We start from the raw sequence: 109,590 nt of genomic DNA, 5'->3' as shown, positions 1-109,590 counted from the left end.
CAGATCCACGCTGATTCAGACGGATCGTTATCTGCTGACCTGCATGGTGTACATCGACCTCAATCCGGTGCGCGCCGGCACGGTGACTGACGCCCGCGACTTTCCGTGGTCGAGCCATGGCCACTACGTCGGGTTGCGCCAGGACAGGTTCCTGACGCCGCACCCGCTGTACTGGGCGCTCGGCAACACGCCCTTCGCGCGTGAGGCCGCGTATGCCGAATTGGTGCGCGGCGGCATATCGAGCGCTGTTCATGCGGCGTTGACCGACGCCACACTGCGCGGCTGGGCCGTCGGCGATGAAGATTTTCTCCATTCGTTACAGAAAACGACGGATCGGCGTGTGCTCAAGGCTCGTCCCGGACGCCCTCCAACTTCAAGAAGCGAATAGCAAGCGTGGCGCAAAGCCCGTCATGCCTAGCAGGTCTGCTATTGTTTTTGATGTGTCCCCATATTTATCCCGAGCATTTCATTCGGAAATTAATCGGAATCTGACCCCAATTAAACTGTTTGGCATTATTTGTGCAAAGCAATATGCTCCCTTTCCCTGCGAAACTGAAGGAGCACGCCATGACGACGGCTGCCGAGATCCAGCATCTCCAAGAACACGGTCTTTATTCTGCTGCTGACGAACACGACGCCTGCGGCGTTGGCTTCGTGGCCCACATCAAGGGCGAAAAGAGCCATGCCATCGTGTTGCAGGGCCTCAAGATTCTCGAAAATCTTGACCACCGCGGCGCAGTGGGCGCCGACAAGCTCATGGGCGACGGCGCCGGCATCCTGATTCAGCTGCCCGACCTGCTGTACCGCGAAGAGATGGCGAAGCAGGGCGTCACGCTGCCCCCGCCGGGCGAATACGGCGTCGGCATGATCTTCCTGCCCAAGGAGCACGCATCGCGCGAAGCCTGCGAGCAGGAGATGGAGCGTGCGATCAAGGCCGAAGGCCAGGTCCTGCTGGGCTGGCGCGACGTGCCGGTCAACCGCGAGATGCCCATGTCGCCAAACGTCCGCGCCAAGGAGCCTCTGCTGCGCCAGATCTTCATCGGCCGCGGCAACGACGTGATCGTGCAGGACGCGCTCGAGCGCAAGCTCTACGTGATCCGAAAGACCGCAAGCGCCAACATCCAGCGCCTGAAGCTCAAGCACAGCAAGGAATACTACGTTCCGAGCATGTCGAGCCGCACGGTGGTCTACAAGGGCCTGTTGCTCGCTGATCAAGTCGGCACTTACTACCTGGATCTGCAAGACAAGCGCTGCGTCTCGGCTCTCGGTCTGGTGCACCAGCGCTTCTCGACCAACACCTTCCCCGAGTGGCCGCTGGCCCACCCGTACCGCTATGTCGCGCACAACGGCGAAATCAACACGGTCAAGGGCAACTACAACTGGATGAAGGCACGCGAAGGCGTGATGTCCTCGCCCGTGCTCGGCGCCGACCTGCAGAAGCTCTATCCGATCAGCTTCCCCGGCCAGTCCGACACCGCGACCTTCGACAACTGCCTCGAACTGCTGACCATGGCCGGCTACCCCATCAGCCAGGCCGTGATGATGATGATCCCCGAGCCATGGGAGCAGCACGCGACGATGGACCCGCGCCGCCGCGCTTTCTACGAGTACCACGCCGCGATGCTGGAGCCCTGGGACGGCCCGGCCTCGATCGTGTTCACCGACGGCCGCCAGATCGGCGCCACGCTCGACCGCAATGGCCTTCGGCCTTCGCGCTACTGCGTGACGGACGATGACCTCGTCATCATGGGTTCCGAATCCGGCGTGCTGCCCGTGCCCGAGCAGAAGATCGTGCGCAAGTGGCGCCTGCAGCCCGGCAAGATGTTCCTGATCGACCTGGAGCAGGGCCGCATGATCGACGACGAGGAGGTCAAGGCCACCCTCGCCAACAGCAAGCCCTACAAGCAGTGGATCGAGAACCTGCGCATCAAGCTCGACAGCGTGGAGGCCGAGACGGTGCAGGCATCGCCGAGCCAGGTCAGCCTGCTCGATCGCCAACAGGCTTTCGGCTACACGCAGGAAGACATCAAGTTCCTGATGAGCCCGATGGCCGCCGCAGGCGAAGAGGGCATCGGCTCCATGGGCAACGACAGCCCCTTGGCCGTGCTGTCCAACAAGAACAAGCCGCTCTACAACTACTTCAAGCAGTTGTTCGCGCAGGTGACGAACCCGCCGATCGACCCGATCCGCGAAGCGATCGTGATGTCGCTGGTGTCCTTCATCGGCCCGAAGCCGAACCTGCTGGACATCAACCAGGTCAACCCGCCGATGCGGCTCGAGGTAAGCCAGCCGATTCTCGACTTCGCCGACATGGCCAAGCTGCGCGACATCGGCAAGTACACGCAAGGCAAGTTCAAGAGCTACACGCTCGACATCACCTATCCGCTTTCCTGGGGCGACGAGGGCGTCGAGGCCAAGCTGGCGTCGTTGTGCGCCGAAGCGGTCGATGCCATCAAGGGCGGCCACAACATCCTGATCGTGAGCGACCGCGCGGTCGGCCCGACGCAGGTGGCGATCCCTGCGCTGCTGGCGCTGTCGGCCATCCACCAGTACCTGGTGCGTGAAGGCCTGCGCACCACTGCCGGCCTGGTCGTCGAAACCGGCTCGGCCCGCGAAGTCCACCACTTCGGTGTGCTGGCCGGCTACGGCGCGGAAGCCGTGCATCCCTACCTGGCGATGGAAACGCTCGCCGCGATGCACGAGGACCTGTCCGGCGACCTGAGCGCTGAAAAGGCCATCTACAACTACGTCAAGGCGGTCGGCAAGGGCCTGTCCAAGATCATGTCGAAGATGGGCGTCAGCACCTACATGAGCTACTGCGGCGCGCAGCTGTTCGAGGCCATCGGCCTCAACAGCGAGACCATCGCGAAGTACTTCACCGGTACGGCAAGCCGCGTCGAGGGCATCGGTGTGTTCGAGATCGCCGAGGAAGCGATCCGCATGCACAAGGCCGCTTTCAGCGACGACCCGGTGCTCGCGCACATGCTCGACGCCGGCGGCGAATACGCCTGGCGCACGCGTGGCGAAGAGCACATGTGGACGCCGGATGCGATCGCCAAGCTGCAGCACAGCACGCGCGCCAACAACTTCAACACATTCAAGGAATACGCGCAGATCGTCAACGACCAGAACCGCCGGCATCTCACGCTGCGCGGCCTATTCGAGTTCAAGATCGATCCCGCGAAGGCAATTCCGGTGGACGAGGTCGAGCCTGCGACCGAAATCGTCAAGCGCTTCGCCACGGGCGCCATGTCGCTCGGTTCCATCAGTACCGAAGCGCATTCGACGCTGGCCGTTGCCATGAACCGCATTGGCGGCAAGAGCAACACCGGCGAGGGCGGCGAGGATCCGAACCGCTACCGCAACGAGCTCAAGGGCATCCCGATCAAGATGGGCGATACGCTCAAGAGCGTGATCGGCGAAGCCAACGTCGAAGTCGACCTTCCGCTGAAGGACGGCGATTCGCTGCGTTCGAAGATCAAGCAGGTCGCATCGGGCCGGTTCGGCGTCACGGCAGAGTACCTCTCGTCGGCAGACCAGCTGCAGATCAAGATGGCGCAGGGCGCCAAGCCAGGCGAGGGCGGCCAGCTGCCCGGCGGCAAGGTATCCAACTACATCGGCCAGCTGCGTTACTCGGTGCCGGGCGTCGGCCTGATCTCGCCACCGCCGCACCACGACATCTACTCGATCGAGGATCTGGCTCAGCTGATCCACGACCTGAAGAACGTCGCGCCGCATGCGAGCGTGAGCGTCAAGCTGGTGAGCGAAGTTGGCGTCGGCACGATCGCGGCCGGCGTCGCCAAGTGCAAGAGCGACCACGTCGTGATCGCCGGCCATGACGGCGGCACGGGTGCCTCGCCCTGGTCGTCGATCAAGCATGCGGGCAGCCCGTGGGAAATCGGCCTGGCCGAAACCCAGCAGACGCTAGTGCTCAACCGCCTGCGCGGCCGCATTCGCGTGCAGGCCGATGGCCAGATGAAGACCGGCCGAGACGTCGCCATCGGCGCGCTGCTCGGCGCCGACGAGTTCGGATTCGCAACTGCGCCTCTGGTGGTCGAAGGCTGCATCATGATGCGCAAGTGCCACCTGAACACCTGCCCGGTGGGAGTGGCCACGCAGGACCCGGTGCTGCGCAAGAAGTTCTCCGGCAGGCCCGAGCACGTGGTGAACTACTTCTTCTTCGTCGCCGAGGAAGTCCGGCAGATCATGGCCCAGCTCGGCGTGCGCAAGTTCGACGACCTGATCGGCCGTGCCGACCTGCTCGACACCAAGCAGGGCATCGAGCACTGGAAGGCGCGCGGCCTCGATTTCAGCCGCTTGTTCGCACAGCCGAACGTGCCGGCCGATGTGCCCCGCTTCCACGTCGAGAACCAGGAACATGGACTGGAAAAGAGCCTGGACAACAAGCTCATCGAACGGTCGCGTCCAGCCATCGACAAGGGCGAGAAGGTCCAGTTCATCGAGGTGGCCCGCAACGTGAACCGCTCGGTCGGCGCCATGCTCTCGGGCGCGTTGACCAAGGTCCATCCGCAAGGCCTGCCCGACGACTCGATCCGCATCCAGCTCGAAGGCACGGGCGGCCAGTCTTTCGGTGCCTTCCTGGCGCGCGGCATCACGCTGTACCTGATCGGCGATGCCAACGACTACACCGGCAAGGGCCTGTCGGGCGGCCGCGTGGTGGTGCGTCCGAGTCTCGACTTCCGGGGTGAGGCAATTCGCAACACCATCGTCGGCAACACCGCGCTCTATGGCGCGACCACCGGCGAGGCCTACCTCTGCGGTGTCGCGGGCGAGCGCTTCGCGGTGCGCCTCTCCGGCGCGACCGCGGTGGTCGAAGGCACAGGTGACCACGGCTGCGAATACATGACCGGCGGAACGGTCGCGGTGCTCGGCAAGACTGGCCGCAACTTCGCGGCCGGCATGAGCGGCGGCGTCGCCTTCGTCTACGACGAGGACGGCCAGTTCGCTTCGCGCTGCAATCTCTCGATGGTGTCGCTCGACAAGGTGCTGACCTCCGCTGAGCAGACAGCGAGCGTGCATCGCAAGGTGTGGCACGACGGCGAGACCGACGAGGCGCAACTCCGGAAGCTGCTGGAAGACCACCACCGCTGGACCGGCAGCAAGCGTGCGCGCGAGCTGCTCGACACCTGGGCCGTTTCCCGCACGAAGTTCGTCAAGGTCTTCCCGAACGAATACAAGCGCGCTCTGGCGGAGATCCATGACCGCGAGGTCGAGCTCACGAGCAGCGGAAACAACGCGCATGCGGGCATGGAGCCGCACGCCGCGACGGCCGCCAAGCCGGTGGCAGCCGTCTGACGGCAGCAACGATAAAGAACTGAGGACAGCACGATGGGAAAAATCACCGGCTTCATGGAGCACGAGCGCGTCGAGGAGGGCTACAGGCCCATCGAGGAGCGGGTCAAGCACCACAAGGAATTTGTCGTCGGTCTCGACGAGGCACAGGCCAAGGTGCAGGGTGCGCGTTGCATGGACTGCGGCACGCCGTTCTGCAACAGCGGCTGCCCGGTCAACAACATCATTCCGGACTTCAACGACCTGGTCTATCGCAGCGACTGGCAGAGCGCCTTCGTCGTGCTCGACTCGACCAATAATTTCCCGGAATTCACCGGCCGCATCTGCCCCGCACCTTGCGAGGCGGCCTGCGTGCTCAACGTGAATGACGATGCGGTCGGCATCAAGTCGATCGAGCACGCGATCGTCGACCGCGCATGGGACGAGGGCTGGGTGGCCGCGCGGCCGGCCAAGCACAAGACCGGCAAGAAGGTTGCGGTCGTCGGCTCCGGCCCGGCCGGCATGGCGGCGGCGCAGCAACTCGCGCGCGTCGGTCACGACGTGACGCTGTTCGAGAAGAACGACCGCATCGGGGGCCTGCTGCGCTACGGCATCCCCGATTTCAAAATGGAGAAGGTGCACATCGACCGCCGCGTCGAGCAGATGAAGGCCGAAGGCGTGACCTTCCGCACCAGCGTGATGGTCGGTGCGGCCAAGGATCCCTTGGGCAAAGGCTCCAAGGTCACGAACTGGGCCAAGGAGATCATCACGCCCGAGCAGCTCGACAAGGAGTTCGATGCCGTGTTGCTGACCGGCGGCGCCGAGCAGTCGCGCGACCTGCCTGTTCCTGGCCGGGATCTCGACGGTATCCACTTCGCGATGGAATTCCTCCCGCAGCAGAACAAGATCAATGCAGGCGACAAGGTCAAGGGACAGCTTCGGGCCGACGGCAAGCACGTGATCGTGATCGGCGGCGGCGACACCGGCTCCGACTGCGTGGGTACGAGCAATCGCCATGGCGCCGCCAGCGTCACGCAATTCGAACTGCTTCCGCAGCCGCCCGAAGAGGAAAACCGCCCGCTGACCTGGCCCTACTGGCCCTACAAACTGCGCACCAGTTCCAGCCACGAAGAAGGCTGCGAGCGCGAGTTCGCCATCTCGACCAAGGAGTTCATCGGCGAGAAGGGCAAGGTCACCGGCCTGAAGACCGTCCGCGTGGAGTGGAAGGACGGCAAGATGGTCGAGGTCGCCGGCAGTGAGCAAGTGCTCAAGGCGGACCTCGTGCTGCTCGCGATGGGCTTCGTGAGCCCGGTGGCGAATGTGCTCGACGCCTTCGGTGTCGACAAGGATGCACGCGGCAATGCCAAGGCCACCGTCGATTTTATCGGCGGCTATGCGACCAACGTACCCAAGGTGTTTGCCGCAGGCGACATCCGCCGCGGCCAGTCGCTGGTGGTCTGGGCAATTCGCGAAGGGCGCCAGGCGGCGCGCTCGGTGGATGAATTCCTGATGGGATTCAGCGACCTGCCGCGTTGAAGCCGGGGAGGGGGCACCGGCCCCGACGTGCGCCGTTTAGGAGTGATCCGAAACAGGCAGAGTTCGGGCTTCCCGTATCATTGTGTGTCACCGCAAGCCGGGATGCCTGAGGGCGCCCCGGCTTTTTCATTTCCATGGAAATATCTCCTGCCACTTCTCTTGTCGAGTTTCGCAATGTCGCTTTCGGGTACAACACTCGTGCGATTCTCGACGGCGTCTCGTTCGCCGTGCCGCGTGGCAAGGTGACCGCGCTCATGGGGGCTTCGGGCGGCGGCAAGACCACGGTTCTGCGCCTGATCGGCGGCCAGTTGCGCGCGCGGCGTGGCGAAGTGCTCGTCAATGGCCAGAACATCGGCCAACTGAGAGCGGACGCACTCTATGCTGCGCGGCGCCGAATGGGCATGCTGTTCCAGTTCGGGGCGCTCTTCACCGACATGAGCGTGTTCGACAACGTCGCCTTCCCGTTGCGGGAACACACGAAACTGCCCGACGCCCTCATCCGCGACATCGTGCTCATGAAGCTGGACGCGGTCGGTTTGCGCGGCGCGCGGCATCTCATGCCGAGCGAGGTGTCCGGCGGCATGGCTCGGCGCGTGGCGCTGGCGCGCGCGATCGCGCTCGATCCCGATCTCGTGATGTATGACGAGCCCTTCGCCGGGCTCGATCCCATTTCGCTCGGCACGGCGGCGCGGCTCATCAGGCAGCTCAACGACACGCTCGGGCTCACCAGCATCATCGTGTCGCACGATCTCGAGGAGACGTTCCGGATCGCGGATCACGTGATCATCCTCGCCAATGGCGGCATCGCCGCACAGGGCAAGCCGGACGAAGTGCGAAAGAGCACCGATCCGCTGGTCCACCAGTTCGTCAATGCGCTGCCCGACGGGCCGGTGCATTTCCACTACCCCGCCGTCGGTGTCGAGGACGATTTCGGCAATCCCGAGGGGGGACGTGCATGAGCTGGTACAAGCCTTCGGACGTGGGTTTCGCAGCGCGCAGCAAGCTCGCAGACCTTGGTCTGGGCGCGCGTCTCTTCCTGCGTCTCGTCTTCCGTGGAGCGCAGAGCCTGCGTCGCTTCGGGCTGGTGCGGGACCAGATCCATTTCCTCGGCAACTACTCGCTCGCGATCATCGCGGTGTCGGGGCTCTTCGTGGGCTTCGTGCTCGGCCTGCAGGGCTACTACACATTGCAGCGCTACGGTTCGTCGGAAGCGCTCGGCTTGCTGGTGGCCCTGAGTCTCGTGCGAGAGCTCGGGCCGGTGGTAGCGGCGCTGCTCTTCGCGGGCCGCGCGGGCACCTCGCTGACGGCGGAGATCGGGCTCATGAAGGCGGGCGAGCAGTTGAGCGCCATGGAAATGATGGCGGTCGATCCGGTACAACGCATCCTTGCCCCCCGCTTCTGGGCAGGTGTGATCACCATGCCGCTGCTTGCGGCCGTGTTCAGTGCGGTTGGCGTGGTCGGCGGCTATGTCGTCGGCGTCTTGATGCTGGGTGTCGATCCGGGCGCGTTCTGGGGGCAGATGCAGGGCGGCGTCGATGTCTGGCGGGACGTCGGCAACGGCGTCGTCAAGAGCATCGTCTTCGGGGTCACGGTCACCTTTGTTGCGCTGCTGCAGGGCTATGAGTCGCAGCCGACGCCCGAAGGCGTGTCGCGCGCCACGACCCGAACCGTGGTCGTGGCATCGCTCGCGGTGCTCGGGCTCGACTTCCTGCTGACAGCCATGATGTTCAGCATCTAAAAAAATCGATCGGAGAGTGCAACGCATGCAACGTTCCAACAATGACATCTGGGTCGGCCTTTTCGTGCTGATCGGCGCTGCGGCGCTGCTTTTCCTGGCGCTCCAGTCGGCCAACCTCTTGAGCCTGAACTTCCAGAAAACCTACGCGGTGACTGCGCGCTTCGACAACATCGGCGGGTTGAAGCCGCAGACCGCGGTCAAGAGCGCTGGCGTGGTCGTCGGACGTGTCGAATCGATCACGTTCGACGACAAGAACTTCCAGGCCGCTGTCACGCTGGGGCTGCAAACCCGATACAGTTTCCCGAAGGACAGCTCGCTCAAGATCCTGACCAGTGGCCTGCTCGGCGAGCAGTACATCGGCATCGAGGCGGGTGCCGACGAAAAGACCCTCCAGGCCGGCGACGTCATCACTGCGACGCAGTCCGCTGTCGTGCTGGAGAACCTGATCAGTCAGTTCCTCTATAGCAAGGCGGCCGAGGGAAGCCCGCCGTCGGGTAACTCCAACAAGAAATGAAACCACGATCTCTCCTTGCCCAGCCGCTCAGGACCCTGGGTCTGCGCTGGGCATTGGCTGCGAGCGCACTGATCCTCATGACGGGATGCGCGACCGGCCCCAACGCCAATCCGGCGGACCCCTTCGAGCCGCTCAACCGTCAAGTCTCGCGCTTCAACGATACCGTCGACGATGCCGTCTTGCGGCCGGTCGCAACGGTCTACCAGCGCGTGTTGCCATCGCCAATACGCACGGGCGTCAACAATTTCTTCGGCAATCTGTCGGACGTCTGGAGCTTCGTGAACAGCGTGGCGCAACTCAAGATGCAGGACAGCGCGCAGACCTTCATGCGCGTGAACGTCAATACGGTCTTTGGACTCGGCGGCATCCTCGACGTCGCCACCGAGGCGGGCATTGATCGCCACACCGAAGACTTCGGCCAGACGCTGGGTCGTTGGGGCGTACCGAGCGGGCCGTACCTGGTCCTCCCATTGCTCGGTCCTTCGACGGTGCGTGATACCGCGGCGCTCGCCGTGGATGTGCAGGGTGACCTCATCAGCGTCATCGGGGACATTCCGGTGCGCAATTCCTTGTATGCGCTTCGGTTGGTCGATCTCCGGTCGAACCTCTTGCGTGCAAGCCAGTTGCTGGAAGATGCCGCCCTGGACAGGTATACGTTCACGCGTGATGCCTTCCTGCAGAGAAGGCGCAATGAAGTGCACGACGGCAACTTGCCCGACGACGGAAACTAGTATCGGGCTCTTGCATTCGGTTGCAGTGGAACTTGGTATGGTGGAACCCTTTCGACCGGGCCATCTCCAATCTTCAAGTTGCCCGACGTGGAAACGAGTACAAGGGATTTATTCGATGAACCAGATTCTTCAACGCCGCACCTTGGGCCGCTTTGCGCTCGCCGGCCTTTTGCTTGTCGGTGCCGCCACCGCGTTCGTGAGACCTGCGCACGCAGCCGATGAAACGCCCGATGCTTTGGTCAAGCGCATCTCGAGCGATGTGCTGGAGACCATCAAGGCGGACAAGTCGATCAAGACCGGTGACATTGACAAGATCATGGTCCTGGTCGACAACAAGATCATGCCCAACGTGAACTTCCAGCGCATGACGGCGTCTGCCGTCGGCCCGGCCTGGCGTCAGGCCACGCCGGAGCAACAGAAGCGCCTGGAGGAAGAGTTCAAGACCCTGCTCGTGCGCACCTATGCAGGCGCGCTTGCCCAAGTGAGCGACCAGACGGTGAGCGTGCGTCCGTTCCGTGGCTCGCTCGACGACAAGGAAGTCCTCGTCCGTACCGAAGTCCGCGGCGGCGGCGATCCGGTGCAACTCGACTATCGGCTCGAAAAAGCGCCGGGCGAGACGGCCGCTTGGAAGATCTACAACATCAATGTCCTCGGCGTCTGGCTGGTCGATACCTACCGCACGCAGTTCGCACAGCAAATCAATAGCAAGGGCATCGACGGCCTGATTGCAGCGCTGGCAGCGCGCAACAAGACCAACGGCAAGAGCTGACCCGATGCTGGTGCTCCCGCCGAAGTTGACGCACGACGAGGCACCCGCCTGCCTTTACATGCTCCAGCAGGGGCTTGCCGGGAAGACAGATACCTCCACGGTGGTCGACGCCAGCGCGCTGGCGCAGTTCGATTCCTCGGCGCTGGCGGTGCTGCTCGAGTGCCGGCGTGAGTCGAGTGCCTTGGGTCGCGGGTTCGCCGTGAAGGGCTTGCCACCTCGCTTGCGGGAACTCGCTTCGCTGTACGGCGTGGCGGGCCTTTTGCCCGCCGCGCCCTGACAAAAACACTGGCCCCGTAAAATCGAGGGTTCCCATGCCCGCGATCTCTTTTCAATCGGTCTCCAAGACCTATCCTGCCTCACGCCAGCAACGGGCCCACGGAAAACTGGGCCTGCGAGCGGTCGACGAGGTGAGCTTCCAGATCGAAGAGGGCGAGTTTTTCGGGCTCCTCGGACCCAATGGCGCCGGCAAGACCACCCTGATCAGCATGCTCGCAGGCCTGTCGCGCCCGAGCGCGGGCTCGATCAGCGTCCATGGCTTCGATGTCCAGAAAGACTTCGCCCAGGCGCGCCGAAAGCTCGGGGTGGTGCCTCAGGAGCTCGTTTTCGATCCGTTCTTCAACGTTCGCGAAGCGCTTCGGATCCAGTCGGGCTACTTCGGCATCAAGAACAACGACGCCTGGATCGACGAATTGCTGCACAGCCTGGGGCTCGCGGACAAGGCGGGCGCCAACATGCGCCAACTCTCCGGTGGCATGAAGCGCCGCGTTCTCGTCGCGCAGGCGCTGGTGCACAAGCCCCCGGTCATCGTGCTGGACGAGCCCACGGCCGGCGTGGACGTCGAATTGCGCCAGACCTTGTGGCAGTTCGTAGCCAAGCTCAACAAGCAAGGCAGCACCGTGCTGCTGACCACGCACTACCTCGAAGAAGCAGAGGCGCTGTGCCACCGCATCGCCATGCTCAAGCAGGGACGAGTGATTGCGCTGGACCGCACGAGCGAATTGCTCCGTTCCGCGGCCAGCAACGTGCTGCGCTTCAAGACTGACGGCATGCTGCCCTGGTCGATCGCGCAGCATGCGCGCATTACCGGGCGCATCGTGCAATTGCCTGCGCAGAACGCGCACGAGGTCGAGCAATTGCTCGCCGCGATCCGCGAGGCGGGCCTGGATGTCGAAGACGTCGAAATGCGCAAGGCCGATCTGGAGGATGTCTTCATCGACCTCATGGCCGGTGAGCAGACGCCCTTGGAGGTCGCAAGATGATGATCAATGCGCTGGGCTGGCGTGCCTTGCTCTACAAGGAAACGCTGCGCTTCTGGAAGGTCGGCTTCCAGACTGTCGGCGCGCCCGTCCTGACGGCTTTGCTCTACCTGATGGTGTTCGGCCACGTGCTCGAAGATCACGTCAAGGTCCACGGCACGATCAGCTACACCGCTTTCCTCGTGCCCGGCCTGGTGATGATGAGCGTGCTGCAGAACGCGTTCGCCAACAGTTCGTCGTCGATCATCCAGAGCAAGATCATGGGCAGTCTCGTGTTCGTGCTGCTCACGCCCCTGTCGCACTGGGGCTGGTTCTTCGCCTATGTCGGCTCGTCGATCGTGCGCGGACTGGCCGTCGGCCTGGGCGTGTTCGTGGTCACGGCGCTGTTCGCGATGCCGGGCTTCGTGGCGCCGTTGTGGATCGTCGTGTTCGCACTCCTGGGCGCGGCCATCCTGGGCACGCTCGGACTCATCGCTGGACTCTGGGCCGAGAAATTCGACCAGATGGCCGTGTTCCAGAACTTCCTGATCATGCCGATGACCTTCCTGTCGGGCGTGTTCTATTCCATCGGCTCGCTGCCGCCCTTCTGGCAGAAGGTCAGCCACCTGAACCCGTTTTTCTACATGATCGACGGCTTCCGCTACGGTTTCTTCGGCGTCAGCGACATCTCGCCGTGGACGAGCCTTGCGATCGTCGGCAGCGCCTGGCTGGTGGTGAGCGCGATTGCGGTGCATTTGCTCCGCATTGGCTACAAGATCCGCGGATGACCATGAAACACGCCCAGGCTTGCCCACTTCGTGTGGCCGCCCACCCCCTTGCAGGGCGCGCCGCCTGCGGCCCGGCCAAGCCGGTTCCGCGGCAGCCCGTGCAAGGACCAGCAAGACCGTGCCCTTTCGCAAAACACCGCGGATCCGGCTTGGCCGGGCCGCTGGTGTTGCCCCCGGCAGGGGGTAGGCGAAGCGATACGAAGTGCGCGCAGCCTGGGGGCGAGCAACAAATATGACTGCTGAAGAACTGCAATCCATCATTCAGGCCGGGCTGCCCTGCGATCACATCGCCCTCGAGGGCGACGGCCGCCATTGGTATGCCACCATCGTCTCCGCGGAGTTCGAGGGCAAGCGCGCCATCCAGCGACATCAGCGCGTCTATGCCACCCTGGGTGCGAAAATGCACACCGACGAGGTGCACGCGCTCTCGATGAAAACCTACACGCCCGCCGAATGGGCGGACCAGACTTCTTCGCCCTCCCGCTAGACCTCCGCTGGATTTTTCATGGACAAACTTCTGATTCGCGGCGGGCGCAAGCTTCGCGGCGAGGTACTCATTTCCGGCGCCAAGAACGCCGCGCTGCCCGAGCTTTGCGCGGCGCTGCTGACCGATCAGCCCGTCACGCTGCACAACGTGCCGCGCCTGAAGGATGTCGCGACCATGCTCAAGCTGGTCCACAACATGGGCGTCATTGCGGAGCGCGACGACAACGGCACCGTGCGCATCAATGCCCGCTCGCTGGAGGTGCCTGAAGCACCTTACGAGCTCGTCAAGACCATGCGGGCTTCCGTGCTGGCGCTGGGCCCTCTGCTTGCCCGTTTCGGCAAAGCCAAGGTGTCGCTGCCGGGTGGCTGCGCCATCGGTTCGCGGCCGGTCGACCAGCACATCAAGGGCCTGCAGGCCATGGGCGCCGACATCGTGGTCGAGCACGGCTACATGGTGGCCAGCATCGGCGGCGGACGCCAACGACTGCACGGCGCGCGCATCACGACCGACATGGTCACCGTCACCGGCACCGAAAACTTCCTGATGGCTGCCGCGCTGGCGGAAGGCGAGACCGTGCTGGAGAACGCCGCGCAGGAGCCCGAGATCGCCGATCTGGCTGAAATGCTGATCGCCATGGGCGCGAAGATCGAAGGGCACGGCACCAGCCGTATTCGCGTCCAGGGCGTGGAGAGGCTGAGCGGCTGCACGCACCAGGTGGTGGCCGACCGGATCGAGGCGGGCACCTTCCTGTGCGCCGTGGCGGCCACGGGCGGCGATGTCATGCTGAAGCATGGACGTGCCGACCATCTGGATGCCGTCATCGAGAAGCTGCTCGCCGCGGGCGCGAACGTGACGGCGGTGGACGGGGGCATCCGTGTCCAGAGCGAGGGCCGTCTCAAGGCGCAGGGCTTCCGCACCACCGAGTACCCGGGCTTTCCCACGGACATGCAGGCGCAGTTCATGGCGCTCAACGTGATCTCCGAAGGTACCTCGACCGTGACCGAGACCATCTTCGAGAACCGCTTCATGCACGTCGACGAGATGCTGCGGCTGGGCGCCCGGATCCAGACCGACGGGAAGGTGGCAGTGATCGAAGGCGTCTCGCAGCTGTCGGGCGCGACCGTGATGGCGACCGACCTGCGCGCTTCGGCGAGCCTCGTCATCGCCGGCCTGGTGGCCGACGGCGAGACGCTGGTGGATCGCATCTATCACCTCGACCGCGGCTACGACCGCATGGAAGCCAAGCTGCGCGGCCTCGGCGCCGACATCGAGCGCGTGGCCGGCCCTGCCGAGGTGCAGCCATGATCACCCTGGCGCTCTCCAAGGGTCGCATCTTCGAGGAAACGCTGCCTCTGCTGGCCTCGGCGGGCATCGAGGTCACGGAGGACCCGGATAAATCCCGCAAGCTGATCCTCGCCACCACGAAGCCCGACGTGCGCGTGGTGCTGGTTCGCGCCTCCGACGTGCCCACGTACGTGCAGTACGGCGGTGCCGACTTGGGCGTCACCGGCCTCGACGTCCTGCTCGAGCACGGCAACCAGGGGCTATACCAGCCGCTGGACCTCCGCATCGCGGCCTGCCGTCTCAGCGTGGCGGTGCGTGCCGACTACGACTACGCCTCGGCCGTCAAGCAGGGTTCGCGCATCAAGGTCGCGACGAAGTACGTCGGCCTGGCGCGCGATTTCTTTGCCACCAAGGGCGTGCACGTGGACCTGATCAAGCTCTACGGCAGCATGGAACTCGCGCCTCTCACGGGCCTGGCGGACGCGATCGTCGACCTGGTCTCGACCGGCAATACCCTGAAGGCCAATCACCTCGTCGAAGTCGAGCGCATCATGGACATCAGCGCGCGCCTGGTGGTCAACCAGGCCGCGCTCAAGCTCAAGCGCCAGGCGATTCGCCACATCGTCGACGCCTTCTCTTCGGCCATTCCTTCCAAGTGATCCGGCAATCGCCATGAAACTGAAAGCTGCTCCCGTCCTTCTCTCGACCACCTCGGCCAGGTTCGAGGCCGAATTCAAGGCGCGCCTGCATTGGTCCGCCGAGGCGGACGCGGCGATCGAGCAGGTGGTGGCAGACATCCTGGCGGACGTGCAGCGCCGCGGCGATGCCGCGGTGCTGGAGTACACACGCCGCTTCGACCGTCTCGACGTGACCGGCATGGAGGCACTCGAACTCACGGCAACCGAGCTGCGCGCCGCCTTCGAGTCGCTGCCTGCCGCCCAGCGCGACGCACTCGAAGCTGCCGCGCGCCGGGTCCGCAGCTACCACGAGGCTCAAAAGAAGGCGAGCGGCGAAAGCTGGAGCTACCGTGACGACGACGGCACCTTGCTCGGCCAGAAGGTCACGCCGCTCGACCGCGTCGGCATCTACGTGCCGGGCGGTAAGGCGGCCTATCCGTCCAGCGTGCTCATGAACGCGATTCCCGCGCACGTGGCGGGTGTCGGCGAAATCATCATGGTCGTGCCGACACCGGGCGGCGAGAAGAATCCGCTGGTGCTGGCTGCGGCGCACGTCGCCGGCGTGACGCGCGCGTTCACCATCGGCGGCGCGCAGGCAGTGGCCGCGCTGGCCTATGGGACGGCAACCATTCCGGCGGTCGACAAGATCACCGGCCCCGGCAATGCCTACGTGGCTGCCGCGAAGCGCCGCGTGTTCGGCACCGTGGGCATCGACATGATCGCCGGCCCGAGCGAGATCCTGGTGCTGGCTGACGGCACGACGCCGCCCGAGTGGGTGGCGATGGACCTGTTCAGCCAGGCCGAGCACGACGAACTGGCGCAGAGCATCCTGCTGTGCCCCCACGCCGATTACATCCAGCGCGTCCAGCAGGAAATCGACCGGCTCCTGCCTACGATGCCGCGCGCCGAGATCATCGCGGCCTCGCTCAACGGACGCGGCGCGCTGATCCACACCCGCAGCATGGAGGAGGCCTGCACGATCAGCAACCGTATCGCGCCGGAGCATCTGGAAGTCAGCAGCCGCGAGCCAGGTCGCTGGGAGCCTCTGCTCAAGCATGCCGGTGCGATCTTCCTGGGTGCCTACACCAGCGAGAGCCTGGGCGACTACTGCGCGGGGCCCAATCATGTGCTGCCCACGAGCGGAACCGCGCGCTTCAGTTCGCCACTGGGCGTCTACGACTTCCAGAAGCGATCGAGCCTCATCGAGGTGAGCGAAGCGGGCGCGCAAGTGCTCGGCCGCATCGCGGTCACGCTCGCGGAAGGCGAGGGGCTTTCCGCACATGCCGAGGCCGCCCGCATGAGATTGCGCTGAGGGTGCGCCGGATGGGGTCCATGACGAGGCGAATCCGATTCCACCGGCTCGGGCAGCTGCTGGCCTGGGCCGCGCTGGCGTGTGCCGCAAGCGCCTCGGCCATGACCATCCGCGAACTGCGCACCCTGGAAGCCAATGAAAAAGACGGCAAGCTCTACGCCAATTACTACCTCGTCGGCGTGATGGAAGGCCTGCGCGAAGCCAGCGACGCGGCGCAGCGCACGGGCCAGAAGCCGCCTTTCTGCATCAACGGCCGCAAGTTCGAGCCGGCGATGGCTCGCTCCCTCTACCAGTCCGAACTGACGCGCAACGCCGACAGCTACGAAGCCGACATGCCGGTCCAGCTCGTCCTCTCGGCCGCCCTGCGCAACAGCTACCGCTGCAACCCCTGAACCGAATGACCCCCAAGACCGCCACCACCGCTGCCCTCGGCCGCATTCGCGCTGACGTGCAATCCATGCATGCTTATGCGGTGCAGGATGCGCGCGGCCTGATCAAGCTCGACGCCATGGAGAACCCCCATGGCTTGCCCCCGGAGTTGCAGGCCGCTCTGGGCCAGCGCCTAGGCGCGCTCGCGCTGAACCGCTATCCGGGCGAACGTGGCGCTGAGTTGCAGCGCGCCCTGGCGAAGCACGCCGCCATGCCGGATGGCTTTGCGCTCATGCTGGGCAATGGCTCGGACGAGTTGATCTCGCTGCTTGCCATGGCCTGCGACCTGCCCGGCGCGGCGATCCTGGCGCCCGTTCCCGGTTTCGTGATGTACGCGATGAGCGCGCAGTTGCAGGGCCTTCGCTTCGTGGGCGTGCCGCTGACTGCCGACTTCGAGCTGGACGAAGGCGCCATGCTCGACGCCATCGCTCAGGAAAAGCCGGCCATCGTCTACCTGGCCTATCCGAACAACCCGACCGCCAACCTCTGGGACGATGCTGCGATCGAGAAGATCATCGATGCGCAGGGCGCGCAAGGCGGCCTGGTGGTCATCGACGAGGCCTATCAGCCTTTTGCCGCCAGGAGCTACATCGACCGGGTCGCCCGCCGCGACCACGTGCTCCTGATGCGCACGCTCAGCAAGTTCGGCCTCGCCGGCGTCCGCCTGGGCTACATGATGGGCCCGGCCGCCTTGATCGCCGAGGTCGACAAGGTGCGCCCGCCGTACAACATCAGCGTGCTCAACTGCGAGTGCGCGCTCTTCGCGCTGGAGCACGCCGACGTGTTCGCGCGGCAGGCCGCCGATATCCGAAGCCAGCGCGCCCGCATCTTCGAAGCGCTGGCGCGCTTGTCCGGCGTGAAGGCATGGCCCAGCGAAGCCAACATGATCCTTGTGCGTGTTCCCGATGCCACAAAGACCTTCGAGGGTATGAAGGCGGGCGGCGTGCTGGTCAAGAACGTTTCTAAAATGCATACCCTGCTCGCGAATTGCCTGCGCCTGACCGTCGGAGCCGCCGACGAGAACACGCGGATGCTCGCGGCACTCGAAGCCTCACTATGAACACCCCCACGGCACCCGAAGCAGTCGTCGCCGCCTCCGCGCGGACGGCAGCGGTCACGCGCAACACGGCTGAAACGAAGATCACGGTCGAGGTCAACCTCGACGGCACCGGCCGCTCGAAGCTGTCGACCGGCATCGGCTTCTTCGACCACATGCTCGATCAGATCGCCCGCCACGGGCTGATCGACCTCGACATCGACTGCAAGGGAGACCTGCACATCGATGGCCATCACACGGTGGAAGACGTCGGCATCACGCTGGGGCAGGCGGTTGCCAAGGCCGTGGGCGACAAGAAGGGCATCCGCCGCTACGGCCATGCCTATGTGCCACTGGACGAGGCGCTGAGCCGCGTCGTGATCGATTTTTCCGGCCGTCCCGGCCTGGTGATGGACGTGCCCTTCACTAGCGGCATGATCGGCACCTTCGACAGCCAGCTCACGTATGAGTTCTTCCAGGGGTTCGTCAACCATGCGTTCGTGACGCTCCATATCGACAATCTCAAGGGCGTGAACGCGCATCACCAGTGCGAGACGGTCTTCAAGGCCTTTGCGCGGGCGCTGCGCGCGGCGCTGGAGTTGGATCCGCGTTCCGCGGGCGTCATTCCGTCGACGAAGGGTTCGCTCTGACACGCAATACTGTTGCCGTCGTTGACTACGGCATGGGCAACCTGCGATCCGTTTCGCAGGCCGTGCAGCATGCGGCCGATCAGGTCGGGGTGGAAGTGTTCGTCACCTCCGACCCGGATGTCGTGCGCCGAGCCACCCGCGTGGTGCTGCCGGGGCAGGGTGCCATGCCCGACTGCATGCGCGAACTGCGCGATTCGGGGCTCCTGGAGCCCGTGCTCGAGGCGGCGGCCAGCAAGCCGCTGTTCGGCGTCTGCGTGGGCATGCAGATGCTCCTGTCGCACAGCGACGAGGGGCCGACCGACGGCCTGGGTCTGATTCCCGGCAACGTTCGCAAGTTCGAGCTGGCCGGCCGTACCCAGCCGGACGGCAGCCGCTACAAGGTGCCCCAGATGGGCTGGAACCAGGTCCGGCAGGTGCGGCCGCACCCGGTCTGGGCGGGAGTGCCCGACCAGAGCTACTTCTACTTCGTCCATAGCTTCTACGCCCGGCCGACCGACGCCAAACACAGTGCAGGCGAGGCGGAATATGGGGAGCGCTTTACCGCCGCCGTCGCACGCGATAATATTTTTGCTACCCAGTTCCACCCGGAGAAGAGTGCGGACCATGGGTTGCAGCTCTACCGAAACTTCCTCCACTGGAATCCCTGACACCCTGAACGCATCGACCGTGCGGCTCGCGCTCGTGCCTGCGGCGCCCGCCCGATTCTGAGTACGATCGCGCATTTCGCCACCCACTTCCGCTCGTCCGCACGATCTTTCGCGATTTCATCGTTCGTTCCACGCAATCCCGCACCATGCTCCTCATTCCTGCGATCGACCTCAAGGATGGCCACTGCGTTCGCCTCAAGCAAGGCGACATGGACCAGTCCACCACATTCAGCGAAGACCCGGCCGCGATGGCGCGCAAGTGGCTCGAAGCCGGCGCGCGGCGGCTGCACCTGGTCGATCTCAACGGCGCCTTTGCCGGAAAGCCGCAGAACCATGCGGCCATCAAGGCGATCCTGAGAGAGGTCGGTGACGACATCCCGGTGCAGCTCGGCGGTGGGATCCGCGACCTGGACACCATCGAGCGCTACATCGACGACGGCCTGCGCTACGTGATCATCGGCACCGCCGCGGTCAAGAACCCCGGCTTCCTGAAGGACGCCTGCAGCGCCTTCGGCGGCCACATCATCGTGGGTCTGGACGCCAAGGACGGCAAGGTGGCGACCGACGGCTGGAGCAAGCTGACGGGCCACGAGGTCGCCGACCTGGGCAAGAAGTTCGAGGATTACGGCGTCGAGTCGATCATCTATACCGACATCGGCCGCGACGGCATGCTGTCGGGCATCAACATCGAGGCCACCGTCAGGCTGGCCCAGGCGCTGACCATCCCGGTGATCGCATCGGGCGGCCTGTCGAACATGGCCGACATCGACAAGCTGTGCGCCGTCGAACCCGACGGCGTCGAAGGCGTGATTTGCGGCCGAGCGATCTACTCGGGTGATTTGGACTTCGCCGCAGCACAGGCCCGCGCCGACGAACTCGCGGACGCCGCCTGAACGGCCCCTATTCAGATTTCACGGCCATTGTCTGGATGATGGTCTCGAGTTGAGGGCTCATCGGCAGGTTGATGCTGGTCCCGGACGGTAGCTTGCGCAGGAACCAGCGCTTGTACTGGCGCTCGATCTCTCCATCCTGGGCCAGGTATTGGAAGGTGCTGTTGACGATCGCCGCCATCTGGGGGTCGTTCTTCCGGTACATCACGCCGTAGGGGTCGTACGACAGGAAGTCGCCGACCACGTGATAGTCGCTCGGGCCAGCGGCGGTGCCGCGGTCCTGTGCGATGAGGCCGTACAGCAGCACGTCGTCGGTCGCGAAGGCATCGGCCTTCCCGGTCTTCACCAGAGCAAAGGACTCGGCGTGGTCGCGCGACACCAGCAGGTTCAGGCCCAGCTTGAAGCGGGCGGACAGGTCCCGCATCGTCTTCTCGTTGGTGGTTCCGCTGGTCACGGCGACGTTCTTGCCCGCCAAGTCGGTGAATGACTGGATCGGTGAGCCCTTTTTGACCAGCAACTTGGTGCCCGACACGAACATCGTTGGCGAGAAGCTGACGCGTTTCTGCCGCTCCAGGTTGCTCGTGGTCGAGCCGCATTCGAGGTCGACCTGGCCGTTCACCACCGCGTCGATGCGCGACTCGGCGGTCACCGGCACCCATTTCGTCGTGAGCGACTTGTGCACCGCCTCGCTCATCGCATCGACCACCGCCTTGCACAACTCGATCGAATAGCCGATGGGCTCGTTGCGAGCGGACAGGTACGAGAAGGGCACCGAGGATTCCCTATACCCGATGCTGACCGTCCCCGACTCGCGCACCTTGGCGAGCGTGCCGGTCAACTCCGCCGGGGCGGCCGGAATCGGTTCGGTCTGGGCCATCGCCGCCGGCGACAGGCACAGAAGGCTGCCAAGCAGCGTTGCGGCCATCGACAGCTTGTGGACGCGCTTCATGTCAGCCTCAGGCGTGCGCAGGGTGAGCGAGGGAGGCGGCCATCTCGGCATCCATCGACCGGGCGTTCGCCTCGGCCTCGCTCTCCGTGAGGAGTTCGCCCTCCCACTTGGCGACCACCGCCGTCGCGATGGAATTGCCCACCGCGTTGGTCGCCGAGCGGCCCATGTCCAGGAAGGTGTCCACGCCGAGAATCAGCAGCAGACCGGCTTCGGGGATGTTGAACTGGTTCAGCGTGGCGGCAATCACCACCAGCGAGGCGCGCGGAACGCCCGCCATGCCCTTCGAGGTCAGCATGAGGATCAGCAGCATGGTGATCTGGGTGCCGATCGACAGCGGGATGTCGTAGGCCTGTGCAATGAACAGCACGGCGAAGGTGCAGTACATCATCGAGCCGTCCAGGTTGAAGGAGTAGCCCATCGGCATCACGAAGCTGGAGATCTTGCGCTTGACGCCGAACCGGTCGAGGGCGATGAGGATCTTCGGGTAGGCGGCCTCCGAGCTCGCCGTGGCAAAAGACAGCAGGAAGGGCTCCCGGATGTATTTCAGCAGCTTCACGATGCGCGGCCCCAGGAACACGAAGCCCGCGAACGCGAGCACGCCCCAGAGGATGAAGAGGCTGAGGTAGAAGCCCCCCATGAAAACGGCGAACTTGATCAGGATCGACAGGCCGTTGGTCGCCACGGTGGCGGCCATGGCGGCCATCACCGCCAGCGGAGCCAGCTTCATCACGTAGCCCGTGATCTTGAGCATCGCGTGCGAGAGCTCGTCGATGGAGGCGACCAGCGTCTTGCCTTTTTCGCCCAGCGAGGCGAGCGCGACGCCGAAGAACATCGAGAACACCACGATCTGCAAGATCTCGTTGTTGGCCATGGCTTCGACGAAGGACTTGGGAACCACGTGGCCGACGAAGTCCTTGAGGGTGAACTTCGAGGTGGCGAGGTTCGCAGAGGATCCGATGTCCGGCAGCGGCAGCCCCAAGTTGTGGCCGGGCTGCAGCAGGTTGGCCATCACCAGGCCCAGGATGAGCGAGATCAGCGATGCCGTGATGAACCACCCCAGCGCCTTGCCGAAAACGCGTCCGACCGCGGCGGCGTCCCCCATGTGGGCGATGCCGACGACCAGCGTGGAGAAGACCAGAGGCCCGATCAGCATCTTGATCAGTCGCAGGAACACGTCCGACATGATCGAGATGTAGCCGGCGATCTCGGCAGCCGATTTCTTGTCCGGGAAGTTCACGAAGACCATGTAGCCCAGCAGGATCCCGATCACCATCGCTATCAGAATCCAGGCCGCTGGCGGCAGTTTCCTTCTCATGGGAGCTCCTTGCGAGTGAGTTCTGAAGAGAGTTTTCTCTGGCCGACAGCCGCATCCGGCAACCGTCTGCTGATGCGATTTCAAGCGAAATGGGCGTCGGCTGCAATGCCAATGAGCACCTGCATTTCTGGACGCCGCCCGGGGCATGCAGGCCAAACCTAGAATCGGGTCATGTCTCTCCAAGCCCTAGCCTTCCGCGGCCAGCCGGCAGTGCGCCTCGCCCTGCCCGGGGGCGATAGCTGCACGGTGGCCCTGCACGGTGCCCATGTGCTGTCCTGGACCACGGCCGATGGCGTGGAACGGCTCTATCTGAGCCCGGATGCGCGCTTCGACGGCACGAGCGCCATTCGCGGCGGCGTGCCGATCTGCTGGCCGCAGTTCAATATGCGCGGACCCTTGCCCAAGCATGGTTTCGTCCGCAACGTGACTTGGCAGGCCGAGTCGGAGGAGGGGGACGGCAAGCGCCGGACCGCTGTCCTGTCGCTGCAATCCAACGACGCCACGCGGGCGATGTGGCCGCATTCGTTCCATGCAAAGCTGGCCGTCACGCTGGCGCCGCACATGCTGCGCATCGCCCTGACGATCGACAACACCGGCAGCGGACCCTGGTCGTTCGCGGCCGCCCTGCACAGCTACTTGCGGGTGGACGAGGTCACCGAAGCTCGTCTCGAAGGCCTGCAAGGCGCCAACCGGTGGGATGCGGTGCGCGACGACCGCCATGTCGAACTGGCGCCCTCGCTGGGCTTCGGCGCCGAGTTCGACAGCGTCTATGCCGCGCCCGCCAAGCCGCTGCGCCTGGTGCAACCGTCGGGCACGCTCGAAATCTCGCAGAGCGCGAGTTGCAGCGAAACCGTCGTGTGGAACCCCGGCCCGCTGCTGAGCGCGAAGCTCGAGGACCTGCCCGACGACGGCTGGCGCCACATGCTCTGCGTCGAAGCGGCGCGCATCGACGAGCCCGTCCTGCTGGCGCCCGGCGCCCAGTGGCAGGGCTGGCAGCAGCTCCACGTCCTTTGAATTTCCGTCTGAACGAACCCATGCTTGCCAAACGCATCATTCCCTGCCTCGACGTCACCGGCGGCCGTGTCGTCAAGGGCGTCAATTTCGTCGAACTGCGCGACGCCGGCGACCCGGTCGAGATCGCGGCTCGCTACAACGCGCAGGGCGCCGACGAACTGACCTTCCTGGACATCACCGCGACCAGTGACGGGCGCGACTTGATCCTGCCCATCATCGAGGCAGTGGCATCGCAGGTGTTCATTCCCCTGACCGTCGGCGGCGGCGTGCGGACGGTCGCGGATGTGCGCCGGCTGCTCAACGCCGGCGCGGACAAGACCAGCTTCAATTCCGCCGCGATCGCCAATCCCCAGGTCATCGAGGATGCGTCGCGCAAATATGGCGCGCAGTGCATCGTGGTGGCCATCGACGCCAAGCGGCGCAGTGCGGGGGACGCGGCGACGCGCGGCCCGGGCTGGGACGTCTACAGCCACGGCGGCCGCAAGAACACGGGGCTCGATGCCGTGCAATGGGCCGTCGAGATGGCGCGCCGCGGCGCCGGCGAGATCCTGCTGACCAGCATGGACCGCGACGGCACCAAGAGCGGCTTCGACCTCGAGCTAACCCGCGCCGTCAGCGACGCGGTCAGCGTCCCTGTGATTGCCTCGGGCGGCGTCGGCAGTCTGGAACACCTGGCGGACGGCATACAGGCCGGCGGTGCCGATGCCGTTCTGGCGGCCAGCATCTTCCACTACGGCGAGTTCACTGTCGGCGAAGCCAAGCAGCGCATGGCAGCGCGCGGCATTCCGGTCCGGCTGTGACCGACAATACCCCTCTATGAACTGGTTGGATGAAGTGAAATGGGACGCGAACGGCCTGGTGCCGGTGATCGCGCAGGAACAGGGCAGCAACGACGTATTGATGTTTGCCTGGATGAATCGCGAAGCGCTCGCGAAGACCGCTGAAGTCGGCCGCGCCGTGTACTTCAGCCGGTCACGCGGCAAGCTGTGGTTCAAGGGCGAGGAGTCCGGCCATGTCCAGACCGTGCACGAAATCCGCCTCGACTGCGACAACGATGTCGTGCTTCTCAAGGTCACGCAACTGGGCCACGAGCCGGGTATCGCCTGCCATACGGGCCGTCACAGCTGCTTCTTCAGCAAGTACGAGAACGGGCAATGGACCGTGACCGAGCCGGTCTTGAAAGACCCCGCATCGATCTACACATCGTCCCCAAGATGAGCACTCCCGAACGCAACGCGGAAGACGCGCTGGCGCGTCTGGCCGCCGTGATTGAAAGCCGGCTTCCCGCGCGAGGCGGCGATCCGGACAAGAGCTACGTCGCGCGCCTGCTGCATCGTGGTCCGGATGCCTTTCTCAAGAAGATCGGCGAGGAGGCCACCGAAGTCGTGATGGCCGCCAAGGATGCCGACCATGGCGGCGACCGCGCAAAGCTGGTGAACGAAGTGGCCGATCTGTGGTTCCACAGCATGGTGGCGCTTGCGCATTACGGCTTTTCACCACGCGATGTGGTGGCGGAACTGGAGCGCCGCGAAGGCACCAGCGGCATCGAGGAAAAGGCCCTGCGCAAGGCGCAGGATCGCGAAGCTTCCAACGACTGAGAGGACGCGCCATGCCCAACGACATCGTGACCGTCGAGCCCGACGACTCGCTCAAGACCTGGGGCTGGGTCAGCTACATCCTGCATCTGGTGGTCGCCGTGGGCGCCGTGCTGCCGGGCGCGCAGGCGTCCATCGGTCTGCTGCTGATCGCGCTGGTGATCGACCTGGTCAAGCGCGACGATGCGGCTGGCACCTGGCAGGCCTCGCACTTCAGCTGGCGCATTCGCTCGGTGCTGTGGGCGGGGGTGCTGTACATGCTGACTTCATGGCTGTGGCTGCTGTTTCTCGTGCCTGGCTGGATCGCCTGGGCGCTCATTTCCCTCTGGTTCCTCTATCGCATCGTCAAGGGGATGGTGCGCATGAATGCGGGCCGGTCCATGGAGCCTACCAATGTCATCTGACCCGAACTGCGTCTTCTGCAAGATCATCGAAGGGAAGATTCCCTCGCGCAAGGTGTACGAGGACGACGAGCTTTTTGTCTTCCATGACGTCGCCCCCTGGGCGCCCGTGCACTTCATGATCGTGCCCAAGCGGCACATTCCGTCGATGGCGCAGGTCACCGCCGACGATGCGGCGCTGCTGGGAAAGATCATGACGCTGGCGCCCAAGCTGGCCGTCGAGGAGGGTTGCAGGCCCTATCCGGCGGGCGGTTTCCGAATCGTCGTCAATACCGGTGCCGAGGGCGGACAGGAAGTCCACCATCTCCATGTCCATGTCATGGGTGGCCCAAGGCCCTGGCTTAGAGGGTGACTCGCCCCCAGACTTCGCGCACTTCGTGTCGCTCCGCCTACCCCCCTGTTGGGGAAAACAGATAGCCATCGTTTTCGGCCGGTCAATTCCGCCGACTAAAATCGTCACATTCTTCAGGAGTAATCCATGGGTTCACTTTCCATCTGGCACTGGCTGATCGTGCTGCTCGTCGTCGTGATGATTTTCGGTACCAAGAAGCTCCGCAACATGGGTTCCGACCTCGGCGGCGCGGTCAAGGGATTCAAGGACGGCATGAAAGACGGCGCGGCACCCGAGACGCCAGCCGGGCCGAATGCTCAGGTCACGGGCAACACCACCGCCGACAAGTCGACGATCGACGTCGAGGCGCGCCAGAAGTCCTGAGCTGAACATTCGTGATCGATCTCGGCATCTCGAAACTCGCGCTGATCGGCGCAGTTGCGCTGATCGTCATCGGGCCGGAAAAGTTGCCGCGGGTGGCCCGTACCGTTGGCACGCTGCTCGGCAAGGCGCAGCGGTACGTGAATGACGTCAAGGCCGAAGTCAATCGCTCGATGGACCTCGACGAACTGCGCAAAATGAAGGACACGGTGCAGGATGCTGCCCGCGATGTCGAGCACAGCATCCAGGCGGGCGCCAGCGACTTCGAAAAGCAGTTCTCCGAAAGCGGCCAGACGCTCTCCGAACTGGCGGAGCCGACGCCTTCTTATCCCGAATACAAGCACCCGCGCAAGAACTGGCGCCTGAAGCAGGGCGCCACCCCGCAGTGGTACAAGGCGCGCAACGGCGTGCGCACCAAGGCGCTGTCAGGCGCAGCGCGCGTGGCCCGCTACCGCCCTCACAAAATCAACTAGCCGCAACGCCGATCCGGTTGTGCCCAGCGCGCATCCATTTCCTGCCCGCAGCGTCCCCACATGGCCGACCCCACCGACAAGAACAAAGAAGACGAACTGGCCGGCACCGAGCAGCCTTTCGTCCAGCACCTGATGGAGCTGCGGGATCGCCTGCTCTACTGCATTTATGGCCTCGTCGTGGCCGGCATCCTGCTCTCCATCTGGCCGGGGCCCGCCGGACTGATCGACATGATCGCGGTGCCAATCCGTGCCCATATGCCGCCCGATGCGAAGCTGATCGCCATCGGTGTGTTCTCGCCGTTCTTCGTGCCGCTGAAGGTGCTCGCCATGACGGCAGTGCTGCTGGCGCTGCCCTGGCTCATGTACCAATGCTGGATGTTCGTGGCGCCCGGCCTCTACAGCCACGAGAAGAAGTTCGCGCTGCCGCTGATCTTCTTCGGCAGCCTGCTGGCCTATGGCGGCATCGCTTTCGTGCAGTTCTTCGTGCTGGACAAGATGTTCGGCTTCATTCAGAACTTCACGCCCCCGTCGGTGAATGCCACGCCTGACATCTCGTCTTATGTGGAAGCGATCCTGTCGCTCTACATCGCGTTCGGCGTGGCCTTCCAGGTGCCGATTGTCGTGATGTTGCTCGTGCGTTTCGAGATGGTCACCATCGAGAAGCTGAAGTCCTTCCGCGGCTATTTCATCGTGGTTGCATTCGTCGTGGCCGCGGTGCTCACGCCGCCGGACGTCGTCTCGCAACTCGCTCTGGCGATTCCGATGTGCCTGCTGTACGAGGTCGGCATCATCGGTGCGCGCTACTTCGCGAAACACTCCAAGGTCCCGGAAGAAAGCGCGGATTCGGCGCAATCCTGAGCCCCTTGCGGGGGGCCTTATTCCGTCGGGTGCGGCGCGCGCCGCACCGGCGACCGGGGCCGCAGGCCCGGTGTCACATCCAGTTCCAGCTTGTCGGTGCCGCGCTGCAGGGCAAAGCGCGCCGGATGGCCTGGCTTGAGTCCGGCCACCGCGGTCAGCAGTTCCTGCACGTTGCCAATGCTCTTGTCGCCCACGCTGGTGATGACGTCGCCCGGACGAACACCGGCCTTGGCGGCCGGGCCGTTCTGCAGCACGCCCGTGATGATCACGCCGGCGTCGGCCTTGACGCCGAAGGTTTCCGCGAGTTCCGGGGAGAGGTCGTTGGGCTCCACGCCGACCCAGCCACGCGTGACCTTGCCTGCCTTCACGATGTCTTCCAGCACCTGCTTGGCGGTCGACACCGGAATGGCAAAGCCGATGCCCATGCTGCCGCCGGAGCGGGAATAGATCGCGGTGTTGATCCCCTCGAGGTTGCCGTTCACGTCGATCAGTGCGCCGCCCGAATTGCCGGGGTTGATCGCCGCATCGGTCTGGATGAAGTTCTCGAAGGTGTTGATGCCGAGCTGGTTGCGACCGAGCGCTGACACGATGCCGCTCGTCACGGTCTGGCCGACGCCGAAGGGATTGCCGATGGCGAGCACCTGGTCGCCGACCTGGAGCGCGTCGGAATTGCCCAGTACGATCACCGGCAGCTTGTCGAGTTCGATCTTGAGCACGGCCAGATCGGTGTCGGGATCAGTCCCGATCACCTTGCCGCGCGCGTGACGGCTGTCATTGAGCGTGACGTCGATTTCGTCTGCGCCTTCCACGACATGGTTGTTGGTGAGGATGTAGCCGTCGGCGCTCACGATCACGCCGCTGCCCAGCCCGACCTGGGGCTGATCCGCCCCCTGGTCGCCGAAGAAGAACCGGAACCATGGATCGTTGCTGCGCGGAGAAAGTTGCGCCGCCTTGCTGGTGTTGATGCTGACCACGGCCGGTGATGCCTTCCTGGCGGCGGCGCTCAGACTACCCGGGGCGATCGCGGCCGGACCCGAGGCCGGCGCTTCGATGACGGCCACGACGCCGCCCAGGGAACCCCGACGGTTGAGCCACTCGGGCTTGAGGGTCGCGACGACGAAATAGGCCGCGAGCAGAACCGTTACGACTTGGGCAAACAGCAGCCAGATGCGTTTCATGAACAAGGTGAAGAAGACGTTGGAGCGAAGGCGTCCCGGCGAGCGGGGCGTCGAAGACCCGATTGTCCCTCAACGGTTCTGAGGCCCGGGCAATTGCTCTTGACGATGTTGTGGGGGCTTGATCCATGCGGGGACGAGCAACTGGGGAAAACCCTTAAAATGGAGGGACTTGCAGCCGGACGCCCTACAAGGCCTTCTCCGGTGTGGCGCGCACGAGACCCGCAGCGACAGGCCGCTTACGCAAGAGCCCCGCGGCCTTCGGTTCGCCGAAGCGCTTCGTCCATCGTTACGCTTTTACGTTCGCCCATGACTGCACCAACCCTTGGCGTTGGCATTCCCGTGCCATCTACGCCTGCGCGCAAGCTCGGCGCCCGAGACTACAAGACGCTTGCCTTGTCAGCCCTCGGGGGCACGCTCGAGTTCTACGACTTCGTCATTTACGTGTTCTTCGCGACAGTGCTCGGCGCACTGTTCTTTCCGGCGGACATGCCTGACTGGCTGCGGCAATTGCAGACTTTCGGCATCTTCGCAGCAGGCTACCTGGCGCGGCCCCTGGGCGGCATCGTGATCGCGCATTTCGGCGACCTGCTGGGGCGCAAGCGCATGTTCACGCTGTCGATCTTCCTGATGGCGGCGCCTACGCTTGTGATCGGCCTGCTGCCGACTTACGCCAGCATCGGCGTGGCGGCGCCGCTGCTGCTGCTGGCGATGCGCGTCTTGCAGGGCGCGGCGATTGGCGGCGAGATGCCCGGCGCCTGGGTGTTCGTGGCCGAACACGTGCCGGCGCGCCGCTACGGGTTCGGCGTCGGCACGCTGACTTCGGGTATCACGGGCGGCATCCTGCTCGGGTCGCTGATCGCCATGGCCGTCAACACGCACTACACGCCGGCCGAGGTCAGTGACTTTGCGTGGCGGATCCCGTTCATCCTGGGCGGCGTGTTCGGCCTGGTGTCGGTTTACCTGCGCCGCTTCCTGCACGAGACGCCGGTGTTCCAGGAACTCGCGGATCGCCGCAACGTGGCCCGCGAACTCCCGCTCAAGACGATCCTGCGCGAGCACCGCGGTGCGACCGTGTTCGTCGGGCTGCTGACCTGGGTGCTCTCGGCCGCAATCGTGGTGGTCGTGCTTTTCACGCCGACCTACCTGCAGAAGGTGCACCACATTCCGGCGGCGCTGGCATTGGAGGCGAATGCCGTGGCGACGCTGATGCTGACGCTGGGTTGCATCCTGGTGGGGTGGGCCTGCGACCGCATCGGTACGCGCGCCGTGATGCTGATCGGCTGGGGTGGCCTGGTCGTCACGACGTACATCTTCTACACGAGCCTGCCCGGAACGCCGGCGTCGCTCCTCTGGCACTACGGCCTGGTGGGCTTGTTCGTCGGCACCATCGCGACCGTGCCGATCGTCGGCGTGCGTGCATTCCCCGCGCCGGTGCGCTTTTCGGGGCTTTCGTTCGCCTACAACATGTCGTACGCGATCTTCGGCGGCCTCACGCCCATCATCCTCACGCTGTGGCTGCAGAAGGATCCGATGGCACCGGCGCACTACGTGGCGGCGCTCGCGCTGCTTGGCTTCGTGCTTGGTCTGTTGCCCCTGGCGTCGCGCGGCCATGGCATGCGGGCGGCGCCTGCCGGGTCCACAATGGCGTGATGAGCACGACCCGCCACGAACTCCTTCACGCGTTCGATCTGCTGCTCGCTCCCGAGCGTTTCAAGGACTACGGACCGAACGGCCTGCAGGTCGAAGGCCGCACGAAGGTGCGCAAGGTCGTCTCCGGCGTCACGGCAAGCCGTGCGCTGATCGAGGCGGCCATCCGCGCCGAAGCCGATGCGATCTTCGTCCATCACGGCTTGTTCTGGCGTGGCCAGGATGGTCGGGTCACCGGCTGGATGCGCCAGCGCCTCGGTCTGCTGCTGGGGGATGACGTCAATCTTTTTGCGTACCACCTGCCGCTCGATGCGCATCCCGAACTCGGCAACAACGCGCAACTCGGAGCGCAGTTGGGGCTCGTGGCGCGCGCGGGCTCTGCCGGCCGCTTCGGCGAACAGGAGCTCGGATTCATGGGGGGGCGCGAGAGCGGCGAGGTTTTCGCGAGCGCCAAGGCACTGGCCGCTCATGTGGAGAAGACTCTGGGCAAGCCTGTGACGCTCGTGGAAGGAGCCCCTCGGCAGATCCGAAGCGTTGCGTGGTGCACGGGGGGGGCGCAGAGCTATTTCGAAGCCGCGATCGCGGCCGGTGCGGATGCCTTCATCACTGGGGAGATTTCCGAGCCGCAGGCTCACTATGCGCGTGAAATGGGCGTTGCTTTTCTTGCTTGCGGGCACCACGCCACCGAACGCTATGGCGCTCCGGCCGTGGCGGGTCATGTGGCTGCCCAGCTCGGTCTGGCGCACGAATTCATCGATATCGATAATCCGGCGTGACCAGCGTTCAGCGCCCCATTGCCGTCACCCTCGGCGACCCGGCGGGCATCGGGCCCGAGATCATTGTCAAGGCGTTTCGTGACGCGACTGGCCTGATGGAGGGGTGCTTTGTGGCGGGCGATGTGCGCGCGGTAAGACGTGCTGCCCAAGCGCTCGCAGCACCCGGCGTGCTTGCTCTGCCCGTTGCAGTGATAGAGATGGCTACAGAGGCCATTGGCGTTCCGTCGGGATGCATCCCCGTGTTGCAAGCCGTCGAGCCGGCCGATGGCACGATTGCAGTCGGTGCAATCAGCGCTGTTGCGGGCCGCATGGCCGGTGACTGCGTCGTATGGGCTGCTCGCGCGGCGTTGCGCGGCGAGGTCGCGGCGATCGTGACGGCGCCCTTGCACAAGGAGGCGTTGTCGGCCGCAGGCTTCACCTTCCCGGGCCACACTGAATTGCTGCAGGCCGAGGCCGCCGCGCACCTTGGCCGTCCGGTCGCTGAAGTGCCGGTGCGCATGATGCTGGCCAATGACGAGCTTCGGACCGTGCTTGTCAGCATTCACATGTCGTTGCGCGATGCGATCGAGGCTGTGACCTTCGATGGCGTGCTCGAGACGTTGCGGATCACCCACAGCGCGCTCACCGCGGTTCTGGGTCGGGCTCCAAAGATCGGCGTAGCGGGGCTCAATCCGCATGCGGGGGAGGGCGGCCTGTTTGGATCGGAAGAACGCGACATCATCGTGCCGGCCATCTCGGCGGCGCAGGCCGAGGGCATCGATGCAGACGGTCCCCATGCCCCCGACACGATCTTCATGCGGGCACGCGCCAAGGCGCACGGCGCCATTGCGTTCGATGTGGTGATCGCGATGTACCACGACCAGGGTCTGATTCCGGTCAAGTACCTCGGCGTGGAGAAGGGCGTGAATGTCACGCTCGGCTTGCCGCTGGTACGCACCAGCCCCGATCACGGGACAGCGTTCGACATCGCAGGCACGGGGCGGGCCGACCCGTCCAGCTTGATCGAGGCGGTCAGGATGGCGAAGTCGCTGTCGGGTGTCGTCAGGGGCGCTTGAGGCTGTCGCGAATCTCGCGCAGCAGCACGACATCCTCGGGAGCAGCCGGCGGAGGAGCGGCCTCCTGATTCTTCTTCAGCTTGTTGATCTGCTTGACCATCAGGAAAATGATGAAGGCCAGGATCACGAAGTTGACGGCGATGGTGATGAAGTTGCCGTATGCCAGCACCGGTGCCCCGGATTTCTTGAGTTCGGCGAGATTGTTGGCCACGCCTGCGGGCGTTGGACCCAGCACGATGTAGAGATTCGAGAAATCGAGCTTGCCGAACACCAGTCCGACCAACGGCATGATGATGTCGCTCACCAAGGAGTCGACGATCTTGGCAAAGGCTGCGCCGATGATCACACCGACCGCGAGGTCGATCACGTTGCCCTTGACGGCAAATTCGCGGAACTCCTTCAGAAAGCTCATGTCGGGTACCCCCTCTGCAGGTTGTTGAACCGAGTCGAGTATAGGGGTGGGACTCGCGGCCGCAGCCATCGCGGATGGCTGCCGACAGGGGCCTGCGTAGCGTTGAATTCACTTCTTACGCTCCGCTACAATCATTGGTTGACCCAAGACCCTAGCGAAGAACATTGAGGATCCCCATGAGTGACAGCACCGCCGGCCGCCCCCGGATCGACACCAGCAAGCGGACGTGGTTGATCGCATCAGGTTGTGCGGGCGCAGTGGGCGGGGTGGCGGTGGCCGTCCCGTTCGTGAGTTCCTTTCAGCCCTCGGAAAAAGCCAAGGCAGCCGGTGCGCCGGTCGAGGCCGACATCAGCGGCCTGCAGGCGGGCGAGAAGATGACGGTGGAATGGCGCGGCAAGCCGGTGTGGATCCTGAAGCGCACACCCGGCCAGATCGCCGAACTCCCCAATCTCGATCCTCAGCTCGCCGACCCGCTGTCCAAGCGCAATCCCGACGAGTTCACGCCCGAATACGCCCGCAACCAACACCGTTCGATCAAGCCCGAAGTGCTGGTGGTTGTCGGCATCTGCACCCACCTCGGCTGCTCGCCGATCGACAAGCTCCAAGCTGGCCCGCAGCCCTCGCTGCCCGACAACTGGGAAGGCGGCTTCCTCTGCCCGTGCCACGGATCAACCTTCGACCTGGCCGGCCGCGTCTTCAAGAACAAGCCTGCGCCGGACAACCTGCCGGTGCCTCCGCACATGTACCTCTCCGACACGCGCCTCCTGATCGGCGACGACAAGAAGGCTTGAGGAGAACGACGACATGGCTGAATTCAAGGAAATCTCCCCCAATGCACCCGCAGGCGAGAAGGCACTCAACTGGGTCGACAACCGTTTCCCGCTGACCAAGCTCTGGAACGACCAGTGGGGCAAGTACTACGCGCCGAAGAACTTCAACTTCTGGTACATCTTCGGCTCGCTCGCGATGCTGGTTCTCGTGATCCAGATCGTGACCGGCATCTTCCTCGTGATGCACTACAAGCCCGATGCCTCGCTGGCGTTCGCATCGGTCGAGTACATCATGCGCGACGTGCCGTGGGGCTGGCTCATCCGCTACATGCACTCGACGGGAGCCTCCGCCTTCTTCATCGTGGTGTACCTGCACATGTTCCGAGGGTTGATCTACGGCAGCTACCGCAAGCCGCGCGAGCTGATCTGGATCTTCGGCTGTGCGATCTTCCTGTGCCTGATGGCCGAGGCCTTCATGGGCTATCTGCTTCCCTGGGGCCAGATGAGCTACTGGGGCGCACAGGTGATCGTGAACCTGTTCTCCGCGATCCCCTTCGTGGGTCCGGATCTCGCTCTGCTGATCCGCGGTGACTACGTCGTGAGCGACGCCACGCTCAATCGCTTCTTCAGCTTCCACGTGATAGCCGTGCCGCTGGTGCTGCTCGGTCTGGTCGTGGCGCACCTGATTGCGCTGCATGAAGTGGGCTCGAACAATCCCGACGGCATCGAGATCAAGGCCAATCGCGGTCCCGATGGCCATCCGTTGGACGGCATCCCTTCGCATCCGTACTACACGGTGCATGACATCTTCGGTGTGGTGGTGTTCCTCACGATCTTCTCGGCCGTGATCTTCTTCGCGCCTGAAGCTGGCGGCTACTTCCTGGAATACAACAACTTCATCCCGGCCGATTCGCTGAAGACGCCGAACCACATCGCACCGGTCTGGTACTTCACGCCGTTCTATTCGATGCTGCGTGCCATCACCAGCGAGATGATGTACGCCCTCATCGCCTGTGTGGTGGGTGCTGCGGCGTTCAGTGTATGGAAGGCGCGTGTGCCTTCGCTCATCAAGGGCGTCATCGTGATTGCCGCGGTTGTCGTCGCCGCGATGATGCTGTCGATCGACGCGAAGTTCTGGGGCGTGCTCGTCATGGGCGGTGCCGTCATCATCCTGTTCTTCCTGCCTTGGCTGGATCACAGTCCGGTCAGGTCGATCCGCTATCGCCCGAGCTGGCACAAGTACCTGTACGGCGTGTTCGTCGTCAACTTCGTGGTCCTGGCCTACCTGGGCGTCCAGCCACCATCGCCGGTTGGCGAGCGCGTGTCGCAAGTCGGTACCCTGTTCTATTTCGGTTTCTTCCTGTTGATGCCGTGGTGGAGCCGCCTCGGCGAATTCAAGCCGGTCCCTGAGCGCGTGACCTTCGCAGCGCACTGACCGGGAGAGCACAAGAATGAAGAAACTGATCCTCACGTTGATTGCAGCGCTTGGCATCGTCACTGGTGCGCACGCCTCCGAAGGCGGGATTCCATGGGACAAGGCACCGAACAGGACGAATGACCTGGCCGCCCTTCAGAACGGCGCCAAGCTCTTCGTCAATTACTGCCTCAACTGCCACTCGGCGGCGTTCATGCGCTACAACCGACTGCAGGACATTGGTATCTCGGAACAGCAGATCAAGGACAATCTGCTGTTCACGACCGACAAGGTCGGCGAAACCATGAAGGCGAACATCGATCCGCGCCAGGCCAAGGAATGGTTCGGCACCGTCCCGCCCGACCTGACGCTGGTTGCGCGTTCGCGTGCCGGCCATGGCGGCACCGGCGCGGATTATCTCTACACCTACATGCGCACTTTCTACCGTGACGACACGAAGGCGACGGGCTGGAACAACCTGGCGTTTCCGGCTGTTGCCATGCCGCACGTGTTGTGGGAGTTGCAGGGTGAACGCCGTCCGATCTTCGACAAGGTCGAGTCGCACGGTCATGAAACCGAAGTATTCAAAGGTTGGGAGCAACTCACGCCCGGCACCATGACGCCGATGCAATATGACCAGGCGATGGGCGACCTCGTGAGCTATCTGCAGTGGATGGCAGAGCCGGCGCAGAACACCCGCATCCGTGTGGGCGTCTGGGTTCTGCTCTTCCTTGTCATAGCAGTGGTCTTTGTTTGGCGCTTGAATGCCTCGTACTGGAAAGACGTCAAGTAATTCGATGCCGATCGGGCGCCACAAGCGTCTGATCCCGCAGAGTGGGTTGCCAACGCGACCCACTCTTTTTGATTTTTAGGAGCCTTTCGCCATGATGGTCTTGTATTCGGGAACGACCTGCCCTTTTTCACATCGCTGCCGCTTCGTGCTGTTCGAGAAGGGCATGGATTTCGAGATTCGCGATGTCGATCTCTACAACAAGCCTGAAGACATCAGCGTGATGAACCCGTACGGCCAAGTGCCGATCCTGGTCGAACGCGATCTGATCCTGTACGAGTCGAACATCATCAACGAGTACATCGACGAGCGCTTTCCGCATCCGCAACTGATGCCTGGCGACCCGGTCGATCGCGCGCGCGTCCGCCTGTTCCTGCTGAATTTCGAGAAGGAACTGTTCGTGCATGTTTCCACGCTGGAGAACCGCACGTCCAAGGGCAACGAAAAGGCGCTCGAAAAGGCGCGCTCGCACATCCGCGATCGTCTGACGCAGCTCGCGCCGGTGTTCCTCAAGAACAAGTACATGCTGGGCGACAACTTCTCGATGCTCGACGTCGCGATCGCTCCGCTGCTCTGGCGTCTGGACTACTACGGCATCGACCTCAGCAAGAACGCCGCCCCGCTTCTGAAGTATGCGGAGCGCATCTTCTCGCGCCCCGCCTACATCGAAGCACTGACGCCGTCCGAAAAGGTCATGCGCAAGTGAGCTTCTGCAGTCTGCCATGATCAACGCGCTCGAATCGTCATCCACCCGCCCGTACCTCATCCGGGCGCTGTATGAATGGTGCACGGACAACGGCTTCACGCCGTATGTCGCGGTGCAGGTCGACGACACCGTCCAGGTGCCGCGCGAGTACGTCAAGAATGGCGAGATCGTGTTGAACATCAGCTTCGATGCGACGAGTTCGCTCAAGCTGGGCAACGACTTCATCGAGTTCAAGGCGCGTTTCGCGGGAACGGCCCGGGAGATCAGCGTGCCTGTGGGCCGCGTGATCGCGATTTATGCGCGCGAGAACGGGCAAGGCATGGCCTTTCCCGCGCCCGCCCCTGCGCAGGCTGACGGCGGCTCGGCACCTGCTGCGGCGACGCCCGCGCCCTCCGCGACACGCACGCCGTTGCGCGATGCGTCCCGCGGCACCGAAGGCGATGCCAGCAAGGTCGTTCATCTCGTGACCGGCGAAGGCGCCGAAGAAGCCGTGGAAACGAGCAGCACGCCAGCGGATCCCGAGGACCCGCCGCGCCCGCCGGCCGGTGGTGGCGCGCGGCCCTCGCTCAAGCGGATCAAATGAGCGATGCGGCCACGCCGCACCGCTAAAATTCCCTCTCCCGCCGCTTTAGCTCAGTTGGTAGAGCAACCGCCTTGTAAGCGGTAGGTCGTCAGTTCGATTCCGACAAGCGGCACCATCACCACCACCCCGAGATCGCTCCCGGTTTCCACCTCCCGACAGGGGGGGGCGGGCTCGGCCAAACGATATGGACAACGCCATCCAGTCGCACCTCGATAGCGGTGTCGCCGCCCCGGACGTGATCGCCTACACCTCGTCCATTTCCATCGAAGCTCGCAAGCGCTCGCAGCAGCGCCGCTCCACGAGCGTGCAATGGATTCGCAAGACCCACGGCTGGTTCGGCCTGTGGGGCGCGATCCTGGGCTTGATCTTCGGCACGGCGGGCATCTGGCTGAACCACCGCGCGGTACTCAAGATGCCGATGGCGCAGCAGCGCATCAATGCTCAGTTGGCCCTGCCCGAACCGGCGCCGGCAACTGCGGAGGAAATGGCCGCTTGGTTGCAAGAGGCGCTGGGCCAGAGTGGTCCGCCGAATTCCACACGCACCGAGCCCGCAAAGCCCGTTGCGTGGACCGAGAAGGGCAAGCGCGCTTCGGCAGTCGACGCAGCCGATACGGCGGCGCCGGCGAAGCCGCTCATGCAGCCCGAGCGCTGGATCTTCAATTTCGGAGGCCCTGACGCCATCGTGCAAGCAGACTACTGGCGCGGCAATCGTTCCGTGGGCGTCACGACCACAAGCAACGGTTTCGTTGCGACGCTGGCCAATCTGCACAAGGGCGTTGGAATGCCTGTCGCGTGGATCTTGTTGGTCGATACGCTGGCGGGCAGCTTGATCTTCCTGTCGATCTCGGGGGTGGCGCTTTGGATGCTGACCCACCGGCGTCGGCGTGTCGGCCTCGTCATCTTCGGCACGTCGGTTGCGCTCACGCTGGGATTGGTGGTCGCGCAACTCTGAGGGCGCGCGCCGCGCTCAACGGCGCGATTGCACCTTGATCCGAATCGTCGCGACGTCCCATCCGCGGGATTTCAGCCGCGCCTGGAGGATCGGCGCCAGCTGGCGAAGCTTTGCGGCAGCGGCACTCCCGCAGACCAGCATGCACCAGACGTCCCCCTCGGCGGGGCCGGCCTTGACGCCGGCACGCATCTCGGGGGGGATCAGATCCTGCACCGCGGCCAGACGTTCACCCGCCTCACGGGCACGCGCAGCCAGGCCGGCGAGGGTGGGAGAGCCCTCTGTGGCCTCGAGCAGGGTGACGGAGTTGAAACGGCGGTTCATGGGGAAAGGTCTGCGGTCGGTAGGTTCGAACAAGGCGGCTAAAATCACTGGTTTGCCAGCAATCCTGCGGGCCGGTCGGCTTGCTTTCTGGCAAAGCGCGCCCAAGTTCCTTCTCGTCTATCTTAGGGATTTCGGTCGAAGTAGTCGCGTACAGCGAGTGTGCTTCGATCTCCATTCATGGCCACCAATTTCCTGACTCAAATTTTCGGCAGTCGCAATGATCGGCTCCTGAAGCAGTATCGCAAGACGGTCGAACGCATCAATGCGCTGGAACCGTCCTTCGAGAAGCTCGATGACGATGCCCTGCGCGCCAAGACGCAGGAATTCAAGGATCGCGTCGCCAAGGGCGAAACCCTTGACGACCTGCTGCCCGAGGCCTTCGCCACAGTCCGCGAAGCGTCCAAGCGGGTGATGAAGATGCGCCACTTCGACGTCCAGCTGCTGGGCGGCATGGCGCTTCACAACGGCAAGATCTCGGAAATGCGAACGGGTGAAGGCAAGACCCTGACCGCCACGCTGCCGGTGTACTTGAACGCACTCACGGGCAAGGGCGTCCACGTGGTGACCGTGAACGACTATCTCGCCAGCCGCGATGCGACCTGGATGGGCCGGCTTTACAACTTTCTCGGCCTCTCGGTGGGCATCAACCTCCCGCAGATGCCGCGCGAGGAGAAGCAGCAGGCCTACGGCAGCGACATCACCTACGGCACGAACAACGAGTACGGCTTCGACTACCTGCGCGACAACATGGTCTACGAGCCGGGCGACCGGGTCCAGCGCGGGCTGAACTACGCCATCGTCGACGAGGTGGACTCCATCCTGATCGACGAGGCGCGTACGCCGCTCATCATCAGCGGCCAGGCCGAAGACCACACGGAGCTGTACCTGGCGATCAATAAGGTCGTTCCGCTGCTGGTGCGTCAGGAAGGGGAAGCCGATCCGCGCACTGGCGAGGGCGTCACCAAGCCCGGCGACTTCACTGTCGACGAGAAGACGCACCAGGTGTTCATGACCGAAGACGGCCATGAGAAAGCGGAGCAGATTCTTTCCGAGTTCAAGTTGCTGCCCGAGGGCGCTTCGCTCTACGACCCGGCCAACATCACGCTGATGCATCACCTGAATGCGGCGCTGCGTGCACGTCACCTGTACCACCGCGACCAGCACTACGTGGTGCAACAGGGCGAAGTGGTCATCGTCGACGAATTCACCGGCCGCCTGATGACCGGGCGCCGTTGGAGCGACGGCCTGCACCAGGCCGTCGAGGCCAAGGAAGGCGTCGAGATCCAGGCCGAGAACCAGACCCTCGCGTCGATCACGTTCCAGAACTATTTCCGCCTCTACGCCAAGCTCGCGGGCATGACCGGCACGGCCGATACCGAGGCCTATGAATTCCAGGAGATCTACGGTCTGGAGACCATGATCATTCCGCCGAATCGGCCAAGCAGGCGCGAAGACCAGTTGGACCGGGTCTACAAGACCACACGCGAGAAGTACGACGCGGCCATCCAGGACATTCGCGAGTGCTACGAGCGTGGTCAGCCGGTGCTGGTCGGCACCTCGTCGATCGAGAACTCCGAGATCATCGCCGGGCTGCTCGAAAAGGCCGGCCTGCCGCACCAGGTGCTCAACGCCAAGCAGCACGCACGCGAAGCGGAAATCGTCGCGCAGGCGGGCCGCACCAAGATGATCACGATTGCGACCAACATGGCGGGTCGTGGTACCGACATCGTGCTCGGTGGCAACGTCGAGAAGGCGATCGAAGCCGTCGAGGCCAACGAGGAACTCGATACAGCATCCCGGGGAGCCGAGGCCGATCGGTTGCGTGTGCAATGGGACAAGGACCACGAATTTGTGAAGTCGCTGGGCGGCCTGCGCATCATCGCGACCGAGCGTCATGAATCGCGCCGCATCGACAACCAGTTGCGCGGCCGTTCGGGCCGTCAGGGCGACCCGGGCTCGTCGCGCTTCTACCTCAGCCTCGACGATCCGCTGATGCGCATCTTCGCGGGTGACCGCGTGAAGGCGATCATGGACCGCCTCAAGATGCCCGACGGCGAGGCAATCGAAGCCGGCATCGTGACGCGCAGCATCGAGAGCGCGCAACGCAAGGTCGAGGCACGCAACTTCGACGTGCGCAAGCAATTGCTCGAATACGACGACGTGTCGAACGACCAGCGCAAGGTGATCTACCAGCAGCGCAACGACATCCTCGACGCGGGCGACCTGACCGCGCAGATCGAAGGGTTGCGCGAAGGCTGTTTTTCGGATCTGGTTCGCCAGTACGTGCCGAACGAGTCGGTCGAAGAGCAATGGGACCTCGCCGGTCTCGAGAAGGTGCTTTCCGACGAATGGCACATGGACATGCCGCTTCGCAAGGAAGTGGAGGCGGCAACCGCCATCGGCGACGAAGACGTGGTCGAGAAGGTCGTCTCGGCGGCCAACGAGGCATTCAATGCCAAGGTCTCGCTGATCGGCCAGGAGAACTTCACGCAGTTCGAGCGCATGGTGCTGCTGCAGAGCATCGACACCCATTGGCGCGAGCACCTCGCCTCGCTGGACTACCTGCGTCAGGGCATCCATCTTCGCGGTTACGCGCAAAAACAGCCCAAGCAGGAGTACAAGCGCGAGGCCTTCGAGCTTTTCGGACAGCTTCTCGACTCCGTGAAGAACGAAGTCACGCGTCAGCTCATGACCGTGCGCGTGCAGTCCACCGAGCAGCTCGAGCAAGCCGCCGAAGCCATGGAGAGCCGCGGTGAGAACGTGGCGAACATCACCTACACCGCGCCCACTGAGACCGGTGAAGTCGAAGTGCGCGTCGACGAAGAAAGCCTGCGCCGCCAGGCCGCTGGCGGCCTGAGCGCCGGTGCCGCCGCCTTTGCGCGCGTGGGTCGCAACGACCCTTGCCCTTGCGGCAGTGGCAAGAAGTTCAAGCAATGCCACGGCAAGCTCACTTGATATCCGCACTCGTCAGCAGGACCCATCCATGCCCGTGAATCTTTCCGCTCCCGATCCCGCCGCGTTGCATGCGGTGCCCGGCGTTCGCATCGGCGTCGCCGAGGCCGGCGTGCGCAAGGCCAACCGCAAGGACTTGACGGTGGTCCTGATCGACGAGGGGGCCGCGGTGGGCGGCGTATTCACGCAGAACCGCTTCTGTGCCGCACCCGTGCAGCTTTGCCGTGACCATCTGGCTGCCAATTTTGGTGTTCGTGCGATGCTGATCAACACCGGCAACGCAAACGCCGGCACGGGCGAAGACGGGTTGGCGCGCGCGCGCGCCACCTGCATCGCGCTGGCCCGCAAGCTCAACCTCGCACCGGAGCAGATCCTGCCGTTTTCCACCGGCGTGATCATGGAGCCGTTGCCGATCGACCGGATCGAGGCAGGCCTGCCCGCCGCGCTGGCGGACGCCTCGCCATCGAACTGGGCGCGCGCAGCCGAAGGCATCATGACGACGGACACGGTGCCCAAGGCCTTCAGCCAGCAAGTGCAGATCGGTGGAGTCACGGTCACGATCACCGGCATCAGCAAGGGCGCCGGCATGATCCGCCCGAACATGGCCACGATGCTTGGCTTCATGGCGACCGACGCGAAGATCGATGCGTCGCTGATCCAGCCCCTGGCGAAGGCCCTTGCCGACGCCTCGTTCAATCGGGTGACGATCGACGGCGATACGTCGACGAACGATTCCTTCGTGGTCATCGCCACGCAGAAGGCCGATCATGCCACGATCACTTCCCTCGAATCCGCCGAAGGACGCGCGTTGCTGGAGGCAATGCAGGGCGTTGCTCGTCAGTTGGCGCAGGCCATCGTGCGCGACGGCGAGGGCGCTACCAAGTTCATCACGATCCGTGTCGAAGGCGGAAGCGACGCGGCAGAGTGCCGTCAGGTGGCCTACGCGGTCGCGCATTCGCCGCTGGTCAAGACGGCGTTCTATGCAAGCGATCCGAATCTCGGTCGTATCCTGGCAGCGGTCGGCTATGCAGGCATCGCCGATCTGGACCAGACGGGCATCGATCTCTATCTCGATGACGTTCACGTGGCGGTCAAGGGTGGGCGCAATCCGACCTACCGCGAGGAGGACGGCCAGCGCGTGATGAAGCAGAGCGAAATCACGGTGCGCATCGCGCTCGGCCGCGGCAACGCCGCCGACACGGTGTGGACCTGCGACTTGAGCCACGACTACGTAACGATCAACGCCGACTACAGGTCATGAACGAGAAATTCGAACGCCTGATCGAGCGCGCCGAACAACTGATCAGCCGCATCGAATCGATCCTTCCGCAGCCCCTGTCAGCGCCGACCGACTGGAGCGCTTCCGTCGCCTGGCGCTACCGTCGCCGCAGCTCGGGCCACGGCACGCTGGAGCCGGTTCGCCACGTGGCGACGATGCCGCTCGATGCGCTGAAGGAAATCGACGTCCAGAAGGAAAAGATCGAACGCAACACGCGTCAGTTCGTCGAAGGCAAGCCGGCCAACAACGTGCTGCTGACCGGCGCCCGCGGCACCGGCAAGTCGTCTCTGATCCGCGCATGCTTGCAAGCCTATGCGCCGCAAGGTCTGCGCCTCATCGAAGTCGACAAGGCAGAACTCACGGATTTGCCGGACATCGTCGATGTAGTCTCGAATCGGCCGGAGAAATTCATCGTCTTCAGCGACGATTTGAGCTTCGACGAGGGTGAGCCGGGCTACAAGGCGCTGAAGTCGATCCTCGACGGTTCGATCGCCGCAGCCACGCCGAATGTGCTGATCTATGCCACCAGCAATCGGCGCCATCTGCTGCCCGAGTACATGAAGGACAACCTCAGCTACACGCATACCGAGGACGGCGAAGTGCATCCTGGTGAGGTGATCGAGGAAAAGATTTCGCTCTCCGAGCGCTTCGGTCTGTGGGTGAGCTTTTACCCATTCAGTCAAAACGAATACCTGACGATCGTCGCGCAATGGCTATCGTCCTTCGGCGTGGACGCGAAGGCGATTGAAGCCGCTCGGCCTGCGGCACTGGTCTGGGCGCTCGAGCGGGGTTCGCGCAGCGGACGTGTGGCATACCAGTTCGCCCGCGACTACGCCGGGCGCGCTGCGGCCTGACGCCTCGTGATGACGGATTCGCGCAAGCACACCGAAGTCGCAGTCGGCATCCTGATTCGCGAGGACGATGCCCTGTTGCTTTCGACTCGGCCGGAAGGCAAACCGTACGCCGGCTACTGGGAGTTCCCCGGCGGCAAGATCGAAGCAGGCGAGACGGTCGAACAAGCTTTGCGGCGCGAGTTGCACGAAGAGCTCGGCATCACGATCGCTGGCGCCGAAGTCTGGAAGGTCACCGAGCATGACTACCCGCATGCGCTGGTGCGTCTTCACTGGTGCAAGATCAGGGCTTGGGACGGCGGCTTCGAGATGCGGGAAGGCCAGTCGATGTGCTGGCAGCAATTGCCGCTCGAGGTCGAGCCGGTGCTTCCGGGGGCGCTGCCTGTCCTGGGATGGCTCGCCGAAGAACGCGGCCTGTCTGATCCGGTAGCAGCGCGCTGACCACTGACCGCCGCTCGCGATGGCGAGCTACTGTTGCTGGCGCTTGGGGTCGCCGAACGGATCTTCGTCCGGCGGCGCATCCGCCGGCATCCTAAACTCCTCACTCGCCCAGGCGCCCAGATCGATGCCCTTGCAGCGGGCGCTGCAGAAAGGCCGATAAGGGTTGCTCGGCGCGTAGACACTGTCCTGCCCGCACGCCGGACAGCGCACGATCCGCTCGCCGAAGGAAGGGGTGCCGCTCATGCGCAGAGAGTCAGTTCGAAGGGTGTGTCGTCCGTGCTGTGGTGCAGGCGGTCGTCAGCCTCGTGGCGCATCAGCCGGACCGACACCATCAACCGGTTGCCGCTGATTTCGGGAATCAGGCCGAGTTTCGGATCGATGCGCAGGCGCAGCAGCTGAAAGCTTCGGCCTTGTGGCAGGGTTTGCTGGAACTGTCCGTTCGTTGCGATGACCTTGTAGGGCACGTCGGCGTCGCGCAGCAGTTTGAGCAACAGATAGATGGACTCGGCCAGCGGTGCAAGGGTGGAGGACCAGCGCTCCAGGTCGGCGCGACGCTCCGGAGCGCGGCGGTTTTGCCAGGCGTAGTACGCCGGCAGGTCGAATTCGCAGGTGCCGCCCGGAATGCCGGCGCGGCTGCGGATGCTCATCAGCCATTCGTTCTCGGTCAAGGCCTGGCCGGCCTTGCCCGGTACCGTGTTGAGCGTCGTGAAGTTGCTCTCCAGCTTGCTCACCACCTGGTCCAACACCGTTTCGGCTATCGCCGGATTCCCGCGGTAGCTGTTGAACACGTTCTTGTGCTTATCCAGGTCCCTCAGGACGTCGGCCTTCAGATCGGCGCGCGCTGCCACGTCCATGATCTCGAAGATCGTGACGAGTGCGTAGTGGTGCAAGAGGGCCGAGTCGGCTGGCACCAGTTCCCCAAGACGGCGGAACAGATGCTCCAGACGCAAATAGGTCCGGATGCGCTCGTTGAATGGGTACTCGTAAAGGATCACGCGTGAGGGCTTCCTGTCGGAATGATAGCTTCAAGACGTCTTGGCGGCCGGCTCGGGCAGGATCTTGCGCACTGACTCCAGCACGCGCTGCCCGAGGATCAGTTGGCCGTGCATCGACAAGTGGGTGTCATTGGGGAAATAGAAGTCGCGGACCTTTGTCTTTTGCTCCTGGGCGAAGGTGAACAGGTCGGGACCGAGGCCCGCGTCGCGGAACGCCGTCACAAAATCTTTCGAATGATCCGGCTGGATGTAGATCGTCGTCTTGTTGGGAATCACCATCCACATGATCGTGCGGGCGGGGTGGGCGTTGGTAAAGGCGCGCATCTGCCTGACATTCTCCGGTGTCAGGTCGCCGTTGTCGTCGTCATCCTTGAAGAACAAAGCCTTGTCGCAGAACTTGCTGCTGAAGAATGAGCAGCCGCCCACTACGGGGCGCGCCCACGTCTGTTTGCCAAACAGGGTGTCGCCAGGCGAATTCTTTGCTCGGCTGGTGTTCCTGAAGGTGGTATAGCCCGATGTCAGCTTGCCCTTCCAATTGAGTTCGAAACCGGGCACCTGCTCGGGTGGCGAGGTGAAGGGCTCGGATTTGGACTCGAATGGCTTTCGCATCTTTGTGCAGTTCTGTGACTTTGCCAGGCGATCGCCAAGCAGGCGTTCGACGCTTTCAACCACGACCAGTTTGCCGTGAAATCCCGCGCCGTCGAGCCAGGCGTCGAAGTCGTCACAGAGCGCTTCGCCGAGTTGGCCCCAGTAGATTGTCGTGACACGGTAGCCTGCCCTGGTGAGCACGGATTGCCATCGGTAAGTCATTGAAAAACTGTCACCGATCACGAGGATGTCCGCTTCCGTGACCGGAGAGGCACGAAGGAACGCGGGCTCGACGTGCGGTTGGGCCAGTTGCCAACCGAACTCATTGTCCGAAACTTGGCCGATCCGCGACAGATCGCCATAAGGGACGCCTGCTGCCAGCGTGGTGACCAGCAGCGCCGAGATGATGGCGAAGCCGGCCAGAAAGATCTGCAGCCAGAGTTTTGCGGGCGTCATATCAGAACTGGAAATAGAGGAAGGGGCTGTAAGAGCCCAGCTTCGACACGCAAAGACCGAGCAAGATCACCGTCGCGAGGGCCATCAGCGCGGTGAAGATCCTGGCGACGCGCGGGCGTCCGGCAAGCGCTTGGGCCTGAGGCACCCAGCGCTGTAGCGTGATGGTCGGCGGCAATGCCAAGCAGATGAACAGCCCCACCAGCATGGTCTGGAAGAATTCCGGCTTTCGGATGGGAACCGGCCCGAATTCATGGAAGGCCACAAGGTCGGTCCCGTGCATCCCCAGCATGCCCTTGTAGATGTCCATCGCCGCGCCCATGCTTTCGGCACGGAACACTACCCACGCGATCATCACGCAGATGAAGGTCAGGAACCAGCCGAGCAGTCGGGCCAGGCGCCCGGGCTTCGCATTGCGGCGCACCTTCGCATTCCAGAGATGATTGACCATCAGGAAGGCACCGTGCAGCGCGCCCCAGACCACGAAAGTCCATGCGGCACCATGCCAGAGTCCACCCAGGAGCATGGTGAGGAAGAGGTTCAGATAGCGCCGCGCCGGACCTTTTCGATTTCCGCCCAGGGGCACGTAGAGGTAGTCGCGCAGGAAGGTGGACAGTGAGATGTGCCAGCGACGCCAGAACTCGATGATGCTCGTTGATTTGTAGGGCGAATTGAAGTTGAGCGGCAGCTGCACGCCCAGGCACAGCGACAGGCCCACGGCCATGTCCGAGTAGCCGGAGAAGTCGAAATAGATCTGCAGCGTATAGGCCATCACGCCCAGCCACGCGGTGTAGAGCGTCGGAACGGTGCCGTTGTGCACGCCCGTGAACATCAGGTCCGCGTACTCCCCCATCCGATCGCCGATGAGCAACTTCTTGGCAAGGCCGAAGACGAAGATCGCCAGGCCCAGCGAGACCTTGTTCAGGTCCATCCGGTAGGTCGCCGGGTTGGCGAACTGCGGCATCATCTGCGCGTGATGGAGCACCGGCCCGGCGATCAGGTGGGGGAAATAGGTGACGAACAGCACGTAGTGCACGAAGCTGCGCTCGTGGACCTTGTCCTGCCAGCAATCGACCAGGAAGGCAATCTGCGTGAACGTGTAGAAGGAAATGCCGATCGGCAGAACCACATGCAGAAGGGGCAACGGAGAGAGGCCGGCTGCCGCGAGCCCCTCATTCACGTTGCTGACAAAGAAATTCGCATACTTGAAGGTGGCGAGCACCCCGAGATTGATCACCAGCGCAACCACCAGCATGCGCTTTCGCCCAGCATCGGTTCGTCCAGGGCCTCGCGTCAGTCGCAAGCCTGCCCAGTAGTTGAAGCAGATCGATCCCACCAGCAGCGGCAGCGCCTGAACGCTCCACCAGCCATAGAAGAACAGCGACGCCAGCGCGAGAAAGCCGGCTGCTGCACGCGCATTCCACTTGCCGATCAGGAAGAACCCGAAAAAGACGATCGGGAAATAGCAGAAGATGAACGCGTACGAATTGAAGAGCATCTTGTGGGATGTGGCTCGCGGAGCCGTCTCGCGCTCCGCGTTCTTGTTGTGTGGCGCATAGGCCGTTGTGCCGGCCGATTATCGCGCGACGATGCCCGTCCACCGTTCCCACAGATTCCGTACTTCCGACGCGAGTTCCTGCATCGAGAGGTCCTCGTTGAATATCACTGCATCGGCTGCCGCCCGGCGTTGGACTCGGTCCGCTTGTTGCGTGATGACTGCGCGAACTGCTTCGGACGCCCAGCCGGAACGAGTCACGACGCGACGCAACTGGGTCTCTTCGGTGGCGTCAACTACCAGCACCCGATCGACGATGGCACGCCAGCGTCTCGATTCGACCAGAAGCGGCACGTCGAACACGATGGGTTGTCTGGCCGCAGCAGTTGCCGCCTGCCGCTCGCATTCCGCGCCGATCAGCGGATGCAGGACGGCCTCGAGGCGCTTTTTGGCTTGAGCATCGGCGAACACAAGGTCTCGCATGCGCGCTCGGTCCAAGCCGCCATCTTCGGCGAGGATGGATCGACCGAATTCCGCTTCGAGCGCCGGCATTGCGGCCCCCTGCGGCTCGGCAACGGATCGTGCAATCGCGTCCGTGTCGACCAGCTTCGCACCGAGCGAGACCAGCATGGTCGCGACCGTGCTCTTGCCGCTTCCGATACCGCCGGTCAAGCCGATGCGCATGGCTCTCAAGCGCTCAGAGGCCGGCCACGCGGAGGATGGCGTCCGGGCCGAATATCATGGCCGTGAAGCCGGCACCAGCCAGGAACGGCCCGAAGGGCACGTAGCCGCCTTCGCGCAACCCGCTGCTGAACTTGAGCGCAAGGCCGACGACCACCCCGATGATCGATGCCATCAGAATGATCGGCACCAACGCCTGCCATCCGAACCACGCGCCGAAGGCGGCAAAGAGCTTGAAATCGCCATAGCCCATGCCCTCCTTGCCCGTGGTCAGCTTAAAGAGCCAGTAGACGGCCCAAAGCGAGAGGTAGCCCGCAACAGCGCCCCAGACGGCGCTTGCGAGTGGCACGCCGGTGAAACCCGCCAGGGAGGCCAGCAGGCCTGCCCACAGCAAAGGGAGCGTGATGTCGTCCGGCAGCAGGGTGGTGTCCCAGTCGATGAGCGCCAACGCAAGCAGGGCCGCCGCAAAGCCGCACCATGCGAGACTGCCGATTTGCCCAGGCATGTGCCAAACGCACCAGGCGAAGAGCGCGCCGGTCACCAGTTCGACCACGGGATAGCGCATGCTGATCGGCGTCCTGCATGCCGAGCACTTTCCGCGGAGGATGAGATAACTCAGTACGGGGACGTTCTCATACCAGCGAATGGCATGCCCGCATTGCTGGCAGCGCGAATGCGGCACCATCAGGTTGAATCGCTCGGCAGGCGTGGTGTCACCGCCCTCGACGCCCGCGCATTCTGCCGCCCATTGTGCTTCGAGCATCTTGGGGAGCCGATAGATCACGACATTGAGAAAACTGCCGATCAAGAGCCCCAGTACGCCGGCCAGCGCGGCGTCCACCCCCTGCGAAACCAGCATCAGACGACCTGGCCGAGCTTGAAGATGGGCAGGTACATCGAGACCACGATCCCGCCGATGATCACGCCCAGGAACACGATGATGATGGGTTCCATCAGGCTGGAAAGGCCGGCAACCATGTCGTCGACTTCGGATTCGTAGAAGTCGGCCGCCTTGCCCAGCATGTGGTCGATCGAGCCTGACTCCTCCCCGATGGCGGTCATCTGCAGCACCATCGACGGGAACAGGTTGGCATTGGTCATCGCCGTCGTGAGGCTGGTCCCGGTCGAAACCTCCTGCTGGATCTTGGTAGTGGCTTCCGCATACACGGAATTGCCGGACGCGCCGCCCACGGAATCGAGTGCTTCGACCAGCGGCACGCCGGCGGCGAACATGGTCGCCAGCGTCCGGGTCCAGCGCGCGACGCACGACTTGTCGATCAGGGCACCAAAAATCGGCAGGCGCAAGAGGAGGCGGTCCATGACCTTTTGAACGCGCTCGTTGCGCTTCCAGGCCTGGATGAAGAAATAGAGACCCCCGCCGATGACGCCGAAAATCAACCACCAATAGGAAACGAAGAACTCGCTGACCGCCATGACGAACAGTGTCGGAGCGGGCAGGTCCGCGCCGAAGGAGGTGAACACCTGCTTGAACGCCGGGATGACGAAAATCATGATGATCGCCACCACCACGAACGCCACGACGATCACCGACGTCGGATACATCAGCGCCGACTTGATCTTCGACTTGATCGCCTCCGTCTTTTCCATGTAGGTGGCCAGGCGGTCGAGCAAGTCTTCCAGAATACCCGCGGCTTCGCCGGCTTCGACCAGATTGCAGTAGAGGCTGTCGAAGTACTTTGGGAACTTGCGAAAGGCGGACGACAGCGACGTGCCCGTTTCCACATCGCTGCGAATGTCGTTGAGCAGCTTCGCGACGCTGGGGTTCGCATTGCCGCGACCCACGATGTCAAAAGCCTGCAGCAGGGGGACGCCAGCCTTCATCATCGTGGCCAGCTGTCGAGTGAAGATCGCGATGTCCTTCGGCTTGATCGCCTTGCCGGAGCGCATGCGCCGCTTCTTGATCTTCGTCGTGAGCACGCCCTGGCGTCGCAGCGCCGCCTGGACCTGGTTTTCGCCAGCGGCTCGTACTTCGCCTCGCACCGTCTTACCGTTGCGGTCCTTGCCCTCCCACTCAAAGACATATTCCTTGAACGTTCGGTTGGATGCTGCTGCCGTTGCCATTGAATCTCCGCTTCTCGATGCTATTCGTTGGTGACTGCAAGCACTTCTTCAAGTGAGGTCAGTCCCTGCATGACTTTCTTCAGGCCCGACTGACGCAGCGAGCGCACGCCTTCGGCTTCGGACTGCCGCGCGATGTCGAGCGCGCTTCCGTCGCGAAGGATGATCTTCTGGATCTCCTCGCTGATCGGCATCACCTGATAAATGCCGACACGACCCTTGTATCCGCCATTGCACGCGGAGCAACCGACCGGATGGTAGGGCTTCCAGGAGTTGTCCAGGTCATGCGGCTTGAAGCCGGCATCGAGCAACGCCTGCTTCGGCACATCGGCAGGAGCGCGGCAAACGGTGCACAGGCGCCGTGCAAGCCGCTGCGCGGTGATCAGGATGACGCTGGATGCGATGTTGAAGGGCGCGATGCCCATGTTGCGCATCCGCGTGAGCGTTGTCGGCGCATCGTTGGTGTGCAGCGTCGAGAGGACCAGGTGGCCCGTTTGCGCGGCCTTGATCGAGATGTCGGCGGTTTCGAGGTCGCGAATTTCGCCGACCATGATGATGTCCGGGTCCTGCCGCAGGAAGGCGCGCAGCGCAGTCGCGAAGGTCAGGCCCGCCCGATCGTTGACATTGACCTGGTTGACCCCCGGCAGGTTGATTTCAGACGGATCTTCCGCCGTGGCGATATTCACCCCGGGTTTGTTCAGCAAGTTCAGGCAGGTGTAGAGCGAAACGGTCTTGCCGGACCCGGTCGGCCCGGTGACCAGCACCATGCCGTACGGGCGCCCGATGGCCTGAAGCAGGCGCTCCTTTTCGTCCGCGTCGTAGCCAAGCGCATCGATGCCCAGGCGTGCGCTGCTCGGATCAAGGATACGGATCACGATCTTCTCGCCGAACAGCGTGGGCAAGGTGCTTACCCGAAAATCGATCACGCGTTCCGGACCGATCTTGAGTTTCATCCGGCCGTCTTGCGGAACGCGTTTTTCGGAGATGTCCAGCCGAGATATGACCTTGATGCGCGACGCCAGCTTGTCCTTGATGACCGTTGGCGGACTCGCGATCTCGCGCAACTCGCCGTCGATGCGGAAGCGCACGCGGTAATTGTGCTCGTAGGGTTCGAAGTGAATGTCCGACGCACGCATGCTGAACGCGTCGAGGAGCATCTTGTGCAGGAAGCGGACAACGGGGGCGTCCTCGACCTCGGCAACGGCCGGGTCGCTGGTCTCGCTGCTGGTATCAGCAGAGACATCATCGAACTCGAACTCTGTGCCGATGATGCTGTCGATGGTTTCGGAAGCGGTGACCGCCGCCGCTTCGATCATGCGGGAGAGCTTGTCGTACTCCGCGATGACCCAGTCCACGCCCATCTGGGACGCGAACTTGATTTTTTCCGCGGCCTGCTGATCCGAGGGGTCGGCTGTTGCAACAATGAGACGATTGTTGCGTTTGCTCAGGACGACCACTCGATAGGCTTGGCACAGCTTGGCGTCGAGAAGGTCCTTGGGAAGGCGCTGCGGATCGATGGCGTCGAGGTCGAGCAGGGGCGCGCCAAACGCACTGGACAGTGTGTGGGCCAGGTCGGCCGCAGACACCGCGCCAGTACCGGTCAACTCCGCGATGAAGCTGGTGCGCCCGCTGAGGGACTTCTGGTAAATATCTTCCGCGGCCTTCGCGGCAAGCTTTCCGGCCGAAACCAGTGCACGCGCCAGTCCCGGAAGAGCGATCGACGTGGTTTCTTTGACGAGGGGTTCGGCGGCGGCCATTCAACGAATGTAAGAGACGTGAAAAATTGCTTCACGATCATCGCTGATCGCCCAAGGACTGTAAACCGCTGCGTGCCCGTTTGATCGCGCAGCATTTGGCAATTACAGCCCAAAAAGGCTGGTCGGGGTGAGAGGATTCGAACCTCCGGCCTCTACGTCCCGAACGTAGCGCTCTACCAGGCTAAGCTACACCCCGATGGTTGCAAAAAGAGAGTCGTCCGTCGTGGTGACTTAGGCGCGTCGCTCAAGCAACTGAGCCGCTAATTGTAGCAAACCGCCGGAGTGCGGATTTGCAGGAAAACCACGAAGTGCATCCATTGCGCGCTGAGCTTCTGCTGCAGCCGCTGCGCGCGTAGCTTCCAGTGCTCCGGTTTCGCGCACGATGGCCACGATTTGGGGCAGTTGCGTCGTGTCGCCTGCCTCGATGGCCGCACTGATCAGCGCGCGCTGATCAGGCGTTCCTCGTTGCATGGCGAGAATCAGCGGGAGCGTGGTCTTGCCTTCGCGGAGGTCGTCGCCGACGTTCTTGCCGGTCTCGTTCGCGTTGCCGGCGTAGTCGAGCACGTCGTCGATGACCTGGAAGGCGGTGCCCAGCGCCTGTCCATAGGTCGCGCAGGCTTCCTCGACCTCGGGCGTTGCGCCGGCCAACACGGCCGCAAGGCGCGTGCTTGCTTCGAACAGCTTGGCAGTCTTGGAGCGAATCACCCGAAGGTAGGCTTCCTCATCGAGAGAAGCATCGTGCATGTTCATCAGCTGCAGCACTTCGCCCTCGGCGATGACGTTGGTGGCGTCCGCAAGGATCTCCATGACCCGAACGTCGTTGGCGTCCAGCATCATTTGGAAGGCGCGGGAATAGAGAAAGTCGCCGACGAGGACGCTGGCGGGGTTTCCAAACGACTCGTTGGCAGTCGGGCGGCCGCGGCGAAGCGTGGATTCGTCGACGACGTCATCGTGCAGCAGGGTCGCCGTATGGATGAATTCGACGACCGCCGCCAGGTTGAAGCGCTGCTCCTCGCGATAGCCCAGGGCGCCTGCCATGAGAAGAAGCAATGCGGGCCGCAACCGCTTGCCGCCGGCGGAGATGATGTACTTGGAGACTTGGCGTACCAGCGGCACGCCGGTGTCGAGGCGGCGGCTGATGACGCGGTCGACCCCCGCCATATCGTCGGCGATCAGGTCGAGTACGGCAGCGGCGGGGGAGGTGTCGGCGGCGGGAACTGGCAAAGCAAGGGCGCTTGCGCGCTGCGTGAGATGCGACGATCGCAGGGCTGGAAGTCCCAGATTATAGGGAGGCGAACCCGGCCGATTCGGCTGCGCTTCCGCCCCTTGGCTCGAGAAACGCCCCTCGTGCTAGAATCTAGGGCTCTGCGGAATTCGCCGTAGAACCCATCTTATTCAAGAGGTCAACATGTACGCGGTCATAAAAACCGGCGGCAAGCAGTATCGCGTTGCTTCCGGCGAGAAAATTAAAGTAGAACAGATTGCTGCGGACGTAGGCCAGGAGATCGTGATCGACCAAGTGCTCGCAGTCGGCGACGGCAGCGCAATCAAGGTAGGTACGCCCCTGGTGTCCGGCGCAACGGTGACAGTCACGGTACTGTCGCACGGCAAGCACGACAAGGTTCGCATCTTCAAGATGCGCCGTCGCAAGCACTATCAGAAACGTCAAGGCCATCGCCAGCAGTTCACCGAACTGCAAATCGGCGCGATCGCCGGCTAAGGAGCTGATTCCATGGCACAGAAAAAAGGCGGCGGCTCTACGCGAAACGGGCGCGATTCGAAGCCCAAGATGCTCGGCGTGAAGGCGTTTGGTGGTGAACTGATCAGCGCGGGCTCGATCATCGTGCGCCAGCGCGGCACCCAGTTTCACCCCGGCGTCAACGTCGGCGTGGGCAAGGACCATACGCTGTTTGCCCTGGTCGACGGCCACGTGTCGTTCGGTACCAAGGGTGCACTGAACAAGCACACGGTCAACGTGACCCCGGCCTGAGCCAGTCACTTCGATCTTTTCGAAGCCCCGCTTTGCCGGGGCTTCTTCATTTGTAAACTGGACATCTCATGAAGTTCGTGGACGAAGCCTTCATTGACGTTGCCGCTGGCGACGGTGGCAACGGCTGTGTGTCGTTCCGCCATGAGAAGTACAAGGAGTTCGGGGGGCCGAACGGCGGCGATGGCGGCCGCGGCGGCCACGTCTTTGCCGTGGCAGACCCGAACCTGAACACGCTGGTCGATTTTCGCTTCTCGCGCCGGCACGACGCCAAGCGCGGGCAACATGGCATGGGGTCAGACATGTTCGGCGCCGCCGGCGACGACGTCACCTTGAAGATGCCTGTCGGCACGATCATCTCCGACGCCGAAACGGGCGAGGTGCTGTACGAACTGTTGACGCCGGGCGAGGTGATCACGATTGCCAAGGGCGGTGATGGCGGCTTCGGCAACATGCGCTTCAAGAGCGCCATCAATCGCGCACCGCGCCAGAAGACCCCTGGTTGGCCTGGCGAGAAGAAGAACCTCAAGCTCGAACTGAAGGTGCTGGCCGACGTAGGGTTGCTAGGCATGCCGAATGCCGGCAAGTCGACGCTCATCAGCGCCATTTCCAATGCGCGTCCGCGCATCGCCGATTACCCCTTCACCACGCTGCACCCGAATCTCGGGGTAGTGCGCGTCGGTCCGGAGCAGAGCTTCGTCGTGGCCGATCTTCCAGGTCTGATTGAAGGCGCCTCCGAAGGCGCTGGCCTCGGCCACCTGTTCCTGCGCCACCTGCAACGTACCCGCCTGCTGCTGCACGTGATCGACATGGCACCGTTCGACGAAAGCGTCGATCCGGTCGCGCAGGCCAAGGCCATCGTTGGCGAACTCAAGAAGTACGACGCGACGTTGTATGAAAAGCCGCGCTGGCTGGTCCTGAACAAGCTCGACATGGTGCCGACCGACGAGCGTGCCGCGCGCGTCAAGGACTTCGTCAAGCGGCTGCGGTTCAAGGGCCCCGTATTCGAGATCTCGGCGCTGACGCGCGAGGGCTGCGAACCGCTCGTGCAGGCGATCTACCAGCACGTCAAGGCGCTGCAGGTGGCCGAGCAGCCGCCGACGGAGATCGATCCCCGTTTTTCCTGAGTACCGGGTTCCGTTCGATGGCGATCCAGAGACTGTGATTCCGGCAAGCATTCCACGACCGCAACAGCTTCCAATGACCTCTAGCACTGGCTCCACCGCCCTTCGCGATGCACGGCGAATCGTCGTCAAGGTCGGCTCCAGCCTCGTCACCAATGAGGGCCGCGGCCTGGACGAGAACGCCATCGGCGAATGGTGCCGGCAACTTGCCACGCTGGTACGCGAGGGGCGGGAAGTGGTGATGGTGTCGAGTGGCGCCATTGCGGAAGGTATGAAGCGATTGGGCTGGCGTGTGCGTCCTCACGAGATCCACGAGTTGCAGGCCGCCGCCGCTGTCGGCCAGATGGGACTGGCGCAGATCTACGAGACCAAGCTGCGCGAGAACGGCATCGGCAGTGCCCAGGTGCTGCTGACGCACGCCGATCTTGCGGATCGCGAGCGCTATCTGAATGCGCGCTCGACTCTCGTCACCTTGCTCGCGCTGGGCGTCGTGCCGGTCATCAACGAGAACGACACGGTCGTCAACGACGAGATCAAGTTCGGTGATAACGACACCCTGGGCGCGCTGGTCGCCAACCTGGTGGAAGCCGATGCGCTCGTGATCCTGACGGACCAGAAGGGACTCTTCAGCGCCGACCCGCGCAAGGATCCCGATGCCCGTTTTGTGCACGAGGCTGCCGCCGGCGATCCCGCGCTGGAGGCGATGGCTGGCGGCGCCGGCAGCAGCATCGGCCGCGGCGGCATGATCACGAAGATCCTCGCTGCCAAGCGCGCTGCAGGTTCCGGCGCGTCGACCGTCATCGCCTGGGGCCGCGAGCCGGATGCGCTCTTGCGTCTGACGCGTGGCGAGCCCATCGGTACGCTGTTGGTGGCACAGACCGCCAAGCACCAGGCCCGCAAGCGCTGGATGGCCGATCACCTGCAGTTGCGGGGGGCCGTTCTGGTGGATGCCGGTGCCGCTGCCAAGGTGCGCGGCGAGGGCAAGAGCCTGCTGCCGATCGGCATGACGGGGGTCGAGGGCGAATTCTCGCGGGGCGACGTGATCGCCATCCGCGACCAGCAGGGCGCCGAACTCGGCCGCGGGCTGGCCAATTACTCGAGCGCCGAAGCGCGGATGCTTTGCCGCAAGCCTTCGTCAGAGTTCGAGCGTCTGCTGGGCTATGTCGCGGAACCGGAAATGGTCCACCGCGACAACATGGTGCTGATGCCGGACGGGCGCTGACGCTCTTACTGGACCTCGCGGACCGGATCCTTGATCTGCCGGACCATCTCTCCGACGGACGCACGAGGGGCATGGCCACGGCACAAGGCCTGCTCGGCCAGCTCCTTGGCATAGCGCGAATTGCGGACGTTGATGCGCTTCCATTCCGGGTTCGACGCGTTGTGCCAGGCACCCTGGTTGAAGCGGGCGTACTGCTTCACTTCTTCGCTGGAGCAGCGCACACCTTCGTAGAAGGCATTGGTGGCGCCCCCGGCCTTGTTGCTGGCCACGACCACATACCGAACCACGCCGTCGCGGGTCACCGTGATGGTGGCCGGGTCGATGCCGTATTGCAGGCTCAGATGCGGCGGCATCTCGATGGGGAGCAGCCTCCTTTCGTCGAAGGCGGGCGGCGGTGGCACGTCGCTTTCTTTCCATTCGTCGGGCTGCGACGTGACTTTGGGGGGCGGCGGCATGCCGGATTGCGCCCAGTCCGGGTTGTCGGTGTCCTTTGGACCCGATCCGCATGCGGCGACCAAGCATGCGAAAGTGATGGCGAGAACATGCTTAGCGCTGCACGTGAAGAGGGTCGCTGGGGTCGGACGCTGGAAGAGAGGCATTGGGATTCGGGTCGAAACTGGCCCCTGGGGGCAGTTCGAAGAGGGATTCATGGCCTGCAGCGGGCGGATGACGCTCGAATTCGCGAGCGCGCACATTGCTGCGCAGGAAGCGGTTGCGGAAATCCTGCCGAGGCAGGTAGCGAGCGAGTTCGGTCAGCGCCATCTCATAGACGCCGCGCTTGAATTCGACCACGACATCGAGTGGCACCCAGTAGTCGTGCCAACGCCAGGCGTCGAACTCCGGATGGTCGGTGGCACGCAGGTTCAGATCCCAATCGTGACCGATGAGTTGCAGCAAATACCAGATCTGCTTCTGGCCCTTGTAGTGGCCGCGCGCGTCACGGCGAATGAACCGATCCGGCACCTCGTAGCGCAACCAGTCACGGGTACGGGCCACGATGCGCACATGCTCCGGGTGGAGACCTACTTCCTCGTGCAGTTCCCGGAACATGGCCTGCTCGGGACTTTCGCCGCGATCGATGCCGCCTTGCGGAAACTGCCAGGAATGGGTGCGAATGCGTTTACCCCAGAAAACCTGGTTTCTCTGGTTGAGCAGGATGATGCCGACGTTGGGCCTGAAGCCGTCCCGGTCGAGCATAATCAAACCCCAATTTTTGAACTGAGTCGATTATGCATGCCGGGTTGCACACGGCAAGCGACCTGTTCCAGGTCCTCTCGAGGCCTGACTCCCAGCATCTCCACCTGTAGCCCTCTGCGCCGCGACCGATGAAAGCTTCCCGATTCTTTATCTCCACCCTCAAGGAAGCGCCGGCCGATGCCGAAGTCGCGAGCCATCGGCTCATGATGCGCGCCGGCATGATCAAGAAGCTCGGCACCGGCATCTACACGTACATGCCGATGGGCCTGCGGGTCATTCGCAAGGTCGAGGCCATCGTCCGTGAAGAGATGAACCGGGCCGGTGCGGTCGAACTCACTATGCCCGTGGTGCAGCCAGCCGAATTCTGGGAAGAAAGCGGCCGCTTCCAGGGCTATGGCGCCGAGTTGCTGCGCATCAAGGACCGGCATGAGCGCTCCTTCGTCATCCAGCCGACCAGCGAAGAGGTCGTGACCGACATCGCGCGCCAGGAGATACGCAGCTACAAGCAGCTGCCGAAGAATTTCTATCAGATCCAGACCAAGTTCCGCGACGAGCGTCGTCCGCGCTTCGGCCTGATGCGCGGGCGCGAGTTCATCATGAAGGACGCTTACAGCTTCGACCGCGACCTCGATGCCGCGAAGGCCAGCTACCAGGTGATGGCGGATGCCTACCGCCGGATCTTCGACCGCTTCGGCCTTCGCTACCGCGCGGTGGCCGCGGACAGCGGCGCCATCGGCGGCGACGTCAGCCAGGAGTTCCAGGTCATTGCCGCGACAGGCGAAGACGCAATCGTCTATTGCCCCGACAGCGATTACGCTGCCAACATGGAAAAGGCCGAAGCGCTCGCTCCGGCCGGTCCACGGGGTGTCGCCACCCAGTCGATCACGAAGACACCGACGCCGGGCAAGAGCACCTGCGAAGACGTCGCAATCCTGTTGGGCGTGCCCTTGTCGACCACCGTCAAGTCCCTGGTTCTGGCCACCGACATCGTGGATGCGGCTGGCAACATCAAGGGCGCCAAGGTCTGGCTGTTGCTCGTTCGCGGCGACCACGACATGAACGAGATCAAGGTGAGCAAGGTGCCGGGGCTGGACAACGGTTTCCGCTTCGCGACCGTCACCGAGATCAAGGATCACTTCGGCAGCGAGCCCGGCTACCTGGGCCCGCTCAATCTGAAGCAGCCCGTGAAGATCGTCGCCGACCGCGACGTCGCCGTCATGGCCGACTGGATCTGCGGCGCCAACGAGGTGGACTTCCACACCACCGGCGTCAACTGGGGCCGTGACCTGCCCGAACCCGACGCGGTGGCCGACATCCGCAACGTGGTGGCCGGCGATGCTTCGCCCGACGGCAAGGGCCTGCTGGCGATCGAACGCGGCATCGAGGTCGGCCACGTGTTCGTGCTCGGAACCAAATACAGCAAGCCGATGAATGCGACCTTCCTCGATGAAGCGGGCAAGCCGCAGTTCCTCGAAATGGGTTGCTACGGCATCGGCATCACGCGTCTGCCGGCTGCGGCCATCGAGCAGAACAACGACGAGCGAGGGATCATCTGGCCCGACGCGATTGCGCCTTTCACCGTGGTGGTCTGCCCCATCGGAATGGACCGCAGCCCCGAGGTCAAGGTCGCTGCTGAAGCGCTCTACGAGCAATTGCTCACGGCCGGCGTCGACGTGTTGCTCGACGACCGCGGCGAGCGTCCGGGCGCGATGTTCGCCGACTGGGAACTGATCGGCGTACCGCACCGCGTCGTGATCTCCGACCGTGGCCTCAAGGAAGGCCAGTTCGAATACCAGCACCGTCGCGATACTGCTGCGACGAAGGTGCCTGTGGCCGGCATCGCAGAATTCATCACTGGCAAGCTGGCAGCGGCATGAGCCTTACGGCGCGGGCGCAAGCGTCCAGCCTCTCCCGACGACTATGTCTGGGCAGCGCCGTTGCCGGGGCGATATCCCTGGTACTGCCCCGCAGCGCCATGGCCGGCGCGCAGATCGAGGAACCGCTGATCGACTCGGTCCGCACCGCACTCAGTTCGGCCATCCACAACAAGGCGCCGCCCGTGCCAGAGTTCGGCAGCACCGAGGCGCGTCTCGTTTACCTGCGCTGGCTCGGCGAGATGAGTGAGCGGCTCAAGAAGAAGCTGCCGGACTGGCCGACACGCAAGGAATTCCTGCAGACCGTCTGGTACGAGGCGCGTCGTTCCGGGCTCGATGTCAGCCTGGTGCTCGGCCTGGTGCAGGTGGAGAGCAACTTCCGGAAGTTCGCCGTATCGAGCGCCGGCGCGCGCGGCTACATGCAGGTGATGCCTTTCTGGACGCGCGTCATCGGCGACAGCGATCCGTCCAAGCTGTTCCATATGCAGACCAATCTGCGATTCGGCTGCGTGATCCTGCGGCACTACCTCGATCGCGAGGGGGGTGACTTGTTCATGACGCTCGGCCGCTACAACGGCAGCCGCGGCAGGGCACCTTACCCCGACGCCGTCTTTGCGAACCAGCGGCTGTGGGTCTTCAAGGATCGCCGGCTGGAGGATTGAGCCTCAGCTCTTGCCCGCGGCGCCGGCGCGGGTGACCATCACTTGGTCGATGCGGTAGCTGTCCACGTCCATCACCTCGAAGGTGTAGCCGGCCCACGTCACGCTGTCCGTTCGCTTGGGCACGCGGCGCAGCATGACCATCAGGAAGCCGGCGAGCGTTTCGTATTCGTCGTCATGGGGCAGCACGTCGATGTCGAGTGCGCGCTGCACGTCCTGGATGGGCGTCACGCCGTCGATCAGCCAGGAGTTCTCGTCGCGCTTGACGATCTGCTGCTCTTCGTCCTGCACGCCGACCAGGTCGCCCATGACCGTGCTCATCACGTCGTTGAGGGTGATCACGCCCACCACCAGGCTGTACTCGTTGACGATGATCGCGAAATCTTCATGAGCCTGCTGGAACTGCTCGAGCACTTCGGTCAGGGACAGCCGGTCCGGGATGACCAGCGCCTTGAGCAGCGGCAGGCCGTGGGAGAAAGACAGCGGCTGCCCGCTCAGCACGCGCTGGAACATGTCCTTGGCGTCGACATAGCCCAGCACGTGGTCGATGTCGCCCTCGCACACCGGATAGGCCGAAAAGGGCTCGGCGACGATGCGCGCGCGCAGCACCGATTCGGGGTCGTCCCGCAGGAACCACGCGATGCGGTCGCGCGAGGTCATCACGCTGCTGACCAGGCGCGTGTCGAGTTCGAACACGTTGGCGATCACCTGCTGTTCCCTCAGTGCGAGGACCCCGGCGCGCGCGCCGGCTTCGGTCATGGCGAGGATGTCGGCCGACGTGATCTTGTCGTCACGCTGGCTCGGCATGCCGAGCAGCTTGAAGAGCAAGTCGGTGCTGACCGTGAAGAACCAGACGAGCGGCTTGAAGGTGGTGATCAGGACCTGCATCGGTCCGACCATGCGAACCGCGAGTCGCTCGGGGTTGCTCATGCCGAGCCGCTTGGGAAACAGGTCCGCGAACACCAGGAAGACCGCGATGATCGTGACGAACGATGCGAGGAAGGCGGCGTTCTGTGACGCTTCCACGCTGAGCCACATTTCGAACAGGCGCGCGTAGTAGGGACTGAGCGAGCCTTCGCCGACCACGCCGCCGAGGATCGCGACCGCGTTGAGGCCGATCTGGACGACGGTGAAATAGTGCCCGGGCTGCTCCTGGATGCGCATCACGCGCTCGGCACGCACGTCGCCCTCGTCCGCCATCTGGCGCAGGCGCAGGCGACGGGACGCGGCCAACGAGATTTCGGCGAGGGAGAAAAAGGCGCTCGTTGCAATTAGCGCAACGATGACCAGCAGGCTTTGGGTCAGGGTCATGGGTCGGTCGATGAAGACCGACATGGTGCCATGCCCGCCGAGCGCCTCTATTGGACGAACCCGATGCGGTTGCGGGCCACGTTGGCGCGCGGGAGATCGTCGACGCGAACCTCGTCGCGGCCGGCCAGCCGGGCGTTCCCGAAGCCGGTCATCAGCGCGCGGCGCATCTCGCGTGGAGCGAGCGTGGCCAGATGGTCGAGCACGTCGCCGGAGGGCTCCTCGGTCAGCAGTCGGCCCCAGTCGTGGTCGTTGCGGATCGAGATGTAGAGCTGTCGCGCGATCTGGCGCGCGGCCTCGGGTGAGGGTGCTTCGATCTCGAACACGTTCATGCGGTTCAGGATGGGCTCGGGAATGCTGCGCTCGTCGTTCGCCGTGGTGATCCAGATCACCTGACTGGCGTCGATGGGCACTTCGGCGAATTCATCGACGAAGGCGTGTGCCGTATCGTGCTCGAGCAGGTTGTACAGGGCACCGAGCGGGTCGTACTGGCTGTCGGCGCCGGCCTTGTCGATCTCGTCGATCACCATCACCGGGTTGGCGTACTGGCCGTCGACCAGGGCCTCGAAAACCTTGCCGGGCTTGGCGCCCTTCCATTGCGAGGATGCACCCGAGAGCAGCCAGCCGGCGGTCATCGAATTCATCGGCACCAGCGACATGCCGGTGCCGAGCAACTCGGCAAGCTTCTTCGCGAAATGGGTCTTGCCGATACCGGGCGGGCCGAGCAGCAGCATGGGCGTCACTTCGAGGCCGTCGCGGCTGTCCTGCGCGAGCGCGACGTGGCGGCGCACGTCGTCGAGCACTTCCGTGAAGTTGGGCAACTGGGCGTAGAGCGCGGCCATTTCGGGGACGCCGCTCGGCTTGACCTGGAAGCGATCGGGGCCGCGTTCGAGCATGCGCTCGTAGGTGGTCCGCAGGTGTTCGTGGTCGCGATCGGGGAGCTTGGCGAGCTTGCGTTCGACGTCGTGCGTCTGGAACACGCTGCGCAGATGGGCCACCGGCAACTGGAACGCCGGCGAGGCGGGGACGAGACTGCGGGAATCCATGGACACCTCCGGTTTCGAACACTCTTTGGACAGCATAAGCCGTGCCCGCGTTCGACGGATGTCTACGTTTCCTCGCTTTTCAGGGTTTTGGGATTCTGTCGCGGCGCAGTCACACGCCGCCCTGCGGGTGGGTCGGATCGACCCACAGCACCGTATCGGGTTTCTCGACGGGCTCGATGTCGAGGTTGACCGCTACCGCCTGCCCGTCGCTGCGGCAGAGCACGCATTCGAGCGCTTCGGTCTCGCTGGCGTTGATTTCCTGGTGCGGCACATAAGGCGGCACGTAGATGAAGTCGCCCGGTCCGGCTTCGGCCGTGAACTCCAGCCGTTCGCCCCAGCGCATGCGGGCGCGTCCCCGCACCACGTAGATCACGGATTCGAGGTGGCCGTGATGATGGGCGCCGGTCTTGGCATTGGCATGGATCGTCACCGTGCCCGCCCAGAGCTTCTGGGCACCGACGCGCGCGAAATTGATCGCCGCGGCCCGGTTCATGCCCGGCGTCTGCGCAGTGTTGGTGTCGAGTTGGTTGCCGGGGATCACCCGCACGCCATCGTGCTTCCAGGCGCCTTCGTGCGCGTGTTCGTGATCGCCGTGATCGTGGCTCATGGCCTGCCGGGCGCGCGAAGGGTCAGGCTGGACTGCTATTGAGCATCTGCTGCAGCTCGCCGGATTCGTACATCTCCATCAGGATGTCCGAACCGCCGACAAACTCACCCTTCACGTAGAGCTGGGGGATGGTCGGCCAGTTGCTGTATTCCTTGATGCCCTGGCGGATGGCGTCGTCTTCCAGCACATTGACGGTCTTGAGCGTTCGCGTGTCGACACCCACGGCCTTGAGGATCTGGATCGCGCGGCCGGAAAAGCCGCACATCGGGAAACTGGCGTTGCCCTTCATGAAGAGCACGAGGTCGTTGGTCTTGACGAGGTCGTCAATGCGTTGCTGGGCTTCGGACATGGGAGTCTCCTGGAAATTGGGCTGGGCGGATTATTTCACCGTGCGCCAGATCCCGCCGGAACATCGTGCGATGCCGGCGAGGTCGTCGCGGCTTTGGACCTCGGCAAAGCCGCGCTGCGCGAGCAGTCGGCGCACCGCCTCGGCCTGGTCGTATCCATGTTCGAGCATCAGCCAGCCGCCGTCGGCCAGATGATCCGGCGCAGCCTGGACGATGCGGCGGATATCGTCGAGCCCATCGACACCGGAAACGAGCGCCTCGATCGGTTCGTGGCGCAACGCCGGCAAATGGGAGTCGCCAGAGGCAATATAGGGCGGATTCGAGACGATCAGGTCGTGACCTGCGTCGGCGCCGGCCAGCCAGTTTGATTCCATGAAGCGCACAGGCAGCCCGAGACGGGCAGCGTTGGCGCTCGCGACGGCCAAGGCGTCGGCGCTGGCATCGACGGCCGTGACGTTCGCGTCCGGGCGCGCGTGCTGGATGGCCAGTGCGATCGCGCCGCTGCCCGTGCCGAGGTCCAGCACAGACGGCGCCGTCCGGCCATCCAGGCGTTGCAACGCCCACTCGACCAGCGTTTCCGTGTCGGGCCGGGGCACCAGCACGCGCGGGTCCACCTGCAAGCCGAGCCCGTGAAATTCCTTTTCGCCGACCAGGTATGCCACTGGCTCGCCCGCGAACCGTCGCGCGCAAAGCTGTGCAAATGCGGGCCACACCCGGTTGGCCAGTAAATCCGTGTCGTGCGCCATCAGCCACGCGCGCTCGCTGCCGCGGCGACCCAGGACATGCAACAAGAGGAGTTGGGCGTCGAGCCGCTCGACGCCCAGGGTCGCCGCCGCGGCCAGCATCTGGACTGCGGTGGAGGGCGATGGCTTGTCCGAAGTCGTCACGCCGGCAGGCTGGCTTCGAGTTCCGCCAACTGCTCCGCTTCGCGGGCGTGCTGCAGGGCCGCCAGCACATCACCCAAGTCGCCTTCCATGATGGCAAGCAACTTGTAGAGCGTGAGGTTGATGCGGTGGTCCGTGAGCCGGCCTTGCGGGAAGTTGTAGGTGCGGATGCGGTCGCTGCGATCGCCGCTGCCGATCAGGCCCTTGCGCAGTGCAGCATCCTTGGCTGCGCGTTCGCTGCGGTCCTTTTCCTGGATGCGTGCGGACAGCACCTGCAGCGCCTTCGCCTTGTTGCGGTGCTGGCTGCGGTCGTCCTGGCATTCGGCGACGATGCCGGTCGGAATGTGCGTGATGCGCACTGCCGAATCGGTCTTGTTGATGTGCTGCCCGCCCGCGCCGCTGGCGCGATAGGTGTCGATGCGCAGGTCGGCCGGATTGATCTGCACCGCCTGCGTCTCGTCGGGCTCGGCCAGCACCGCGACCGTGCAGGCGCTGGTGTGGATGCGGCCCTGCGTCTCGGTCGCCGGCACGCGCTGCACGCGGTGGCCGCCGGATTCGAAGCGCAGCTTGCCGAACACGTCGTCGCCCACGATGCGCACCACCACCTCCTTGTAGCCGCCGAGTTCGCTCTCGCTTTCGCTGACGATCTCGCAGCGCCAGCCTGCACGCTCCGAATAGCGCGTGTACATCCGCAGCAGGTCGCCGGCGAAGAGGGCCGACTCGTCCCCGCCCGTGCCAGCGCGGATTTCGAGGAAGGCATTGCGCGCGTCGTCCGGGTCCTTGGGCAACAGCAAGCGCTGGAGTTCGTCTTCGAGCTGGACGAGTTCAGCCTCGGCGCTCGCGATCTCCTCCCGGGCCATTTCGGCCATGTCGGGCTCGTCGAGCATCTCGCGCGCGCTGGCCAGGTCGGCTTCGCGCTGGACATAACGGTGGTAGCGGCCGGCAATCTGCGTGACCTCCGCATGCTCGCGGGAGATGGTGCGGTACTGCGCCATGTCAGACATGATGTCCTCCCGCGAAAGCAGGAAGTCCAGTTCGCCGAGGCGTTGCGCGTAGCGCTCGAGTTGGTGACGCAGGAATGGTTTCACGGCAGCAGGGGAATTGCGAAAGGGACGGGCCGCTCGGACTGCGGCAACGGCTGGGGCGGCAAGCGCCACCGGGCGACGAGCGTCGCTAAGGCTCTTTGCGCGGATCGCCGCGAAGATCGTTGCGCAAGAAGAGGCGCGAGATGGCCTGCGCCGTGTGCTCGCGCGCTGCGGCGTCGCCAGCATGCAGCTCGGCCATGGCGCCGTGCAGCATCTTCTGCGTGAGCCCGCGCGAGAGCGCTTCCAGCACGGCGTCGACGCTTTCGCCCTTGGCGAGCAGCTTGCGCGCGCGGGCCAGTTCGGTGGCGCGCCATTCGTCGGTCTGTGCGTTGAGCTGCCGGATCAGCGGGACGGTGCCGCGCTGGTCCAGCCAGTGCATGAAGCTCTGCACGCCGGCATCGATGATGACTTCGGCCTGCGCTACGGCGGCCTGCCGGTTGGCATGGCCTTGCTGGACGACCTGTGCAAGATCGTCGACCGTGTAGAGGTAGACGTCTTCCAGCGCCTTGACCTCGGGCTCGATGTCGCGCGGCACGGCAAGGTCCACCATGAACATCGGGCGGTGCTTGCGCAGCTTGAGCGCGCGTTCCACGGCGCCGAGGCCGATGAGCGGCAACGTGCTCGCGGTACAGCTTACGACGATGTCGAATTCGGCAAGACGCGATGGCAGGTCCGCGAGCCGCATGGCTTCGCCACCAAAGCGGGACGCGAGCTTTTCGCCGCGTTCGATCGTGCGGTTGGCGATGACGATGGATTTGGGCTGCTTGGCGGCGAAGTGCGTGACCGCCAGGTCGATCATCTCGCCGGCGCCGACGAAGAGCACGCGCGTGCGTTGCAGATCTTCGAAAAGCTGTCCGGCCAGCCGAACCGCCGCGGCCGCCATGCTGATGGAGTGCGCGCCGATCTCGGTGGCGGTGCGCACTTCCTTGGCGACCGCGAAGGAGCGCTGGAACAACTGGTTCAGCGTGCTGCCGAGGGCGCCGGCGGTTTCAGCGACGCGGATGGCGTCCTTCATCTGGCCCAGGATCTGCGCCTCGCCCAGCACCATCGAATCGAGTCCGCTGGCCACGCGAAAGGCATGCCGCGCTGCCTGGTCGTCATGCAGCGTGTAGGCGTGCGATCGAAGCAGGGCCGGCGCGACGCCGCCGCTCCGGGCCAGCCAGTCGACCGTGTGGTCGAGCGCCTGGTGGTCGGCGGCGCAGTAGATCTCGGTGCGGTTGCAGGTCGAGATGATTGCCGCCTCGACGCTGGGGTGGCGTTGGGAGCCGAAAGAGTGCCGCAGGCTGTGCAGCGTCGGGGCGATCTGGTCGATGGCGAACGCAAAACGACCGCGCAGGTCGAGCGGCGCGGTCGTGTGGTTCAAGCCGAGGGCCCAGACTGACATAGCCCCTGATTATAAAATCAGCAGCCCGCAGACGGCGCGCCGTCCGAAAAATGGCCGTAGCCATGGCGGCGATCACCCCGGTTGCCCGTTGCGCGGCGTATCCCATGACTCCGCTGGACTTCCTCAATCACCTGCTCAATTTCGTTGCCCCGGCGTTCTCGGTCGGCTTCCTGTGCGCCATCCTGGGTCGGTTTTCGATGCGGCGGGCGGCCAAAGCCCCCGCCTGGTGGGCGCAAGGTGCTATCAATTTCGTAGTAGGCGTCGCGGTGCTCGCGGCCGGGCTGATCATTTTCGGCCGCGACGGAAAGATGACCACCTACGCGGCACTGGTGGTCGCATGCGGCACCAGCCAGTGGCTGGTCGCCGGAGGCTGGCGCCGCTAGGGCGCGATCAGCGGCCCCACGGGGGCGGCGGCCGCAGGGGCCGGCAGGGGTGGCGCGCCCGCTGTCCCGGGCGTGGGCGGGACGCCCGGATAGGCCGCCAGCGGCAAGCCGGCCGCCTGCAAACCATCGAGGATCGCGAAGAGAACGTCGCTGCGCACCCCGCCGGCCAGGCGCGGGCTTGGCACGTAGGCGATCGCCTGGAAGATCAGAAATCCGACCTCGATGCCTTCCAGCGTGACCGTCGGTGCCGGCGTGGACAGCACGCCAGGGTGATTGGCAAACGCCGCCAGCATCACTTCGCGCGCGCGGCTGGCATTGGAGGTCAACGGCATCGGCAGGCGGATGAGCACGCGGCCCTCGGAGTTGGCGAGGGTCATGTTGCGCACGGTCTTGGTGATGAACTCCGAATTCGGCACGATCATCGTCGAGCGATCGCCCAGTTGGATTTCCGTCGCGCGCACGTTGATGCGCCGCACGTCCCCCTCGGCATTGCCCAGGACCACCCAGTCGCCGACCTTGACCGGCTGCTCTGCCAGCAGGATCAGCCCCGAGATGAAGTTCTGCACGATGGCCTGCAAGCCGAAGCCGATACCGACCGACAGTGCGCTCGCCACCCACGCGATGCGCTCGATGCCGATGCCGAGCGCTGAGAGCGCGAAAGCGACCACCACGATCCCACCGACATAGCCGAGCAGCGTCGTGATCGAACTCTGCATGCCGGGTTCGAGCGCGGTGTTCGGCAGGTAGCGCCCCTCCAGCCAGCGCTTGACCACGCGCAGCGCGACAAATCCGCCCACGAGCACGGCCACCGCGCTGAAGATCGCGCCGGGAACGAGCTGGATTTCTCCGACCTTGACACCGCCGACGAACTTGCTGCTGCGCAGGAAGACCTCGCCCGGGCCCGTGCCCAGGGGGGTCGCCAGCGCAATCAACATATAGAAGAACAGCGCCACGCGGCTCAGCCCCGACAGCGCGACCGCCGCCTGGTCCAGCGTGCGTGGCTCCAGCCCGAAGCTCGCCTGCAATCGATGCCCGAAATTGCTGCGCGACGACACCACGGCCATGAACAGGTCGTCGGCGAACTTGAACAGGACATAGAACGCCGCCGCGACGATGCAGGTCCAATTGAGCTGGCTCGCCAGGAAGCTCGCCATCGCCACATAGCCGATCGCCACCAGGATCCAGATCACGACCAGCGCCAGGGCGACCATCGCCAGCAGGATGCCCACCCACAGCGGGCGTTCGGGGACCTCGGGCTGCGCGGGAGACGCCGCTGCCGGTGCCTGGGCGTCCGATGCAGCCGGTGTCTCTCCTTCGGCGGCCGCCGCGGCATACGCCGGCTCGCGCAGTCGAAGCAGCATCGCTCCGATCATGGCGGTGAGCGCCAGGGCCGTCACCACATGCGAGCCGACGACAGCGGCGAAGCTGGCTTCCACCACCGCGTTCACCTGCGTCGGGGCCCACACCAGCGTCGCAACCACGGCCATCAGCCAAGGGAACGGCGCGAGACGCTTGGCCATGGCGTCGGGGATCGGCGGCAGGCGCCACGACGGCCGGCTGTTGGACAACAGCGCGCGCCCGAGGCCGACCACGAAGGCGATGAAGATGCTCGATTGCACCACGGCCTGGCCCAGCTTGCGGCTTTGCGGTCCCCAGATGCCGTGGAAATCGAAGGTTGCGTAGACCCCCTGCGCTGCCAGGCCGACCAGCAGGACGTTGGCCGTGACGATCGCGATCACCAGCAGCGAACGCCTCAAGCGGCCCCCGGGCAGGAAGCGTGCGGCGAGCTGCGCCAAGCCGCGCTCGGCGATCCAGTTGCCCAGCAGCGCGACAAGCAGGGCCACAACGCTGCTGAGCAGCACCGCCGTGGCATGGGCTGGCTCCCGCGCCACGTCGAAACCGTCGCGCAGTTCGGCGCCGAGAGCGCCCAGCCGGGCCACGTCGGAGGGCCACACATCGGCGATGTCGCGCCAGAACTCCCTGCCCAGGGGCGACGGCGCGCGTTCAGTCAACTGGGCTTCGAACAGCGCGCGTCGCTTGGCGAGCAGATCGCTGGCCCGTTGCTGGGCGTCCACTGTGACGAGACGTGCCAGCCGGATGTCGGCGTCGAGCGCGTTGCGTTCCTTGGTCAGCGTGGCGCGCCGCCGGGTAATGTCGGGGTTTTCGGCCGCCGCGCCGGCCGCCGGCGGATTGCCCAGTTCGCCGAGGCGCGCGTTGAGGTCGTTGAGTTCTCCCGTGCGCGTCGCGATGAATTTGTCGGTGGCCGTGCCGATGCCACGGAGCTTCGTGATCAGGGGGACGATGTCGCCCCCGGTTTCGACGGTCTTCGGCATGTCGTCGAGCTGAGCCCGCAACGCGGCGACGGTGGGGGCGACTTCGGTCGATGCATCCTGGGCGAATGCGGGGCCGCAAAGTACGGCGGCGAGCAGCAATGCCGCGAGACGTTGGAGCCAACTCATGGCTTCATCATAAAAGGCGAGCGTTCCACCGGCGCAATGCTCGGCGCTGCCAGGCTCGGCATTCAGCTTGCCGGGCTGAACCTGTCGACGCGGTCCGTGATGATGCCGTCCGTGCCGAGCGCGATCAGATGCCGGGCCGCCCAGTCGTCGTTCACCGTGTAGCTCAGTGCGCGCAGGCCGGCCGCGTGCACCTGGGCCACGGTGGCGGCATCCCACAGCGCGTAGTTGCAGACGATCGCCCCGCAGCCGAGCTGCGTCGCCGTATCGAGCCAGCCCTCCCACAGCGTGTCCAGCAGCAGGCCGCGCGGCAGTTCGGGCTGCGTGGCCTGAGCGCCTCGCAGGGCGTCGGGCGCGAACGAAGTCAGGAATGGTGGCGGCAGGGCCGCGTCGGACCACAGCGCAGCGGCCTGCCGCGCCACGGTTTCGCCGGTCAGCCGTTCGAGCCCCGGCGTAGGCTTGATCTCGATGTTGAGCGCATGGCTGTTGGCGATGCAGAAGCGGATGAGCCCTTCGAGCGTCGCCAGCGGCTCGCCGGCATAGCGCCGTGAGTGCCAGGCGCCCGCGTCAAGTTGGGAAAGCACCGCCCAAGGCAGATTGCCCGCAACGCCATGGCCGCTGCTCGTGCGATCGAGCGTGGCGTCGTGCAGGAGAAAAGGCACGCCATCGGCACTGAGCTTGGCATCGCATTCGAACATGCGATAGCCGCACTCGGCACCGAGCCGGAACGCAGCCAGCGTGTTCTCGGGCGCAAGCTTGCCGGCGCCGCGGTGCGCGATCCAGCGCGGGTAGGGCCAATCGGCGACCGGCATCGTCTCGTTCACGTTGTTCGCTTGCCGGAGCCGGCGTCGAACCAGTGCAGCTTGTCCTGGCGCGCGGCGATCTTGACGGTGTCGCCGGCGACCGGCGGCGTCAGGCCTTCGTCCGCACGCATGATCAACTGCTCCTCGCCGATTCGGCCGTAGATCAGCCTTTCCGCGCCGAGCAGTTCCACATGCTCCACCTGCACTGACCAGCCGCTCCCATCGAGCGACAGGTGTTCAGGGCGAATGCCGAGGATCGTGCCCGGCCGCACGCCGGGTGCGTGCTTCAACAGATTCATCGGAGGCGAGCCGATGAAGCTGGCGACGAAGGTGGTCGCGGGGCGCGAATACACCTCCTCGGGCGTGCCGAACTGGTCCATCACGCCGGCGTTCATCACGATGATGCGCTGGGCCAGCGTCATGGCCTCGACCTGGTCGTGCGTCACGAAGAGCGAGGTGATGCCGAGTTCGCGGTGCAGCTTCTGGATCTCCAGGCGGGTCTGCGCGCGCAGCTTGGCGTCGAGGTTCGACAGCGGCTCGTCGAACAGGAACACCCGCGGCTGCCGCACGATGGCGCGTCCCATGGCGACGCGCTGGCGCTGTCCGCCGGAGAGCTCGCGCGGCCTGCGCGCCAGCAGGTGACCCAGTTCCAGGATCTTGGCCGCCTTGTCGACGCGCGTCTTGATCTCCGGCACCGGCACCTTGGCGATCTTCAGGCCGTAGGCCATGTTGTCGAACACCGTCATGTGCGGGTAGAGCGCGTAGTTCTGGAACACCATCGCGATGTCGCGCTCGGCCGGTTCGAGGTTGTTCACCACCCGATCGCCGATGCGGATCTCGCCGGCGCTGATTTCCTCCAGGCCCGCGACCATGCGCAGCAGCGTGGACTTGCCGCAGCCCGAGGGGCCGACGATGACGATGAACTCGCGGTCGGCGATCTCGGCGCTGACGCCGTGGATGACCTGGTTCGCCTTCGGCCCATGGCCGTAGCGTTTGATGACGTTGCGAAGCGAAAGAGCTGCCATGTTGTTGCTTGTCTAATTAGTGATGCCGCTTGCCGGGGTCATTTCTCTGTGTCCACCAGACCCTTGACGAACCACTTTTGCATGAGGATCACGACGATGGCGGGTGGCAGCATGGCGAGCAGAGCCGTGGCCATCACGATGTTCCATTCGTTCTGCCCGTCACCCCCGGCGATCATGCGTTTGATGCCGATCACCACCGGATACATGTCCTCGCTGGTGGTCGCGAGCAACGGCCAGAGGTACTGGTTCCAGCCGTAGATGAACTGGATCACGAAGAGCGCGGCGATCGAGGTCTTCGACAGCGGCACCAGCACGTCCCAGAAGAAGCGCATCGGACCGGCGCCATCCATGCGGGCCGCTTCGATGAGTTCGTCGGGCACCGTCAGGAAGAACTGGCGGAACAGGAAGGTCGCCGTGGCCGATGCGATGAGCGGGACGGTCAGGCCAGCATAGCTGTTGAGCATTCCGAGGTCGGACACGACCTGGTAGGTCGGCCCGATCCGCACTTCGACCGGCAGCATCAGCGTGATGAAGATCGCCCAGAAGCACAGGCTCTTGAACGGGAAGCGGAAGTACACCACGGCAAACGCAGAGAGCAGCGAGATGGCGATCTTGCCGAAGGTGATGACGAGTGCCGTCACCAGGCTAACCCACATCATCCGGGCCACTGGCGCGAGGGACCCGGCGCCCGCGGTGCGGCCGAACAACGCGGACTTGTACGTTTCCCAGAGGTGCCCGCCGGGAAGGAGCGGCATCGGCGCCTGCACGATCTCCTGCGCCGTGTGGCTCGATGCTACGAACGCCAGGTAGAGCGGGAAGGCGACGATCAGCACGCCGAAGATCATCACGGCGTGCGCCAGGATGCCGAGGGAGGGGCTGCGTTCAACCATTTCAGTAGTTCACTTTCTTCTCGACGTAGCGGAACTGAATCACGGTCAGCACGACCACGATCGCCATCAGCACCACCGATTGCGCGGCCGAGCCGCCGAGATCCATCGCCTTGAAGCCGTCGTGGTAGACCTTGTAGACCAGGATGCGAGTGGCCGTGCCCGGTCCGCCCTGAGTCGCGGTGTCGACGATCGCGAAGGTGTCGAAGAAGGCGTAGACCACGTTGATCACCAGCAGGAAGAAGGTGGTGGGCGAAAGCAGGGGGAACTGCACCGTCCAGAAGCGCCGCCACGGCCGCGCCCCGTCGATCGCCGCGGCCTCGATCAGCGATTTCGGAATCGACTGCAAGCCGGCGAGGAAGAACAGGAAGTTGTACGAGATCTGCTTCCAGACCGCAGCCAACACGATCAGCGTCATGGCATGGGTCGAATTGAGCAGGTGGTTCCAGTCGATGCCGATCTTGCCGAGGGCGAAGGCCACCACGCCCAGCGAGGGCGAGAACATGAAGACCCACAGCACCGCGGCCACCGCCGGCGCCACTGCGTAGGGCAGGATGAGCAGCGTCTGATAGACCATCGCGCCGCGCACGATGCGGTCCGCGAACACGGCCAGCAGCAGCGAGAGGGCAAGCCCGATGCTGGCGACCAGGATCGAGAAGAGGGCTGTCGTCTCGAAGGACTCGATGTAGGCCGGGTCGTTGAACAGTTCCTTGAAGTTCTGCAGACCGACCCACTCGGTCGAGGTGCCGAAGGCATCCTGCATCTGCATCGACTGCATCAGTGCCTGGCTCGCGGGCCAGAAGAAGAACACGATGATGACGATGAGCTGCGGCGTGAGCAGCGCCCAGGGCAACCAGCCCGAGCGAAAGACGACGCGTTTTTCCATGAAGAGATACCTGATAAAAGTTCCGCCCCGGCTGCGGGGCAGGCGGGGCGGTGGATGTTAGCTCGTCGAGCGCGGCCCGGGCCGCGACGAAAGCATCAACTCTTGTTGGCCTTCTGGAATTTTTCGAGCTGCTCGTTGCCGCGCGTCACGATGGCGTCCAGCGCTTCCTTGGCTGTCTTCTTGCCGTTCCAGACCTGTTCGAGTTCTTCGTCCTCGATGGAGCGGATCTGCACGTAGTTCCCCAGGCGGATGCCGCGGCTCTTGTCCGTTACCTTGCGGATCATCTGCGTCACGGCGACGTCGGTCCCCGGGTGCTCCTTGTAGAAGCCGGACTTGTCCGTCAGCTGGTAGGCAGCGGTGGTGATCGGCAGGTAGCCGGTGCGCTTGTGGCTGGCCGACTGGACTTCAGGCGTGGAAATGAAGCTGAAGAACTTGGCAATGCCTCTGTATTCCTCCGACTTCTTGCCGGCCATCACCCACAGGCTGGCGCCGCCAATGACCGTGTTCTGAGGTGCGCCCGGAACGTCGGGATAGTAGGGCAGCGCGGTCAGGCCATAGGCGAACTTCGCATTCTTCGCGACGTTCCCGTAGAAGCCGGAAGAGGTGGCGATCATGGCGCATTCGCCGGAGACGAATGAAGCCTCCGGAATATTGGAGCGGCCCTTGTAGACGAACAGTCCCTGCTTGGCCATGCTTGCGAGGTTCTCGATATGGCGCTGATGCAGCGGCGAGTCGACCTTCAGGCGGGTGTCCAGGCCCGACAGGCCGTTGTTCTTGGTGGCGAACTCGACGTTGTGCCAGGCCGAGAAGCTCTCGAGCTGGGTCCAGTTTTGCCAGGCCGTCGTGAATGGGCACTTGTGGCCGCTGGCCTTGAGCTTTGCCGCCGCCGCAACCACTTCGGGCCAAGTGGCGGGCGCCTTGTCGGTCGGCAGGCCGGCCGCCTTGAACGCATCCTTGTTGAAGTAGAAGATCGTGGTCGAGCTGTTGAACGGGAAGCTCAGCATCTGACCGTTCGGCGCCGTGTAGTAGCCGGCGACCGCCGGGATGTAGCCGGACGGATCGAACTTCTCGCCTGCGTCCTTCATGACCTTGCCCACTGGAACGATGGCGCCCTTGCTGGCCATCATCGTCGCGGTGCCCACTTCGAAGACCTGCAGGATGTGCGGCGCGTTCCCGGCGCGGAAGGCTGCGACCGCGGCAGTCATCGATTCGTCGTACTGCCCTTTGTAGGTGGGCACGATCTTGAATTCCTTCTGGCTCTCGTTGAATTGCCTGGCCAGGTCGTTGACCCATTCGCCGTTGACGGCGGTCATGGAATGCCACCATTGGATTTCGGTTTGCGCGAACGCGGGGGTGAACAGCGTCGCGGCAAGCGCCGAGGCCATGGCGAGCGTTTTGAATCGCATGAAGACTCCTGAGGGGGGAAATAAAAGCGCGGATGCTAGGTCGTTCGTATGACACGACAGCGTCACAATATTCTTCGCGCGGGGCGCATTGTTCACCAACCGGGGAAACCCTTTTTGGTGCAACTCCCCACCGCCTGCATGTTGCAGCGCACCATGCTAGCATCGCGCTCCCTTTTTTCGGCCTCTGCCGGCTCTGGCTATTGGGTTCGGGCGGGCCCTCCTGACTCGCATGAGCAAGACTTCCCTCGACAAAAGCAAGATCAAGTTCCTCCTGCTGGAAGGCATCCATCCTTCGGCGGTCGAGGTGTTGCATGCGGCCGGCTACACGAACGTCGAATCGCTGACCGGCGCCTTGCCGGATGCCGAACTGAAGGCGCGCATCGCGGACGTCCACTTCCTGGGAATCCGGTCGCGCACGCAACTGACGGCCGAGGTGTTCGCCGAGGCGCAGAAGCTGGTAGCCGTGGGTTGCTTCTGCATCGGCACCAATCAGGTCGACCTCGATGCGGCGCGCGAGCATGGTGTGGCCGTCTTCAACGCTCCCTATTCCAATACGCGCTCGGTGGCCGAACTGGTGCTGGCCGAGGCCATCCTGCTGCTACGCGGCGTGCCCGAGAAGAGCGCCGTCGCGCACCGGGGCGGCTGGCTCAAGACCGCCGACAACGCTTTCGAGATCCGCGGCAAGACGCTGGGCATCGTGGGCTACGGCTCCATCGGCGCGCAGCTCTCGGTGCTGGCCGAGGCGCTCGGCATGCAGGTGGCGTTCTTCGACGTCGTCACCAAGCTGCCGCTGGGCAACGCCCGCCAGGTGCGGCTTCTGCCCGACCTGCTGGCGCAGAGCGACATCGTGAGCCTGCACGTGCCGGAGACGCAGGCCACGCAATGGATGATCGGCGCGTCCGAGATCGCGGCCATGAAGCCCGGTGCCATCCTGATCAATGCCTCACGCGGCACGGTCGTCGAGATCGAAGCCCTGGCCGCCGCCCTCAGGGAGAAGAAGCTGCTGGGCGCTGCGATCGATGTCTTTCCTGTCGAACCGCGCAGCAACAAGGACGAGTTCCTGTCGCCGCTCCGTGGGCTGGACAACGTGATCCTGACGCCGCACATCGGCGGCTCGACCATGGAAGCGCAGGCCAACATCGGACTGGAAGTGGCCGAAAAGCTCGTGAAGTACAGCGACAACGGCACTTCGACCTCGTCCGTCAACTTCCCCGAGGTGGCGCTGCCGGCGCATCCGGGCAAGCACCGGCTGCTGCATATCCACCGCAACGTGCCGGGAGTGCTGTCCGAGATCAACCGGATCTTCTCGGACAACAACATCAATATCTCCTCGCAGTACCTGCAGACCAACGAGAAGGTGGGTTACGTGGTGACCGACGTCGATGCGGAGTCGTCCGACCTGGCCCTGGAAAAGCTCGCCAAGGTGCCGGGAACCATCCGCAGCCGCGTCCTGTTCTGACCCTCCGGCAGGCCCCTCGGGCCTGCCTTAAAATTCACGCCCCTGGTTGATGGGCGCGCAGCGCCCGACCGAGGCCACTCCCCGATGAATGCTCCGACCGCGTTGACGGCGTTGTTGTCGCAGGCCGCAGAGCCTGTGCGATTGCGTGAGATCCCCTACAACTACACCAGCTTCTCCGATCGCGAGATCGTGATTCGCCTGCTGGGCGAGCGAGGCTGGGAACTCCTGCAGATCCTGCGCTCCGAGCGCCGAACCGGCCGATCGGCCCGCATGCTCTACGAGGTGCTGGGCGACATCTGGGTCGTGCAGCGGAATCCCTATCTCGTCGACGACCTGCTCGACAATCCGCGCCGGCGTGGCCAGCTGGTGGATGCACTCAACCACCGCCTGACCGAAGTGCAGAAGCGCCGCACGCCCGACAGCGACGCCCAACGCGACGTGCTCGTCGGCGAGTTGACCGGCCTGGTGGCCCAGGCGATCTCGGCCTTCGACACCATGTTCCGCGACGTCGCCGCCCTGCGGCGCAAGGCCACGCGCACGCTGCGCCGGCTCACCGCCAAGGACAACATCAAGTTCGACGGGCTCTCGCGTGTGTCGCACGTGACCGACGCGACCGACTGGCGCGTCGAATACCCCTTCGTCGTTCTGACGCCCGACACAGAGGCCGAGATGGCCGGACTGGTCAAGGGCTGCATCGAACTGGGCCTGACCATCATTCCGCGCGGAGGCGGCACCGGCTATACGGGCGGCGCGATCCCGTTGACCTGGAACAGCGTCGTTATCAACACCGAGAAGCTCGAAGCGATGACCGAGGTCGAGATGGTCGCGTTACCGGGACTGGACAACCCGGTGCCGACGATCTGGACCGAAGCGGGCGTGGTCACCCAGCGCGTGGCCGATGCGGCCGAGCGCGCGGGCTTCGTGTTCGCGGTCGATCCCACCTCGGCCGAGGCTTCGTGCGTGGGCGGCAACGTCGCGATGAATGCTGGCGGCAAGAAGGCGGTGCTCTGGGGTACCGCTCTGGACAACCTCGCGTCCTGGCGCATGGTGACGCCGCAGGCCGAGTGGCTCGAGGTCACGCGCGTGGGCCACAACCTGGGCAAGATCCATGACGCCGAAAGCGCCGTCTTCGAGCTGCAGTACTTCGCCGCGGATGGCAAGACCGCACTGCGCGCCGAGCGGCTGGAGATTCCCGGCAAGACCTTCCGCAAGGAAGGCCTCGGCAAGGACGTGACCGACAAGTTCCTCTCGGGCCTGCCTGGCATCCAGAAAGAAGGCTGCGACGGTCTCATCACCAGCGCGCGCTGGATCGTGCACCGCATGCCGGCCCACACGCGCACGGTCTGCCTCGAATTCTTCGGCAACGCCAAGGATGCGGTGCCGAGCATTGTCGAAATCAAGGATTTCATGTTCGCCGAACAGAAGCGCTCCGGCGTGCTGCTGGCGGGCCTGGAGCATCTGGACGACCGCTATCTCAAGGCGGTGGGCTACGCGACCAAGTCGAAGAAACACGGCGGCCTGCCGAAGATGGTGCTGTTCGGCGACATCGCCGGCGACGACGCCGACGCCGTGGCACGCGCGACCTCCGAAGTAGTGCGCATCGCCAATTCGCGCAGCGGCGAGGGCTTCATCGCCATCAGTCCCGAGGCGCGCAAGAAATTCTGGCTCGACCGCAAGCGCACGGCCGCCATCAGCAAGCACACCAATGCCTTCAAAATCAATGAAGACGTGGTGATCCCGCTGCCGCGCATGGCCGAGTACACGGACGGCATCGAGCGCATCAACATCGAGCTGTCGCTGCAGAACAAGATAGCGCTGGCCGACGAACTCGAAGCCTTTCTCGCGCGCGGCAACTTGCCGCTGGGCAAGAGCGACGATGCCAACGACATTCCGTCGGCAGAGTTGCTGGAAGACCGAGTGGCGCAGGCCGTGGCGCTGGTGCGCGAAGTGCGCGCGCTGTGGCAGGGGTGGCTCGACAACGTCGAGGCGCTGTTCCCGCAACTGCAGGACCACTCGCTGCGCGCGAGCTGGAAGACGCAAATCCGCGCGCCGCTGGCGACCATTTTCTCGGGTGCCGAGTTCGCGCCGATCCTCGCCGAATGCAACGAGATCCACAAGCAGGTGCTCAAGGGCCGTGTCTGGGTCGCGCTGCACATGCACGCCGGTGACGGCAACGTGCACACCAACATCCCCGTCAACAGCGACAACTACGAGATGCTGCAGACCGCGCATGCTGCGGTCGCGCGCATCATGGTGCTGGCGCGCAGCCTCGACGGGGTCATCTCGGGCGAGCACGGCATCGGCATCACCAAACTCGAATTCCTGACCGACGACGAGCTGCAACCTTTTACCGACTACAAGCGCCGCGTCGACCCCGAAGGCCGCTTCAACAAGGGAAAGCTCCTTCGCAGCAACGAGCACCAGGCGCAGGACGGGCGGGCGCTGCAGGCGGACCTGACCAACGCCTACACGCCGAGCTTCGGCTTGATGGGGCACGAGTCGATCATCATGCAGCAGAGCGACATCGGCGCCATTGCCGACAGCGTCAAGGACTGCCTGCGCTGCGGCAAGTGCAAGCCGGTCTGCGCGACGCACGTGCCGCGCGCCAACCTGCTCTATTCGCCGCGCAACAAGATCCTGGCGACCTCGTTGCTGGTCGAGGCTTTCCTCTACGAAGAGCAGACCCGGCGTGGCGTGAGCATCAAACACTGGGAAGAGTTCGAGGACGTGGCCGACCACTGCACGGTCTGCCACAAGTGCCTCTCGCCGTGCCCGGTCAAGATCGACTTCGGCGACGTGTCGATGAACATGCGCAACCTGCTGCGCAAGATGGGCCAGAAGTCCTTCCGGCCCGGCAATGCGGCGGCAATGTTCTTCCTCAATGCGACCAATCCGCAGACCATCAAGATGATGCGAACGGGCATGGTCGACATCGGCTTCAAGGCGCAGCGCCTGGCCAACGACCTCCTGCGCGGCCTGGCGAAGAGGCAGACCGCCGCCCCACCGGCCACGCTCGGGCCGGCGCCGGTCAAGGAGCAGGTGATCCACTTCATCAACAAGAAGATGCCCGGTGGACTGCCCAAGAAGACCGCGCGCGCGCTGCTCGACATCGAAGACGCGGACTACGTGCCGATCATTCGCGATCCGAAGACGACCACGCCCGAGACCGAGGCGGTGTTCTATTTCCCGGGCTGCGGCTCGGAGCGGCTCTTCTCTCAAGTGGGCCTCGCCACGCAGGCCATGCTGTGGCACGCGGGCGTGCAGACCGTCCTGCCCCCGGGATACCTCTGCTGCGGCTATCCGCAGCGTGGCAGCGGCCAGTACGACAAGGCCGAGAAGATGATCACCGACAACCGCGTGCTCTTCCACCGCGTCGCCAATACGCTGAACTACCTCGACATCAAGACCGTGGTGGTGAGTTGCGGCACTTGCTACGACCAGCTGCAGGGTTACCAGTTCGACAAGATATTCCCGGGCTGCCGGATCATCGACATCCACGAATACCTGCTTGAGAAAGGCGTCACGCTAGGGAATGCGGGCGGTGGCGGCTACCTCTACCACGACCCCTGCCATACGCCGATGAAGCTGCAGGACCCGATGAAGACTGTCAAGGCGCTGGTCGGCGACAACGTGCTCAAGAACGATCGCTGCTGCGGCGAGTCCGGCACGCTGGGCGTGACGCGGCCGGACATCTCGACGCAGATCCGCTTCCGCAAGGAAGAGGAACTCCGCAAGGGCGAGGCCGCGCTGCGCGAGGCCGGCACGCTGGCGCCGGCGGACAACGTCAAGATCCTCACGAGCTGCCCGAGCTGCCTGCAAGGCCTGAGCCGTTACGGCAACGACCTGAACAACGGCCTGCTCGAAGCCGACTACATCGTTGTCGAGATGGCCAACAAGATCCTGGGCGAGAGCTGGATGCCCGAGTACGTGGCCGCCGCCAACCAGGGCGGCATCGAACGCGTGCTGGTGTGACGGACATGCGCGTCACGGGTTGCCCCTTGTGCGACGACCTCGGCGGCCGGATGGTCTTCGACGCGGCGAAATTGCGTGTGATCCATGCGGCGGAGGCGAATTTTCCTGGCTTCTATCGCGTCGTTTGGAAAGATCACGTGGCCGAATGGTCCGACCTGTCCCCCGAGGACCGCGCCCTTTGCATGGAGGCCGTGGCGGTGGTGGAGCAGAGCCTGCGCGAGGCGTTGGAACCCACCAAGATCAATCTCGCCGCCCTCGGCAACATGGTGCCGCATCTGCACTGGCATGTGATTGCACGCTTCGATTGGGACACGCGCTTTCCGTCTCCCGTGTGGGCAGCGGGGCAGCGCCAGCCCAATCCAGAGCGCGAAGCCGCGATCGAAGACATACTGCCGGCCATGGAGCGCGACATGGTCCGGCGCCTCGCGACAAGGAGTTTCTGATGGCAGGTTTGAAATCGGGCGCACCGACGCCCCAGTCGATCACCTTGCACAGCCAATCGCGTGTGCTGGAGGTGGGCTTTTCCGATGGCGCGACCTTCCGCATTCCCTTCGAGCTGATGCGCATCTATTCGCCCTCGGCGGAAGTGCAGGGCCATGGACCGGGCCAGGAAGTACTGCAGACCGGCAAGCGCAACGTCGGCTTGATCGACCTGCAACCCGTGGGCAACTACGCCGTGCAGCCGACCTTCAGCGACGGACACGACAGCGGGATCTTCTCCTGGGACTTGCTGTACGAACTCGGCAACCGCCAGGACGACCTCTGGGCCGAGTACGAGCGGCGCCTCGCCGCAGCTGGCGTGGACCGCGATGCCCCTATGCCCGAAAAGGGCGGGCACGCCTGCGGCAGTCATTGATCACGAAAGTCCGGTGTCCCTGCGGGGTCGTCGGCTTGATGTGAACGCTTCCGGCCTAACATCGGGAGCATGAGTACCACCCATTTCGGCTTTGAATCGGTCGACGAAAGCGACAAGGCCCGCCGCGTTCGCGGTGTCTTCGACTCGGTAGCCACACGCTACGACCTCATGAACGACCTCATGTCCATGGGGCTTCATCGCGCATGGAAGGCCTACGCGATCATGGTCGCCAACGTGGGCGAAGGCTCGAAGGTCCTCGACATCGCCGGTGGCACGGGCGATCTCGCGCTCGCATTCGCCAAGAAGGTCGGCAGCACCGGCGAAGTGGTCCACACCGATATCAACGAGGCCATGCTGCGCACAGGGCGCGACCGGCTGCTCGACGCCGGCGTCGCTTTGCCCACGCTGGTTTGCGACGCGGAAAAGCTGCCCTTCCCGGACAACCATTTCGACGTGGTGACGGTGGCCTTCGGCCTGCGCAACATGACTCACAAGGATGCCGCTGTGAGGGAAATGAATCGCGTGTTGAAGCCGCGCGGCAAGCTGCTCGTGCTGGAGTTCTCCAAGGTTGCCAAGCCGCTGCAGAAGGCCTACGACTGGTATTCGTTCAGCGTGCTGCCGCGCCTGGGCAAGGTGGTCGCGGGCGACGACGCCAGCTACCGCTACCTCGCTGAATCGATCCGCATGCATCCCACCCAGGAGGAACTCAAGACCCTTATGAAGGAGGGCGGTTTCGGGCATGTGGACTATCACAACATGACTGGCGGTGTCGTGGCCCTGCATGTTGGAATCAAGTGTTGAATTACTTTGTTTGCCGAAGAGGAGACGTCATGAAGAATTTCTGGTCCGTGATGCTGGTGTGTGCGCTGGCCGTCGTGAGCATCGATGCCGACGCTGCCCGCATGGGCGGCGGAAAGTCGTTCGGCAAGCAGTCGGGCAACGTCACGCAACGCCAGGCGACCCCGCCTGCCACCACCCCTGCAACGCCGGGCGCCCCCGCGCAGAACGTCAACAACGCGGCGGCCAAGCCCGCGCCGGCCGCTGCCCCCGCGGCGGCGCCCAAGCGTCCTTGGGCCGGCATGCTGGGCGGTCTGGCCGCAGGCCTGGGCCTGGCATGGCTCGCGCACTCGCTGGGTCTCGGCGCCGCTTTCGGCAACATCCTGCTGATCGGCCTGCTGGTGCTGGCGGCCGTGGTCGTGTGGCGCATCTTCGCGGCGCGCTCGCGCAACAACGCCGCGCCTCGCGCCGCAGGCTTCGCCTTTCAGGGTGCGGGCAACCCGGCAGACGCCACCGCACCTGCGCAGTACAGCCCCAACAACGTCGGCAACGACGCCTCGGCCCGTCCCTGGGAGCGCAACACCGCTGCTTTCGACGCCACGCTGGCACACCCGCATCAGTCCGGCTCGTCGATGGCCGGTGCGGCTGCAGCGGGCGGCAGCATGATCGGATCAGCGCTGGCCGGATCGCAAAGCTGGGACATCCCGGCCGGCTTCGATAGCGAAGGCTTCCTGACGGCAGCCAAGCGCAACTTCGTCACGCTGCAGGACGCCTGGGATCGTGCCGACATCAATATGCTGCGCTCGATGATGACCGACGGCATGGTCGGCGAGATCCGCCAGCAACTGGCCGAGCGCGAAAACCACACTGGCGGCCAGCCGAACAAGACCGAGGTCGTGATGCTCGACGCCAAGCTGCTGGGCATCGAGGAGCTGCCGGACGCCTACCTCGCCAGCGTGGAGTTCTCCGGGATGATCCGCGAAGATGTCTCGTCCGGCCCGAGCCCGTTCCGCGAAGTCTGGAACATGACCAAGCCGACCAGTGGCTCCAGCGGCTGGCTCGTGGCAGGGGTTCAGGCACTTCAGTAAGCGCTCCGCGCTTCGATCCGGTCGCAAGACCCGGATAATGGGGACATGGTTACACCATCGTCCCCATTTTCTTTTCTCGACGACTTTTTCAATCGTGTCGGCAGCCGTCTGCAGCCGCCGGCCTGGGCGGTCCACGAGATCCAGCACCGTACAGTGCTCTTCCTGAACCACGTGCTGCAGCAGGAGCCCGAGGCGCAGCAGCGCCTCATGCGCCAGCAAGGCCGCGTGGTGCAGTTCGAATGGCGCTTCGTGACGATGAAGTTCGTCGCCACGCCGGCTGGCCTGCTCGACCTGGCGCCTGAAGGTGCCACGGCCGAACTCACGCTGACCGTGACCGAAGAGTCTCCATTCGGCCTCGCACGCGCTGCGTTCCGCGGTGAGAAGCCGGCCGTGCGCATCGAGGGCGACGTGCAGCTGGCGGCCGAGGTCAACTGGCTCGTAGACCATGTGCGCTGGGATGTGGAGGACGACCTCGCGCGGGCCATCGGCGATGTGCCCGCGCACACGATCGCGACGGGCGCCCGCCGCGTGGTGGAGGCGCTGCGGCACTTCGTCGGCGAGCGCTCCGGCAAGGCCGGCGGGCCTGCGGGCACCGAATGAGGCGCATCTATCGCGGCATCTTCATCGTCTGGGTCGCGCTCCGCTACGGCCTCGACGAACTTGTCCTCACCAGCTTCCAGAAGCCGTGGCTGCGCGTGGTGGCCCGCGTCGTCTCGGTCGGCCGCAACCTCGACGCGCCGCGCGGCCAGCGCCTGCGCGAGGCGCTGGAGCGGCTGGGCCCGATCTTCGTCAAGTTCGGCCAGGTGCTCTCGACCCGGCGCGACCTGCTGCCGGCCGACATCGCCGATGAGCTGGCATGGCTGCAGGATCGCGTTCCTCCCTTTCCGTCGAAGGTCGCGATAGCGACCATCGAGCGCGCCTTCCGCCGGCCGGTCAGCGACATCTTCGTGCAGTTCGACGAGACGCCGGTGGCGAGCGCGTCGATCGCGCAGGTGCACTTCGCGACCGTGCGCGTAAGCAACGGCACGGTGCGCGAGGCCGCCGTCAAGGTGCTGCGGCCGGGCATGCGCGACGTCATCGAGAAGGACCTCGCCCTCATGGCCATGATGGCCGGCTGGGTCGAAAACCTCTCGGCCGACGGGAAGCGACTGAAGCCGCGCGAGGTGGTCGCCGAGTTCGACAAGTACCTCCATGACGAACTCGACCTGGTGCGCGAGGCCGCCAATGCTGCACAGCTGCGTCGCAACATGGATCCGCTGAAGCTGGTGATGATCCCCGAGATGTTCTGGGACTTCTGCCACCCGGAAGTGATCGTCATGGAGCGCATGAAGGGCGTGCCGATCGCGCAACTCGACCGCCTTCGCGCTGCCGGTGTCGACATTCCCAAGCTGGCGCGCGACGGCGTCACCATCTTCTTCACACAGGTGTTCCGCGACGGCTTCTTCCACGCCGACATGCATCCGGGCAACATCCAGGTGAGCCTGGCGCCGGCGACTTTCGGGCGCTACATATCGCTCGATTTCGGCATCATCGGCACGCTGACCGAGTCCGACAAGGAATACCTCGCCCAGAACTTCGTGGCCTTCTTCCGGCGCGACTACAAGCGCGTCGCCGAGTTGCACCTCGAAAGCGGCTGGGTGCCATTCGGCACCCGCATCGATGAGCTCGAGGCGGCGATCCGCACCGTGTGCGAGCCGTACTTCGACCGGCCGCTCAAGGAGATCTCGCTGGGCATGGTGCTGATGCGGCTGTTCCAGACCTCGCGCCGCTTCCATGTCGAGATCCAGCCGCAACTGGTGTTGCTGCAGAAGACCCTGCTCAACATCGAGGGCCTGGGCCGCCAGCTCGACCCGGAGCTGGACCTCTGGAACACCGCCAAACCCTTCCTGGAAAAGTGGATGAGCGAGCAGATCGGCCCGCGCAAGCTCTTCGAGCAGCTGCGCGCCGAGGCGCCGCGCTACGCCAAGTTGCTGCCGCAGCTGCCGCGGCTCATGCACGATTTCCTGGAAAATCGGCCCGCTGACCACCGCCGCGAACTGATGGAGCTGCTGGCTGCTCAGAAGCGTACGAACCGTCTCCTGCAGGCGATCATCTACGGTGGCATGGGTTTTGTATTGGGGTTGATCGCGATGCAGGTGCTGGTGCGCGTGCGTCTTTTCTGATTGGAGGAAATTGCCGTGCTGTTGACCCTGGTCATCGTCTACCTGCTCGTCACCATCGCGATCGGCCTGTATGCGGCCCGGCGCGTCAAGAACACCACGGACTTCGCGATCGCGGGGCGCCACCTGCCCCTGTACATGATCGTGACCACCACCTTCGCCACGTGGTTCGGGTCCGAGACCGTGCTCGGCATCCCGGCCAAGTTCATCGAAGGCGGCCTGAACGGCGTGATCGAGGATCCCTTCGGCGCCGGAACGTGCCTGATCCTGGTCGGCCTGTTCTTCGCGGGCAAGCTCTACCGCATGACGCTGCTGACCATCAGCGACTACTACCGCGAACGCTTCGGCCGCACGATCGAGATCGCCTGCTCGCTGATCATCATGCTGAGCTACCTCGGCTGGGTGTCGGCCCAGGTCACTGCGCTGGGTTTGGTCTTCAACGTACTGTCCGGCGGCGCGATCAGCGTCTCGTTGGGCATGGTGATCGGGGTCGTCTCGATCCTGGCCTATACGCTCTTCGGCGGCATGTGGTCGGTCGCGGTGACCGACTTCATCCAGATGATCATCCTGGTGCTCGGCCTCGCGGTGATCGCCGTCTTCGCCGGCAACATGGCCGGCGGCGCCGACAAGGTGGTGGCCTTCGCGGTCAGCAAGGATCTGTTCAAGTTCTGGCCCGAGCCGAACCTGAAGGACATGATCTTCTTCTTCGCGGCGGCCATCACCATGATGCTGGGCTCGATCCCGCAACAGGACGTGTTCCAGCGGGTGATGTCGGCCAACAGCGTCAAGTCCGCGACGCGCGGGCCGGTCATCGGTGGCGTTGCTTACATCCTGTTCGCCTTCGTGCCGATGTTCCTGGTGGCGAGTGCGCTCCTGATCATGCCGGAGGAGACCGCCACGCTGCTCAAGGACGACCCGCAGAAGGTCCTGCCAACGCTGGTGCTCGAGAAGATGCCCTTCGTGATGCAAGTGCTGTTCTTCGGCGCACTGCTGTCGGCCATCAAGTCGACGGCTTCGGCGACGCTGCTCGCGCCGAGCGTGACCTTCACCGAGAACATCTGGCGCCAGTTCCGGCCGGCGGGCAGCGACAAAGCCAACCTGATGACCATGCGCATCACGGTGCTGGTGTTCAGCGCGGCGGTGCTGACCTACGCGATCCGGATGCAGGGCACTCCGATCTATGAACTGGTCTCCGGCGCTTACCAGGTGCCACTGGTGGGCGCTTTCGTGCCGCTGGTGTGCGGCTTGTACTGGCAGCGCGCGACCACGCAGGGCGCGGTGGCGGCGGTGGTGCTCGGCATTGGTGTCTGGCTGCTGTTTCTGGGTATGCCCTGGGGCAAGGAATTCCCGGCCCAACTGGCGGGCCTGCTGGCTTCGTTCGGCGGGATGGTGGCCGGTTCGCTGGCGCCGCAGTGGGTGTCGAACACACGCACGCCGCACCGTCCGCTGGCCGTCGATCCGGCCTGATCCGCCCAGGGGCCGTCCGGAGGGCGCCCTTATAATGGAGGGCTTTGCGAGCGGCCGCCGGCCGCGCATTTCGCCCTCCAATCCATGCCTATCTACGCCTACAAGTGCAGCGCCTGCGGCTTTGCCAAGGACGTGCTGCAGAAAATGTCCGACGCTCCTCTTTCGGAGTGCCCGGCTTGCAGCGCGAGCGCGTTCAGCAAGCAACTCACCGCCGCCGGTTTCCAGCTCAAGGGATCGGGCTGGTACGTGACCGATTTCCGCGATGGCGGAGGCATGAAGGGCGGCGAGAGCACCGGCGCTAGCACCAGCCCGGCCGCGCCTGCGGAAGGCGGCGCCAAGGCTGCTGATGCCCCCTCCATCGCACCTTCGCCGGCACCCGCTCCGGCGCCCGCCGCGGCACCCTCATCCAGCAGCGACTGAGACCCGCCATGCTCGCCTTGCGCAAATGGCTGCTGTCCGGCCTGCTGGTCATCGTTCCGCTGGTCATCACGCTGGGCGTGCTCAACTGGATCATCGGCACGCTGGACCAGACGCTGTGGCTGCTGCCCGAGGAGTGGCAGCACTACCTCACCGAGCACAAGGTGCGCGGGCTCGGCGTGCTGCTGACGCTCGCCATCCTGCTGTCGGTCGGTGCCATTGCCAGCAATTTCGTCGGCAAGCGACTGCTCGGCTGGGGCGATGCGGTGGTCCGCCGGATTCCGGTGGTTCGCTCGATCTACTCCAGCGTCAAGCAGGTCTCCGACACGCTTTTCTCCGAGAACGGCAACGCCTTCCGCACCGCCGTGCTGGTCCAGTGGCCGCGTGAAGGCGTCTGGACCATTGCCTTCGTGACCGGCACGCCCGGCCACGACGTCGTGACCCACCTCGGCGGCGGCGATTACCTCGGTGTTTATGTGCCGACCACGCCCAATCCGACCGGCGGCTATTTCGTGATGCTCAAGCGCAGCGACTGCATCGAACTCAAGATGAGCGTGGACGACGCGCTCAAGTACATCGTCTCGATGGGGGTTGTCGTTCCTGGCGGCCCCGCAACGATCGCGATCAAATAATCACGCGCCATCCCGGCGCCCGGAATTCATCTATGCCCATGCGTTCAATCTATTGCGGTCTCGTGACCGAAGCCCTCCTGGGCCAAACCGTCACCCTTTGCGGCTGGGTCAATCGCCGGCGCGACCATGGGGGCGTGATCTTCATCGACTTGCGCGACCGCGAGGGGTACGTCCAGGTTGTGTGCGACCCGGATCGCGCCGCGACCTTTGCGGCCGCCGAAGGCCTGCGCAACGAGTTCTGTGTTCAGGTCACCGGCCTTGTGCGCGCACGGCCGGAAGGCACGGTCAACGACAACCTCAAGAGCGGCAAGATCGAAGTGCTGTGCCACGAGATGAAGGTGCTGAATCCGTCGGTGACGCCGCCGTTCTTGCTGGACGACGACAACCTCTCGGAAACCACGCGTCTCACGCATCGCGTGCTGGATCTGCGCCGTCCCGCCATGCAGCGCAACATGATGCTGCGCTACAAGGTCACGATGGAGGCGCGCAAGTTCCTCGATGCCAACGGCTTCATCGACATCGAGACGCCGATGCTGGGCAAGTCCACGCCCGAAGGCGCGCGCGACTACCTGGTGCCGAGCCGCGTGCACGACGGCAGCTTCTTCGCGCTGCCGCAATCGCCGCAACTCTTCAAGCAACTGCTGATGGTGGCCGGCTACGACCGCTATTACCAGATCGTCAAGTGCTTCCGCGACGAAGACCTGCGCGCCGACCGCCAGCCCGAGTTCACACAGATTGACGTCGAGACCTCGTTCATGGCCGAGGAAGAGATCCGCGAGATGTTCGAAGGCATGATCCGCAAGGTCTTCCGCGCGGCTGCCGAAGTCGAGCTGCCTCCGTTTCCGGTGATGAGCTACGGCGATGCGATGTTCAAGTACGGGTCGGACAAGCCCGACCTTCGCGTCAAGCTGGAATTCACCGAACTCACCGACGTGATGCGCAATGTCGAGTTCAAGGTGTTCGCCCAGGCGGCCAGCACGCCCGGCGGCCGTGTCGTCGCGCTGCGCGTGCCTGGTGGCGGCGGCGAAGGCGGCATGTCGCGCGGCGACATCGATGCCTACACCGAGTTCGTCAAGATCTACGGCGCCAAGGGTCTGGCCTACATCAAGGTCAACGATGCAGCCCAGGGCCGTGAAGGCCTGCAGAGCCCGATCGTCAAGAACCTCAACGACGCGTCGCTGGCCGAGATCATCGCGCGCACGGGCGCCCGCAACGGCGACATCGTCTTCTTCGGCGCCGACAAGGAAAAGGTCGTCAACGACGCGATCGGCGCGCTGCGCGTGAAGATCGGCCATAGCCCCTTCGGCAAGAAGAACGGTCTCTTCGAAGACCGCTGGGCGCCGCTGTGGGTGGTCGACTTCCCGATGTTCGAGTTCGACGAGGAAGGCCAGCGCTGGTCCGCGGTGCACCATCCGTTCACTGCCCCGAAGGACGGCCATGAAGACCTCATGGACACGGCCCCCGAAAAATGCATCGCCAAGGCCTACGACATGGTGCTCAACGGCATCGAGATGGGTGGCGGCTCGGTGCGTATCCACCGCGAAGAAGTGCAGAGCAAGGTGTTCCGCGCGCTGAAGATCAGCGCCGAGGACGCGCAGAACAAGTTCGGCTTCCTTCTGGACGCGCTGCAGTACGGCGCACCCCCGCACGGCGGCATCGCGATCGGCCTCGACCGCCTGGTGATGCTGCTGAGCGGCGCCGAATCGATACGCGACGTGATCGCCTTCCCCAAGACCCAGCGCGCACAAGACTTGCTGACGCAGGCGCCGAGCCCCGTCGACGAAAAGCAGCTGCGCGAACTGCACATCAAGCTGCGCAACGTGCAACCTGCAGCGTGATCGGGCAGGGGTCGCAAGCATGAGCGGGCGCCCCTGGAAAATCCCCGAGTCGGTGCTGGTCGTGATTCACACGCCAGCGCTCGACGTGCTGCTGATCCGGCGTGCCGACGCCGAGGACTTCTGGCAGTCGGTCACCGGCAGCAAGGATGCGGCGGACGAGCCGCTGGGCCTCACCGCCGCGCGAGAGGTCCAAGAGGAAACGGGCATCCTCTGTGACGAGGGCACCGAACTCGCCGCGAAGCTCGTCGACTGGCAGCTGCAGAACGTCTACGAGATCTACCCTCGCTGGCGTGCGCGCTACGCGCCTGGCGTCACCCACAACACCGAGCACCTGTTCGGCCTGTGCGTGCCGGAACAAGTGACGCCGCGGCTGGACCCGCGCGAGCACACCGCGTGGCAGTGGCTGCCTTACCGCGATGCGGCGGACGCCTGTTTTTCCCCGTCGAACGCCGAAGCGATCCTGCTCCTGCCACAATTTGCACGATGACTTCGCCGGCGAATACCTTCCGTGTGGCCACCTACAACATCCACAAGGGTGTGCAGGGCATCGGGCCGGCGCGACGCCTCGAAATCCACAATCTCGGCCATGCCATCGAGCAGCTCGACGCGGACGTCGTGTGCCTGCAGGAGGTGCGCAAGATGAACCGCCAAGCGGCAGCCCGCTTCCGGCATTGGCCCGAATTGCCCCAGGCGGATTTCCTCGCGCCCGAGGGCTACACCGCGGTCTACGAGACGAACGCCATCACCCGGCATGGCGAGCATGGCAATGCACTGCTCACGCGCTGGCCGGTGCTGCGCAAGACCCACCAGGACATCTCGGACCATCGCTTCGAACAGCGCGGGCTCCTGCATGTGGCGATCGACCTCGACGGCACGCCTGTGCACGCCATCGTGCTCCACCTAGGCCTGATCAAGGGCAGCCGCATTCGCCAGGTCGCCCAGCTGCGCGAGTTCATCGAGCGCGAGATTCCCCCCGGGGAGCCGCTGATCGTCGCCGGCGACTTCAACGACTGGGGCGCGCGCATGCGCTACGCCATGAACGCCATGGGCATGCGCGATTCGAGCGACCTGCGCGGGCCGCGGACGCTGACCTACCCTTCGCGCCTGCCGGTCACGCAGCTCGACTTCATCTACGGCCGGCAACTGGAGCCGGTCGCATCTTCCGTGCCGCGCGGCCCGATCTGGGCCCGCATGTCCGATCACCTGCCCTTGGTGACCGACTTTTCGCTATCAAAAAAATAGCAATACGACGAGGCGGGCAGGGCGTTGTAGGGGTAATCGCCTTCCATCCATTCGCTGTTAGGATGCGCTAATGCTTAGGACCATCGACGCCGCGAGGCGCCCCGCGGAAGGGGCTGAAGACGAGGGCACGCCCGTGTCCGTGAAGATTCGCGAGCGCCTGCTCGCCGCCCGCAGGCGCTTCAATGCCAACGACAACATCGCCGAGTTCATCGAGCCCGGCGAACTCGAGCATCTGCTCGACGAAGTCGAAGTCAAGATGAAGGATGTGCTCGAAAGCCTGGTCATCGATCTCGACAACGACCACAACACCGGCAACACCGCCCGCCGCGTCGCCAAGATGTACCTCAACGAAGTGTTCAAGGGCCGCTATGTGGCTCCGCCCTCGCTCACCGAGTTTCCCAACGCCGAACATCTCAACGAACTGATGATCGTCGGCCCGATCACCGTGCGCAGCGCCTGCTCGCACCACTTCTGCCCGATCATCGGCAAGCTGTGGATCGGCGTGATGCCCAATGAGAAGACCAACGTCATCGGCCTGTCGAAGTACGCGCGGCTCGCCGAGTGGGTCATGGGCCGCCCGCAGATCCAGGAAGAAGCCGTGGTGCAACTGGCCGACCTGATCCAGGAAAAGACGCAGCCCGACGGGTTGGCCCTGGTGGTCGAGGCGGAGCACTTCTGCATGCAGTGGCGCGGCGTCAAGGAGATGGACAGCAAGATGATCAATTCGGTCATGCGCGGCGTCTTCCTGAAGGATCCGAACCTTCGCCGAGAATTCCTTTCTCTCCTTCCACGCAAGCGCTGAACATCATGCTCGTACGACTTCTCTACGCCAGCCGCGCCGTGGACACGAGCCCAGGCGCCATCGACGCCATCCTCGCGCAATCGCGATCGCACAACCCCGCCTGCGGCATCACCGGCATCCTTTGCTATGGCGCGGGCGTCTTCCTGCAGGCCATCGAAGGCGGCCGGATGGCGATCAGCGAGTTGTACGGCCACATCCAGAAGGACCCTCGGCACAAGGACGTGGTGTTGCTGCACTACGAAGAGATTTCGGAGCGCCGCTTCGGCGGATGGACCATGGGACAGGTCAACCTGTCGAAGCTCAATGCGTCGACCTTGCTCAAGTACTCGGAGCGGCCGGAACTCGATCCCTATTCCGTGTCGGGCCAGGTCTCGCTCGCGCTGCTGGAAGAGTTGATGGCGACCGCCGCCATCGTCGGTCGACACTGATCCACCTCCGGGTGCTGCTGCTCGGCTGCGATTTTTCGAGCGCGCCGACCGCGCACAAACCGATCGTGATCGCCCTCGGCACTGCCGAGTCGGGGCAGGTCACACTGTCGGCCTTCGAGTGTTTCGATTCGCTGGATGCATGGGGTCGATGGCTGGCCGCCTTACCGAAATGGGTCGGCGCGTTCGACTTTCCTTTCGGATTGCCGCGAGAACTGGTCGAACATCTGGGCTGGCCCCTGCAGTGGACAGCGCTCATCGCGCACTACGCCGGACTCGGCCGCGCGGAAATCCGCGAAACCTTCGCGGCCTTCTGCGCTGCGAGGCCCGTCGGCGGCAAGTTCGCTCACCGGGCCACGGACGGTCCCGCAGGTTCCAGCCCGTCGATGAAATGGGTCAATCCTCCCGTCGCCTTCATGCTGCACGCCGGCGTGCCACGGCTGCTCGACGCGGGGGCGATCCTGCCCGGATTGCATGAGCCCGCGCAGGGCGGTACGCGCATCGCGCTGGAAGGCTATCCCGGCCTGCTGGCGCGCGAGTTGATCGGGCGGCGCAGCTACAAGAGCGACGATCCGGCCGGGCAAACCGAAGGCCGCCGGCAAGCAAGGGTCGATCTCATCAAGGCGCTTGAGAGAGGCTCTTCCCGCCTGCAACTTCGACTTGTCGTGGACAAGGCCATGCGGGAGCGGCTGCTCGGCGACGCCAAAGGCGATTGCATCGACGCGTCACTGTGCCTGCTGCAAGCCGCCTGGGCCGCGTCGCGCAGTTCGAGCGTCGGCCACGGCTACGGTCTTCCAGCGGAAATCGACCCAATCGAAGGCTGGATCGTGACAGCCTGACTTCCCCGAGTCCTACAGCATGTCGAGCCCCTGCCGCAGGACTTAGGCGTGACGCCCTCGCTAGATTGAATGCAGTGGTTCGGGCGAACCACCACTCACCAACTTTTGCGAAGGAATCGATATGAACAAGGACCAAGTGGCAGGCCGCGTCGAAGAGGCCAAGGGAAAGGTGAAGGAAGTCGCCGGCAAGGTCACCGGTAGCGAAAAGCTTCAGACGGAAGGCGTGGTCGACCAAGCGGCCGGCAAAGTTCAGAAGACCTATGGCGACGTCAAGGAAAAGGCCAAGGACGCTATCGAGGGCGACGCCGACAAGCTGTGACTCCAGGTCTGGCTTGCGCATGAAGGTGCGCAGGCCCTTCCATCGAACGACAGGAGGTTCCCATGACTGATCTCAACCCTATCTCCAGACATTCAGGTCGTTGGCTGGCGTTGCTGCTGGCCAGTGGCGCGCTTGCACTGACCGCTTGCGGCGACAAGGGCAGCAACCAGACAGCGGGCCAGAAGGTGGATTCGGCGATTGCCAAGACCGACCAGGCGGGCGCGGATGCCAAGGCCAAGTCGGAGTCTGCCGCCGCATCGACCAAGGAAGCGGCGAAGGACGCAGGCGCCGCCGTAGCGGGCGCTGTGGACGATGCCGCCATCACAGCCGCCGTGTCGACTGGCCTCGCCAAGGATCCGGACTTGAGCGCGATCAAGATCGACGTCGACACCAAGGGTGGCACGGTGAGCCTCAGCGGCCCGGCCCCCAATGCGGCGGCCAAGGCGCGTGCGGAAGAGATCGCGAAGTCCGTGAAGGGCGTCAGCGCCGTGAAGAACAATCTGGAAGTCAAGATGTAAGTCCGCTGCCGGACTTCTTCACTCAAGAAAAAGCCCGGGGCTCCCGGGCTTTTTCATGGTTCGCTCGATGCATCAACGATCGAGCCAGTCCTTCAACTCATCGGCATGCTCTTCCTCGTCGGTGAGGATCTCTTCCAGCATGCGGCGGGTCGTCGGGTCCTTGTCTCCGATGAGGGAAATCATCTGGCGATAGGACTCCACGGCGATTCGTTCCGCCACGAGGTTGGCGCGCACCATCGCCTGCAGGCCCAGGGCCTCGTTGTAATCAGCGTGGCTGCGGTCCAGCAGTGTCTTCGGGTTGAAATCCGGCTCGCCGCCGAGTTGGACAATGCGCTCGGCAATCTTGTCCGCGTGTCCCAGTTCTTCATTGGCGTGGACGAGAAATTCCTCGGCAATCTTCGGTGAAGCTTCTCCGCTGGCCGTGAAGTAGTGGCGCCTGTAGCGCATCACGCAGACCAACTCGGTTGCGAGTGCGTCGTTGAGCAGCTTGACGATGTCGTCGCGCCAAGGTCCGTAGCTCGGCGTGACGGCGCCTTCGTCGAGGCTCTTGGATGCCGCATCGATGGCGGCCTGGTCGAGGACCAGATGTTCCGTGCGCTCTTTGACGGCAGTGTTCATAGAGGATCCTTTCGTGGGTTTGCGTTTTTCTGCATCAACGTGTTCACCAGGTCGGCCGTGTCCGATGTCTTCAGGGCGGCGGCCACCACGGCGGTGATGGACAGCAGGCGCCACGGCTTGATTAGCACCAGCAACGCGCCGACGCCGGCAGCGGCGGCCATGAGCTTTGCCGGCTCTTCGCGTGCGTAGCGCTCCAGCAGTGGACGGGCTACCTGAGCGACTGCATTGGCCGGATGTCTTCGCCACCAGCGCCGGGCGACGTTCTGCGCCACCGCGCCCCAGGCGAACTGAGCGGAGGTGCCAGGCGATCGGGGAGGGCTTTCAATCAGAGGTGGCTCATCCCGCGCGCGACGGCTCTCGCCCTGCAATTGAGAAACGAGCGCCCTGCGGGAGATCGCCAACCGCTCTTGCGGTGAAAGGCTTGTGGGCTCAGCCGCCATGGCGTTCTCCGGCGACGTGGAGCGCGCGAACGTCGGCGTCGATCTGCGCCCGGAGATCTGCGAACGCGTGGAATTCCTGAGGCCGTGACGCCACATAGGCTGACACCAGCGCGATCAAGATGGCAACCCCCGGCACCACCGCCAGAACCCAATGAAAGTTTCCATGCAGCGTGCCGAGCATCACGGCCACGCCGATCAACCCCAGTGCAAGCATGGCACTGACCGCAGCCAGGACTCCCGCGACCATTCGGGCGACCAGGCTGCGGCTGGCTTCGTGCGTCTCCTGCCGCACGAGCGCGCCGTAGTTGGCAATGTGATCGGCGATCAGTTCAGGATGCCCGAGCACCGTGGAGTAAATGGGATGAAGCATGTTGCTGCCAGGTGCTGTGGACTGGGCTCACCGGAGCCGACGAGGGGCGATCAGACCATCAGGTCGATATCAATAGTCGTCCCGACGACGGGCGGCCAATACGATCAATGCCGTGATCGCTGCGCCAGCAGCCGCGGCCACGAGCACGGAGCGGACCGGCTGGTCGGCGATGTACTTGCCAGTGACGTCGGCAGCGGCCTCGAAGCGGCGCTGGGCACGGGCGCTGGTCGTCGATGCGGCGTCCAGCCCGCGCTGCACGGCCTGCTGGACCCGAGCAGCGAGTTGCTCCACGGCAGGCTCGGCCTCGCGACGCAGGTCACGAACCTTTTCGCCTGCGGCGTTCACCGCGTTCTGCGCATAGGCACGCGTCGTGTCGATGGCGTCGTTTGCCGTCTGGCGCGCATCCTCGGCCAGTTGCGAGGGAGTCTTGGTGGTCGTATTCATGAATGGATCCTTCCAGGAGATTGAATTTGTCTGCGAGTGCCTGCTCATCGTAACGACGCTACCCGCGTCGTATCAAGCCCGCGATGAAACTGGCGAGAGCCAGGATCAGGAAGATCACGAACAGGATCTTCGCGATACCCACGGCACTGGCGGCGATGCCGCCGAATCCGAACAGCGCGGCTATCAAGGCAATGACCAGGAACACGACTGCGTAATGCAACATGTTGAACTCCTTTCGAGGATGGCCTCGTTGAGATGAATACCAGCGCGTCCGGGTTGCTGAACGGCCTGGGATCAACGTTAAGAGGGCCGTCCTTGGCGCCCTGTCAGCAGCAGGGGGCGGGGGGCGTAGGAGAGGGCCGAATCACCGCCCACCATTCGCGGCGGGCAAGAACGAAGGGGACGGGAGGCAGTGGTCAGGCCGGGCTCGACGGCAGGACTGCGCTCAACTGCGTGCCCCGGCCCGCGGACGACGAGACGGTGAGCTTGCCCTTGGCCGCCTCGACGCGATGCCGCATGCCGGCGAGGCCGTGCGTCGAAGGACGCGCGTGCTGCGTATCGAAACCCTTGCCGTTGTCGCTGACTTCCACGACGACGTGGTTGCCGTAGTTCTTCATCACGATGCTGGCCTCGGTGGCCTGTGCGTACTTGCTGATGTTGGTGAGGCTTTCCTGCACCATGCGATAGACGGTGAGTTGGTTCGACTCGTCCAGGATCACGGGTTCGAGCACCATCTCGATCTCGATGTTCGAACGCTCCGCAAACTCGCGCCCGAGGATTTCGAGCGAAGCGACGAGCCCCAGATTGGAGAGCGATGACGGCCGCAGGTCTTCGATGATGCGGCGCTTGAGGGCGATGCCGCTGTTGAGAAGCTCGTTCAGATGCTGGAGCCGCTGCGTTGCATCGGGCGAGTCGGTCAGGCGGGACTTCAGGCGCGCGACGTCAAGCTTGGCGGCGGTGAGCAGGGAGCCCAACTCGTCGTGCAGTTCGCGGGCCAGGTAGCCCCGCTCGGTTTCGCGCACCTGCTGCAGGTGGGTGGCGAGCTCGGCCAGCGTCGTTGTGCGCTCCCGCACCTCACTTTCCAGCGCATTGCGTTCCCGCTCCAACGCTTTCTGCTGCCGTTCGCCGACGGAGCGCAGTGCGTGGGTCTGTCTCAGGTAGAGGAAAAAGGCGGCGAGGCCTGCCAGCGTGACCAGGCCGATGCCGATGCGCGCGAAGCGCAAGGATTTCGCGATCTGCAGTTGTCCGCGCGTGAGTTCATCGTTCCGGATCGCGATCAGATCGTTGATCTCATTGCGAATGGATTCCATTTCCTCGCGGCCCACGTCGGTCGTGATGACGAATTTCCACGCGTCTTCGTTGCCGTCCCGGCGCAAGCGGACGCTCATCTCCATCTCGGCGAGCTTGCGTGCAACGTGCTTTGCGACCTGGTTGAGCTGCGCGAGCTCGCCGGGGCGCCCGGCGTAAAGGATCTGGAGCGCGGCCAGGTGACCGTCCACCTGCTTGACCGCCGTGTCGTAAGGTTCGCGATAGCGGGGCTCCCCTGTCAGCAAATAGCCGCGCTGGCCCGTTTCTGCATCGAGGATGTTCTGCAGTATCAGGTTGAGCACCATGCGCGCGCGCTGGGCGTCGCCGACTTCGGTGAGTGCCTGAGAGGATTGTCGATAGCCGGCTTCGTTGATGCCCACCAGCACCAGCGCTGCCAGCACGGCGAGCGTCAGGCCCAGAGCCATCTTCGGGAAAGCTAGCCAGCGCATGAGGTTTTCGAGCAATGCCTGCGGTTCAAATTCGTGAATAATCAGAGCCGACCAGGGACCGGCATGTTGCGACGCAAATGGGCCGCGATACAACGACGAAGGTAACAGATGATCAAGATCGGAATTGTGGACGACCACGCCATCGTGCGCTCCGGTTTGCGCCAGTTTTTCTCCGAGCACGTCGACCTGCGGGTGGTGGGCGAAGCCGCCAGCGGTCGCGAAGCGATCGAACTTGTTCGCACCACTGAACTCGATGTGCTGGTGATGGACCTCTCGATGCCCGGGCAAAGCGGCATCGATGCGCTTGCGATGATTCGCGCCAAGGCACCGGATGTCGGCATCCTCATCCTGAGCGGCTACCCCGAAGAGCACTACGCGATGAACCTGATTCGTCAGGGCGCGAGCGGCTATCTCAACAAGGAATGCGATCCGATCGAGATCGTCAATGCGATCCGCACCATCTCGCTGGGCCGCCGCTACATTACGCCGGCAGTGGCCGAACTCCTGGCGCGTCAGCTCGACCGCAAGGATGATGCCGCCCCGCACGAACAACTCTCCGAACGCGAGTTTCAAGTGTTTCTCAAGCTGGCGAAGGGCGAGACCGCGGGCGACATCGCCAAGACCTTGTCGCTGTCGGTCAAGACCGTGAGCACCTACCGCACGCGCCTGATGGAGAAAATGAACCTCTCCTCCAACAGCGACCTGACCTACTACGCGCTGAAGAACAAACTGATTGATTGATGCGCGCCCCCCCAGGTTGCGCGCACTTCGTGAGGAAGCTCTTAGGTTCGGGTTGAGGACTGGCGCAAGGCCGCCTGTTCGATGCAATAGTCGATGAGGCCGTCGATTTCGTTCGACTTGTCGAAGACCGCATCCACGCCAAACTGTGCACAGCGCTTGCGGATGTCGGGGGTGGCGTAGTTGCTCAGGACCACGACTTTCTGAGTCGGGCGGCGGGACATGCAGGCCTGCAAGACGCCGAGTCCGCTGCCCTGCTTGAGGAAGAGGTCGACGATCGCCAGTTCCCATTCATCGCCGTTGTCGCTGAGCCATTGGCTGGCCTCGGCTTCGGTCTCGGCAAAGCCGATGGCCGAAATACACGTGAGCTCTTCCAGAGTGCCAACGAGGTTCTCTCGGATCGTGACGTTGTCTTCGACGATGTAGGTTTTCAATCTTGGGTCCATGAGAACCGCTTGCCCCTTGGCGAGCATTCTGGCCGGCAGGCTTGCGTCCCGAAAGCTGTCGTCGCAAATGCTACTGATTATTGGCCGACATCATGCAAGGTTCCGGGGACACCGGCTGTAGGCTTGTTCTTACGACCGAATGCGAACTTCGGACGTAGGCGCGGCCCCACAGTAACTGCGGCCGGCTACCGACCCGGGGGGTAAGTCCCTGCCCCTACGCTCCTGGCACGACACCGAACACCCTTCAGAAGGTACCGAAATGAATATCGTGTGGAGCTACGTTGCCATGGGCTTGCTCACTGCTGCCGCTGCTGCGGTGGTCGCGGGAGGCGAGCCTGCCATCGCCGAACTGAGGCTGGTCGAAGCGGCAACCGCTGCTGGTGTTTCGGCCGTCGGCTTTCTCGCTGCGCCCCAAGCCGTTACGTCGATCGGCAAGACGCCAGCGATCGACTGAAGGTTCATGACCGTGGAAGCGACCGCTGCATCCTCGCTGCGTCGCTCGGTCTGGGCCAGGTCGGTCGCGGTTTTGCTGGGCTTGCTGGTCGCGTTCTTGCTTGTGATTGCGCTGTTCCCGTGGGATCTTTTTCGCGAGCCAGTCAATCGTTATGTGAGCGAAAAGACCGGGCGCAAGTTCGAGATTACCCGGCACCTGGACGTGGACATGGGGTGGCGGCTTGCCACAGTCAAGCTCGACGGAATCGAGTTTGCCAACCCTTCCTGGGCCCGAGACCCCTATCTCGTGCGAGCGGAGCGCGCTGAGTTCGACATCAGCTTCTGGCAACTGCTCTCGCGCAAGCTCGTCTTTCCCCGATTGGCACTGGATTCACCCACGCTGGGCCTGCAGATGGAGCAGGACGGACGGCGCACCTGGGCGCTGGGCAAAGACACCTCGGACGAAGCCACGGTGCCGACCATCGGCTTGCTGCAAGTCGACGACGGCTCGCTCGATTTCCTCGCCAAGCACCTCGAAATCGACCTGCATGCCGATTTCACCTTCGACACCAGCCGGGGCGACATGCCGCTGAGCTACGAAATCAAGGGCCGCTACCGTCAACAGCCGCTCACGGCCGAAGGGCGGACCGGCAACGTGCTGCAGCTCAATGCCGCAGGGCAGCCACCGTTTCCGATCGAAATCAAGCTCTCGGCCGGCCACACCCGGCTCAAGGCGGAGGGCACGGTGGCCGAACTGGCCAGTCTCGACGGTCTCGACGCGAAGTTCGACATGAGGGGCCAGAACCTCGGCAATCTCTATCCCGCGCTGGGCATCGCACTGCCTCAGACACCGCCTTACGCCCTCAGCGGCAACCTGCGCAAGCAGGCCTCCCTATGGGAAGTGCGGGGCCTCAAGGGCCGGCTGGGCCTCTCCGACATCGGCGGCGAGATGCAATTCGACAAGTCGCAGAAGGTGCCTCACCTTGGCGGGACGTTGCATTCGCGCGTGATGGACATGGACGATCTCGGTCCTCTCATCGGCCTGCCGCCGACGAGTCGTTCGGCGAATGCCATCGAAGGCGTCGCGCCGCCGCCCACCATCACGCAGGTCAAGCGCGCGCAGCGCGATCCCGGCCGCAAGGTGCTTCCCGATGCAACCCTCGACTTCGAGCGCCTGCGCGCGATGAATGCCGACGTGAAGTACACGGCGGACCGTATCCGGAACGTGCGTGAACTCCCACTGGACAAGGGCAGCGTGCAGGTAAAGCTCAAGGACGGTGTCCTGACGCTGGACCCACTCGACCTCGGCATTGCCAGCGGCAGCGTGGTCGGCGCGATCCGCATCGATGCCACGCAGAATCCAGCAGATATTCGCGCATCGCTCGACGTCCGCGCCATGCAACTCAACCGGCTGATCCCGAAGGTCGAGACCTTGAAGACCAGCTTCGGCAAGCTCGACGGGCGAATCAATCTGTCGGGGCGCGGCAACTCTGTGGCGAGCTGGCTCGGCGGCGCCTCGGGCGACGTGGCGGCCATCACCGGCCGCGGGCAGTTCAGCAATCTGCTGCTGGAGTTCATGGGGCTCGATGGCGGTGAGATCATCAAGTTCCTGCTGGAAGGCGACCACAACGTGACGCTGCGTTGCGCCGCCGTGGCATTCGACGTCGAGAAGGGCGTGATGAACGGTCGCAGCCTGGTTTTCGACACGTCCGATACGGTGTTCAACGCCACCGGCCAGATCAACTTGGCGAACGAGTCGATGGACATCGTCGTGCGGCAGCAGCCCAAGGACGTGAGCATCCTGGCGTTGCGTACACCGCTGATCGTTCGCGGCACCTTTGCGTCACCCAAGGCCGGCGTAGAGGCCGGTCCGTTGGCGACACGCGGCGCCGCGGCTGTGGCGCTGGGTTTGATCAACCCTCTGCTTGCATTGGCCGCGACCATTGAAACCGGCCCGGGCCAGGATGCCGACTGCCAGGAGGTGCTGGCCGAGGCGAAGCAACCGAGTTCGCGCGCCGCGGCCGCGGGTGCGGCCAAGGCCAAGAGGCAATCTTCGGCGACCGGTGGCTAGCCGACCGGGCGATGCCCGCAGACGCTGCAGGCGGGATCGCGCGCGACGCGCAGGGTGTCGAATGCGGTGCGTCGACCGTCGAACATCAGCAGGCTTCCCGCGAGCGAGGGACTGATGCCCGCGAGCAACTTCAACGCCTCGCTGGCCTGCAAGGTTCCGATGGTGCCGACGACGGGAGCGAACACGCCGAGTACCGCGCAACGGGTTTCCTCGAAATCCGCGTCGGGCGGGAATAGGCAGGCATAGCAGGGCGAAGCCGGGTCGCGGGTGTCATAGACGCTCAACTGCCCATCGAAGCGAATGGCCGCGCCGGCCACCAGCGGCTTGCCATGCGTCACGCAAGCGCGGTTCACTGCATGGCGCGTGGCGAAGTTGTCACTGCAATCGATCACCACATCCGCCGCGGCGACCATCCGGGCAAGGAGGTCGTCGTCGGCACGCAGTCTGTGGGTTTCGATCGAGATGTCGGGATTGATGGCGCGCATCGCCTCTGCAGCCGAGTCGACCTTGGCCATTCCCACGCGCGCCGTGGTGTGCGCAACCTGGCGCTGCAGATTGGTCAGGTCGAGTTCGTCGTCATCGACCAGGGCGATGTGGCCAACCCCGGCCGCTGCCAGATACAGCACGACCGGCGACCCCAGACCCCCGACTCCGATCACCAGCGCATGAGCCGCGCTGACGCGTGCCTGGCCGTCGATGCCGAATTCCTCGAGCAGGATGTGGCGCGAGTAGCGCAGGAGGTCTTGGTCTTCCATGCGCCGCGCGGATCGCAGGGTGTTGGCTCACTCACGGGAGCCACCCAGGATCAGTTTTCTTTCTTTTCTTCCTTGTTGTCCACGATCACTTGCGTCTTGCTGACGAGCACGGGCTGGCCTTTGAGGCGGTTGAACGCCTGCATCAGCGGGAAGTCCTGCGGCGTGCCGAATTCAGGCACCTTTCGGTCCTGCGGCGGCTTCTTGGCTTCTTCCTCGAGGCGCTTGCGAGCCTCGTCGCGTGCCTTTTCGCGTTCAGGGTCCTTGTTTTCCGGGCCCTGGCCGCTGGCGAGATGCTTCTCGAGGTCGGCTTCGCGCATGCGCAGCGCGGCGAAGGGGCTGCCTTCGGCGCTTTCGTCGACCAGCACGTTCGGAACGATCCCCTTGGCCTGGATCGAAGTGCCGCTGGGCGTGTAGTAGCGCGCCGTCGTGATCTTGAGGCCGGTATCCGGACCGAGCGGGCGCACGGTTTGCACCGAACCCTTGCCGAAGGTCTGGCTGCCCATCACGGTCGCGCGCTTGTGGTCCTGCAACGCGCCGGCGACGATTTCGCTGGCAGAGGCGGAGCCTTCATTGACGAGCACCACCAGCGGCACGGTCTTGAGCGCAGCCGGCAGGCCACGCAGCGGGTCGCTGCCGGCACGGCGCTGGTAGAACTCCGGCGCCGCCTTGTAGACAGACTTGCTCTCGGCCAACTGGCCATCGGTCGAGACCACGGTGACGTTTTCCGGCAGGAATGCAGCGGAGATCGCCACGGCGGCGTCGAGCAGGCCGCCCGGATCGTTACGCAGGTCGAGCACCAGACCCTTCAAGTTGGGTTCCTGCTTGTAGAGCTCCTCGACCTTCTTGACGAAGTCATCGACAGTGCGTTCCTGGAACTGCGACAGGCGAATCCAGCCGTAGCCCGGCTCCATGATCTTGCCGCGAACCGATTGCGTGCGGATTTCCTCGCGCGTGATGGTCACGGGGAAGGTGCGGTTCTCATCCTTGCGGTAGATCGTGAGCAGCACCTTGGTATTGGCTTCGCCGCGCATGCGCTTGACGGCTTCATTGAGCGTCAGGCCGCGCACGGCGGTGTCGTCGATCTTGGTGATCAGGTCGTTCGGCTTGAGGCCGGCACGGAAGGCCGGGGAACCCTCGATCGGGGAGACCACCTTGATCAGGCCGTCTTCCTGCGAGATCTCGATGCCCACGCCGACGAAGCGTCCGGTGGTGCCTTCGCGAAATTCCTTGAACGACTTCTTGTCGAAGTACTGCGAGTGCGGATCGAGGCCGGCCACCATGCCGGAGATGGCATCGGAAATCAGCTTTTTCTCGTCGACCGGTTCGACGTAGTCGCTCTTGACCATGCCAAAAACCGCAGCAAGCTGCTGCAGTTCTTCGAGCGGCAGGGGAGCCAGAGAGCCTCGTGCAACAGTTTGCAACGAGACGGTGGTGAGCGCGCCGGCAAAGGCGCCCGCGGCAACCCAGCCGGTGATCTTCAATTTCTGGCCCATGTGTAAGTGTCCTTGTCGCCTGTCAATCCAATATACAGGGCTTGGAAGCAAGTTGTCTGCCGTGGTTCCGCGAATCCGCAGACGAAGGTCAGACTTTCGTTAACCCTTGCCTTGTGCAGCCACCGCGGCTGCGGCTTTCTCGGCCGCGTCCGCATCGCCGAGGTAGTAGTGGCGCAACGGCTTGAGGTCGTCGTCCAGTTCGTAGACCAGCGGAATCCCGTTGGGTATGTTGAGACCCACGATCGCATCGTCGGAGATGCCGTCGAGGTATTTCACGAGGGCGCGGATCGAATTGCCGTGCGCCGCGACCACCAGGCGGCGCCCGGCGCGGATGGCGGGCGCCATGGATTCGTTCCAGAAAGGCAAGACGCGTGCCACTGTGTCCTTGAGGCACTCGGTCAACGGCACCTGCTCGGGCGCCAGCTTGGCGTAGCGCACGTCGCTGCGTTCGCTGCGCGGGTCGTTGGCTTCCAGCGGCGGCGGTGGCGTGTTGTAGCTGCGGCGCCAGACCAGAACCTGGTCATCGCCGTATTTCTTGGCGGTCTCGGCCTTGTTGAGGCCCTGCAGCCCGCCGTAATGGCGTTCGTTCAGGCGCCAGGAATGCACCACCGGCAGCCAGGTGCGGTCGAGTTCGTCGAGCGTGTGCCAGAGGGTTCGGGTGGCGCGCTTCAGCACGCTGGTATAGGCGACGTCGAAGTCGTAACCCTCGGCCTTCAGGAGTCGGCCAGCCTGCTTGGCCTGTTCGATACCGGTCGACGTCAGGTCGACATCGGTCCAGCCGGTGAAGCGGTTTTCGAGATTCCAGGTCGATTCGCCGTGGCGGATCAGTACCAGTTTGTGCATGGGAGAGGCCTTTGGGAACGCGTGCGTAAACCCGACATTCTAAAATCCGAGGTTTGCCACTCAAGGAATACCGTGAAATTCATCATCGACAACTGGATGCTGATCCTGATTGCACTCAGCTCCGGCGGCATGCTGGCATGGCCGATGGTGCGCGGCGCAAACGCCGGATCGCTCACGGCGCAGGGCGCGGTGCAACTCATCAACCGCGAGCGCGCGGTGGTGGTCGATGTGCGCGAACCCGAGGAGTTTGCCTCAGGCCACGTCACCGGAGCGAAGAACGTGCCGCTCAACCAGCTCGAGCAAAAGCTTGCCGCCACGGTCAAGAACAAGTCGTTGCCCCTGTTGCTTGTATGTGCCACCGGCGCGCGTGCCCAGCGCGCCGTGGCGACCGCCAAGAAGCTGGGGTACGAACAAGCCCAAGCCGTCGCCGGCGGACTCAAGTCCTGGAAAGACGCTAACCTGCCGGTTGAAAAGGCCTGAACTTCCCCGAGATACCCCTGATGCAAGCTGTCAAGATGTACACCACCGCCGTCTGCCCTTACTGCATTCGCGCGAAGCAAATCCTCAAGTCCAAGGGCGTGGAGCAGATCGAAGAGATCCGCATCGACAGCGACCCGCAGGCGCGTGCCACGATGATGGACATCACCCAGCGGCGCACCGTGCCGCAGATCTTCATCGGCGACACCCACGTCGGCGGTTGCGATGACCTGATTGCGCTGGACGGACGCGGCGGGCTGGTGCCGCTGCTGCAGAGCGCCTGACTTCCTTTCGTCGGGCGATAATCCCCGGCTACCTCCAGAAGCCCGCTCTGGGATATCCCCGGGCGGGCATTGTTTTGACACTCGAAAGTTCAGCATGGCCGACCAGCAAGCCCAAGATCCCGTGTTCCAGATCCAGCGCGTCTACCTGAAAGACCTGTCGCTCGAACAGCCGAATTCCCCGGCCATCCTGCTCGAGCAGGAACAGCCCACCGTCGATATCCAGCTCGGCGTCGACGCCCAGCCCGTGACCGACGGCATCTTCGAGATCACCGTGTCGGCCACCGTGCAGACCAAGATCCAGGACAAGACGGTGTTCCTGGTCGAGGCCAAGCAAGCCGGCATCTTCGAGATCCGCAACCTGCCCGAAGACCAGATGGGCCCGATCCTCGGCATCGCCTGCCCGCAGATCGTCTACCCCTACCTGCGCGGCAACGTGGCTGACGTGATTCAGCGCGGCGGCTTCCCGCCGGTGCACCTGGCCGAAATCAACTTCCAGGCGATGTTCGAGCAGCAGCAGGCGCAAGCCGCGGCGCAGACCTCGCCGATCATCACGCAGTAATCCGCCAGCGCACGCACCGATGAGAATCTGCGTGCTCGGCGCCGGTGCATGGGGCACGGCGCTGGCGGTCAATGCGGCGGCCCGGCACACGGTCACCCTGTGGGGCCGTGACGCGGCCCAGATCCAAGCCATGTCGGCAGCGCGTGAAAACGCGCGCTACCTGCCCGGCGTCGCGCTTCCTCCCTCGCTGGATCTCCTGGCAGGCGATGCGCTCGCCGCGGTGGCACACGCCGATCTCGTGATCGTCGCGACGCCGATGGCTGCCTTGCGGGAGCAACTCGGCAAGCTGCGCGACGTGGCCTGCCCGGTTGCCTGGCTGTCCAAAGGGGTCGAGCCTGCCATTGCCGATTCGGGCGAGGAAGGCCTGCTGGCTCACGAAATCCAGGCGCGCGTTGCGCCACGGCTGCTCGCCGGCGTGCTGAGTGGGCCGAGCTTCGCACTGGAAGTCGCGCAGGGCCGGCCGACGGCGCTGGTCGCGGCGAGTTCGCATGTTTCGGTGCGCGAAGCGTTGGTCGGTGCCTTACATGGCCCCGCACTGCGCGTCTACGCCAACGAAGACATCGTCGGCGTGGAGATCGGTGGCGCGGTCAAGAACGTCCTGGCCATCGCGACCGGCCTCGCGGACGGGCTGTCCCTCGGTCTCAACGCGCGTGCTGCGCTGATCACGCGCGGCCTCGCTGAAATGACGCGCTTCGGCGCAGCGCTCGGCGCGCGGCCCGACACCTTCATGGGCCTGTCCGGTTTGGGCGACCTCGTCCTCACAGCGACGGGGGACCTCTCCCGCAACCGCAAGGTCGGTTTGCTGCTGGCCCAGGGCCTCACGCTGGAGCAGGCGGTGAACTCGCTGGGCCACGTGGCCGAAGGCGTCTATTGCGCTCGCACGGTCGTGCAGCGCGCGCGGCATCTGGGCGTCGAGATGCCCATTGCGTCGAGCGTCGTGGCGCTGCTCGATGGGCGCGTGCGGCCAGCGGAAGCAGTCGCGGAGCTGATGGGCCGCGAGCCCGGCGTCGAATCCGCCTGAAGCGGCTCCGGCGTGGGGCTCAGGCCGGCGAGTAGGCCAGCCGCACGTAGATCGGCGCGAACGCCTCGGCCTGGGTGATGTCGATCAGCGTCTCTTTCGCCAGTTCGAGCATCGCGATGAACGTGACGATCAGCACCGGCGTGCCCCGCGTCACGTCGAAGAGCTTTTCGAACTCCACGAACTGGCGCCCCTGCAGGTGGCGCAGCACGATGCTCATGTGCTCGCGCACGCTGAGTTCCTCGCGCGAGATCTTGTGGTGCTGCACGAGCTTGGCGCGCTTCATGATGTCGGCCCATGCTTCGCGCAGGTCGACCACGTTCACATCCGGAAAACGCGGCTTGAGCGATTGCTCGATGTAGACCTGCGCCTTCCAGAAGTCGCGACCAGCCTGGGGCATGGCGCTCAGCGATGCGGCCTGCAGCTTGGTCTGTTCGTATTCGAGCAGGCGGCGGACCAGTTCGGCGCGCGGGTCCTCGGCTTCCTCGCCTTCGGCCGTCTTCTTGGGCGGCAGCAGCATGCGCGACTTGATCTCGATCAGCATCGCGGCCATCAGCAGGTATTCGGCCGCGAGCTCGAGGTTGGTCTGGCGGATCTCGTCGACGTAGCTGAGGTACTGCCGCGTCAGTCCTGCCATCGGGATGTCGAGGATGTTGAAGTTCTGCTTGCGGATCAGGTAGAGGAGCAGGTCCAGCGGGCCTTCGAAGGCCTCCAGGAACACCTGTAGCGCTTCGGGCGGGATGTACAGGTCGTTCGGCAGCGCGAACAACGGCTCGCCGTAGAGCCGGGCGAGCGCGACCTGGTCGATCACGTCGGGCATGCCGGTGACCAGGGCCACGCTGTCGTCGGCGATGACCTCGTCCTGCGTGGAACGGCTGCTGTCGCCCGTCGCGGCGCCATCGCCCTGGCGGCGGCTGCCGGAGCCCGGTACGGCCCGAATGGTCACTTACTTGACGCGGGTCTGGTAGACGTAGGGCTGCTGCGGCACCTTGGCCTCGCTGTACTCGGTCAGCAGGCTGCGATCGAGGTGCTTGTCCCACAGGAGCGCACGGCCGGCGCGCTGTTCGGCCTCCAGCGTCGGCTTCTTCTCCTTCATCTGTTCGATGAAGTGGGTGATTTCGGACGTGTAGTGGGGGCGGGCGAAGATGGACATGGCAGTAAGAACCTTTGGCGGGGATTTTACCCGGTGGAATCCGCCTTGAAGCGGCTGTCGGCATGCGCTAGCGTGGCGGCTCCCAACCATCCGAAGGAGACTGCTCATGAAGCGCCGACACTCGATGTACTTCGTTGCCACCGCCGCCACGGCCGTGCTGCTGGTCGCCTGCAACACCACGGGGCCTGCGACGTCACAGAACAAGACGGGCTTCTTCGTCACCAGCGCGAACCCCGGCAAGGGCGCCGACTTCGGCGGGCTGGCGGGGGCCGATCGCTATTGCCAGAGCCTGGCCGCGAGCGTTGGCGCGGGCGGCCGTACCTGGCGCGCCTACCTAAGCTCCAACGCTGCGGGCGCCAGCCCGGCAGTGAATGCCCGTGACCGTGTCGGCACCGGCCCCTGGTACAACGTCAAGGGCCAGTTGATCGCGAGCAACGTCGACGAACTGCACGGCACGAACAACCTCACCAAGCAGACCGCACTGACCGAAAAAGGCGACATCGTCAGCGGCCGCGGCGATCCGGTGAACCAGCACGACATCCTGACTGGCTCGTCGCCCGATGGCCGCGCCATCGCCGACGGCAAGGACAACACCTGCGGCAATTGGACCAAGAGCGGCGACGGCTCGGCCATCGTGGGCCACCACGACCGCATCGGCCTGAACGAGAGCCCCCCGATGAAGTCGTGGAACTCGTCGCATCCCACCCAGGGCTGCAGCCTGGATGCGCTGAAGAAGACGGGCGGCGGCGGCCTGCTGTTCTGCTTCGCGCAGAACTGAGGCCCGCCGGGAGGCGGACTTAGACTCGGCGCCACTCATTGACAAGGAGGCGCCATGGCGCGATCGAGAACCCGTTGGCGCCTGGCGACTGCGCTTCTGAGCACTGTCTTCTGGCTTGCGGCCTGCGACATGAAACGCATCAGCGAATTGGAGGAGGGGGTGTCCACGGAGGCCGACGTGCGTGCGCGCTTCGGCCAACCCGAGAACATCTGGGATTCGCCTCAGGGGCGGGTGTTCGAATACAACCGCCAGCCCCAGGGCCAGAAGAACTACATGATCACCATCGGCTCCGACGGCAAGATGAGCGCCTTGCGCCAGGTGCTCACGCCCGAGAACTTCGACAAGGTGCGGCCCGGCATGCCCATGGAAGACTTGCGCAAGCTGCTGGGCAAGCCCGCGAAGCGCACGCCCTATCCCCTCAAGAACCAGACCGACTGGGAATGGCGCTGGGTCCAGCCGCCGAACTCGCCCATGGTCTTTACGGCCACCCTCAACGACGACCAGCGCGTGGTGAGCGCGGGGTCGTCGCCTGATCGCAGCACCGAGGCGAACTAGGACCTGTCGGGCTGGAGCTCGAACTCGCGCAGCCAGCGCCACAAGGTCGAGCGGCTGACACCCAGCTTCTTCGCGGCGCGCTGGCGATTGCCATCGGCGAGTCGCACGGCTTCCAGCACGCGCTCCCGCAATGGCTGCGTTCCCGGAAGATGCCGCTCGAACAGTTCGGGGCAGTCGTGCCGCAACTCGTCGTAGCGGATGTCTTCGAGGCGGTCGAACTGCAGGAGGAACACCGCGACTCGTTCGCTGATGTTTTCCAGTTCGCGCACGTTGCCGGGCCAGTCGCAGGCGATGAACTGCGGCAGCAACGGTGCCAACGCGGCATCGGCATCGATGCGCGAGCCCAGTCGATGGAGGCAACGCCGCACGTGGGCCCGGGCGAGTTCGGCGATGTCATCGCCGCGTTCGCGCAGCGGCGGCAGCGACAGGCGCAGGGTGTTGATGCGGTAGTAGAGGTCCTGTCGGAAGCGCCGCGCGGCAATCATCTCTTCGAGCGGCTGGTGGGTGGCTGCGATCACGCGCACGTCCACCGGAATAGGCGCCGTGGCGCCAAGGCGCGTGATCTCCCGTTCCTGCAGCACCCGCAGCAGGCGCGTCTGCAGCGACAGCGGCATGTCGCCGATCTCGTCCAGGAACAGCGTGCCCGTGTGGGCGGTCTCGAAGAGCCCGCGCTTGCCGCCGCGGCGTGAGCCGGTGAAGGCGCCTTCCTCGTAGCCGAACAGTTCGCTCTCCAGCAGCGTCTCGGGAAAGGACGCGCAATTGACCGCGACGAAAGGCCGGTCGGCGCGTGCGCTGTCGTTGTGGATTGCCTGCGCGAAGAGTTCCTTGCCGACACCGCTCTCCCCGGCGATCAACACGCCGAGGTCGGTCTTTGCGAAGCGGCGCGCCGTGTTGACGGCGCGAACGAACGCCGGACTCTGTCCGACGAGGCTGGCGAAGCCGTGCTTCGCCGCGTTCTGATGGCGGCGTTGCTGCATGCGCAGGCTGGTATCGGCCTCCTGGATCTTGCGGGCGTCGTACAGCGTGATGGCCGCGCCCACGATCTCGCCATGCTCCCGGATCGGGGTGCGATTGGCAATCCAGTCGCGCCGGGCATAGCGCTGCACCGCTGCGCGCTCCTCGGTGCCCGTGTCCAGCGTGGGCTGGAGCGACAACTCGGGCTCCACGAGATCGAGGCGCTGTCCCAGCAGCGGCCGATGCGGCGTGCCCAGCAGCTGCTGCATCGGCGGATTGACCGCGATGATGCAGTTGTCGCGGTTCACGGCCAGCACGGCTTCCTGCAGGTTGTGCAGCACGCCGTTGAGCTGCTCGTAGCGGCCTGCCTCGAGTCGGGCCACGCGCGCCAGCTCGATAGCATCCTCGAAGCCTTTGCGGATGCTTGCCAGCGAGTAGGCCAGGAGCCCGTGCAACCCGGCTTCCTCGGCCAGTTCGACCACCAGGCTCGATCCGACGATGACCTCGAAACCGTCCCG

Annotated in this window: 119 protein-coding genes and 2 tRNA genes (2 of these 121 only partly in view); 78 read left to right on the top strand and 43 right to left on the bottom strand. The window is 64.3% G+C overall.

All coding sequences use genetic code 11. The annotated features are described in order from the left end of the window. The 20 genes from QTI04_RS23130 to hisA form a co-directional block, all read left to right on the top strand. A protein-coding gene (locus tag QTI04_RS23130; protein WP_286617691.1) for a transposase crosses the window boundary here: on the top strand, positions 1-388 show its 3' portion. It extends 308 nt beyond the left edge of the window; 388 of the gene's 696 nt are visible here — the last part of the coding sequence; its start codon lies beyond the left edge, outside the window; the stop codon is at positions 386-388. A gap of 179 nt (positions 389-567) precedes the next feature. Next, positions 568-5,316 (top strand): glutamate synthase-related protein, encoded by a 4,749-nt coding sequence (locus QTI04_RS23125; RefSeq protein ID WP_286617690.1) that lies wholly within the window; start codon positions 568-570, stop codon positions 5,314-5,316. A 33-nt stretch (positions 5,317-5,349) separates the two neighbouring features. Continuing rightward, positions 5,350-6,828 (top strand): glutamate synthase subunit beta, encoded by a 1,479-nt coding sequence (locus tag QTI04_RS23120; RefSeq protein ID WP_286602196.1) that lies wholly within the window; start codon positions 5,350-5,352, stop codon positions 6,826-6,828. Positions 6,829-6,962: 134 nt separating this feature from the next. Further along, positions 6,963-7,787, top strand: a complete 825-nt coding sequence (locus QTI04_RS23115; RefSeq protein ID WP_286617689.1) for an ABC transporter ATP-binding protein — start codon at positions 6,963-6,965, stop codon at positions 7,785-7,787. Further along, the gene (gene mlaE, locus QTI04_RS23110) at positions 7,784-8,566 is read left to right on the top strand and encodes a lipid asymmetry maintenance ABC transporter permease subunit MlaE (protein ID WP_286602194.1); all 783 of its coding nucleotides are present in this window, start codon (positions 7,784-7,786) and stop codon (positions 8,564-8,566) included. The genes QTI04_RS23115 and mlaE overlap by 4 nt, the downstream gene beginning before the upstream one ends. Before the next feature lie 25 nt (positions 8,567-8,591). Further along, positions 8,592-9,080, top strand: coding sequence for an outer membrane lipid asymmetry maintenance protein MlaD (gene mlaD, locus QTI04_RS23105; RefSeq protein ID WP_286602192.1), 489 nt, complete (start codon positions 8,592-8,594; stop codon positions 9,078-9,080). Beyond that, a complete protein-coding gene (locus tag QTI04_RS23100) occupies positions 9,077-9,811 on the top strand; it encodes a VacJ family lipoprotein (RefSeq protein WP_286617688.1) in 735 nt (244 codons plus the stop codon). The genes mlaD and QTI04_RS23100 overlap by 4 nt, the downstream gene beginning before the upstream one ends. Before the next feature lie 115 nt (positions 9,812-9,926). Beyond that, complete coding sequence (locus QTI04_RS23095; protein WP_286602187.1) at positions 9,927-10,580, top strand: phospholipid-binding protein MlaC; 654 nt, start codon at positions 9,927-9,929, stop codon at positions 10,578-10,580. Positions 10,581-10,584: 4 nt separating this feature from the next. Continuing rightward, positions 10,585-10,857, top strand: a complete 273-nt coding sequence (locus QTI04_RS23090; protein ID WP_286602185.1) for a lipid asymmetry maintenance protein MlaB — start codon at positions 10,585-10,587, stop codon at positions 10,855-10,857. 34 nt (positions 10,858-10,891) lie between these two features. Continuing rightward, the gene (locus QTI04_RS23085; RefSeq protein ID WP_286602183.1) at positions 10,892-11,839 is read left to right on the top strand and encodes an ABC transporter ATP-binding protein; all 948 of its coding nucleotides are present in this window, start codon (positions 10,892-10,894) and stop codon (positions 11,837-11,839) included. Then, positions 11,839-12,603: an ABC transporter permease gene (locus QTI04_RS23080; protein WP_286602337.1), complete on the top strand. Its 765-nt coding sequence runs from the start codon at positions 11,839-11,841 to the stop codon at positions 12,601-12,603. Before QTI04_RS23085 ends, QTI04_RS23080 begins: the two co-directional genes overlap by 1 nt. A 232-nt stretch (positions 12,604-12,835) precedes the next feature. Then, entirely contained in the window at positions 12,836-13,090 is a 255-nt protein-coding gene (locus QTI04_RS23075; protein ID WP_286617687.1) for a BolA family protein, read from the top strand. Between the two features lie 18 nt (positions 13,091-13,108). Continuing rightward, the gene (gene murA, locus QTI04_RS23070) at positions 13,109-14,395 is read left to right on the top strand and encodes a UDP-N-acetylglucosamine 1-carboxyvinyltransferase (protein ID WP_286602180.1); all 1,287 of its coding nucleotides are present in this window, start codon (positions 13,109-13,111) and stop codon (positions 14,393-14,395) included. After that, a complete protein-coding gene (hisG, locus tag QTI04_RS23065) occupies positions 14,392-15,033 on the top strand; it encodes an ATP phosphoribosyltransferase (protein ID WP_286617686.1) in 642 nt (213 codons plus the stop codon). The genes murA and hisG overlap by 4 nt, the downstream gene beginning before the upstream one ends. 13 nt (positions 15,034-15,046) lie before the next feature. Further along, positions 15,047-16,363: a histidinol dehydrogenase gene (gene hisD, locus QTI04_RS23060; RefSeq protein ID WP_286602178.1), complete on the top strand. Its 1,317-nt coding sequence runs from the start codon at positions 15,047-15,049 to the stop codon at positions 16,361-16,363. A gap of 20 nt (positions 16,364-16,383) precedes the next feature. After that, entirely contained in the window at positions 16,384-16,755 is a 372-nt protein-coding gene (locus QTI04_RS23055) for a hypothetical protein (protein WP_286617685.1), read from the top strand. Between the two features lie 5 nt (positions 16,756-16,760). Then, positions 16,761-17,852, top strand: a complete 1,092-nt coding sequence (gene hisC, locus QTI04_RS23050; protein WP_286602176.1) for a histidinol-phosphate transaminase — start codon at positions 16,761-16,763, stop codon at positions 17,850-17,852. After that, positions 17,849-18,478 carry an imidazoleglycerol-phosphate dehydratase HisB gene (gene hisB / locus QTI04_RS23045; protein WP_286602173.1) on the top strand — a complete coding sequence of 210 codons (630 nt, stop codon included), beginning with the start codon at positions 17,849-17,851 and terminating at the stop codon, positions 18,476-18,478. The genes hisC and hisB overlap by 4 nt, the downstream gene beginning before the upstream one ends. Continuing rightward, positions 18,475-19,125, top strand: coding sequence for an imidazole glycerol phosphate synthase subunit HisH (gene hisH, locus QTI04_RS23040; RefSeq protein ID WP_286602336.1), 651 nt, complete (start codon positions 18,475-18,477; stop codon positions 19,123-19,125). Before hisB ends, hisH begins: the two co-directional genes overlap by 4 nt. Positions 19,126-19,271: 146 nt before the next feature. Beyond that, positions 19,272-20,018 carry a 1-(5-phosphoribosyl)-5-[(5-phosphoribosylamino)methylideneamino]imidazole-4-carboxamide isomerase gene (hisA, locus tag QTI04_RS23035; protein WP_286602172.1) on the top strand — a complete coding sequence of 249 codons (747 nt, stop codon included), beginning with the start codon at positions 19,272-19,274 and terminating at the stop codon, positions 20,016-20,018. Positions 20,019-20,025: 7 nt separating this feature from the next. On the opposite strand, the gene QTI04_RS23030 is transcribed toward hisA, so the two are convergent. Then, the gene (locus QTI04_RS23030; protein ID WP_286617759.1) at positions 20,026-20,892 is read right to left on the bottom strand and encodes an amino acid ABC transporter substrate-binding protein; all 867 of its coding nucleotides are present in this window, start codon (positions 20,890-20,892) and stop codon (positions 20,026-20,028) included. Between the two features lie 79 nt (positions 20,893-20,971). Further along, positions 20,972-22,279 carry a dicarboxylate/amino acid:cation symporter gene (locus QTI04_RS23025; RefSeq protein ID WP_286602171.1) on the bottom strand — a complete coding sequence of 436 codons (1,308 nt, stop codon included), beginning with the start codon at positions 22,277-22,279 and terminating at the stop codon, positions 20,972-20,974. A gap of 171 nt (positions 22,280-22,450) precedes the next feature. Here QTI04_RS23025 and QTI04_RS23020 point away from each other — a divergent pair, with 171 nt between their 5' ends. The 9 genes from QTI04_RS23020 (at position 22,451) to tatC (ending at position 27,332) form a co-directional block, all read left to right on the top strand. Next, positions 22,451-23,293, top strand: coding sequence for a D-hexose-6-phosphate mutarotase (locus tag QTI04_RS23020; RefSeq protein ID WP_286617684.1), 843 nt, complete (start codon positions 22,451-22,453; stop codon positions 23,291-23,293). 20 nt (positions 23,294-23,313) lie between these two features. Further along, on the top strand, positions 23,314-24,093 hold the full coding sequence (gene hisF / locus QTI04_RS23015; protein ID WP_286602169.1) for an imidazole glycerol phosphate synthase subunit HisF: 780 nt from the start codon (positions 23,314-23,316) through the stop codon (positions 24,091-24,093). A 16-nt stretch (positions 24,094-24,109) separates the two neighbouring features. Next, positions 24,110-24,511, top strand: a complete 402-nt coding sequence (gene hisI / locus QTI04_RS23010; protein ID WP_286617683.1) for a phosphoribosyl-AMP cyclohydrolase — start codon at positions 24,110-24,112, stop codon at positions 24,509-24,511. Next, positions 24,508-24,891: a phosphoribosyl-ATP diphosphatase gene (locus QTI04_RS23005; protein WP_286602167.1), complete on the top strand. Its 384-nt coding sequence runs from the start codon at positions 24,508-24,510 to the stop codon at positions 24,889-24,891. Before hisI ends, QTI04_RS23005 begins: the two co-directional genes overlap by 4 nt. Positions 24,892-24,902: 11 nt before the next feature. After that, on the top strand, positions 24,903-25,292 hold the full coding sequence (locus QTI04_RS23000; protein WP_286602165.1) for a hypothetical protein: 390 nt from the start codon (positions 24,903-24,905) through the stop codon (positions 25,290-25,292). Then, complete coding sequence (locus tag QTI04_RS22995) at positions 25,282-25,641, top strand: histidine triad nucleotide-binding protein (protein ID WP_286602164.1); 360 nt, start codon at positions 25,282-25,284, stop codon at positions 25,639-25,641. The genes QTI04_RS23000 and QTI04_RS22995 overlap by 11 nt, the downstream gene beginning before the upstream one ends. 126 nt (positions 25,642-25,767) lie before the next feature. After that, positions 25,768-26,004 carry a Sec-independent protein translocase subunit TatA gene (tatA, locus tag QTI04_RS22990; RefSeq protein WP_286567607.1) on the top strand — a complete coding sequence of 79 codons (237 nt, stop codon included), beginning with the start codon at positions 25,768-25,770 and terminating at the stop codon, positions 26,002-26,004. A gap of 11 nt (positions 26,005-26,015) precedes the next feature. Then, entirely contained in the window at positions 26,016-26,474 is a 459-nt protein-coding gene (tatB, locus tag QTI04_RS22985) for a Sec-independent protein translocase protein TatB (protein WP_286602162.1), read from the top strand. Positions 26,475-26,534: 60 nt separating this feature from the next. Further along, the gene (tatC, locus tag QTI04_RS22980; RefSeq protein WP_286602161.1) at positions 26,535-27,332 is read left to right on the top strand and encodes a twin-arginine translocase subunit TatC; all 798 of its coding nucleotides are present in this window, start codon (positions 26,535-26,537) and stop codon (positions 27,330-27,332) included. Positions 27,333-27,349: 17 nt separating this feature from the next. Here the strand turns inward: tatC and QTI04_RS22975 are convergent, their stop codons facing one another. Further along, positions 27,350-28,510, bottom strand: a complete 1,161-nt coding sequence (locus QTI04_RS22975; protein WP_286617682.1) for a trypsin-like peptidase domain-containing protein — start codon at positions 28,508-28,510, stop codon at positions 27,350-27,352. Positions 28,511-28,816: 306 nt separating this feature from the next. On the opposite strand from QTI04_RS22975, the gene QTI04_RS22970 reads away from it, so the two are divergent. The 3 genes from QTI04_RS22970 to pdxA are packed head-to-tail and all read left to right on the top strand — an operon-like array spanning position 28,817 to position 31,988. Beyond that, positions 28,817-30,160: an MFS transporter gene (locus QTI04_RS22970; RefSeq protein WP_286602158.1), complete on the top strand. Its 1,344-nt coding sequence runs from the start codon at positions 28,817-28,819 to the stop codon at positions 30,158-30,160. Next, positions 30,160-30,933 carry a Nif3-like dinuclear metal center hexameric protein gene (locus QTI04_RS22965; RefSeq protein ID WP_286602156.1) on the top strand — a complete coding sequence of 258 codons (774 nt, stop codon included), beginning with the start codon at positions 30,160-30,162 and terminating at the stop codon, positions 30,931-30,933. The genes QTI04_RS22970 and QTI04_RS22965 overlap by 1 nt, the downstream gene beginning before the upstream one ends. Continuing rightward, positions 30,930-31,988, top strand: coding sequence for a 4-hydroxythreonine-4-phosphate dehydrogenase PdxA (gene pdxA, locus QTI04_RS22960; RefSeq protein ID WP_286617681.1), 1,059 nt, complete (start codon positions 30,930-30,932; stop codon positions 31,986-31,988). Before QTI04_RS22965 ends, pdxA begins: the two co-directional genes overlap by 4 nt. Here pdxA and mscL read toward each other — a convergent pair. Then, positions 31,975-32,400: a large conductance mechanosensitive channel protein MscL gene (mscL, locus tag QTI04_RS22955; protein ID WP_286602153.1), complete on the bottom strand. Its 426-nt coding sequence runs from the start codon at positions 32,398-32,400 to the stop codon at positions 31,975-31,977. The genes pdxA and mscL overlap by 14 nt on opposite strands. A 176-nt stretch (positions 32,401-32,576) precedes the next feature. On the opposite strand from mscL, the gene petA reads away from it, so the two are divergent. From petA to QTI04_RS22920, 7 genes are all read left to right on the top strand, one after another. Then, on the top strand, positions 32,577-33,191 hold the full coding sequence (petA, locus tag QTI04_RS22950; protein ID WP_286602152.1) for a ubiquinol-cytochrome c reductase iron-sulfur subunit: 615 nt from the start codon (positions 32,577-32,579) through the stop codon (positions 33,189-33,191). 13 nt (positions 33,192-33,204) lie between these two features. Beyond that, a complete protein-coding gene (locus QTI04_RS22945) occupies positions 33,205-34,605 on the top strand; it encodes a cytochrome bc complex cytochrome b subunit (protein ID WP_286617680.1) in 1,401 nt (466 codons plus the stop codon). A 16-nt stretch (positions 34,606-34,621) separates the two neighbouring features. Then, entirely contained in the window at positions 34,622-35,377 is a 756-nt protein-coding gene (locus QTI04_RS22940) for a cytochrome c1 (RefSeq protein WP_286602150.1), read from the top strand. A 91-nt stretch (positions 35,378-35,468) separates the two neighbouring features. Further along, complete coding sequence (locus QTI04_RS22935; protein ID WP_286567597.1) at positions 35,469-36,080, top strand: glutathione S-transferase N-terminal domain-containing protein; 612 nt, start codon at positions 35,469-35,471, stop codon at positions 36,078-36,080. Between the two features lie 16 nt (positions 36,081-36,096). Further along, complete coding sequence (locus tag QTI04_RS22930; RefSeq protein ID WP_286602149.1) at positions 36,097-36,663, top strand: ClpXP protease specificity-enhancing factor; 567 nt, start codon at positions 36,097-36,099, stop codon at positions 36,661-36,663. 39 nt (positions 36,664-36,702) lie between these two features. Continuing rightward, positions 36,703-36,778 (top strand) — tRNA-Thr (locus QTI04_RS22925). A gap of 69 nt (positions 36,779-36,847) precedes the next feature. Beyond that, positions 36,848-37,615, top strand: coding sequence for a PepSY-associated TM helix domain-containing protein (locus tag QTI04_RS22920; RefSeq protein WP_286602148.1), 768 nt, complete (start codon positions 36,848-36,850; stop codon positions 37,613-37,615). A gap of 15 nt (positions 37,616-37,630) precedes the next feature. Here the strand turns inward: QTI04_RS22920 and QTI04_RS22915 are convergent, their stop codons facing one another. After that, complete coding sequence (locus QTI04_RS22915) at positions 37,631-37,936, bottom strand: hypothetical protein (RefSeq protein WP_286617679.1); 306 nt, start codon at positions 37,934-37,936, stop codon at positions 37,631-37,633. A gap of 177 nt (positions 37,937-38,113) precedes the next feature. On the opposite strand from QTI04_RS22915, the gene secA reads away from it, so the two are divergent. Genes secA through QTI04_RS22895 form a run of 4 tightly spaced genes read left to right on the top strand, consistent with a single transcriptional unit; the run spans position 38,114 to position 43,459 of the window. Further along, complete coding sequence (gene secA, locus QTI04_RS22910; protein WP_286617678.1) at positions 38,114-40,891, top strand: preprotein translocase subunit SecA; 2,778 nt, start codon at positions 38,114-38,116, stop codon at positions 40,889-40,891. Positions 40,892-40,919: 28 nt separating this feature from the next. Next, a complete protein-coding gene (gene argJ, locus QTI04_RS22905; protein ID WP_286617677.1) occupies positions 40,920-42,149 on the top strand; it encodes a bifunctional glutamate N-acetyltransferase/amino-acid acetyltransferase ArgJ in 1,230 nt (409 codons plus the stop codon). Beyond that, positions 42,146-43,021, top strand: a complete 876-nt coding sequence (locus QTI04_RS22900) for an ATP-binding protein (RefSeq protein ID WP_286602140.1) — start codon at positions 42,146-42,148, stop codon at positions 43,019-43,021. Before argJ ends, QTI04_RS22900 begins: the two co-directional genes overlap by 4 nt. 9 nt (positions 43,022-43,030) lie before the next feature. After that, positions 43,031-43,459, top strand: a complete 429-nt coding sequence (locus tag QTI04_RS22895; protein WP_286602138.1) for an NUDIX domain-containing protein — start codon at positions 43,031-43,033, stop codon at positions 43,457-43,459. Positions 43,460-43,486: 27 nt separating this feature from the next. Here the strand turns inward: QTI04_RS22895 and QTI04_RS22890 are convergent, their stop codons facing one another. The 10 genes from QTI04_RS22890 to QTI04_RS22845 form a co-directional block, all read right to left on the bottom strand. Continuing rightward, positions 43,487-43,702 carry a DNA gyrase inhibitor YacG gene (locus tag QTI04_RS22890; RefSeq protein ID WP_286617676.1) on the bottom strand — a complete coding sequence of 72 codons (216 nt, stop codon included), beginning with the start codon at positions 43,700-43,702 and terminating at the stop codon, positions 43,487-43,489. Then, positions 43,699-44,454 carry a cell division protein ZapD gene (gene zapD, locus QTI04_RS22885; RefSeq protein WP_286569353.1) on the bottom strand — a complete coding sequence of 252 codons (756 nt, stop codon included), beginning with the start codon at positions 44,452-44,454 and terminating at the stop codon, positions 43,699-43,701. The genes QTI04_RS22890 and zapD overlap by 4 nt, the downstream gene beginning before the upstream one ends. A gap of 30 nt (positions 44,455-44,484) precedes the next feature. Then, on the bottom strand, positions 44,485-45,498 hold the full coding sequence (locus QTI04_RS22880; protein WP_286602133.1) for a hypothetical protein: 1,014 nt from the start codon (positions 45,496-45,498) through the stop codon (positions 44,485-44,487). Position 45,499: 1 nt separating this feature from the next. Then, positions 45,500-46,993: an MBOAT family protein gene (locus tag QTI04_RS22875; protein ID WP_286602132.1), complete on the bottom strand. Its 1,494-nt coding sequence runs from the start codon at positions 46,991-46,993 to the stop codon at positions 45,500-45,502. Between the two features lie 78 nt (positions 46,994-47,071). Then, entirely contained in the window at positions 47,072-47,674 is a 603-nt protein-coding gene (gene coaE / locus QTI04_RS22870) for a dephospho-CoA kinase (RefSeq protein WP_286602131.1), read from the bottom strand. A 13-nt stretch (positions 47,675-47,687) separates the two neighbouring features. Beyond that, positions 47,688-48,530, bottom strand: a complete 843-nt coding sequence (locus tag QTI04_RS22865; protein WP_286602129.1) for an A24 family peptidase — start codon at positions 48,528-48,530, stop codon at positions 47,688-47,690. Beyond that, positions 48,530-49,753, bottom strand: a complete 1,224-nt coding sequence (locus QTI04_RS22860) for a type II secretion system F family protein (protein ID WP_286602126.1) — start codon at positions 49,751-49,753, stop codon at positions 48,530-48,532. Before QTI04_RS22860 ends, QTI04_RS22865 begins: the two co-directional genes overlap by 1 nt. 20 nt (positions 49,754-49,773) lie before the next feature. Continuing rightward, positions 49,774-51,507: a type IV-A pilus assembly ATPase PilB gene (gene pilB, locus QTI04_RS22855; RefSeq protein ID WP_286602125.1), complete on the bottom strand. Its 1,734-nt coding sequence runs from the start codon at positions 51,505-51,507 to the stop codon at positions 49,774-49,776. A 119-nt stretch (positions 51,508-51,626) separates the two neighbouring features. Beyond that, positions 51,627-51,703: transfer RNA gene (locus QTI04_RS22850), tRNA-Pro, on the bottom strand. A 35-nt stretch (positions 51,704-51,738) separates the two neighbouring features. After that, complete coding sequence (locus QTI04_RS22845; RefSeq protein WP_286602123.1) at positions 51,739-52,731, bottom strand: polyprenyl synthetase family protein; 993 nt, start codon at positions 52,729-52,731, stop codon at positions 51,739-51,741. Between the two features lie 184 nt (positions 52,732-52,915). Here QTI04_RS22845 and rplU point away from each other — a divergent pair, with 184 nt between their 5' ends. The 4 genes from rplU (at position 52,916) to proB (ending at position 55,840) form a co-directional block, all read left to right on the top strand. Beyond that, entirely contained in the window at positions 52,916-53,227 is a 312-nt protein-coding gene (rplU, locus tag QTI04_RS22840) for a 50S ribosomal protein L21 (protein WP_077001508.1), read from the top strand. Positions 53,228-53,239: 12 nt separating this feature from the next. Next, positions 53,240-53,497 (top strand): 50S ribosomal protein L27, encoded by a 258-nt coding sequence (gene rpmA / locus QTI04_RS22835; RefSeq protein ID WP_093105745.1) that lies wholly within the window; start codon positions 53,240-53,242, stop codon positions 53,495-53,497. A gap of 68 nt (positions 53,498-53,565) precedes the next feature. Beyond that, positions 53,566-54,621: an Obg family GTPase CgtA gene (gene cgtA, locus QTI04_RS22830; protein ID WP_286617675.1), complete on the top strand. Its 1,056-nt coding sequence runs from the start codon at positions 53,566-53,568 to the stop codon at positions 54,619-54,621. A 73-nt stretch (positions 54,622-54,694) separates the two neighbouring features. Beyond that, positions 54,695-55,840: a glutamate 5-kinase gene (proB, locus tag QTI04_RS22825; RefSeq protein WP_286617674.1), complete on the top strand. Its 1,146-nt coding sequence runs from the start codon at positions 54,695-54,697 to the stop codon at positions 55,838-55,840. A gap of 5 nt (positions 55,841-55,845) precedes the next feature. On the opposite strand, the gene QTI04_RS22820 is transcribed toward proB, so the two are convergent. Together QTI04_RS22820 and QTI04_RS22815 are read right to left on the bottom strand one after the other, a co-directional pair. Next, the gene (locus QTI04_RS22820) at positions 55,846-56,295 is read right to left on the bottom strand and encodes a CNP1-like family protein (protein WP_286617673.1); all 450 of its coding nucleotides are present in this window, start codon (positions 56,293-56,295) and stop codon (positions 55,846-55,848) included. A gap of 91 nt (positions 56,296-56,386) precedes the next feature. After that, entirely contained in the window at positions 56,387-57,037 is a 651-nt protein-coding gene (locus QTI04_RS22815) for an RNA pyrophosphohydrolase (protein WP_286602116.1), read from the bottom strand. 128 nt (positions 57,038-57,165) lie between these two features. On the opposite strand from QTI04_RS22815, the gene QTI04_RS22810 reads away from it, so the two are divergent. Next, on the top strand, positions 57,166-58,914 hold the full coding sequence (locus QTI04_RS22810) for a proline--tRNA ligase (RefSeq protein ID WP_286617672.1): 1,749 nt from the start codon (positions 57,166-57,168) through the stop codon (positions 58,912-58,914). Next, positions 58,911-59,573, top strand: a complete 663-nt coding sequence (locus tag QTI04_RS22805) for a lytic transglycosylase domain-containing protein (protein ID WP_286617671.1) — start codon at positions 58,911-58,913, stop codon at positions 59,571-59,573. The genes QTI04_RS22810 and QTI04_RS22805 overlap by 4 nt, the downstream gene beginning before the upstream one ends. Before the next feature lie 3 nt (positions 59,574-59,576). Here QTI04_RS22805 and QTI04_RS22800 read toward each other — a convergent pair whose 3' ends face one another. The 7 genes from QTI04_RS22800 to hemA all read right to left on the bottom strand — a co-directional run bounded on the left by QTI04_RS22800 (position 59,577) and on the right by hemA (position 66,231). Further along, positions 59,577-60,881 carry a hemolysin family protein gene (locus QTI04_RS22800; protein WP_286602111.1) on the bottom strand — a complete coding sequence of 435 codons (1,305 nt, stop codon included), beginning with the start codon at positions 60,879-60,881 and terminating at the stop codon, positions 59,577-59,579. A gap of 47 nt (positions 60,882-60,928) precedes the next feature. Next, positions 60,929-61,924, bottom strand: a complete 996-nt coding sequence (locus tag QTI04_RS22795) for an AAA family ATPase (RefSeq protein ID WP_286602110.1) — start codon at positions 61,922-61,924, stop codon at positions 60,929-60,931. A gap of 109 nt (positions 61,925-62,033) precedes the next feature. After that, a complete protein-coding gene (locus QTI04_RS22790; RefSeq protein WP_286602109.1) occupies positions 62,034-62,531 on the bottom strand; it encodes a cupin domain-containing protein in 498 nt (165 codons plus the stop codon). A 22-nt stretch (positions 62,532-62,553) separates the two neighbouring features. After that, entirely contained in the window at positions 62,554-62,880 is a 327-nt protein-coding gene (gene grxD / locus QTI04_RS22785) for a Grx4 family monothiol glutaredoxin (RefSeq protein WP_286602107.1), read from the bottom strand. Between the two features lie 30 nt (positions 62,881-62,910). Then, complete coding sequence (gene prmC, locus QTI04_RS22780; protein ID WP_286617670.1) at positions 62,911-63,723, bottom strand: peptide chain release factor N(5)-glutamine methyltransferase; 813 nt, start codon at positions 63,721-63,723, stop codon at positions 62,911-62,913. Positions 63,724-63,761: 38 nt separating this feature from the next. After that, positions 63,762-64,850: a peptide chain release factor 1 gene (gene prfA / locus QTI04_RS22775; protein WP_286602105.1), complete on the bottom strand. Its 1,089-nt coding sequence runs from the start codon at positions 64,848-64,850 to the stop codon at positions 63,762-63,764. Positions 64,851-64,935: 85 nt separating this feature from the next. Then, complete coding sequence (gene hemA / locus QTI04_RS22770; RefSeq protein WP_286602104.1) at positions 64,936-66,231, bottom strand: glutamyl-tRNA reductase; 1,296 nt, start codon at positions 66,229-66,231, stop codon at positions 64,936-64,938. A gap of 104 nt (positions 66,232-66,335) precedes the next feature. Between hemA and QTI04_RS22765 the strand changes: the two genes are divergently transcribed. Beyond that, positions 66,336-66,614: a hypothetical protein gene (locus QTI04_RS22765; protein ID WP_286602333.1), complete on the top strand. Its 279-nt coding sequence runs from the start codon at positions 66,336-66,338 to the stop codon at positions 66,612-66,614. On the opposite strand, the gene QTI04_RS22760 is transcribed toward QTI04_RS22765, so the two are convergent. The 6 genes from QTI04_RS22760 to ugpB all read right to left on the bottom strand — a co-directional run bounded on the left by QTI04_RS22760 (position 66,611) and on the right by ugpB (position 74,077). Continuing rightward, entirely contained in the window at positions 66,611-69,073 is a 2,463-nt protein-coding gene (locus QTI04_RS22760) for a DUF3772 domain-containing protein (RefSeq protein ID WP_286617669.1), read from the bottom strand. The genes QTI04_RS22765 and QTI04_RS22760 overlap by 4 nt on opposite strands. Before the next feature lie 62 nt (positions 69,074-69,135). After that, positions 69,136-69,882 carry a glycerophosphodiester phosphodiesterase gene (gene ugpQ / locus QTI04_RS22755; protein WP_286602331.1) on the bottom strand — a complete coding sequence of 249 codons (747 nt, stop codon included), beginning with the start codon at positions 69,880-69,882 and terminating at the stop codon, positions 69,136-69,138. Positions 69,883-69,890: 8 nt separating this feature from the next. Further along, on the bottom strand, positions 69,891-70,898 hold the full coding sequence (ugpC, locus tag QTI04_RS22750) for a sn-glycerol-3-phosphate ABC transporter ATP-binding protein UgpC (protein WP_286602101.1): 1,008 nt from the start codon (positions 70,896-70,898) through the stop codon (positions 69,891-69,893). Positions 70,899-70,936: 38 nt separating this feature from the next. Then, positions 70,937-71,788, bottom strand: a complete 852-nt coding sequence (gene ugpE / locus QTI04_RS22745) for a sn-glycerol-3-phosphate ABC transporter permease UgpE (protein WP_286617668.1) — start codon at positions 71,786-71,788, stop codon at positions 70,937-70,939. Between the two features lies 1 nt (position 71,789). After that, positions 71,790-72,671 (bottom strand): sn-glycerol-3-phosphate ABC transporter permease UgpA, encoded by an 882-nt coding sequence (ugpA, locus tag QTI04_RS22740; protein WP_286602099.1) that lies wholly within the window; start codon positions 72,669-72,671, stop codon positions 71,790-71,792. Positions 72,672-72,766: 95 nt separating this feature from the next. Beyond that, positions 72,767-74,077 (bottom strand): sn-glycerol-3-phosphate ABC transporter substrate-binding protein UgpB, encoded by a 1,311-nt coding sequence (gene ugpB, locus QTI04_RS22735; RefSeq protein WP_286602098.1) that lies wholly within the window; start codon positions 74,075-74,077, stop codon positions 72,767-72,769. Between the two features lie 229 nt (positions 74,078-74,306). Between ugpB and serA the strand changes: the two genes are divergently transcribed. The 19 genes from serA to QTI04_RS22640 all read left to right on the top strand — a co-directional run bounded on the left by serA (position 74,307) and on the right by QTI04_RS22640 (position 92,887). Next, positions 74,307-75,536, top strand: coding sequence for a phosphoglycerate dehydrogenase (serA, locus tag QTI04_RS22730; protein ID WP_286617667.1), 1,230 nt, complete (start codon positions 74,307-74,309; stop codon positions 75,534-75,536). A gap of 84 nt (positions 75,537-75,620) precedes the next feature. After that, the gene (locus tag QTI04_RS22725) at positions 75,621-79,508 is read left to right on the top strand and encodes an FAD/FMN-binding oxidoreductase (RefSeq protein ID WP_286617666.1); all 3,888 of its coding nucleotides are present in this window, start codon (positions 75,621-75,623) and stop codon (positions 79,506-79,508) included. A 5-nt stretch (positions 79,509-79,513) separates the two neighbouring features. Further along, positions 79,514-79,951 (top strand): HIT family protein, encoded by a 438-nt coding sequence (locus tag QTI04_RS22720; RefSeq protein ID WP_286602330.1) that lies wholly within the window; start codon positions 79,514-79,516, stop codon positions 79,949-79,951. Further along, positions 79,951-80,364, top strand: coding sequence for a DUF971 domain-containing protein (locus tag QTI04_RS22715; protein WP_286617665.1), 414 nt, complete (start codon positions 79,951-79,953; stop codon positions 80,362-80,364). Before QTI04_RS22720 ends, QTI04_RS22715 begins: the two co-directional genes overlap by 1 nt. A gap of 69 nt (positions 80,365-80,433) precedes the next feature. Next, positions 80,434-81,165: a bifunctional demethylmenaquinone methyltransferase/2-methoxy-6-polyprenyl-1,4-benzoquinol methylase UbiE gene (gene ubiE, locus QTI04_RS22710; protein WP_286602089.1), complete on the top strand. Its 732-nt coding sequence runs from the start codon at positions 80,434-80,436 to the stop codon at positions 81,163-81,165. Between the two features lie 29 nt (positions 81,166-81,194). After that, a complete protein-coding gene (locus QTI04_RS22705) occupies positions 81,195-82,229 on the top strand; it encodes a Tim44 domain-containing protein (protein WP_286617664.1) in 1,035 nt (344 codons plus the stop codon). Positions 82,230-82,274: 45 nt separating this feature from the next. Continuing rightward, positions 82,275-82,829 (top strand): SCP2 domain-containing protein, encoded by a 555-nt coding sequence (locus QTI04_RS22700; protein ID WP_286602087.1) that lies wholly within the window; start codon positions 82,275-82,277, stop codon positions 82,827-82,829. Then, positions 82,826-84,391 carry a ubiquinone biosynthesis regulatory protein kinase UbiB gene (ubiB, locus tag QTI04_RS22695; RefSeq protein WP_286602085.1) on the top strand — a complete coding sequence of 522 codons (1,566 nt, stop codon included), beginning with the start codon at positions 82,826-82,828 and terminating at the stop codon, positions 84,389-84,391. Before QTI04_RS22700 ends, ubiB begins: the two co-directional genes overlap by 4 nt. Before the next feature lie 15 nt (positions 84,392-84,406). Then, the gene (locus QTI04_RS22690; protein WP_286602083.1) at positions 84,407-85,855 is read left to right on the top strand and encodes a sodium:solute symporter family protein; all 1,449 of its coding nucleotides are present in this window, start codon (positions 84,407-84,409) and stop codon (positions 85,853-85,855) included. 84 nt (positions 85,856-85,939) lie between these two features. Next, positions 85,940-86,275 carry an FmdB family zinc ribbon protein gene (locus tag QTI04_RS22685; RefSeq protein WP_286617663.1) on the top strand — a complete coding sequence of 112 codons (336 nt, stop codon included), beginning with the start codon at positions 85,940-85,942 and terminating at the stop codon, positions 86,273-86,275. Between the two features lie 8 nt (positions 86,276-86,283). Further along, complete coding sequence (locus QTI04_RS22680; protein WP_286602081.1) at positions 86,284-86,904, top strand: DUF502 domain-containing protein; 621 nt, start codon at positions 86,284-86,286, stop codon at positions 86,902-86,904. A 32-nt stretch (positions 86,905-86,936) separates the two neighbouring features. Then, the gene (gene aspS / locus QTI04_RS22675; protein WP_286602080.1) at positions 86,937-88,742 is read left to right on the top strand and encodes an aspartate--tRNA ligase; all 1,806 of its coding nucleotides are present in this window, start codon (positions 86,937-86,939) and stop codon (positions 88,740-88,742) included. 19 nt (positions 88,743-88,761) lie between these two features. Further along, positions 88,762-89,229, top strand: coding sequence for a dihydroneopterin triphosphate diphosphatase (nudB, locus tag QTI04_RS22670; protein WP_286617662.1), 468 nt, complete (start codon positions 88,762-88,764; stop codon positions 89,227-89,229). Continuing rightward, the gene (locus QTI04_RS22665) at positions 89,226-89,984 is read left to right on the top strand and encodes an endonuclease/exonuclease/phosphatase family protein (protein WP_286602078.1); all 759 of its coding nucleotides are present in this window, start codon (positions 89,226-89,228) and stop codon (positions 89,982-89,984) included. Before nudB ends, QTI04_RS22665 begins: the two co-directional genes overlap by 4 nt. A gap of 70 nt (positions 89,985-90,054) precedes the next feature. Beyond that, positions 90,055-90,786 carry a GTP cyclohydrolase I gene (folE, locus tag QTI04_RS22660; RefSeq protein ID WP_286602077.1) on the top strand — a complete coding sequence of 244 codons (732 nt, stop codon included), beginning with the start codon at positions 90,055-90,057 and terminating at the stop codon, positions 90,784-90,786. A gap of 5 nt (positions 90,787-90,791) precedes the next feature. Then, entirely contained in the window at positions 90,792-91,214 is a 423-nt protein-coding gene (locus QTI04_RS22655; RefSeq protein WP_286602076.1) for a BLUF domain-containing protein, read from the top strand. A gap of 11 nt (positions 91,215-91,225) precedes the next feature. Further along, positions 91,226-92,050, top strand: coding sequence for a DUF429 domain-containing protein (locus tag QTI04_RS22650; protein WP_286617661.1), 825 nt, complete (start codon positions 91,226-91,228; stop codon positions 92,048-92,050). Between the two features lie 121 nt (positions 92,051-92,171). Then, a complete protein-coding gene (locus QTI04_RS22645) occupies positions 92,172-92,369 on the top strand; it encodes a CsbD family protein (RefSeq protein ID WP_286602073.1) in 198 nt (65 codons plus the stop codon). Between the two features lie 62 nt (positions 92,370-92,431). Beyond that, entirely contained in the window at positions 92,432-92,887 is a 456-nt protein-coding gene (locus QTI04_RS22640; RefSeq protein ID WP_286602072.1) for a BON domain-containing protein, read from the top strand. 72 nt (positions 92,888-92,959) lie between these two features. On the opposite strand, the gene QTI04_RS22635 is transcribed toward QTI04_RS22640, so the two are convergent. From QTI04_RS22635 to QTI04_RS22610, 6 genes are all read right to left on the bottom strand, one after another. Continuing rightward, entirely contained in the window at positions 92,960-93,505 is a 546-nt protein-coding gene (locus QTI04_RS22635) for a bacterioferritin (RefSeq protein ID WP_286602071.1), read from the bottom strand. Continuing rightward, positions 93,502-93,945 carry a hypothetical protein gene (locus tag QTI04_RS22630; RefSeq protein ID WP_286617660.1) on the bottom strand — a complete coding sequence of 148 codons (444 nt, stop codon included), beginning with the start codon at positions 93,943-93,945 and terminating at the stop codon, positions 93,502-93,504. Before QTI04_RS22630 ends, QTI04_RS22635 begins: the two co-directional genes overlap by 4 nt. Continuing rightward, a complete protein-coding gene (locus QTI04_RS22625; protein ID WP_286617659.1) occupies positions 93,935-94,315 on the bottom strand; it encodes a hypothetical protein in 381 nt (126 codons plus the stop codon). The genes QTI04_RS22630 and QTI04_RS22625 overlap by 11 nt, the downstream gene beginning before the upstream one ends. 69 nt (positions 94,316-94,384) lie before the next feature. Beyond that, a complete protein-coding gene (locus tag QTI04_RS22620; protein WP_286602065.1) occupies positions 94,385-94,759 on the bottom strand; it encodes a hypothetical protein in 375 nt (124 codons plus the stop codon). A gap of 58 nt (positions 94,760-94,817) precedes the next feature. After that, positions 94,818-94,982 carry a DUF1328 domain-containing protein gene (locus QTI04_RS22615; RefSeq protein ID WP_286602063.1) on the bottom strand — a complete coding sequence of 55 codons (165 nt, stop codon included), beginning with the start codon at positions 94,980-94,982 and terminating at the stop codon, positions 94,818-94,820. A 193-nt stretch (positions 94,983-95,175) separates the two neighbouring features. Next, a complete protein-coding gene (locus QTI04_RS22610) occupies positions 95,176-96,516 on the bottom strand; it encodes a CHASE3 domain-containing protein (RefSeq protein ID WP_286617658.1) in 1,341 nt (446 codons plus the stop codon). A gap of 108 nt (positions 96,517-96,624) precedes the next feature. On the opposite strand from QTI04_RS22610, the gene QTI04_RS22605 reads away from it, so the two are divergent. After that, positions 96,625-97,257: a response regulator transcription factor gene (locus QTI04_RS22605; RefSeq protein WP_028249172.1), complete on the top strand. Its 633-nt coding sequence runs from the start codon at positions 96,625-96,627 to the stop codon at positions 97,255-97,257. A gap of 41 nt (positions 97,258-97,298) precedes the next feature. Here QTI04_RS22605 and QTI04_RS22600 read toward each other — a convergent pair whose 3' ends face one another. After that, positions 97,299-97,700 carry a response regulator gene (locus QTI04_RS22600; protein ID WP_286602062.1) on the bottom strand — a complete coding sequence of 134 codons (402 nt, stop codon included), beginning with the start codon at positions 97,698-97,700 and terminating at the stop codon, positions 97,299-97,301. Positions 97,701-97,959: 259 nt separating this feature from the next. Between QTI04_RS22600 and QTI04_RS22595 the strand changes: the two genes are divergently transcribed. Beyond that, positions 97,960-98,154 carry a hypothetical protein gene (locus QTI04_RS22595; protein WP_286617657.1) on the top strand — a complete coding sequence of 65 codons (195 nt, stop codon included), beginning with the start codon at positions 97,960-97,962 and terminating at the stop codon, positions 98,152-98,154. Between the two features lie 6 nt (positions 98,155-98,160). After that, a complete protein-coding gene (locus tag QTI04_RS22590) occupies positions 98,161-100,203 on the top strand; it encodes an AsmA family protein (protein WP_286617656.1) in 2,043 nt (680 codons plus the stop codon). On the opposite strand, the gene QTI04_RS22585 is transcribed toward QTI04_RS22590, so the two are convergent. From QTI04_RS22585 to gpmA, 3 genes are all read right to left on the bottom strand, one after another. Further along, positions 100,200-100,958, bottom strand: a complete 759-nt coding sequence (locus QTI04_RS22585) for a molybdopterin-synthase adenylyltransferase MoeB (RefSeq protein WP_286602057.1) — start codon at positions 100,956-100,958, stop codon at positions 100,200-100,202. The genes QTI04_RS22590 and QTI04_RS22585 overlap by 4 nt on opposite strands. A 50-nt stretch (positions 100,959-101,008) precedes the next feature. Further along, entirely contained in the window at positions 101,009-102,451 is a 1,443-nt protein-coding gene (locus QTI04_RS22580) for a S41 family peptidase (RefSeq protein WP_286602056.1), read from the bottom strand. Between the two features lie 99 nt (positions 102,452-102,550). Continuing rightward, positions 102,551-103,294, bottom strand: coding sequence for a 2,3-diphosphoglycerate-dependent phosphoglycerate mutase (gene gpmA / locus QTI04_RS22575; protein WP_286617655.1), 744 nt, complete (start codon positions 103,292-103,294; stop codon positions 102,551-102,553). A gap of 72 nt (positions 103,295-103,366) precedes the next feature. On the opposite strand from gpmA, the gene QTI04_RS22570 reads away from it, so the two are divergent. The 4 genes from QTI04_RS22570 to QTI04_RS22555 all read left to right on the top strand — a co-directional run bounded on the left by QTI04_RS22570 (position 103,367) and on the right by QTI04_RS22555 (position 105,635). Further along, entirely contained in the window at positions 103,367-103,774 is a 408-nt protein-coding gene (locus QTI04_RS22570; protein WP_286602054.1) for a rhodanese-like domain-containing protein, read from the top strand. 20 nt (positions 103,775-103,794) lie between these two features. Next, positions 103,795-104,055 carry a glutaredoxin 3 gene (grxC, locus tag QTI04_RS22565; RefSeq protein WP_286617654.1) on the top strand — a complete coding sequence of 87 codons (261 nt, stop codon included), beginning with the start codon at positions 103,795-103,797 and terminating at the stop codon, positions 104,053-104,055. A 94-nt stretch (positions 104,056-104,149) separates the two neighbouring features. After that, complete coding sequence (gene secB, locus QTI04_RS22560) at positions 104,150-104,614, top strand: protein-export chaperone SecB (protein ID WP_286602051.1); 465 nt, start codon at positions 104,150-104,152, stop codon at positions 104,612-104,614. Between the two features lie 19 nt (positions 104,615-104,633). Beyond that, on the top strand, positions 104,634-105,635 hold the full coding sequence (locus QTI04_RS22555; protein ID WP_286617653.1) for an NAD(P)H-dependent glycerol-3-phosphate dehydrogenase: 1,002 nt from the start codon (positions 104,634-104,636) through the stop codon (positions 105,633-105,635). A 19-nt stretch (positions 105,636-105,654) separates the two neighbouring features. Here the strand turns inward: QTI04_RS22555 and QTI04_RS22550 are convergent, their stop codons facing one another. Together QTI04_RS22550 and QTI04_RS22545 are read right to left on the bottom strand one after the other, a co-directional pair. Then, entirely contained in the window at positions 105,655-106,452 is a 798-nt protein-coding gene (locus QTI04_RS22550; RefSeq protein ID WP_286569477.1) for a ScpA family protein, read from the bottom strand. A gap of 126 nt (positions 106,453-106,578) precedes the next feature. After that, positions 106,579-106,785 carry a DUF3460 family protein gene (locus QTI04_RS22545; protein ID WP_286617652.1) on the bottom strand — a complete coding sequence of 69 codons (207 nt, stop codon included), beginning with the start codon at positions 106,783-106,785 and terminating at the stop codon, positions 106,579-106,581. Between the two features lie 106 nt (positions 106,786-106,891). On the opposite strand from QTI04_RS22545, the gene QTI04_RS22540 reads away from it, so the two are divergent. Beyond that, a complete protein-coding gene (locus QTI04_RS22540; protein WP_286617651.1) occupies positions 106,892-107,563 on the top strand; it encodes a hypothetical protein in 672 nt (223 codons plus the stop codon). 54 nt (positions 107,564-107,617) lie between these two features. Then, on the top strand, positions 107,618-108,118 hold the full coding sequence (locus tag QTI04_RS22535; RefSeq protein ID WP_286617650.1) for an outer membrane protein assembly factor BamE: 501 nt from the start codon (positions 107,618-107,620) through the stop codon (positions 108,116-108,118). Here QTI04_RS22535 and prpR read toward each other — a convergent pair. Further along, positions 108,115-109,590: the 3' portion of a propionate catabolism operon regulatory protein PrpR gene (gene prpR, locus QTI04_RS22530; RefSeq protein WP_286602043.1), read on the bottom strand. The gene runs 447 nt beyond the window's last position; 1,476 of the gene's 1,923 nt are visible here — the last part of the coding sequence; its start codon lies beyond the right edge, outside the window; the stop codon is at positions 108,115-108,117. The genes QTI04_RS22535 and prpR overlap by 4 nt on opposite strands.

It is taken from the genome of Variovorax sp. J22R115 (assembly GCF_030317005.1).
In the GTDB taxonomy this organism is placed as follows: Bacteria; Pseudomonadota; Gammaproteobacteria; order Burkholderiales; family Burkholderiaceae_C; genus Variovorax.
The sequence above is the reverse complement of the archived record's forward strand: the minus strand, read 5'-3'. Positions and strand labels throughout refer to the sequence as shown.

What these genes read in the sequence shown, in the direction of transcription:
- ubiE (WP_286602089.1), top strand. Translation starts at nt 80,434, where the DNA reads ATGAGTACCACCCATTTCGGCTTTGAATCGGTCGACGAAAGCGACAAG.
- QTI04_RS22685 (WP_286617663.1), top strand. Translation starts at nt 85,940, where the DNA reads ATGCCTATCTACGCCTACAAGTGCAGCGCCTGCGGCTTTGCCAAGGAC.
- murA (WP_286602180.1), top strand. Translation starts at nt 13,109, where the DNA reads ATGGACAAACTTCTGATTCGCGGCGGGCGCAAGCTTCGCGGCGAGGTA.
- QTI04_RS22995 (WP_286602164.1), top strand. Translation starts at nt 25,282, where the DNA reads ATGTCATCTGACCCGAACTGCGTCTTCTGCAAGATCATCGAAGGGAAG.
- QTI04_RS22920 (WP_286602148.1), top strand. Translation starts at nt 36,848, where the DNA reads ATGGACAACGCCATCCAGTCGCACCTCGATAGCGGTGTCGCCGCCCCG.
- hisF (WP_286602169.1), top strand. Translation starts at nt 23,314, where the DNA reads ATGCTTGCCAAACGCATCATTCCCTGCCTCGACGTCACCGGCGGCCGT.
- grxC (WP_286617654.1), top strand. Translation starts at nt 103,795, where the DNA reads ATGCAAGCTGTCAAGATGTACACCACCGCCGTCTGCCCTTACTGCATT.
- QTI04_RS23090 (WP_286602185.1), top strand. Translation starts at nt 10,585, where the DNA reads ATGCTGGTGCTCCCGCCGAAGTTGACGCACGACGAGGCACCCGCCTGC.
- QTI04_RS22535 (WP_286617650.1), top strand. Translation starts at nt 107,618, where the DNA reads ATGGCGCGATCGAGAACCCGTTGGCGCCTGGCGACTGCGCTTCTGAGC.
- tatC (WP_286602161.1), top strand. Translation starts at nt 26,535, where the DNA reads ATGGCCGACCCCACCGACAAGAACAAAGAAGACGAACTGGCCGGCACC.
- QTI04_RS22815 (WP_286602116.1), bottom strand. Translation starts at nt 57,037, where the DNA reads ATGCTCGACCGGGACGGCTTCAGGCCCAACGTCGGCATCATCCTGCTC.
- QTI04_RS22705 (WP_286617664.1), top strand. Translation starts at nt 81,195, where the DNA reads ATGAAGAATTTCTGGTCCGTGATGCTGGTGTGTGCGCTGGCCGTCGTG.
- ugpC (WP_286602101.1), bottom strand. Translation starts at nt 70,898, where the DNA reads ATGGCAGCTCTTTCGCTTCGCAACGTCATCAAACGCTACGGCCATGGG.
- QTI04_RS23005 (WP_286602167.1), top strand. Translation starts at nt 24,508, where the DNA reads ATGAGCACTCCCGAACGCAACGCGGAAGACGCGCTGGCGCGTCTGGCC.
- QTI04_RS22640 (WP_286602072.1), top strand. Translation starts at nt 92,432, where the DNA reads ATGACTGATCTCAACCCTATCTCCAGACATTCAGGTCGTTGGCTGGCG.
- QTI04_RS22615 (WP_286602063.1), bottom strand. Translation starts at nt 94,982, where the DNA reads ATGTTGCATTACGCAGTCGTGTTCCTGGTCATTGCCTTGATAGCCGCG.
- QTI04_RS22880 (WP_286602133.1), bottom strand. Translation starts at nt 45,498, where the DNA reads ATGACGCCCGCAAAACTCTGGCTGCAGATCTTTCTGGCCGGCTTCGCC.
- QTI04_RS22945 (WP_286617680.1), top strand. Translation starts at nt 33,205, where the DNA reads ATGGCTGAATTCAAGGAAATCTCCCCCAATGCACCCGCAGGCGAGAAG.
- QTI04_RS23020 (WP_286617684.1), top strand. Translation starts at nt 22,451, where the DNA reads ATGTCTCTCCAAGCCCTAGCCTTCCGCGGCCAGCCGGCAGTGCGCCTC.
- QTI04_RS22810 (WP_286617672.1), top strand. Translation starts at nt 57,166, where the DNA reads ATGAAAGCTTCCCGATTCTTTATCTCCACCCTCAAGGAAGCGCCGGCC.
- QTI04_RS22940 (WP_286602150.1), top strand. Translation starts at nt 34,622, where the DNA reads ATGAAGAAACTGATCCTCACGTTGATTGCAGCGCTTGGCATCGTCACT.
- QTI04_RS22655 (WP_286602076.1), top strand. Translation starts at nt 90,792, where the DNA reads ATGCTCGTACGACTTCTCTACGCCAGCCGCGCCGTGGACACGAGCCCA.
- QTI04_RS22805 (WP_286617671.1), top strand. Translation starts at nt 58,911, where the DNA reads ATGAGCCTTACGGCGCGGGCGCAAGCGTCCAGCCTCTCCCGACGACTA.
- QTI04_RS22930 (WP_286602149.1), top strand. Translation starts at nt 36,097, where the DNA reads ATGATCAACGCGCTCGAATCGTCATCCACCCGCCCGTACCTCATCCGG.
- prmC (WP_286617670.1), bottom strand. Translation starts at nt 63,723, where the DNA reads ATGCTGGCCGCGGCGGCGACCCTGGGCGTCGAGCGGCTCGACGCCCAA.
- ugpE (WP_286617668.1), bottom strand. Translation starts at nt 71,788, where the DNA reads ATGGTTGAACGCAGCCCCTCCCTCGGCATCCTGGCGCACGCCGTGATG.
- hisD (WP_286602178.1), top strand. Translation starts at nt 15,047, where the DNA reads ATGAAACTGAAAGCTGCTCCCGTCCTTCTCTCGACCACCTCGGCCAGG.
- QTI04_RS22680 (WP_286602081.1), top strand. Translation starts at nt 86,284, where the DNA reads ATGCTCGCCTTGCGCAAATGGCTGCTGTCCGGCCTGCTGGTCATCGTT.
- QTI04_RS23025 (WP_286602171.1), bottom strand. Translation starts at nt 22,279, where the DNA reads ATGAGAAGGAAACTGCCGCCAGCGGCCTGGATTCTGATAGCGATGGTG.
- hisB (WP_286602173.1), top strand. Translation starts at nt 17,849, where the DNA reads ATGAACACCCCCACGGCACCCGAAGCAGTCGTCGCCGCCTCCGCGCGG.
- aspS (WP_286602080.1), top strand. Translation starts at nt 86,937, where the DNA reads ATGCCCATGCGTTCAATCTATTGCGGTCTCGTGACCGAAGCCCTCCTG.
- serA (WP_286617667.1), top strand. Translation starts at nt 74,307, where the DNA reads ATGAGCAAGACTTCCCTCGACAAAAGCAAGATCAAGTTCCTCCTGCTG.
- QTI04_RS23115 (WP_286617689.1), top strand. Translation starts at nt 6,963, where the DNA reads ATGGAAATATCTCCTGCCACTTCTCTTGTCGAGTTTCGCAATGTCGCT.
- QTI04_RS23075 (WP_286617687.1), top strand. Translation starts at nt 12,836, where the DNA reads ATGACTGCTGAAGAACTGCAATCCATCATTCAGGCCGGGCTGCCCTGC.
- QTI04_RS22600 (WP_286602062.1), bottom strand. Translation starts at nt 97,700, where the DNA reads ATGGACCCAAGATTGAAAACCTACATCGTCGAAGACAACGTCACGATC.
- proB (WP_286617674.1), top strand. Translation starts at nt 54,695, where the DNA reads ATGACCTCTAGCACTGGCTCCACCGCCCTTCGCGATGCACGGCGAATC.
- tatA (WP_286567607.1), top strand. Translation starts at nt 25,768, where the DNA reads ATGGGTTCACTTTCCATCTGGCACTGGCTGATCGTGCTGCTCGTCGTC.
- QTI04_RS22715 (WP_286617665.1), top strand. Translation starts at nt 79,951, where the DNA reads ATGGCAGGTTTGAAATCGGGCGCACCGACGCCCCAGTCGATCACCTTG.
- QTI04_RS22865 (WP_286602129.1), bottom strand. Translation starts at nt 48,530, where the DNA reads ATGCTGGTTTCGCAGGGGGTGGACGCCGCGCTGGCCGGCGTACTGGGG.
- cgtA (WP_286617675.1), top strand. Translation starts at nt 53,566, where the DNA reads ATGAAGTTCGTGGACGAAGCCTTCATTGACGTTGCCGCTGGCGACGGT.
- hisG (WP_286617686.1), top strand. Translation starts at nt 14,392, where the DNA reads ATGATCACCCTGGCGCTCTCCAAGGGTCGCATCTTCGAGGAAACGCTG.
- QTI04_RS22820 (WP_286617673.1), bottom strand. Translation starts at nt 56,295, where the DNA reads ATGCCGCCGCCCCCCAAAGTCACGTCGCAGCCCGACGAATGGAAAGAA.
- petA (WP_286602152.1), top strand. Translation starts at nt 32,577, where the DNA reads ATGAGTGACAGCACCGCCGGCCGCCCCCGGATCGACACCAGCAAGCGG.
- QTI04_RS22555 (WP_286617653.1), top strand. Translation starts at nt 104,634, where the DNA reads ATGAGAATCTGCGTGCTCGGCGCCGGTGCATGGGGCACGGCGCTGGCG.
- QTI04_RS23055 (WP_286617685.1), top strand. Translation starts at nt 16,384, where the DNA reads ATGACGAGGCGAATCCGATTCCACCGGCTCGGGCAGCTGCTGGCCTGG.
- QTI04_RS22645 (WP_286602073.1), top strand. Translation starts at nt 92,172, where the DNA reads ATGAACAAGGACCAAGTGGCAGGCCGCGTCGAAGAGGCCAAGGGAAAG.
- QTI04_RS22725 (WP_286617666.1), top strand. Translation starts at nt 75,621, where the DNA reads ATGAATGCTCCGACCGCGTTGACGGCGTTGTTGTCGCAGGCCGCAGAG.
- QTI04_RS22595 (WP_286617657.1), top strand. Translation starts at nt 97,960, where the DNA reads ATGAATATCGTGTGGAGCTACGTTGCCATGGGCTTGCTCACTGCTGCC.
- QTI04_RS23100 (WP_286617688.1), top strand. Translation starts at nt 9,077, where the DNA reads ATGAAACCACGATCTCTCCTTGCCCAGCCGCTCAGGACCCTGGGTCTG.
- QTI04_RS22540 (WP_286617651.1), top strand. Translation starts at nt 106,892, where the DNA reads ATGAAGCGCCGACACTCGATGTACTTCGTTGCCACCGCCGCCACGGCC.
- QTI04_RS22895 (WP_286602138.1), top strand. Translation starts at nt 43,031, where the DNA reads ATGACGGATTCGCGCAAGCACACCGAAGTCGCAGTCGGCATCCTGATT.
- QTI04_RS22635 (WP_286602071.1), bottom strand. Translation starts at nt 93,505, where the DNA reads ATGAACACTGCCGTCAAAGAGCGCACGGAACATCTGGTCCTCGACCAG.
- QTI04_RS22625 (WP_286617659.1), bottom strand. Translation starts at nt 94,315, where the DNA reads ATGCTTCATCCCATTTACTCCACGGTGCTCGGGCATCCTGAACTGATC.
- mlaE (WP_286602194.1), top strand. Translation starts at nt 7,784, where the DNA reads ATGAGCTGGTACAAGCCTTCGGACGTGGGTTTCGCAGCGCGCAGCAAG.
- argJ (WP_286617677.1), top strand. Translation starts at nt 40,920, where the DNA reads ATGCCCGTGAATCTTTCCGCTCCCGATCCCGCCGCGTTGCATGCGGTG.
- QTI04_RS22795 (WP_286602110.1), bottom strand. Translation starts at nt 61,924, where the DNA reads ATGGATTCCCGCAGTCTCGTCCCCGCCTCGCCGGCGTTCCAGTTGCCG.
- grxD (WP_286602107.1), bottom strand. Translation starts at nt 62,880, where the DNA reads ATGTCCGAAGCCCAGCAACGCATTGACGACCTCGTCAAGACCAACGAC.
- QTI04_RS23085 (WP_286602183.1), top strand. Translation starts at nt 10,892, where the DNA reads ATGCCCGCGATCTCTTTTCAATCGGTCTCCAAGACCTATCCTGCCTCA.
- hisC (WP_286602176.1), top strand. Translation starts at nt 16,761, where the DNA reads ATGACCCCCAAGACCGCCACCACCGCTGCCCTCGGCCGCATTCGCGCT.
- QTI04_RS22585 (WP_286602057.1), bottom strand. Translation starts at nt 100,958, where the DNA reads ATGGAAGACCAAGACCTCCTGCGCTACTCGCGCCACATCCTGCTCGAG.
- QTI04_RS23030 (WP_286617759.1), bottom strand. Translation starts at nt 20,892, where the DNA reads ATGGCCCAGACCGAACCGATTCCGGCCGCCCCGGCGGAGTTGACCGGC.
- QTI04_RS23080 (WP_286602337.1), top strand. Translation starts at nt 11,839, where the DNA reads ATGATCAATGCGCTGGGCTGGCGTGCCTTGCTCTACAAGGAAACGCTG.
- QTI04_RS22800 (WP_286602111.1), bottom strand. Translation starts at nt 60,881, where the DNA reads ATGACCCTGACCCAAAGCCTGCTGGTCATCGTTGCGCTAATTGCAACG.
- rpmA (WP_093105745.1), top strand. Translation starts at nt 53,240, where the DNA reads ATGGCACAGAAAAAAGGCGGCGGCTCTACGCGAAACGGGCGCGATTCG.
- QTI04_RS22630 (WP_286617660.1), bottom strand. Translation starts at nt 93,945, where the DNA reads ATGGCGGCTGAGCCCACAAGCCTTTCACCGCAAGAGCGGTTGGCGATC.
- QTI04_RS22915 (WP_286617679.1), bottom strand. Translation starts at nt 37,936, where the DNA reads ATGAACCGCCGTTTCAACTCCGTCACCCTGCTCGAGGCCACAGAGGGC.
- QTI04_RS22790 (WP_286602109.1), bottom strand. Translation starts at nt 62,531, where the DNA reads ATGAGCCACGATCACGGCGATCACGAACACGCGCACGAAGGCGCCTGG.
- QTI04_RS22900 (WP_286602140.1), top strand. Translation starts at nt 42,146, where the DNA reads ATGAACGAGAAATTCGAACGCCTGATCGAGCGCGCCGAACAACTGATC.
- mlaD (WP_286602192.1), top strand. Translation starts at nt 8,592, where the DNA reads ATGCAACGTTCCAACAATGACATCTGGGTCGGCCTTTTCGTGCTGATC.
- QTI04_RS22605 (WP_028249172.1), top strand. Translation starts at nt 96,625, where the DNA reads ATGATCAAGATCGGAATTGTGGACGACCACGCCATCGTGCGCTCCGGT.
- QTI04_RS22975 (WP_286617682.1), bottom strand. Translation starts at nt 28,510, where the DNA reads ATGAAACGCATCTGGCTGCTGTTTGCCCAAGTCGTAACGGTTCTGCTC.
- hisA (WP_286602172.1), top strand. Translation starts at nt 19,272, where the DNA reads ATGCTCCTCATTCCTGCGATCGACCTCAAGGATGGCCACTGCGTTCGC.
- QTI04_RS22875 (WP_286602132.1), bottom strand. Translation starts at nt 46,993, where the DNA reads ATGCTCTTCAATTCGTACGCGTTCATCTTCTGCTATTTCCCGATCGTC.
- QTI04_RS22935 (WP_286567597.1), top strand. Translation starts at nt 35,469, where the DNA reads ATGATGGTCTTGTATTCGGGAACGACCTGCCCTTTTTCACATCGCTGC.
- QTI04_RS22550 (WP_286569477.1), bottom strand. Translation starts at nt 106,452, where the DNA reads ATGCCCGACGTGATCGACCAGGTCGCGCTCGCCCGGCTCTACGGCGAG.
- QTI04_RS23125 (WP_286617690.1), top strand. Translation starts at nt 568, where the DNA reads ATGACGACGGCTGCCGAGATCCAGCATCTCCAAGAACACGGTCTTTAT.
- QTI04_RS22620 (WP_286602065.1), bottom strand. Translation starts at nt 94,759, where the DNA reads ATGAATACGACCACCAAGACTCCCTCGCAACTGGCCGAGGATGCGCGC.
- QTI04_RS22965 (WP_286602156.1), top strand. Translation starts at nt 30,160, where the DNA reads ATGAGCACGACCCGCCACGAACTCCTTCACGCGTTCGATCTGCTGCTC.
- QTI04_RS22760 (WP_286617669.1), bottom strand. Translation starts at nt 69,073, where the DNA reads ATGAGTTGGCTCCAACGTCTCGCGGCATTGCTGCTCGCCGCCGTACTT.
- nudB (WP_286617662.1), top strand. Translation starts at nt 88,762, where the DNA reads ATGAGCGGGCGCCCCTGGAAAATCCCCGAGTCGGTGCTGGTCGTGATT.
- QTI04_RS22700 (WP_286602087.1), top strand. Translation starts at nt 82,275, where the DNA reads ATGGTTACACCATCGTCCCCATTTTCTTTTCTCGACGACTTTTTCAAT.
- mscL (WP_286602153.1), bottom strand. Translation starts at nt 32,400, where the DNA reads ATGAGCTTTCTGAAGGAGTTCCGCGAATTTGCCGTCAAGGGCAACGTG.
- QTI04_RS22890 (WP_286617676.1), bottom strand. Translation starts at nt 43,702, where the DNA reads ATGAGCGGCACCCCTTCCTTCGGCGAGCGGATCGTGCGCTGTCCGGCG.
- coaE (WP_286602131.1), bottom strand. Translation starts at nt 47,674, where the DNA reads ATGCGCATCGGCTTGACCGGCGGTATCGGAAGCGGCAAGAGCACGGTC.
- ugpB (WP_286602098.1), bottom strand. Translation starts at nt 74,077, where the DNA reads ATGCGATTCAAAACGCTCGCCATGGCCTCGGCGCTTGCCGCGACGCTG.
- folE (WP_286602077.1), top strand. Translation starts at nt 90,055, where the DNA reads ATGCTTAGGACCATCGACGCCGCGAGGCGCCCCGCGGAAGGGGCTGAA.
- QTI04_RS23120 (WP_286602196.1), top strand. Translation starts at nt 5,350, where the DNA reads ATGGGAAAAATCACCGGCTTCATGGAGCACGAGCGCGTCGAGGAGGGC.
- QTI04_RS23095 (WP_286602187.1), top strand. Translation starts at nt 9,927, where the DNA reads ATGAACCAGATTCTTCAACGCCGCACCTTGGGCCGCTTTGCGCTCGCC.
- QTI04_RS22860 (WP_286602126.1), bottom strand. Translation starts at nt 49,753, where the DNA reads ATGGCAACGGCAGCAGCATCCAACCGAACGTTCAAGGAATATGTCTTT.
- secB (WP_286602051.1), top strand. Translation starts at nt 104,150, where the DNA reads ATGGCCGACCAGCAAGCCCAAGATCCCGTGTTCCAGATCCAGCGCGTC.
- QTI04_RS22720 (WP_286602330.1), top strand. Translation starts at nt 79,514, where the DNA reads ATGCGCGTCACGGGTTGCCCCTTGTGCGACGACCTCGGCGGCCGGATG.
- QTI04_RS22590 (WP_286617656.1), top strand. Translation starts at nt 98,161, where the DNA reads ATGACCGTGGAAGCGACCGCTGCATCCTCGCTGCGTCGCTCGGTCTGG.
- pilB (WP_286602125.1), bottom strand. Translation starts at nt 51,507, where the DNA reads ATGGCCGCCGCCGAACCCCTCGTCAAAGAAACCACGTCGATCGCTCTT.
- gpmA (WP_286617655.1), bottom strand. Translation starts at nt 103,294, where the DNA reads ATGCACAAACTGGTACTGATCCGCCACGGCGAATCGACCTGGAATCTC.
- ugpQ (WP_286602331.1), bottom strand. Translation starts at nt 69,882, where the DNA reads ATGCCGGTCGCCGATTGGCCCTACCCGCGCTGGATCGCGCACCGCGGC.
- QTI04_RS22765 (WP_286602333.1), top strand. Translation starts at nt 66,336, where the DNA reads ATGACTCCGCTGGACTTCCTCAATCACCTGCTCAATTTCGTTGCCCCG.
- QTI04_RS22580 (WP_286602056.1), bottom strand. Translation starts at nt 102,451, where the DNA reads ATGGGCCAGAAATTGAAGATCACCGGCTGGGTTGCCGCGGGCGCCTTT.
- ubiB (WP_286602085.1), top strand. Translation starts at nt 82,826, where the DNA reads ATGAGGCGCATCTATCGCGGCATCTTCATCGTCTGGGTCGCGCTCCGC.
- hemA (WP_286602104.1), bottom strand. Translation starts at nt 66,231, where the DNA reads ATGTCAGTCTGGGCCCTCGGCTTGAACCACACGACCGCGCCGCTCGAC.
- QTI04_RS22665 (WP_286602078.1), top strand. Translation starts at nt 89,226, where the DNA reads ATGACTTCGCCGGCGAATACCTTCCGTGTGGCCACCTACAACATCCAC.
- hisI (WP_286617683.1), top strand. Translation starts at nt 24,110, where the DNA reads ATGAACTGGTTGGATGAAGTGAAATGGGACGCGAACGGCCTGGTGCCG.
- QTI04_RS22545 (WP_286617652.1), bottom strand. Translation starts at nt 106,785, where the DNA reads ATGTCCATCTTCGCCCGCCCCCACTACACGTCCGAAATCACCCACTTC.
- ugpA (WP_286602099.1), bottom strand. Translation starts at nt 72,671, where the DNA reads ATGGAAAAACGCGTCGTCTTTCGCTCGGGCTGGTTGCCCTGGGCGCTG.
- QTI04_RS23000 (WP_286602165.1), top strand. Translation starts at nt 24,903, where the DNA reads ATGCCCAACGACATCGTGACCGTCGAGCCCGACGACTCGCTCAAGACC.
- rplU (WP_077001508.1), top strand. Translation starts at nt 52,916, where the DNA reads ATGTACGCGGTCATAAAAACCGGCGGCAAGCAGTATCGCGTTGCTTCC.
- secA (WP_286617678.1), top strand. Translation starts at nt 38,114, where the DNA reads ATGGCCACCAATTTCCTGACTCAAATTTTCGGCAGTCGCAATGATCGG.
- QTI04_RS22610 (WP_286617658.1), bottom strand. Translation starts at nt 96,516, where the DNA reads ATGCGCTGGCTAGCTTTCCCGAAGATGGCTCTGGGCCTGACGCTCGCC.
- QTI04_RS22970 (WP_286602158.1), top strand. Translation starts at nt 28,817, where the DNA reads ATGACTGCACCAACCCTTGGCGTTGGCATTCCCGTGCCATCTACGCCT.